This window comes from Paraburkholderia diazotrophica, from assembly GCF_900108945.1.
Taxonomy (GTDB): domain Bacteria; phylum Pseudomonadota; class Gammaproteobacteria; order Burkholderiales; family Burkholderiaceae; genus Paraburkholderia; species Paraburkholderia diazotrophica.
Genome location: NZ_FNYE01000017.1, coordinates 55,372 through 146,845, shown reverse-complemented (window position 1 = coordinate 146,845; position 91,474 = coordinate 55,372). Strand labels below are relative to the sequence as shown.

Here is a 91,474-nt window from a genome sequence, read left to right as displayed (position 1 = left end):
AAAACAAGCGGAAAGCTTCTCTCACGATCAATCTGCCTCTGTTTGCGCCCGAATGGATGAAAACAACGGCTTGTTCAGCGTTGCCTTAGCGGGCGCGTGATGCTTGCCTTCAATCGACGCTTCGACCCGGACGCCATGCGGCTCAAGCAGGCTATCGAGGACGGTGAAGTCGGCGATGTTCGCCAGGTCGTCATTACGAGTCGCGACCCAGGCCTCGCGCCCCGGGAGTATCTGCGACACTCAGGCGGAATCTTCCGTGACATGACCATTCACGATTTCGATACGGCTCGCTGGTTGCTCGGCGAGGAACCGGTTGAGGTGATGGCAATGGGTAACAGGCTGGTCGACCCGGGTTTGGAAGAGCTTCCGGACTACGACAGCGTGATGGTCCTGCTGCGGACGGCGTCAGGCAAGCAATGTCACATCAACGGTTCGCGCCAGGCCGTGTATGGCTTCGACCAACGAGTCGAAGTCTTTGGTTCAAAGGGAATGGTCCTGAACGAGAATCACCGACCGTCAAGCTTGCGCCGGTGGACGAGCGAAACGACGGAGGCGCGTGAGCCGTTGCTCAACTTCTTTCTCGAGCGGCACGCTGACTCGTACAAAGTTGAACTCGACGGCTTCCTGACGGCGCTCGAAAACAACACACCGATGCCCGCGACGCCTGTGGACGGCATTCGCGCTCTGCGAATCGCGAACTGCGCTCTCGAGGCAGCCAAAACAGGCCGCGCAGTGAAGATTTAAATCGGACCGGCTCGTCCGCGGACGCTCGCCCTCAGGTTGACAATGCGCGTGTCTATGCCCTATATGTTGAATAAAATTCCTCAATGGGGCACGACATGGCACAGGTCGACACGTTCAGCGGAATATTGATATTCGTCACTGCCGCGAAGTCGCGCAGCTTCACCGACGCAGCCGAAGAACTTGGGTTAACCAAGTCTGCCGTCGGGAAGGCAATCGCAAAACTGGAAGACCGCCTCGGCGCGCAACTATTCCATCGCACCACGAGAAGCATCTCGCTCACGGCCGACGGCGATGCATATTTTGCGGCATGCGCCTCGGCACTCGATGAAATTTCCACGGCGGAAACTGCTCTTGGACCCGGCAACCAGCGGCCTATCGGTCGCTTGCGGATTGACATGCCGGCAGCCTTCGGCCGGCGCATTCTTGTCCCAATATTGCTGGACATCGCTCGAAAGAATCCAGACCTTCAGTTCACGATGACCTTTTCGGACCATCTCATTGACCCGATTGAGGAAGGCGCTGACCTTGTTATTCGCTTCGGTGAACTCGAAAGCTCAAGTGGGCTGATTGCTCGTCGCCTCACTAGGCAGCGCATGGTGATTGCGGCATCGCCCGACTATCTTGCACAGCGCGGCACTCCTAGCCGGCTAGAAGACTTGAAAAATCACTCATGCATTCTCGGCCATCGCCGTGGCCAGCCGCTATCGTGGCGTGTCAATGTCGATGGCGAGTACCGTCGGATTTCACCACCCGCAACCCATCAAATCAGTGACGGCGACTCGATTGTTGAGGCCGCTCTTGCGGGCTTGGGACTTTGCCAGATGCCAATGTCACTCCTCCGACCTCACCTTGAGGCGGGCGCGTTGATGTCCGTTTTCGACGATATTTCGACTGAAGTCATAGACGTGCATGCCGTCTGGCCGAAGGTAGCCCATCTGCGACCTAAGGTGCGTCACGTGGTCGACACTTTAGTGGCACTGGCCGAACGGGGCGAACTGGACTGAATCCCTGAGCGCATGGCAAGTGTTGTGCCGAACAAATGAGCTTCTTGGAGCTGGGCAGAGGGCAGCCAAGGAGTGCGCCGACGTGTGGTGACTTCGAACTGCGCGGCTGTGTCCGCAAAGGACGTCGTGGGCTGCAGGCTACATGGAAGAGATGCCGCTCGCTTGAACTAACTCCTCGTCCAGGATGCATCTACTCCATCCCTCTGACAGAGGAGCGGTTACGCTCAAACGCAGGGCGATTCAACGGAAGCGCTACAGCGAGCTACTCTCAGGAAGCTCGTCGCTTAAGCTTAGGGAATTACACAGATTAAAGATTATATGATTACTGGAGCGCCCGACTGGGAAAACGCATGACCTCCAGCAGCGTTTTCAGAAGTGGATACCCAATTTCCGCGTGTGAAGGTCAAGCAAAACGTGGGGTGGAGGTCAAGTTGCATGTGGGCGGGGGTCAGGTAGACCGTGGGTGAAGGTCAAGTCACGTCGACTGATTTCGACATAAGCTTGCCTCACGACAGTATTGTCGAAACTATTATTCGCAACTTCGCACCCCGCGCAGCGAGCCGGCCACCTTGACGCTCTGGGCGCCAAGCGTCAAGGTTGTCGACGCGCTGTACCAGGCGCGCTATCTCATCTCGTTGCACAACGGCATGACCGTACGGTGCGATGGTGAAGAGTGGGCGCTTGATTTTGCTCAGGAGTCGCAGATGATTGACGCTACGTTGAAGCTGGCCGGCGTCGACATCCAACGGGTCAGACATCAGGCGCAAAGGCCAACGAAAGCGAACTGAGAAGTATCGCAGATACGCCCTGTGGGGCCATGCCATCCCGCAACAGGAAGACATCGCGCGCCGGCTCGCTTTTCCACGAGCGGCACATTCACACGTGAGACGAGTGTCGTTGAAATGTCCGGGGTCTTGGGAGTCTTCGACACTGAAGACTAAGCAGAATCCGCCGGTCTCTCGTGTGCCGCGCGCCGGGACGATAGCCATGACTGACGGTCGCCAGGTTGAGTCAGACTGGCGTCGCGGACAGCCGAGATAGCAAAGCATCCTGGCGGCGGATGCAACTGCCCGGCATATTACGCGTGACAGCAGGACCGCAGAGCACCAGCACGCTGGTGTTAGGAGAGACTGAACTGCTCAACCCGCAGTACTTGGCCCTCCTTCTACTTGAGCTAACAGCGAGACCGTTGTAGCCCGCTGTTGCCCGAATTGAAGCAAAACGATACTCACAAAGATGAGAGCGATGGCCGTCATCTCCAGCAGCCCGAATCGCTCCCCTATAAGCCATCCAATCAGCAAAGCCACGGCCGGAGCCAGATAGTTTGAACTCGAAGAAGCCACGGCGCCGAGCTTGTCAAGCAGATAGTAGTAAAGGAGGAAGGCTATGCCCGTACCCATAATACCTAAGCCAATAACCAGTCCTATTGTGGCTCTCCAATCCGCAAAAACTCGACGTACGCCAGTGAAGTCCGTCAAGAAGTAGAGGATAACCAACGCCAGTCCCATTTGCCATGTCGCCAATGCTAATGGTGGGAGGTTTGCGGTGGATAGAAAGCGACGAACGTAAATGTACGATAAGCCTAGTATCATGGAACTCGCGATTAACCAGCTAACACCTGCTAAATCGATAGCGCCATTCGCGCCGTCCCAAGGGCGTGCAATCAGGACGATGCCCGCAAAGCCAATAACGACACCAGCGCCCATCATTCCGTTAAATTTCTCTGACCGAAGAAAAAGCGGGGAGAAAATGGCTGTAAAAGGAGCAATAGCTCCAGCCAACACACCAGCGATGCCTGATGGGAGTACCGAGGTGCCTTTGATAATAGCTATGAAATAGAAAGCTGTTGCGCCCGCCGCCATGACGAGAAAGTGCGGCAGCAGGCGCAATTGCTGGCGAGTGATGGCCCGTTGATGCCACGCGGCAAGTGCAAGAGGCAGAAATCCGAAAAGCACACGTAGAAACGCTACCTGTGTCGGATTGATAAGAGCCGTAGCCCACTTCATGTAGATGAAGTTCGAGCCGCCAAGGATGCCGAGTAAAACGAATGCAATGCTCGTGAGTCTCATAATCGGCGGAGAACCAAACGGTAGACCTGCGATGAGAAACAGACCGCCCAAGGTCAGACGGTGCCAATCCGACAGTAGCGTGAAGACATCTACCTGATGAGGCTTGTCAGCGAACGACGATGGAACTGGCAGTTGGGTGGTCCTGGCCTTCATCGTGGTATCGGCAAAGCGCAAGGGCGGCTTGAGCCGCCCTTCCGTTGTACCACGTCGAACACCTTAACCCGCCGATGTCTTCGATACTTGGCGCGGTGCTCGCACCTTCAAGCAGCGATTCAACGGCGCTTGGAGTCAGATGCCATGCGCCTTCAGACGCCCTGCATACCAGCCGACGAACTGGTCGACATAATTTTCGGTGGACGGCGAGTATGGTCCAGGAATGTACCCGGGGTCCTGTGCACCACGATGATTGATGGCGACGAGGCTTGCATCCTGCGCATTCGTGGCGACCCAGACCTCAGTCAGCTTCGTCACGTCGTAGTCGACGCCTTCCACGGCGTCAGCGTGAACCAGCCATTTCGTGCGGCAGAGGGTCTTTTCTGGAGTCAACGGAATGATGTAAGAAATCATCGCATGGTCGCTCATCACATGCGTCCACGAGTTGTGGGTCCACATGTGAGTATCGCCCAGGTCACGACGGGTAAGATTACCCAACAGCTTTTGACAGGCAACCTTCGTGTCTATCGTTTGCGACTCGCCGTCACCTCCAATCATCAGCCGCTCGGTGCGGAAGTGCGTTGCAACGTCCCCGCTGAGCTCCTCGACGGCCGAACACAGCCACCCCTCGCTTTCCCAATTTGCCTGCGTCTCGGCATTGAGCTTGTTGTAGGCGTCGAGCGCTTTTATCCCTTCCTCGTCCATGCCGTCTGCGCTGGAGCTTGTCGACTCCGGAATGAACGACATCGTCAACTCGGGGTGCCCCGCTTCGCAGTGGTAGCACTCGCGGTTGTTCTCCATGACGAGCTTCCAGTTGCCGTCCTCGATAATCTCCGATTCGAATGCAATCTTCGTGTTCTGCAGTTCGTACGGAGCGAAGCGCGGCGCCATCGTTTCTTCGAGCTTCGCGATGTCGGCCGGCGGCTCATCGGCAAAGCACACGAACACATGTGTGCCGACTACCTTGAGATGTACCGGCCGCAGATTACGACAGGTCGCGTCAAAGTCCTTCCCCATGTGCTTCGCGTGACGCAGGCTGCCGTCGAGGTCGTACGTCCACTGGTGATACGGGCACACGAGCATGCCGACCGTCGACTTCCCCGCTTCTTTCAGGCGGGCACCACGATGCCGGCACACGTTGCGATAGGCACGGATGTTCTCGTCGTCGTCGCGCACGATGATGACCGACGCCTTGCCGATGTCGACGACGGAAACGTCGCCGGGCTCCGGTACGTCCGCCGTCACGCCGACCATAATCCAGTGCTGGTGGAAGAAAATATCGATGTCGGTTTCGAACACATCCGGTCGGCTAAAAACCTCTCCCGGCATTCCGCAGCCAGGCTCGCGGCCTCGAACAAGCTCACCAAGGGGCTTCAACACGAACTCAGACATCGTTTTTCTCCAACATTCAGGGGGTATCGGGACTTCGAATGGTCCCGCGTTAACCTTAAGTATTGGATTACCCAAAATCCGCGTCAATGCGCTTTATTTTCGCGGAAGTATTACTTTAAATTATAGGTCGCGCGTGTACGGCAAACCCCAGCCCGCTGCGGCGGAGCGCGATTTTTTGAACCATGAGAGAGGATGGTAAGGCGTGCGGCGAGAGGGCGCCAGAACGCGCCGCGGAGCTCTGACACGCAGCGCTCCCGCCGAGATGGTCATTTGCTGCTTACCGCCCCTTCAAAGCGCTGCTGCTGCTCATGAAATCCTGACAGCGTTTCTCAACGTTTCAATCAGCGTTTGAATGGTCGGCGACATGGCCTTGCCGTGTGGCACGACCATATAGTAGGCGTCGTCCAAGGTAATGGAGGCGCTCGTCAAACGCACGAGTTCGCCTGATGCGAGGTGCTCGTGCAGCAGACTTCCAAATCCAAGTGCAACCCCCTGGCCAAGCCGGGCGGCCTGCACTGCGTCGGTATAAAGACAGGTGCGCATGCCATACTTGAGTTTAGTTGGGCGCGCGCCCACGGTCCGAAACCATTCCTCCCAGGTCAGCCATCCTTCCGACGTCGGGTCGTATGCGATGAGCGTCATGTTCGCGAGTTCATCCAGTGACGCAGGGGCGCCGTATTCGTCTTTCCAGGCTGGCGAGCACACCGGAAACACCTGCTCGCCGAAAAGCAGGTGTGATGTTCCATCGCTCCACCGCCCGTTGCCCCAGCGAACGGCCGCATCGACCTCGTTGTGGCGAAGGTCGGCCGTGAACATGGTCGTGGTAAGGCGAATGCGCAGGTTTGGCTGAAGGCGTTTGAGCCTCGCCAGGCTGGACATCAGGCGGAAATGCGCAAACGAGGCGGTCGTCGCCAGCACAAGTTCTTCATCTTCGATACCAGTCGACAGGCGGTCAAAAACGCCCGCAATTTTTCCCATCGCTTCGGCAACGACCGCGTACAGAGCCTGGCCCTCGCTCGTGAGCGTGGTGGTGCGATGTAACCGGTCGAGCAGGCGGACACCAAGCATTTCTTCCAGCAGCCTGACCTGACGGCTGACGGCTGCCTGGGTGACGCCAAGCTCGGCAGCGGCAAGCGTGAAGCTTCGTAGTCTCGCTACCGCCTCGAACTCGACGAGTGCCGTTAGTGACGGGATAAGTCGACGATAACCCTTTGCGCTGTCCATAGCCGCTTTCATTGTGAGCTTGTGAAGAGAATAGCTCTTCTTGATATAGCTTCGGTGGGCGGCAATCGCCGCCCACCGATGACTTGCCTCTCAGACGAAGCACGGAGCAACCGTCTCGTTCTGCGCTTACAGCGACGCCTTGATTTTTTCGGCCGCTGCCGGCGTCACCCACTTCGTCCAGATTTGCGGCTTCTCTTTCAGGAAGTGCTTCGCCGCGTCTTCACCTGTTGCCTGGTTGTCGGTCATCCAGGCCATGACCTGCTGAACATCAGCTGTGGAGAACGTGCGCGTGTTCAGATATTTCATCACGTCCGGGCTTGCCTTGTCGGCAAATGGCTTCGAGACCAGCGTGAGCAGTCGGCTTCCCGGCCAGCCAGTCGGCTTCGGGTCCGGACAACTGGCAACCGTCGTGCAACGCTTCCACTCAGCCAGGTCGACAGGGACGCCCTCACTCAGTCTCACCATCTTGTATTTGCCAAGCAGCGAAGTCGGCGCCCAGTAAACGCCGAGCCAGCCCTGTTTGCGCTCATACGCCTTTACCAGAGAACCGTCCAGGCCTGCCGCAGAACCCGTATCGACGAGCCGGAATCCTTTCTGCTCAGCACCGAACGCCTTGTACAGCTGCGCGGTGTTGACCGTCACGCCCCATCCTTGAGGGCCGTTGTAAATCGCGCCTTTCCCAGGGTTTTCCGGGTCCGGAAACAATTCGGGGTGTTTTAAGGCATCAGGAATCGTTTTGATTTCGGGATGCGCATCGGCGACATATTTTGGAATGTACCACCCGTACACCGCGCCTTCCTGGATGACATTGCCCGCGAGGATGATTTTCTTCGAATCAATACCTTGCTTGGCGACGGCGGGCAACAGGTCAATTGCCCCTTCTGGCACGATGTCGGGCTTTCCTTTGTCCACCATCGACGTTATCGTCGGAACCGTGTCGCCAACAACGCTATTCACCGAGCAGCCGTAGCCGTCCTGAAGAATAACCTTGTCGATAGCGGCTTCAAGTTCCGCGCTCTGCCAGTTCATGCTTGCAATAGTGACGTTCCCACAACCGGCGGCGTAAGCTTGCGAGCTGGTCCAGAAAACCCCGACCGCGACAAGCGCCCCTAGAAATTTCAGTTTCATTTCAGTTCCCAAAAAGTTGCCGGAGCTTCCCCGGTATGCGTTGGTCATTGCGCCATACAGATTTCCATTTAAATCGGAAACCTAACGAACGCACTACGATAATTACCTGCGATTTCTTGATTCACCCGCCTGACAACAACTGCCAGTCGTTCCTCGGAAGCGACTTTCCAAACCCGGTTACCAGGTCCACAGACAAAACGGCCGACTACAGACCACGGCAACCTTCAATCTTTCGAACGCCTCGATTTCCCCATACGAGGCTAGCGGTAGACCGGGAACCGCTTCGTCAAATCTGCGACCTGAGCGCGCACCCGTTCAATCGTGGCCGGGTCTTCCGGACTTTCAAGCACATCCGCAATCAGGTTGCCGACCAGTTCCGCTTCCTTTGTGCCGAAACCGCGCGTGGTCATGGCCGGCGAGCCGAGACGTACGCCGCTCGTGACGAACGGCTTTTCGGGGTCGTTCGGAATTGCGTTCTTGTTGACCGTGATATGCGCGGCACCGAGCGCAGCTTCTGCGGCCTTACCCGTAATCTTCTTTGCGCGCAGGTCCACAAGCATTACGTGGCTCTCCGTATGGCCGGAAACAATGCGCAAGCCGCGCTTGACTAGCGTCTCGGCCAGCACCCGCGCGTTGTCGACGACAGCTTGTTGATACGTCTTGAACTCCGGTGCCAGCGCTTCCTTGAACGCGACCGCCTTAGCCGCGATGACGTGCATCAGCGGCCCGCCCTGGATGCCGGGGAAGATTGCAGAATTGATTTGCTTCTCGTATTCCGCCTTCATCAGGATGACGCCACCGCGCGGGCCACGCAGGCTCTTGTGCGTAGTCGTCGTGACGAAATCAGCATGCGGCACCGGGTTCGGATACAAGCCGGCAGCGATGAGACCGGCGTAGTGCGCCATATCGACCATGAGATACGCACCTACGCTCTTCGCAATCCTCGCCAGGCGCTCGAAGTCGATGCGCAGCGCGAACGCCGACGCACCCGCGATGATGAGCTTCGGTTTGTGTTCTTTCGCGAGTGCCTCGGTCTTGTCGTAGTCGATGTCTTCGGCCTCGTTCAGACCGTAGCTCACGACGTTGAACCACTTGCCCGACATGTTGACCGATGAACCATGTGTCAGATGACCGCCTTCCGCGAGGCTCATGCCCATGATGGTGTCACCCGGTTTGAGCATCGCGAAGAACACGCCCTGATTGGCTTGCGAGCCCGAGTTCGGCTGAACGTTCGCGGCTTCAGCGCCGAAAAGCTGCTTCACGCGGTCGAAAGCCAGCTGCTCGACGACATCGACGTACTCGCAGCCACCGTAGTAGCGCTTGCCGGGATAGCCTTCGGCATACTTGTTGGTCAACTGCGAGCCCTGCGCCGCCATGACAGCGGGCGAGGTGTAGTTTTCCGACGCAATCAGTTCGATGTGGTCTTCCTGGCGACGGTTTTCCTGGGTGATTGCTTTAAGCAATTCCGGGTCAATGGCTTCGAGAGTATGTTCGGCTCGGTTAAACATATGAGGTCAGAGATTGAGGAGAGAATTCATACACGGGAAACTGCGACCGGCGCATCTGCGCGACCGAGCTCTTCAGCAGGCATCCGACTCGCATCGCAGCCTTCTTCCGAAGTAATCAGGGCGCACGCCAACTGACGGAGATTCACGGTGCCGAGCGGCTGATTTTCCGAACCAACGACAGTCAGTTGCTCGATTGCAGGGTTGTGCGTGAGCATCGAAATCGCCTCCTCAATCGTCGTGCCGGCCGCAACTTGATTTCCAGCCGATGCGACGCCCAAACGAGACGGTGACATCACAGACTCAACGCAGACGACTCGCCCACGATTCACCTGCTTCACGAAGTTCGTCACATATTCGTCGGCCGGTCGCAGCACGATGTCCTGCTTCGTGCCCTGCTGTACGATGCAGCCGTCGCGAAGAATGGCAATCTGGTCGCCAAGACGGAGGGCTTCGTCCAGGTCGTGCGTAATGAAGACAATCGTCTTCCTGATTTCCTTCTGGAGGTCCAACAGCACGCTCTGCATGTCCATGCGGATGAGCGGGTCGAGCGCCGAGTACGCCTCATCCATCAGGAGAACGGGTGCATCCATCGCAAGTGCTCGCGCGAGGCCGACGCGTTGCTGCATGCCACCTGACAACTGGTTCGGGAAGCGCTGTTCGAAGCCTTTGAGTCCAACACGCTCAATCCAGCGCATTGCCGTCGCAACAGATTCGCTGCGCTTCACGCCGCAAATTTCGAGTCCGTAGACGACGTTGTCGAGCACGTTCCGGTGGGGAAGCAACGCGAACTTCTGGAAAACCATCGCTGTTTGGCGCCGACGGAATTCGCGCAAACCGCGAAAGCCCATCTTGCAGACATCGACACCGCCAATCAGGACTTCCCCCGCAGTCGGGTCGATAAGCCGGTTGATGTGCCGGATGAGCGTCGACTTGCCCGAACCCGACAGACCCATGATGACCTGGATGGAACCGGCCGGGATGTCCAGATTGATGTCTCGAAGGCCAAGGACATGACCCGTTTCCTTCAGCAGGTCGGCCTTGGACATACCGTTTTTGACGGCTTCGACATGGGATGCGGCCTTGGGTCCGAAAATCTTGTACAGATGCTGGATTCGGATGCCGCCGGATTGGATGTCAGCCATGGACCACCTCCTGATGCTTTTGGAGCCGCTTGCCATATGCCTGACTGACGCGGTCGAAGATAACCGCGATACCCACGATAGCAAGACCGTTGAAGATACCGAGCGTGAAGTACTGATTCGCGATGGCTTTAAGAACCGGCTGCCCCAGCCCCTGGACGCCAATCATCGCTGCGACGACCACCATTGCCAGCGCCATCATGATGGTTTGGTTGACTCCCGCCATGATGGTCGGCAGTGCCAGCGGCAACTGCACTTTCAGCAGTCGTTGCCAGCCCGATGAGCCGAATGCGTCAGCTGCCTCGAGGATGTCGCGGTCGACCAGCCGGATGCCGAGATTGGTCAATCGAATCATCGGCGGAATCGCGTAGATGACCACAGCAATAAGACCAGGCACGCGTCCGATACCGAGCAGCATTACGACTGGAATCAGATAGACGAAGCTCGGCATCGTTTGCATCACGTCGAGGATTGGGTCCACCAGCTTGCGGACACGGTCCGACTTCGCCATGAGAATCCCGATTGGCAAGCCAATGACAATCGACAGGAACGTGCACACGAAAATCATCGATACAGTGCGCATCGTGTCTTGCCACATGTCGAGGTACCCGATGAGGGCCAGTGTGACGAAGCACCCGAGCACCACCTTCCAGTTCCTGCTAGCACCCCAGGCGATGACCATGACGAGCAGCATGATGATGGGCCACGGCGTCTGGGTCATGAAACGCTCCGCCGCCATCAGGAACTCCTGCAGCGGATGGAAGAAGCTGTCAATCGGGTCGCCGTATGCCGCCGTGAATGCGCGGAAGCCGTCGTCGATTGAACGCTTCATATGCAGAAGCGCCTCGTCCTGCATATGTGGGAATTTGTTTATCCAGTCCATTTTTTCCTCCATCATTCAGTCGCTCACCAGTGCTGCCTGCCTCGCGACGTGAAAGGTGATTACTCCGCTCCAGCCGACCATTCCTTCATGCTGAGATTGGCCGTTGCTCCTATCGTCAGGAAAGGCTGGGGCGGCAGCCGCTTCGGTGCTGCAAAACCCCGGAACACCTGAACCAGCCACGAGTCCCGGCCCAATGCAGCCTCCGCGGCAGCTATCCCGGACGCGGTTGCCTTCGTGGCACCGACTCCGTTACAGGCAATCGCCGCGAAGACGCCAGGCTCGATTTCCCCGAACGCGGGAACGCCGTTCCAGGTGAGCGCCATGGCGCCTGCCCATCGATACTCCATCGGGATACCCTTCAGCATGGGAAACCGTGTTTCGAACTTCTGGTCATGCACCTTGCCGGCTCTGGCAATCGCTCTTTTGCTCACCTGCATACGGGGGTTATAGGTATACCGGGAGCGAATCAGAATCCTGTCTCCCTTATCGCCTTCAACACGGCGAACGGTCGTCCCCATGGGGAACGCAGGTGTCGCCGCCCACGAGCGCTGGCCGCCCAACCGCTTCGGGTCGAATGCTTCCGTCATCGAGGCGTAGGTATAGACGTGCAACAGCTGTCCACGAAAGAGACCGAAGCTTTGTGCCTGCCCGTTGTTCGCCAGGATAATTTTTGCCGCGTTCACAGCACCCTTCGGCGTCTTGACCTGCCAGGACGCGCCCTGTCGTTCGAACGACAAGGCAGGGGTGTTCTCGTAAAGCTTCACCGGGTCATTGAATGAATCAGCCAGCCCCCTGATGTATGCAGCGGGTTGGATGATGACGGTCCCAGGAGTAAAAATCGCCGACGTGAATGATTTGGTTCCAGTGACAGCAGCAATCTCGTTTGCATCGAGCAGACGGTACGGTTCGTTGACCTTGTCCAACTGCTTTGCGTATGACGCGACGTGCTGGTCACCCTGCAGCCCCAGGGCGACGTTGTACTTTCCGCAAGGGTCGAAAATATCTTTCCCCCAGCCCTTTTCTGTGGCCAGCTCCTGCGCGAGCGCGATTGCGATGCGGTGAACCTTAATATCGTGCCGTCGCTCGTTGGTGTCAGAGCCGCCGTAGTCTTCTGACGAAACCTCGTGAGGCAGGTCGATAATGAAGCCCGAGTTCCGACCGGTAGCGCCCTCCGCAATTTCCCCTGCCTCGAGGATGACGACTTTTAGCTTCGGGTCGAGTTGGGAAAGACGTCTTGCTGCTGACAGCCCCGCGAAGCCGCCACCGATAACCACGATGTCGGCATTCACCGTTCCTTTGAGCGTCGGGCGCGGCGTCCTGGGCGGCAGCATGGATACCCAGCCAGATTGGCCGAGGTGTTGCGGAAGTTTGCTCGCTACGTACATGATGATTGGCCCAATTGCTTAAACAGCGAGCTTTTCGCGCTCGACCAAGTCACCGAGCGCGCTACGCAAGGCGTCGGACTTCTTCGCGGAAAGCCGGGCGAGCGGTCGACGGGGATTTCCCGCGCCATAGCCCGTCATCTCGGCGGCAGCATAGACAGACTGGACGTAGTCGCCCTCCCAAATCAGCGACATGGCTGGCTCGAGCGCGCGCCAGAGTTCTCTCGCGTCGTCCCAGCGATGTTCTTGTGCCGCCGTGACGAACTGCGTGCACGTCTTCGGGGCAAAGTTTGCACCGCCCCAAATCAGCCCACGGACGCCTGCATACATCGCGTATGGCATCAGCGGGTCCGCGCCATTCATCATCGGCAGCCCGGTGCGAACAAGCGCTGCCTGCTTGCTCAAATCTCCGCTGCTGTCCTTCACGGCGAGGAATTCCGGGATTTCGCAGAGACGGCGCAGGAGCGATGGCGTGATTTCCACACCTACGGCTTGCGGTACGTTGTAGCCGATGATGGGCAGGCCGCCGCGTGCAACGGCCGCATAGAACTCGAAGACACCGTCGTCGTCCGTCGGTCCTTCGAAGAACGGCGGCAGGACCATCACAGCGCCAGCACCGCTGTCAGCTGCGTGACGGGTGCGCTCGACGACGTCATCGACGAGCAGCGCAGACGTCTGCGCGATGATGCGTGCCCGCCCATTGATGACCTTCGCGCCGAACGCAACCAGCGCCTTCGACTCTTCCTGCGACAGATACACGTGCATGCCCGTGCCCGAGCTGAGCACGAAGCCACGAATACCAGCAGCGAGGTATTGCTCAATCAGCTTCTCCAGTCGACCGTGGTCTGGCTTACCGTTCTCATCGAAAGGAGTACTAATTGCAAGGTTGATGCCAGTAAATGAAAAATCTTTCATGTCGTTACTCTTCGTCCGCTTCGTTGTCATTCAGGTCGAGCCAGATGGTTTTCAGCTGGGTGTACTGGTCATGCGCGTGGAGCGAGTTGTCGCGTCCGCCGAAACCCGACTGTTTGAAGCCGCCAAATGGAGTCGTGATGTCGCCTTCACCAAATGAATTTACGGTCACGGTGCCTGCCCGAAGTGCGCGTGCTGCACGCAATGCTCGCTTCCCATTACCAGCAAACACGGAAGCTGCAAGGCCGTAGTCAGTGTCGTTCGCGATGTCGATTGCTTCCTGCAAGCTGCTTACCGTGATAACGGACAGAACCGGTCCGAAAATTTCTTCGCGAGCGTGCTTCGCGTCATTGCTTGCGACGTCGATGATGGTGGGATGGACGTAGCGTCCGTCGCTAGTCTGTCCGCCATAGAGGACCTTTATGTCGTCCGACAGATACGACTGCACCTTCTCATAATGCTGCTGCGAAACGAGCGGCCCGATTCGGTTTGCCGGGTCGAGCGGGTCGCCGACACGCCATTCGTCGGCGAGCTTCATGATTCTGTCGAGCAGCGGCGCCTTGATGTCGCGATGAACGATGAGTCTGGAAATCGCCGAGCAGTTTTCACCCATGTTCCAGAGGGCGCCATTGACAATGTGGCCCGCTACTGCATCGAGGTCGGTCGCATCGGACATCACGATGCAGGGGTTCTTGCCGCCCATTTCGAGCACAATCTCCTTGAGATTGCTTTCGGCGGAATACGTCAGGAAGCGCCGCCCCGTATCGGTCGAACCGGTGAACGACACCATATCAATGTCACGATGGCGGCCAATCGGTTCGCCGACGGCAGGACCGGTGCCCGTCACGACATTGAAGACACCAGCGGGAATGCCTGCTTCGAGCGCGAGCTCAGCGACCCGCATGGTCGTGAGCGACGTTTCTTCAGCGGGCTTCACCACGAGCGAGCAGCCTGCGGCAAGAGACGGCCCGATTTTCCACGCGAGCATCAGCAGCGGGAAATTCCACGGCAGGACGAGGCCGACGACACCGACTGCCTCGCGCACAATCATCGAGATGTGGCTGTCAGAGGCCGGGGAGACCTGGTCGTAGATTTTGTCGATTGCCTCGGCGTGCCAACGCAGGACGTTGACCGTTTCCGGAACGTCAACGGTCTGGCAGTCGAAGATGGTCTTGCCCGCATCGAGACTCTCCATGACTGAGAGCTCAAGAGCGTTCTTCTCAATGAGGTCGGCCAACCGGAGAATCGCCTGCTTGCGAGCAGCGGGATGCAGCTTCGACCAGCGTCCGTCGATGAATGCGGCACGGGCACTCGCTACAGCTGCGTCCACGTCTTCTTTCGAACAGGCCGGCACGTCAGCGAGATGCTCGCCCGTGGCCGGATTGAACGTCGCAAACGTCTCGCCCGACGCCGCACCGCAAGCCTTGCCGTCGATGATGACCTGGCTGGGCAGCTTCAGCTCACGGGCGATTTTTTGATATTCGCTCCTGGACAGCAAATCAGTCATATCAGTCTCTCTTGATACGGGTTTTCATGAGGAACCGAACAAACCACTCGGTTCGCGGAAGTTAGAAATTCATCTGCACATCAACACCGTCCGGTGCCACGTAAGACGCCATGTTTCGCCGCGCCAGGTACACGTGGGCGCGCACAATTTCTCCAGCCGCTTCCGCATCGCGACGCTGAATGGCGTCGATGATGCCCTCGTGCTGCTGCACCGCTTCCGCGAGTTCCGCATCCATTCGCTCGTCGCGCGGCTGATAGAAAGTCTTGCCGAGCCGCGCGTGGTCAATCAGCAGGCGGCAGAGGCTTGGCAACAGATACGGGTTGTGAGCCATCTTGCCGATTGCAAGGTGGAACTCGTCGTTCTGCAGCACCCGCTCATCGACGCCGCCGCCTTCGACTGCCGCGCGGAACCGTTCCTGAATGCGCTTCAGGCCATCGATTTCGGCCTGCGTCGCGTGCACTGCCGCCAGCTTGGTCGTCGCAACGTAAATCAGCGGCGCCGCCAGAAAGTAGTTGCGCAGAGAGTCATAGTTCATTGACGCAACGCGCGCTGCGCGATTTGCTTCAAGCTCGATATAGCCCTCGGCTGCCATCTGCCGCATCAGTTCGCGCACGGGCGGGCGCGACAGGCCGAACTCCTCGGCGAGGGCCACCTCGTCCAGGGAGGCGCCCGGCGCCATCTCCATGCTGAGGATGCGGTGCCGTAGAGCCTGTCCCAAGGCCGCCTTGCGGTCCAGGGACGAGGCCTGTCCATCCTCTCTATCGAGTTCAACGACGTTCGCTTTCATGTGCACTCCTGTTGCATTTATCTTGTGTCTACAAATTGTATTGGTCAAGCCGACAATGCGTCTAATAAGGGAAGACACTGACGTAGGCCCGCAGATGTCGGTGATAACTTTGGCTCCATCGGGGTTCTACAGCATGGGTTGGTCGATGTCTTTTTTCCTTCGATATGTGTGATACATGGAATTTCCTCTCAACATTGACTCACCGCGAGGGAGAAAATAGTGGAGCCCGCTCCTGTTCGGTTCGGAATCGTCCTGCTGCCCAATTTCACGCTTACGGCATTGTCAGGCTTTATCGATACCTTGCGTCTTGCAAGTGACGTCGGCGACAAGAGCAGACCCGAGCGTTGCACCTGGCAAATCGTGGGAGAAAACCTGAGGCCCGTTCGGGCGAGCTGTGGCGTGCAAATGTCTCCGTGGACAACCTTTGACGGCGCTGTCGACTACCAATACATCGTAGTCGTCGGCGGGTTGCTCCATTCGGGCTCGGAAACAACCGAGGCCACGCTCGAGTACCTGCGTAGAGCGGCCTCGTCCGGCGCATCTCTAGTCGGAATATGTACTGGCGCGTTTGCGCTCGCGCGGGCGGGGCTGGTGGATAAACAGCAAATCTGCATAAGCTGGTTCCACTATGAAGATTTCCTCGAGCGCTTTCCATTCATCCCAACGAACCTCGTGGTGACTGACAGCTTTTTCGTAGCTGATGGAAATCTGATTACCTGCTCGGGCGGAGCCGCGTCGATTGATGTAGCGGCGGCCACTCTTCGGAGACACATCGCCCCTGAGGTGGTGAGCAAAGCACTCCGCATCCTGCAGGTTGCTGACCCGGGCGCACGGAGTGACCAGCAACCTTTTCCACCCTCGGTGACATCGCAGTTCAGTCCGAAAATCCGCAGGGCCATCGCACTGATGGAGCAACATCTGTCATCGCCACTGGGTCTCGATGAACTTGCAGCCAGGGTCGATGCTTCGCCGCGACAGCTTGAGCGTCTTTTCACCGCAGAGACTAGCCTAACGCCCGCGTCCTATGCGCGCCTCGTCCGTGTGCGCGTGGCCGTGTGGCTGCTACGACGTTCTCGAAAGAGCATCAGCGACGTCGCGGAGGTCTGTGGCTTCACCGATGTGTCTCACTTGGGCAGAGAGCTAAAGCGCGTAGTGGGCATAACCCCCAAAGAATGCAGAGACATGGACGCGAGAAAGCTGCCCGAGGCACTGCGTACTCTTCTCGAAGGCAGGGATTTGGCGCGGCTGAATTCACCTGTGATGGATACTCTGGACTTGCCTCAGCCCACGTCCACAGAGCCTCTGCGCGACGCATAACTTAATGTAATAGTGCCGCGAAAATAAAGCGCATTGACGCTGATTTATAAGCCACCAATACTCAAGGCACAGCAAAGGTGGTGGATTCGCGCGAAGACAATATCAGAACGATGAGCCTGGCAACGTGCCCGACTCTCCCCTTATCCGCGAGTACGACAATGTACGTTGAGCAGTTCACGCGCTGGTCAGCAGCCGAATGAGCGCAAGGCGTCCCAACAGATTTGATGCTATGAACTCGGTAGAAAGAATGTTCGGCCTGACGCACGACGCAATCGACAGACTGTCCGATGCCCATACCTGGGAGAGCGGTGCAACGTACTGGGCAAGCGGTGAGCAGACGACACTGACCTGTTGTCGAGTGGTGGACGAGACTCACGACGTCAAGAGCTTCGAGTTTCGCGTCGGTGATGGCACGCCCATCCGCTTCGAGCCGGGTCAGTTCATGACGGTATCGGCTAGCGTTCAAGGACAGTCAGTCGAGCGCTGCTACACGATTTCCTCTCCGCCTACGCGACCCTATCTGGTATCCATCACAGTGAAGAGCGTACCCGGCGGCGTCATGTCCAACTGGCTACACGAGAATATGAAGCCCGGGACCCAGTTGCGCGCATTTGGGCCATCCGGCAGCTTCACGCCGACAGCAGCTCCAGCAACGAGGTCGTTGTACCTGTCCGCCGGCTCGGGTGTCACGCCGCTCATGTCCATGACACGCGCGAGTATCGACCTCGGGTTGGACCGTGACATTGTCTTTGTTCATAGCGCGCGGACGCCGGCAGACATCGTCTTCCGAGAGGAACTGAAGAAGCTCACGGAACTGTCTCCTCGCCTTAAGACATTCTTCATGTGTGAAGGCGTTGGAGACGAAGACGGCTGGTCTGGCCCGGTTGGCCGACTCAGCCTCCAGCTTCTCTCCCAGTGGGTACCCGACTACATCGAGCGCGAGGTATTTACTTGTGGTCCCGCTGGCTACATGAACGCGGTTCGCACATTGCTTCATGAGGGCGGACACAACCCAGCGCGCTATCACCAGGAAAGTTTCGACATCAGCGCCGGCGTCGCACCGGAACCCATCGCACCGGCGAGCGAGGCCGCGCAACAGTCCTTCACCATCAAACTATCCCGCTCGTCGAAGACGTTCACGATGAACGCGGCGGAGACAGTCCTCTCCGCTGCGAGAAAAGCCGGAGTGGCAATCCCGTCATCGTGCAGTCAAGGCATGTGCGGCACGTGCAAGACGAAGGTGCTTGAAGGCACGGTTGACATGAACCACAACGGCGGAATCCGGGAGCGGGAGATTCAGAAGGGATTCCGACTCCTCTGCTGCAGCCGTCCGACTTCGGATTTAGTACTGGAGCTTTGACAGTCTCCGGTATCTCTTTCGGGCCGCTTGTTATTTTGGCGCAACCCCACACTCACAATAATGTCTGGAGCAACCAAGAATGACGGATGACCAGCTCGCGGATGTAGCTGCCGCCGCCGTTGAAACCAGCGGAAAGGTAAGCATAATGCGCGACGTTCGAGCGTATAGGCTCGCTCGGGTACAGGAACAGTTGCGCAAAAACAAATGCCCCGCAATCCTGCTCTACGACCCGGTCAACATTCGATACGCGACCGACACGTCAAACATGCAGGTTTGGGCGGGCCGTAATCCCGCGAGATACGTCATGGTATTCGCTGACGGTCGCATCATCGCGTGGGAATTTCACAGCAGTGAGCACGTATGGGACGGGCTGGACCTGAACGTCGAGTTACGTGGCGCACTGAGCTGGACGTTCTTCAACGCTGGGCATGAAGCTGAGCGCCGCGCCGAGACGTGGGGTGCAGAGATAGTCGACGTCTTCCGGAAGAACGCACCTGGCGACAGCTTGCTGGCGGTAGACCGGCTCGACCCGTTCGGCACGGCATATCTGGAAAAGCATGGCATTACCCTGCTGGACGGGCAGGCCCTGATGGAGACGGCGCGCCTAATAAAATCACCGGGCGAACTCGTGCTGATTGGCGAGTCGCTGCGCACCGCCGAAAAAGGAATTGAGCGTATGCGTCGCGAGCTTCGCCCTGGACTGACTGAAAATGACATCTGGGCGAACCTGCACTATGAGAACATCCGGAACGGCGGTGAGTGGATTGAAACCCGACTCCTCGCGTCGGGTGACCGGACCAATCCCTGGATGCATGAATGTTCCAGCCGGGTATTGCAAGCCGGCGACCTTCTCGCGTTTGACACGGACATGGTCGGGCCGAACGGCTACTGCTCGGATATCTCGCGCACCTGGCTGGTCGGTGACGGCCGTCCTTCCGACGAGCAGCGCAAGCTTTACGAGCTCGCCTACGCGCAGGTCCACTTCAACATGGACATTTTGCGCCCGGGAATGACGTTCCATGAGTTCTCGGAAAAGGCATGGAAGATTCCGGAGCAATACGTCAAGAACCGGTATTGCTGTCTTGCCCACGGCATCGGGATGGTCGATGAGTATCCCTCAATTGCCCACCAGGTCGACTGGGAAAGCGCGGGTTACGACGGCCTGTTCGAGGTCGGGATGACGGTATGCGTCGAAAGCTATATCGGCGCGGAAGGCGGTACTCAGGGCGTGAAGCTCGAGCAGCAGGTCGTGCTCACGGAGAACGGTTGTGTCTCGCTTACCGACTGCAGTTTCGAGACCCACTGGCTGTGATGCTGCTCGAGTAGAGCCGCATCGGCATTCCATCTACACATGACATCAGGAGACAGCATGTCAGGCAATCGTGGAGTCGTTTATATCGGACCCGGAAAGGTCGAGGTTCAGAAAATCGCCTTTCCGGAACTCGTCGACCCTGCCGGCAGGAAAGCCAATCACGGAGTCATTCTTCGAGTCGTCGCGACGAATATCTGTGGGTCGGACCAGCACATGGTCCGCGGAAGGACCACGGCTCCTGCCGGGCTCGTCCTCGGTCACGAGATAACGGGTGAAGTCATCGAAATCGGCTCCGACGTCATGACGTTGAAAAAAGGCGACATGGTCTCGGTCCCGTTCAACGTAGCGTGCGGCCGATGCCCGATGTGCAAGGCGCAAAACACCGGCGTCTGTCTCAACGTCAACCCGGCGCGCGCAGGCGGTGCTTACGGCTACGTCGATATGGGCGGCTGGATTGGCGGCCAGGCCGAATACGTCATGGTGCCGTATGCAGATTTCAATCTGCTCAAGTTCCCGGACCGCGACCGCGCGATGGAGAAGATTCGCGACCTGACCTGCTTGTCGGACATTCTGCCGACGGGTTACCACGGTGCGGTAACAGCCGGCGTCGGACCCGGCTCAACGGTATATGTTGCTGGCGCAGGCCCTGTCGGACTTGCCGCCGCTGCGTCTGCCCGACTCCTGGGAGCGGCCGTCACCATTGTTGGCGATGTGAATCCAGCACGGCTCGAACACGCAAGACGCGTCGGATTCGAGACCGTCGACCTTTCCGAAGACGCCTCGCTCGCAGAGCAGATTGCCAACCTGCTCGGCGAGCCGGAAGTAGACTGCGCCATCGACTGCGTCGGATTCGAAGCGCGCGGTCACGGTCACTCTGGCTCTCAAGTCGAGGCACCCGCGACCGTCCTGAATTCGCTCATGGAAATCACGCGAGCTGCTGGCAAGATTGGTATCCCGGGGCTGTACGTGACGGATGACCCCGGTGCCACGGATTCCGCTGCGAAGCACGGCAGCCTGTCCGTGCGCTTCGGTTTGGGCTGGGCAAAGTCGCACTCCTTCTTCACGGGCCAAACCCCTGTGATGAAGTACAACAAGAATCTGATGCAGGCGATTCTTTGGGACCGGTTGAATATCGCTGAGGTCGTCAACGTGACCGTTATCGAACTCGACCAGGCTCCCGGTGGCTACGCCGAATTTGATTCCGGCGTGCCCAAGAAGTTTGTCATCGACCCGCACGGTAGTCTGAAGGCTGCGGCCTGAGACAGGATGCCGTATTGACGAGAAGCATTTCGTGTAGGTCCCTGAGGTGAGCGCTTTGCGGCCAGTCGAGAGATTGGCTGCATTTTTTCTTTAAACGGGAAGTAACCGCATCCGACACGTGGAGCCTCGTCGTGTCTCTTCACGAGTGATTTTTGGTCTCAGTGTTGCATCGAGCGTGAAGCGTGGGCAGCAGGCCCGGAAGCAACCGCTTGAATCCACCGGGTCTCAACGGTGCCTCGCACGTCATCCGCCACCTGGACGCTGCGGGTGCCGAACGATACGAGAATTAGTGCGTGTCCATGCTGTACAAGGTACGCTATCAGTTGCCAAGGCCAGATTCACGGTGCGATATGGCAGAAGCTTTCGGTAACGAAAGACCACAACAGGCGCCTGAATCTCTGCCGACCTTGGCTCAGTATCTTCAGCTTTCGCTCGACGTGGGCGGGAGTGTCATCATGCTGCGACGGCCTCAAGTCCATGCTACCACGTTGGTCCTCGTTACCATCCATACGGATACAATCCCGCCGTTCCTACTGGCAAGCGCTACCGTTCCGCAAACGCGACAACCAGCGTCAGTATTCCGACGAGACCGGCGCCGGCGCAAACGAGCAGCACGGCTCCCGCAGCACAGTCTTTGGCTGCACCGATTGCAGGATGATGCTCGGGATGCAAGTGGTCGGCCAGCCTCTCGAGGGCCGTGTTGAAGAGATCCGCCGCGAGAACCAGCACGGCCATCATCAGGCATAGCGCAGAAAACACAAGCGGCGGCCGTAACCAGGCCAATGCCACAGGTAGTGCGGCCGCGAGCCCTGCCTGGATGCGAAAGTTGCGCTGGGTTCGCCAGGTTGCGGCAACACCGGCCAGCGCATCGCCGACGCTTTGCAAGAAGGTCCTCTTCGCCATGATTCACTCCGGTTCTCTCGTCGACAGGACACCGTGTGGTCCTGCGCGACCAGCACGTGGAGCGTGATTCAGTCCGAGCACCAAAACGTCTCCCTAGCCGAGACGTTCATTCTGACGCGGGCACTCGCGCGGTGTGCCTGATGTTCTCGGTCGAATCGCGATTCGCTTTGACGACAATCGGCTATCCGGCTTTTCCGCCCGTCGTCATATGCTGAGGAAAGATAGTATGGCGACTCCTCCGGCCTCTTATCAAACGCAATTTAAGAACATTGTGCCTGCACGTGCGGTGACTGAGGCTTCACGCGAAGCCTGCCGGCAGCAGTAGTTCGCTCACGTTTTCAGATAATCCGTGACGACAGCGCCCGTCATCCCATTGCAAAGGAAGCAACGCCACGCGGCTACCGCTTGCCCTTCAGGGTGAAGGGTGCCAGGAGTGATTGCACATCGACCTGCTGTCCCTGAAGGAGAAGCAGTCGCGCGTGAAGCACGGTGTTTTCGAGAACAAGCTTGGCCGTGCTGAGCAGATACATCGCCTGGACGTCGGAGACCGACAGGCTCGCCTCAATCACGTGGTGGCGCTCGACGAGTGAATTCATCACGAGGCGCCTTAGCTCCTGCTCTCCGAATGGCAGGTCCGCATAATCAATAGGGTCGCCGGCTTCGACTTCTTGCAGCATATCCACAAGCGTTTCGGTGCTCACTTCGATGTCTCAGCTCCTTATGTCACTAAGGACCAGCGTAGCAGACCGTTCGCGCTGCACTTTGAGCCTAACGTCCGTAGTGGCGGGCGGGCTTGACGGTAGCTAACGGGCTACCCGCGAATGGGTCGTTTTGCCAATCGATTGTAGGAAGGGGGCTGTTCGCGTGGTTTGTCTCGCCGTTTATGGCAAAGTGTTCGAGGGACTGGCCCGCGCTCATAACCTTCTTCAGCCAATGCGGAATCTCTCCTTTGCCGTCCCATGTCTCGCCTGTGGCGCTTCTATAACGAGATGCTTTTTGCCGCAACTGGTCTTCTGCGATTGCTGATGCGAGGTCGTCGGGCTCAATGCCGAACTCCTTCATTCGGCGGCGGAGATAAGCAACCATGCGTTCCCGTTTCCGTTCATCCATAGTATTTGCCCTGAGCTACGTTCTGGACTGTGTTGAGGTGGACAAATTTAATCGCGCAAGCTTTGTGCCTACAAGATGTCATTTTCGCTACGCACTGCGTACTGACAAAGCGGGCGGAGTCTTCAATAATATTGTTCGTCGGCGTCGCGAACGGCGAGTCGGTGTGGCATAGTGCGGCTACCATCAAAAAAAGGGGAATAATGGCTACGCTCGAAAACCTGCAAGCAAAAATCGCAAAGCTGCAGGCGCAGGCCGAATTGATTGCAAGGAACGAATCGTCAACTGTCATCGCGAAGATTCGCGACATCATGGAGCGTCACGGTCTGACGACTGCGGATATCGAAGCGCACCTTGGTGGCAAAAAGCGTGGCCGGAAGCCGGGCGTTAAGGTTGCAAGCAGGCCCGCAACGGGCGCGGCGAAGTATCAGGACCCGAAAACGGGCGCGACGTGGACCGGGCATGGGCGCGCGCCGGCCTGGATTGCAAATGCGAAGGACAGAACCAAATTCTTGATTGATGGCAACGGCAGCCCGGCAGTCAATGTGGGGGCTGCGACCAAATCAAAAACTGCAGCCAAAGCCTCTGGCAAGGCAACGGCGACGGGCAAATTGCCACCAAAATACCGTGACCCTAAGACTGGCGCCACATGGAGCGGTCATGCCCGTCCGCCTCGATGGATTGCAAGCGCAAAGGACCGCACCAGGTTCTTGATTGACGGCAGCTCCGCAGTATCGGCGCCTGCCGCAAAGACGACGGCTGCAAAAGATGGCGCCTACGTCCGCGGGCCTCAGCCGGCGAAATATCTTGACCCGAAGACCGGCGCAACCTGGAGCGGACGCGGCCCGGCGCCGGCATGGCTGGCTGGTGCCAAGGACCGAAGCGCATTCCTGATTGCAGGGGCGGGTGAGGGCGCGGTGGAGCCGAATGCCGTTGCAGCCGAGAAGGCGGCGGCGAAGAAAGTGGCGACGAAGAAGCCTGCAACGAAGAAGGCAGTTGCCAAGAAAGGTGCAGTGAAGAAGGCCGAGGCGGTCGCGAAGAAAGCGCCGGCGAAGAAGGCCGCGGCCAAAAAGGCTGTGGCGGAAAGCGCAACCGTGAAGAGGGTAGGCAAGAGGATGACGAAGAGTGCGCCTGTCGCTATGCCGGCGACGGCAATGGGTGCGGAGACATCAGCAACGCTGACTTTAGGAGAGAGCCGGCAGGACCTTTTGTCCTGCCGGCAGAACGGATAGCGATAGTCACGCGAAGGGACAACGACCGTTTCGTTAGGCACATCAGAGACACTTCATATTCCGCGACGATTCCTGCTGCTAGATTCTTGCAAACGCGGACTAACTTCTCTTTTCGTAGTGGTCACCGGTACGAGCATTCTTGTAATGCCCACCTTTGTGAGAGGAACCGTGTCCGCCTGCGTAGTGGCCGCCACCTTATCCGAGGTGCCAAGATTGCAGGTGTAGGGGAACAACGCAAACAGACGCTGGCATCTTTTGGCATTGAAACTGCTGCCGACATCTCTGTTTCGGCCATCGGTGGGATTCCCGGATTCGGCGCTGGCTTGACGAACAATCTGGTGGCGTGGAGGCGGTCAATCGAGCAGAAATTCGTTCCGTCGAACAATGTCACTCCTACCCCGCAAGACGTCAGCTCGGTGAATGCCAAGATAGCGTCGATGCGCGCGAAGCTCGAACAACAACTCCGGGATGGGGCCACACATCTCCAGACCGTACGAAACGAAATTCTGGCTCGCCAGAACACGTCGAAGGGAGCGCTCGAGGCTGCGCATCACAATCTGGCGCAAGCCCAAGCTGATTTCGCTGTCATGCAGAGGTCGCCGTGACCAGACCCCCTTGGTACCTGAAAGCGTTGCTCGTGAAGGTTTGTGTCGCCGTGTTCATGACATCTGTCACCGTAGCTGGGTACGCGCAGGAAACGCCGAATCCTGTTGGTGAATTTCTTCGCCTTCCGTGGCAAACCTGTTGGGCCGGTACCTGTCTAGTGAGGTTCCAGACCGGCTACTTCCTGGCGACCGGTTCACAGCTGACGGCTCACCCGGAAAGTTCCAGCTCGTTAGTGCAAGCAATCGCAGAAAGAGAATCGGGAATCCGAGACAAACCGACGCGGCGAACATCGCGTAGGAATAGTTCAGGTCGCATGGAACGAACTTCGAGACCGAGTCGAGGAGTCGGTCAAGTGGCTGCTGCCGATTCTTCCTCTTTATTAGACTCGCTACAGCACGCGCGTGTTCGTGGCAATCATTCAGAGCGACTCCCTCTATCAGGGAGATAAGATAGGACGCTGTCGAAACTTCAAACTCCCATCGTTCGCCCCGCGAAAACACGCAGTATCCCCAACCCATCCCTTGAGCCTCACCTTTTTCCCAGAGCAATTGCTCTCGGACGTTGTCGCGACGCTGATGGTGTTCCATCTTATGAGAGATGATGACATGTCTGAATACGTCTGGTCGGTCTGACCGCATAGTGACGACAAAGTCCATGCAAGGGATATCCCGCCATTTGATATCAATGTTGGGGTTCGTGTGTATTGCCTCGAGCAGGTCTATCGAGAGCCATGGATACTCTTCACGGAAGTCGAGTACCGAGGCGTCAACTGTTAGAAGCATAGAAAGCTCGTATGCGCCGGTCCCGAGGCAATGCACTACCCGGCCGACCTTAGGGCAATACCAGATGGCATCTCTGCTGGCGTGTGAGTCACAGCCCGCGCGCAAGATAGGCTTGTAGTACGGCCCGTACGGTACCCCGCGCTCATCTGGCTCGGACAAAAAAGGGAACGATGGGGGAGATTCAGCGGTGCCACGTCGTCATGCCGAGTGCAGTCGATGACCACCATGTCTGGTCCCTAGCATCTCGCAGCTCTCCTGTAGATTCATAGTCTACAGACTAGCAATCTGGGCCGGCAAATCAAGCTCTCCTGCGACGCCCACGTCGCTTACCCGTCCTTCTCCGCGAGTTGTGTCGAAAGAAGGTCTGGAAGCGCGCCAAAACAACGATTTTTGAGAATTATTGGCCTGTATGGAGAAATTATCGGGAAGAGTTGCAAACTGCGGATCGCCGATTTCACGAGCAAGGACCGTATCGCGGTGCCCGCCGTCGGTGTGTCGGTGCAATCGCGCGTGTTGCAGTATGCGGCCGCGAAGCAATGGGGCGACAAGGCGTTCGACCGAATCGACGGCTTCACGCAGGCCATTCCGCACCCGGACGCGACGGCTGCGATCATTGCGAACAGCAGCGTGATCACCGCGCACTTCGGCAATCCGCCGTTCCAGCAGCAGGAACTGGCGCAGAACCCGAAAGCCCATATCGTGCTGAACTCGTACGATGTGCTCGGCGGCCCGAGTTCGGCGACCGTGCTTTACGCGACCGAGAAATTCCGCAACGACAATCCGAAGACTTATCACGCGTTCGTGGCCGCGCTCGCGCAAGCCGCGCATCTGGTCTCGACGAACCCCGAGCTGGCCGCCGAAATCTACATTCGCGTCAACGACTCGAAGATCGACCGTGCGCTGCTGCTGAAAATTCTTCGTGATCCGCAAGTGCAGTTCAAGATCGCGCCACAGAACACATTCGGGCTTGCGCAGTTCATGTATCGCGTCGGTGCAATCCGCAACGAGCCGAAGTCCTGGCGCGACTACTTCTTCGACGATCCCGCGACGGCGGGCGGAAGCTGACCGTCATGCGCGAGCGGCGCATGCGCCTTGCTGCGGCATCGCTTTCGATGCTTATGCGGACGGCTACTTTGAATATGCGCATTCGTTGGTTGGTGCCGCGCGAGCTTGCCCGTATGTTGTCGTTTTGTCTGCTGGAGTTGTCATCGTGAACGCTACCACGACACAAGACTGGATCGCGCCGCGCGCATCGCAGCGAACCGCAACGGCGGACTCGCGGGATGCGCGAGCCGCCTCGAATGCAGCCGCTGCGGATCAAAGCGGCACCGTGTACAGCGAGCGCCTGCTCGCCGTCGATCGCGTGAGCCTCGAATACCGCACGCGCGAGCGGATTGTGCGCGCGACTCGCGACGTCAGCTTCGACGTGTACGGAGCGGACCGTTTCGTGCTGCTGGGTCCTTCAGGTTGCGGCAAGTCGACCTTGCTGAAGGCCATCGCCGGATTCATCGAGCCTGTGTCCGGAACCATCACGCTCGATGGAGAGCGCGTGCGTGGACCCGGCGCGGATCGCGTCGTCGTGTTCCAGGAATTCGATCAGTTGCCGCCGTGGAAAACCGTGGTCGAGAACGTCGCGTTTCCGCTGCGGGTCGCGCGCGGCTGCTCGCGCTCGCAAGCAAAGGAACGCGCGCTGCACTATCTCGACAAGGTGGGCCTCGCAAATTTCGCCGATGCCTATCCGCACACGCTATCGGGCGGCATGAAGCAGCGCGTGGCGATTGCGCGCGCGCTCGCGATGCAGCCGCGCGTCCTGCTGATGGACGAGCCGTTCGCCGCGCTCGACGCGCTCACGCGCCGCAAGATGCAGGAAGAACTGCTGCGGCTATGGGATGACGCGCGCTTCACGCTGCTTTTCGTCACGCATTCGATCGAGGAAGCGTTGATCGTCGGCAATCGCATTTTGCTGTTGTCGCCGCATCCGGGCCGCGTGCGTGCCGAGCTGAACAGCCACCAGTATTCGCTGCAAAGCATCGGCGACAGCATCGGGCGACATGACTTCCAGCAAAGCGTCGCGCGCATTCATCGCCTGCTGTTCGATACGGATGCGCTGACGCCGCAGGAGGAGCACGCATGAGCACGCCCGTTACGCCGGGTAGAACCGGCCTCGTTCCGCCCGTGCGTCCCGAGTACGAGCGGCCGCTCGATGCACCGGGCACGCTGACTGAGACAACGCCCGTGCCGCCGCTTCGGCGCGTATGGGATGCCGCGTGGTGCCGGCGCATGCTCATCGCGGCGGTGCTGATCGCCGTGTGGGAAGTCACCGCCCGCGCAATCGCCAACGACCTGTTGCTGCCAACGTTCGGCGCGACGCTGACGGCGTTCGTGCAGGGCATCGCGTCGGGCGAACTGCTTTCGAAGACGGCGATTTCGCTATCGGTGCTGCTGCGCGGCTATGCGATCGGCGCGCTGCTCGCGTTCGCGCTGACGTCGCTCGCGGTATCGACGCGCATCGGCCGCGATCTGCTGTCGATGCTCACCGCGATGTTCAATCCGCTGCCGTCTATCGCACTGCTGCCGATCGCGTTGCTCTGGTTCGGCCTCGGTACGGGAAGCCTGCTGTTCGTGCTGGTTCATGCCGTGTTGTGGCCGCTCGCGCTCAGCATGTACACGGGCTTTCTCGGCGTGCCGGAGACGTTGAGGATGACGGGACGCAACTACGGCCTCAAGGGGCTGCGCCAGGTGCTGCTGATTCTCGTGCCAGCCGCGTTGCCGTCGATCGTGGCGGGATTACGCGTCGGCTGGGCCTTCGCGTGGCGCACGCTGATCGCGGCGGAACTGGTCTTCGGCGCGAGCGCGGGGCAGGGCGGACTCGGGTGGTACATCTTTCAGAACCGCAACGAGCTTTACACCGATCGCGTGTTTGCGGGCCTCGTTGCCGTCATCGCGATCGGTTTGCTCGTCGAGCATCTGGTGTTCGATACGCTAGAACGCGTGACGGTGCGGCGCTGGGGCGTGCAGCACTGACGTTCGCGTCGTGCTCTGCAAGGCTCGACCGTTCAACGACAGCCGCTTCAAAACAAATTCGCGAACGCGGATAAGCATTCCTGAAATTGCTGGTAGGCGGTAACGCAAGGCGCTGGTTCAATGGATGTCTGGACCCGCTGTGCGGCTCTTTATCTGCGATGTAGCAGGAGGGCGGGCACGCATGGCGGGCGCTCTAGTCGCTCAATCAGAACGCCATGCCAGATATCGAAAGCCTCCCAAACGGCGACCGCATTGCGCGGCCGCTCGATCCCGACGAAGTACATCGCATTGCCGACGACGCAGAAGCACTCGCCGCTGCGCACAAGCTCGCCTCGACATTCGCGGAGGGAGCCGCGCAGCGCGACCGCGATCGCGTGCTTCCGTGGGATGAACTGGACCTGTGGTCGAAAAGCGGACTCGGCGCGATCACTGTGCCGCGCGAATACGGAGGCGCCGACGTGTCGTATGCGACGCTCGCCGAAGTGTTCGTGATCCTCTGCGAAGCGGACCCGGCGCTCGGGCAGATTCCGCAGAATCACTTCGGTGTACTCGGCCTGTTGCGCGAAGCCGGCTCACCCGGGCAGAAGGCGCGCTTCTACGGTGAGGTGCTGGCCGGCCAGCGGCTTGGCAACGCGGGCCCGGAGCGACGCTCATCGGCGGCGAATACCATCTTGCAGGGCACGACGCGTTTGCAAAAAACGCCGAACGGATTGCGTCTCGTCGGCCGCCGCTTCTATTCAACGGGTGCGCTCTTCGCGCATCGCGTGCCGGCGCGCGCAACGGACGACGAAGGGCGCCCCGTGCAGGTCTGGGTTCCGCGCAATGCGCCCGGCCTCACAGTCGTCGATGACTGGACCTCGTTCGGTCAGCGCACGACCGCGAGCGGTACCGTGCTCTTCGACAACGTTCCCATCGATCACGACGACGTGCTGCCCGTCTGGCAGCTGGCGAATCGGCCCGGCCTGTATGGCCCGACGTCGCAACTGATCCAGGCCGCCATCGATCAGGGCATCGCGCAGGCGGCCATCGCCGACGCGCTCGCGTTCGTGCGCGAGCGTTCGCGCCCGTGGATCGATTCAGGCGTAGAGCGCGCCAGCGACGATCCGTACATCATCGCCGACGTGGGGCGCCTCGAAATCGATCTGCACGCGGCGCACGAGGTGCTGCTCGAAGCAGGCCGCACGCTCGATGAGATCGCCGCCGCGCCGCTCGACGATGAAGCGAGCGCACGCGCTTCGGTGGCCGTCGCGGAAGCGAAAGTGCTGACGACGCGCATCGCACTCGAAGCCAGCGAAAAGCTCTTCGAACTGGCGGGCTCATCGGCGACGCGTGCCGCGCACAATCTCGACCGGCACTGGCGCAATGCGCGCACGCACACGCTGCATGATCCCGTGCGCTGGAAGCTGCATCTGCTCGGCAACTATCACTTGAATCACGTGCTGCCTACGCGGCATTCATGGAACTGAACGATGACGATCGACCTCTCGCCTGCGCAGGACGCCTACGTTGAATCGCGGCCACCGCTTTTGCAGCGCAAGCCGCTACGTGTGCCCGATTCGATCGTCGACGATGCACACGCGCTCGAAGTCGCGCGGCGGCTCGCTCGCGAGTTCGCGCCCGATGCGGCGCTGCGCGACCGCGAGCGGCGGTTGCCGTGGTCCGAACTCGATGCATTCGTCGCGAGCGGCCTGTGGGCGATCACCGTGCCGCGCGCTCATGGCGGCGCGGGTGTCGGCACGGGCACGCTCGCTGAAGTGATCGCGACCATTTCGGCTGCGGACGGATCGCTCGGCCAGATTCCGCAGAACCACTTCTATGCGCTCGAAGTGCTGCGCGTCGGCGGCAGCGCCGAACAGCAGCGCTTCTTCTACGACCGTGCGCTTGCGGGCGAACGCTTTGGCAACGCGCTCGCCGAAATCGGCCACAAGGATTTCAAGCGTCGCACGCGGCTCACGCGTGCACGCGATGGCTGGCATATCGACGGCCGCAAGTTCTATTGCACGGGTGCGTTGTACGCGCACTGGATTCCCACGCTCGTGGTCACTGAAGAAGAGGGCGCCGACGTAACGCGGCTCGCGTTCGTGCCGCGCGATGCAGACGGCGTGACCGTGACGGACGACTGGGACGGCTTCGGCCAACGCGTGACGGGCAGTGGTTCCGTCACGTTCGAACATGTGCACGTCGAGCCCGAATGGGTGGTGCCGTTTCAATCGTCGTTCGAGCGGCCCACGACGATCGGTCCCGTCGCGCAGATCATGCACGCGGCGATTGACCTCGGCCAGGCGCGCGGCGCGTTTGTCGCCGCGCTCGACTTCGTGCGCGAGCAATCGCGGCCGTGGATCGATGCGAACGTGGCGCGCGCAACCGACGATCCGCTGACCATCGCGCAGTTCGGCGACATGGCCGTGCGGCTGCGCGCGGCCGAAGCGTTGCTGAGACGCGCGGGCCGTATCGTCGATGCGGCGCAGGCTGCGCCCGATGAGCAGTCGGTTGCGCAAGCGTCGATTGCCGTCGCCGAGGCGCGGGCCGCGACGACCACGGCTTCGCTCGATGCGGGCTCGCGGCTCTTCGAACTGGCGGGCACGGCCGCGACGCTCGACGATCTCGGCCTCGACCGTTTCTGGCGCAATGCGCGCACGCACACGCTGCATGATCCCGTGCGCTGGAAATACCACGCGATCGGCAACTTCTATCTGAACGGCAAGCTGCCGCCGCGACACGGAGCATTGTGATGGCGAAAAAAGAAATCCTGCTCAACGCGTTCAACATGAACTGCGTCGGGCACATCAATCATGGCTTGTGGACGCATCCGCGGGACCGCTCATCGGATTACCGCCTGCTGTCGTATTGGACGGACCTCGCGTGCGTGCTCGAACGCGGGCTGTTCGACGGGCTCTTTCTTGCGGATATCGTCGGCGTGTACGACGTATACAGGCGCAACGTCGATGTCACGCTCAAGGAGTCGATCCAGTTGCCCGTCAACGATCCGACGCTGCTCGTTCCGGCGATGGCCGCCGTCACGCAGCATCTGTCGTTCGGCGTGACCGTGAATCTCACGTATGAGGAGCCGTATCTGCTCGCGCGGCGCTTCTCGACGCTCGATCATCTGACGCAAGGGCGGATCGGATGGAACATCGTCACGGGCTATCTCGACAGCGCCGCGCGTGCGATGGGGCGCGCCGCGCAACTGCCGCACGACGAACGCTACGATCGCGCGGACGAGTATCTCGACGTGCTCTACAAGCTGTGGGAAGGCAGCTGGGAAGATGATGCCGTGCTTCGCGACAAGGCGGCGCGCGTCTATGCGCGGCCTGACAAGGTGCATCGCGTGCGGCATGCGGGGCGGTACTACAACGTGGAAGGCTATCACCTCGCGGAACCGTCGCCGCAACGCACGCCTGTGTTGTTTCAGGCGGGTAGCTCCGGACGTGGACAGCGCTTTGCCGCGCGTCACGCGGAATGCGTTTTCATCTCGCCGCCGAACAGGGAAGTTGGGCGCGCAACGGTGCGCGCATTACGCGAGGAACTCGTGAAGGCGGGACGCCGTCCGGACGACGTGAAGGTATTCGTCGGCGCCGCTGTCGTGCCGGGCGCGACGCAAGCCGAAGCGCGCGACAAGCACGCGGACTATCTGCACTACGCGAGCCGCGAGGCGGGTCTTGCGCACTTCGCCGCGAGTACCGGGATCGACTATGCACAGTACGATCTCGACGAGCCGATCGACTACGCGCCCGGCAACGCGATCGAATCGGCGGCTCGCACGGCGAAGGCGCACGGCTGGACGCGTCGCAAGCTGCTCGATATGTTCGCGCTGGGCGGGCGCTATCCGGCAATCGTCGGCACGCCCGCGCAGATCGCCGACGAACTCCAGCAATGGGTCGACGAGGCGGACGTCGACGGTTTCAATCTCAGCCGTACCGTCGTGCCCGAAAGCTACGTCGATTTCGTCGACCTCGTCGTACCCGAGTTGCAGGATCGCGGCATCTACAAGACGGCTTATGCGGACGGCTCGTTGCGTCACAAGCTGTTCAATGCGGGCGACAGACTGCCTGCGCGACATGCGGGTGCTGCGTTTCGTCAGCAGTCGGCGCTCGACAGCGTTGCAGAAGCGCCGACCGTCGCCTGAGCAGGGAAGAAGCTGAAACCCGAGCGGCCTGTTGCCCTAACGCGCGCGACAGGTTGGCCGCTTCGCGCTTGAGCAACTCGGCAAACTGCGTGACGCGGTTGTCTGCGACACGCACGCTGGGACCGAAGATGCAAAGTTGGAATGTTTATCGTGCCCGCAGACGTCGCGCCACTCGCGCGCACTGTTTATCGAGTGCTATGGCGTCACGCCGCAGACTGATACCGTAGGTCATCCGATTGCTGCGATACGCGGAATGGGTCACCATCCACAGCAACCCATTCCTGTCTTCGGATTAGCTGGATTCGCCGCGTGTGTAGTGAGCGCTGATCCATGCGTTACACACCTGCTCGATTTGCAACGCCTCCTTGTTCGGAAGGAGATCGTAGCGGCCGTCGACGGACCCGTTGATCAGCCCATGAAGTCCGCCCGCGAGGAATCGCCTCTTCCAGTACGTTACGGCCGCCGATGTTATCGAACACTCGCTGCTGATCGCATTGTTCGAATGACCATCAGCGGCCATCAGCAGGATCTTCGCACGAAGTCTCCATGAGGGAGGGTGGTCTTGCGTGTGGACCATCGCGAGGAGTTGCTCACGTTCGTCCGCCGAAATATCAAATTGGATTCTGGGTCGAGCCATGTTCAAACTGCAGTAGTGCAGTACTCCGTGAAAGTCAGAATGAACGTCACCGTCGTTGCGTCTTGCAGTCTCGACAAACAAGGTTGCAAAAGACGAATGCGGTGAGTAGAAATCGTGCCGTCGATCGGATCAGAAGCGCATGCTGGATCGAACCGTCGAGCGCGGATCAAGGGGTGTGTATTGAATTCGGCAAGCGCATCTCCTCCACGTTTTCAAAAGTGATAACTGCTTCATCACCGCCGCAGCGGACTTGCAAGACAAGATGGCAATGTCGCGTATCGAGTGACGCGATCAATCGGCGCCGACGAATTTTGTTGATGTATTGAGCCATCGCCGATAGTGCTCAACTGTTCCCGGCACCTTCTTTGCAAGGCCACAGGAACGGATCGAGCGGCGATACGGCACTTGAGCGCGTGATGGACCGCTGAGGACCGCTAGTTCGACAGGGATACGAGTCACATGAGAAAGACATTGCGACATCTCCTGCGAGGGGGAGTACGCATCCTACGGCTTTTATTTTTTTCAGTCCCCCGCCCTTTGGAGGGGGAAAATCAATGCGCAAAGTGGCTCTTTGGGAAGAGGCCTTCAGCGTCCTGCTGTTGTAACAGGAGGCTGCGTAATGCAGAGCAATTGCGATGGAGTACTGCGAAAAGCATCCAGGCCTTGATCGTTTTCAAAGCTTGAAAACGAAAGTGCTCGCGACCTTGTCGCGAGCACTATTTGAGGTTTGTCAGTATCAACCTACCTCGAACGTCGACTCGGACCCAACCGTGAATTTTTTACGTGCTGGCGGCTGCAGGAACTCGAGCGTCACCCCGTCCGGACCCCGGACATAGACAAGCCTCAAACCGTCGCGTTCGACGCCTTCGACGCGTTGTGGCGGCCCGACGGGCAGCCATCCTCCTTCCTTGATCCGTTCAAGCAGCGCGTCGATGTCATCCACATACATTGCAATGTGGATAAAGCCTGCATCGCAGGCACGCGGGTCGACGGTCTTCCGGTTGGCGGGCGAGTAGTACTGCAACAGTTCGATCTTGTGTCCGTGACCTTCGACCATCGCAAGGCTCAGCGAAGCACCTTCAACCCGACCAGATTCTCGATAAATGCATCGTTCTTGAAATCCCATGTATAGAGATGCTGAAATCCAAGAGTGCCCACCCAGAAATCGAGGGAGTCTTTAAGCGACGAAACGGTTATGCCAGTGTGGTCGACACGGGTTATACCGAATGGCCGTGCGTCGCCTGCTTCCGGCTGCAAAGTCATGCTTGCTCCCGGCCGGTGCGTTTCCAGAATACATGAAGCTCTTCGGAGATGAATTGCGTCTTCTCCTCGAAGACCCAATGGCCGCATTCTTCGATCACGCCGCCACTCGCATTGACAGAGATGGCATTCGCGCTATCGAAGCAGTGCGAGCCGAAGGAGTGGCTTCCGCCCCACGCAAGCATCGGTATTTTTAGCTTTTCTTTTGTGAGCTCTGCTGTCTGCTCGGCCATTTGAGGAATGTAGCCGTAGTGGTTGAGACTCGCACGAAGATTTCCAGGCTGCTTCATCTGCATGACATAAAGCGCCACTTCCTCTTCTGGCATTGCCTGAGGGTTGTATGCGAAGTCCCGGAAGAAATGGCGCAGATATTGCTCCTCCCGTCCCTCCACAAGAAAGCGCGTGATATCCATGTTCATATGCATGCCGAGATGCCAGTACGGCACGCGCGGATCGACATATCCGGGAAAGTCGAGTCCGAAGAACGGCGTCTCGATCGTGGACAGGGAAATAGCGCGATCGCCAGCCATGTATGCGAGCGCCAACGACGGCGGACCGCCGAGATCGTGGCTGAAAATGTGAAAGCGGTCGATGCTTTCCACTTCGAGCAGTTCGAGCATGTCCTGAGCGATCGTTTTCGGCTCGTAGCCGGAGAATGGCTTGTCGCTGTCCGCGTACCCACGCAGGTCTGGGGCAATGAACCGATATTCCTTGCCCAGTGCATCAATGATGGGAATGAACTCCCTGTGGTTCTGAGGCCATCCGTGCATCGCGAGGACCACGGGGCCGGAGGGATTTCCCGCCGTAACGTAGTGCAGCGTTACTCCGTTCACCTTTGCGCGCTTGCTTGTCAGCTTCTCCATGACCGTTCCTGTCGAATAGAAGCACCGAATGAAGCATCGGTGTTAGTGATAATCCGCAGCAGCGTTCGCTGCTACGACTCCGCGCACGCGATGTTCGCATCGTCGCGTCTCGCAAAGATTATGGACCTGTCGGTTCAGAAGTACATACGTGGGTATCGAAGGAAACGTTCTGGATTCTCGAACATGATCTCGTGAGAATCGACTTCATGCGCAGTGCTGCAAGCAAGAGCCGTATTCAGCAGGGTCGGCGTTTACATTATGGACCAAAGGGTTCACAATACGCCGTGAATCTTAGGGACGGAGCCGAATGGATGAACAGCCAAGCTGATAACGACATCGTTCGACGCGCGCTAGTCGGCATATTGATGCCGGAGCCTCGCACGCTCGAAGCGGCGATTGGGGCGCGGTATGTTCCGAGGAAGAAGTTGCGTTCGAGGCGGCGACCATCAAAAGAGGTCTTCAAACCGGTCGATCTCGAACCGCCACGTTCGCATGTTTCTATTCTCGAGCGACTGTCGTCGAAGTCGCTCAGCGTATGTTGGAGCGATCCGCGGTCGGGTCACTATGCGGATCAGGTATGGCGAATAGGACTTGCACGTGTGGACGCCTTTTGCGTGCTGACCGGCATGCCGATCTGGTGTGGCGACGCTGTGTTTCGGCCTCGCGTGAGTCCGTCCTTCTTTCCGGCCAACCATGACCGGATGATTCTTGCTTCCGTGGTGTCCGATTATCTGTGATGCGAACGCCATTCCGGGCGTGAGCGGCCGTGAGCACGCAACGGGATGATTGCCAGAAGCGGCCTTGCGAAACCGGGCCGGCTTCTGGTTATAGAGCTTCAAGGAAAACTTACATGCCTTTACGCTCGTAGCCTTTGACAAGGTCGAGCCACTCGAACCTCCGGTCGGACTTCAGAAGGCCTTTGAGCTTGTTTTCATAGTCGACCCGGTATGACTTCTTCAGATGATGGTCGATGAAGTACTGCGCGCTGCACGCCCACGTTTCATAAAGCACGAGCGTGTCGGGATCATCTGCGGATCGATGCAGATATGTGTTGACGAAATCCGGTTCATTCGACATTTCGTCGAGCACCTTGATGAGGCTCGAGTAAAGTTCTTCGCGTGTCTCGGGCTTGCCGGGCAGATGGACAATGAATGAAATGTTCTGAGTCATGGCGAGGCTCCTTAATCTTGATTGATCTTTACGCTGTCGCGTCGGCAGCGTTCAACACTGCGCGGCCTGCGGCAAGTTGCGAGGCCACTTCAGCGACGCGGGCGCCGAGAAATTCTGCGGTGCGCAAATCCGCGTCGGGCGGCGTAACGTCGGCACTCTCGTCCGCATTCGATTGCGCAGCGGCGCCGAGGAAAAAGCCGTGCCGGTTCAACGTGTCTTCCGTCGACTGCGAATGATTGTGTCCGGGCGGCAGGCCAAGGTTCACCCAGTGCATCCGATGCTGCGCAGCGAAAATCGCAATCTGCTGAAGCGTCGCCAGTTTGTCGCCGGAACGCGATGCCGCATTGGTGAAGCCGGCTGCGACCTTGTCGGCCCATTTGCTTCCCTTTGCGAAGACATTGCGGGAAGTCGCGTCCATGAACTTTTTGAATTCCGCGGACGCGCTGCCCATATACGTGGGAGCGCCGAAGATGATTCCGTCCATCTTTTCGAGGGTGCTCCAATGTCGATCGATATCCTCCACGCCGATCAGCAGACTCTCGGTCCCTTCGACGCTGGCTGCCCCTCGGGCGACTGCTTCTGCAACTTTCTTCGTGTGCCCATAACCGCTGTGATAGACGACTGCGACACGGGTTCCTTCAAAACCTTGCGACATGATCAGCTCCATGGTTGACGTCACAGCCGTGACGATTGAGCGAATTATGGACCAGCTGGTTCCGAATGTCGTTCGAAGGGACTCACGGGGTCGTTCGGTTTCATCGAACGAGTGCAGTTGTGCTGAGCCGGCGGATCTCGCACGCCAGCGAGGCAATCCTCCGTTGTAAACCGTTTGGTCTACAATATTCGTCTGTCAGAGGAAACTGAAATGGCACGCCCGCGAGAGTTCGACGAAGATCATGTTTTAGAGAAGGCCCTGCACGTCTTTTGGGAGAAGGGCTATGACGCCGCGTCGCTAGCGGATCTCCAGGAGGCGACGGGGCTCACGAAGTCCAGTTTATACAAGGCGTTCGAAAGCAAGGAGGGGCTCTTTCGGCGGGTGGTCGACCGATATCACGACAACCATCTGGCGTTTCGTGAGCATGCGTTGGCGCATCCGACCCCCAGGTTGATCGCCGAATCTCTGCTCGAAGGAATAGTCGTGCTTCACACCGGGAAGAACACGCCTTCAGGGTGTCTTGTGACGTTTGCCGCGCTTGCATGCAGCGCGGACGCGCGCCCGCTGAGCGATGAATTGTTGGAGAGCCGCAATGCTTTTGAGCGGCGTCTGCGCGAGCGCTTCGAGTCAGTGAAGCAGGCGGGGCCGCTTCCGGAGGGTATGACCAGTCACGATGCGGCCGTTTTCGTATCGACGTTTATTCAGGGCCTGGCCGTTCAGGCGAGAGGAGGCGCTACGCGTCGGCAACTTCGTCAACTGGTGGCGGCCGTGTTGAAGAGCTGGCCCGCAAACTAGGAAAACGCTGTCCAGACCTGCTCAGCCGAACATCCGCAGAGTTGCCGAACCAGCAGCGCGCGGCACTTTTCGCAACGGTAGTGCTCGATCGCCACTACGCCTTCGCATTCGCCGACACCGATCAGCGTTAGCCCTTCTTCCCTGATCCTGTCAGCGGAGCATCCCTGAAGCGTGGAGCACTCGTCGCAAAGTTCCATGACTGATTGCCGTTTCACGTGAGTCAATCTACTGCGGGAAATGGCCCGCTTGAGCGGGCCATCCATCAGTGAAGAACCCGCGAAAAGGAGCGGGCGAATCAGTATTGCGCTGTTTGGCTTGTTGCGCAGCAAAAATTATTTGGGGAACCAGAATTACCGACACGATGCACAGCGGTAGTGCCAAATGTGCTTCATCTCGGTGATTTTGCGCGACTCGCTACGCAGATACCGTGCGGCACGCGCGTTCCTGCCCCTTAACCAGAAGCAGTCACTCGGGCTGCATCCACGCCGGATCGAGCGGCGCCATTCTGCGCAACGTCAGACGAAAATCGCGCGCGACGGCTGGCAACGTCGCATCGCGTCGGCGGATCAAACCGATTGTGCGTGCAACCGTCGGCTCGACGAGCAGACGGATCGCGATTCTCGATTGCGCATCGCGCGGCGCCGCGCAACGCGGAATGATCGAGATGCCGAGTCCGGCTTCGACGAGTCCGAGCGACGTCGTCAGATGCTCGATCTCGATCAGCCGATCCGGGCGCCAGTCAATGTCGCGCAATGCGGCATCGAGCATCCGGTGATTGCCGCTCGTCGTGCCCGACACGATCAAAGGCCACGGTCTCAATTCTCGCCATGCGACGTGCTCGCTTTTCGCGAGCGGATGATCGGCGGGGCACGCCAATACATACGGGTCCACTAGCAACTCGTCGATTGCGAGTTCCGGCGTTTCGTTGACGAGAAACGCGATGCCGAATTCCGCGTCTCCATCGGCGACGCGACGCGCGACTGTCGAAAGATCGGCTTCGATCAATTTCAGCCGCACTTCAGGCCGCTTGCGGTGATAGCTGCTCACGATCTTCGGCAGCAGGAACTTCACGACAGTGGGAATGCACGCAATCGTCAATTGACCCGCGCGAATGCGCGTGGCCTCCGTGACGAGCTGCAACGATGCGTCGAGTTACGCGCAGCACGCTTTGCGCGCGCGGCAAGAGCAGTTCGCCCGATGACGTGAGCGCGACCGTGCGCGTCGTTCGCTCGAAGAGCATCAGGTCGAGCGCTTCTTCGAGCCGCTTGATGCGTCGCGTCAGCGCGGACGCGGACAGATTCAGTTCGATGGCTGCATCGCGCTGAAGTTCTATTCGCGCGTGGGCAGCAATCACACGACGCTCGATGCAATCCGCGCGATGCAGGCGCGTCATCCGTTCGGCGCGAACGACGTGGAGTCGATCGTCGTGCATGGCTCGCGTGTGACCGTCGATCACGTCGGCTGGCGCTACGTGCGACAGGGGTTGACGTCCGCGCAATTGAACCTGCCCTACTGCGTCGCGACGCTATTGCTCGAAGGTGACGTGTTCGTCGACCAGTTCAGCGAAGACAAGGTGGCGGACCCTCGACGCATGGCGCTGGCCGATCGCGTACAGGTGCTCGAAGACCCGTCGATCACCGCGCGCGGGCACGGCGCGCGCCATACGGTGAGCGTCGAGGTGATACTGCGCGACGGCGCGCGGCTCGAGGAAACCGTGCAGTCGCAGCGCGGCAGCGAGCATGCCTTTGCGAGCGAGGCGGAAATCGTCGGCAAGATGACGAAGCTCGCGGCACATCGCATCGAAGGCGAGCAGATCCAGCGCATCGTGGACTGGGTCATGCACGCCGAAGAAAAACCCGACGCAGCAGAACTCGTGCGCCTGCTCGCGGCTCAAGATTAGCGGCGCGAGGACATCACACGCGAGCACATCACACACGAGCACATCACACGCAAGAACATCGCACGCAACACGGCAGGAAAGTAGCAAGGCAGCAATCCAGGCACCAGACAATAGCGGCCGGGCGGCCGCAAGGGGACACAGGATGGCCGCAACGCCTCACGATCTGTCGCTACGGACCTCTCTCGCCGGGCGGCGGGAACGCCTGCGCTCGATCATCGGCGGCAGCGCGGGCAATGTGATCGAGTGGTACGACTTTCTCGCGTACTCGATCTTCTCGATCTACTTCAGCAAGGCGTTTTTTCCGGGCGGCAATCAGACGGCGCAACTGCTGAACGCGGCCGCTGTCGCCGCGATCGGCTATGTGGTGCGGCCGCTCGGCAGTTGGGCGATCGGCGCGCTCGCGGACAGACACGGACGTCGCGTCGCACTGAGCGTATCGGCGGCGATGATGAGCATCGGTTCGCTGATCATCGCGCTCACGCCGACCTACGCGACGATCGGCGTCGCCGCGCCCGGCATGCTCGTCTGCGCGCGGCCGCCCGCGCTTCGATACCTATGTGCCGACCGCGCGCGACGACGGCTACTACCGTTTCGGCTCCGTCGATGGCGCGACGGACGGCATTCTCGCGGTGCGGCTGAAGTCGGACGTGATGGTGTGGCCTCGCGATAGTGGCCTTGATCAGCAGGGATCGCAATCGCATCGCGTGGGAAGCGAGCAGAAGTACTGCATCGAGCCGGGCACGTATTGCGGGCTCGTGATGCTCTTCAGTACCGAGAACGGCGCGCCGCTCGAGATCATCAACGATGGGCATTTGCAGCATATGCGCGCCGGCGGCGCTGCGGGGCTCGGCACGCGTCTGCTCGCGCGCGAAGATGCGCAAACCATCGGCATGATCGGCTCGGGCGGCATGGCCGAAACGTTTCTCGATGCGCTGTGCTGCGTGCGCGAAATTCGCCACGTGCGCGTGTACAGCCGACGCGAAGAGAACCGGCGACGCTTCGCTCGCGCGATGGCGGACAGGTTGCAGATCGCGACATCGAAGCCGTGGACAGCGCTCACGAAGCGGTGCGCGGCGCGGACATCGTCGCGACCTGCACGGACAGCATGTCGCCCGTGCTCGACGCCGCGTGGCTCGAACCGGGGATGCACGTCGTCGCGCTGACGCCGCGCGAGTTCGATGCGAGCGTCGCGCGGCCCTTCGACGTCGCGATTGCGCAGGGCCGTGAGCGCTTGCCGTTGGAGGAGAGCGAGCGCTTCAGCAAGCATATTTTGGGAAGCCCGAATGCGTTCGTCGGCGGCAGCACTGACGAACGGCGACGGCTGCCCGTTTCGCGCGGCGAGCGTGTGGATACGAGCGGTGGCCCATCTATAGCGATGTGATCACGGGCCGCACGCCGGGCCGCACGAGCGCGGAGCAGATCACCTTTTACTATACGGCGGGCAACTGGGGCGTGCAGTTCGCGGCCGTCGGCGGACATGTGTACCGCGAGGCAGTCAGACAGGGCGTCGGCATGGCGTTGCCGCGCGAGTGGTTCATCCAGACGATCCGCAATTAGATCCGGCATCGGCCGATGGGGCGAGCCTTTGTTCGCCAAGGATTGCGTGGTGCGAAAGGCACCGGCAACCTGCAACCGAAACGCATCCCGCGCAGTGAGCCGATACCTAGCGCGCGACGACCAGCGAGGCGTGCATTCCCATCGCGTAGTGACCCGGCCGATTGCAGATCAGCACATACCGGCCGGGCGCGAGCTTCAACGTAAGCCGCTTGCTCGTGCCGGGCGCCACGTCCTCGACTTCTCCCATTTTCTTGAACCTGCTTTCCGCTACTGTGTCCTTCTGCACCGGCAGGTGACCGTCGGGCAACTCTGTCTTGAGCACGACCAGTTCATGCGTCGTGTCGCCGTCCGGTGAACCGGTCACCTCGAAGGTGACTGTTCCCGCCTTGACCTGGTCTGTAGCGAGATGAATGGCCGTCGATGTCAGGGTGACTTGTACTGTCTCGCCTGCATTGGCTCGCGTCGAAGCAAAGCCGAATGCAACTGCACCAAGCAGGAATACTGCGTGACGTCTGTTGATCATGATCGCTCCCCTCAAAAGCGCAACAGGCTTCTGGTCGTCCCTCGTCGCGCGCGTTTCCGCGCCCACAAACCGCTTCCGCAGGGGCGGCCTTACCGGTCGTCGATGTACGTGTATCAACGGCGCTGTACACATTCTTGCCACGGTCGACGACAGGAAGAAGTGGGGATACCCGCCGACCTGCATGGGTAGGGACCCTCATCCTGTCTACGTCCGTGCGAAGGCGCGGCCATCGATGTCCGATCTTCTCGAAAGACAACCATTGCGTCTGCGTGGCTCGCCACCCCTCAAAACGGCAGGGGTCTGCCCGGCGCCGGCCGTACTAATCTACCTGACGTATCTCCGTTTATTGGCCCCGCAGTGTGAGCGGGCGTGCCCACGCATTTCTCTCGTTTCGCCTAATTTCCAGGAGTTCCGATGTTTTCCGTACAGCGCTTCTTTCTCGGACTGACTCTGGTGTGCGGTGCCTTGCAGGCATCGGCGCAGACGGTCGAATCTTCAACGCCGACAGTCCCCGTGACCGTAGACAACTTCGTCCGTGCTGAGTCGGACATGGAGTTTGCCGCAGTCGTCAAGATGAACGGCCTTGGGCGTTTCGGACATCTTCGCGAGCTTGCTCCGTTGAACCGGCAGATCGTCGTGCGCGTCAATCGCGACACGCTGTATTCGACCGCGGTATTCGATCTCGACGCAGGCCCCGTCACGATCGAACTTCCCGACGCGGGCAAGCGTTTCCGCTCGATGATCGTCATCAACGAAGATCATTACGCGCAGGAAGTGGTCTATGACGCGGGCAAGTACACGCTCACGAAGGACAAGATCGGTACGCGCTACGTGCTGGCGGCAGTCCGAACGCTGATCAATCCCGCAGATCCCGCGGATCTCAAGCAGGCTCATGCGCTGCAGGATGGAATCAAGGTCGAGCAGCGTAGCGCGGGCCAGTTTGAAGTGCCCAATTGGGACCCCGCCAGCCACAAGAAGGTCCGTGACGCGCTCAGGGTCCTCGGTTCGACCGTGCCGGACACGAGGGACGCCTTCGGACGGAAGGGCGAGGTTTCGCCGATACGCCATCTGATCGGGGCAGCCGTGCTCTGGGGCGGCAATCCCGACAAGGATGCCGTCTATCTGACCGTCACGCCGCCGAAGAACGATGGCAAGACGCCGTACAAGCTTCACGTACGCGATGTCCCTGTCGATGGCTTCTGGTCGGTCACGGTCTATAACGCGTCGGGCTACATCGACCCGAATCCGTCGAACGCCTACACGATCAATAGCGTCGGCGCGAAGAAGGGCGCCGACGGCGCGGTAGACGTGCAGTTCGGCGGATGTGAGGGCAAGCGCGACAACTGCCTGCCGATCGAACCCGGCTGGAACTACACGGTACGTCTCTATCGTCCGCGCCCCGAAGTTCTCGACGGCAAATGGGACTTCCCGAAGAGCGTGCCCATGTCGTGATCGCGCAGGTCCGTATCGCGTCAAGGCGCCCGCTGCGTCGTGAGCGGGCGCCGCTGCTAATCAGGCAACGCGCTTCACGAGCCACTGCCCGCGAAACATCCAAATGATCTGACGAACGACAGCGGTTGCATCCGAAGCCCAAATGCGCCGGCGATGCAACCGCCTGTCAACGACGCGCACTCACACGCGCGAATTTCCGCCGACCGGGCTCAGAGCGATACCCGCCATCCAGCGCCCCAAATCCGCGCAATTTTAGCGCATTCCAGCGCGTGTCAAAAGCGCCCGCGACGCCCGCCCCGCAAGGCTCTCCGCCCGCTGACATACGGTGAAATAACTTCCGCATAGCCTGTGACGGCGCTCATCACTACAGTGCGCATATCGGATGCGATGTGCTGATCCACCACTTCACCGCAGACGATACCTCCCGCCACAACCGTTATGGCATCGTCATGGAAAATCTTGGGAAATTCACGTTGTACGTCTTGGCTTTCGTCATCGCCGTATCGATGATCGAAGCTGTCTGGCTCACCCGCAAGAACCGCAATACGGTCACGCCGTTTGCATGGCACGAAGTCTGGCTGTCGATCGTCGATCTGGTCGCGCGCAAGCTGCTCGCGATGCTGCCGCTCTCACTCGCGGCACCTGTTTTCGCCTTCGCCTGGGACCATCGCCTCTTCACGATGGAGATCAACAGCGCGCTGATGGTGCTGGCGCTCTTCGTCGGCCAGGAATTCTGCTACTACTGGTATCACCGCGCGTCGCATCGTGTGCGCTACTTGTGGGCCACGCACGCCGTGCATCATTCGCCGAACCAGTTGACGCTGTCCACCTCGTACCGTCTCGGCATCACGGGCAAGGTGTCGGGTTCGACCATCTTCTTCGCGCCGCTCGTCTTGCTCGGCGTGCGCCCCGAAGTCGTGCTGATGACGCTCTCCATCAACCTGCTGTATCAGTTCTGGCTGCACACGACGTGGATTCCGAAGCTCGGCTGGCTTGAGTACGTGTTCAATACGCCGTCCTCGCACCGCGTTCACCATGCGTCGAATGTCGATTATCTGGACGCGAACTACGGCGGCGTGCTGATCGTCTTCGACCGGCTGTTCGGCACCTACGTCGAAGAACGCGCCGACGAGCCCTGCGTCTACGGTCTCGTCACGCCGACCACGTCGCGCAATCCGTTCGTTGTCGAGTTCGAGCACTGGGCGACGCTGGTTCGGGACGTCGTGAAGGCGAAGAGCGTGTGGATCGCGATCAATCACGTGATCCAGCCGCCCGGCTGGCTGCCCGACGGCGGCGGCGAAACCACGGAAGAACTGCGCCGCAAGACCAGGCCGGCAACCCGCGAGTGCGAAGCGGTGAATGGTTGATCAGAAGATAAAGCGGCAGTACCAGACAGGGCGCGTGAAGTGACACGCGCCCTGTCGCTTTTCAGGGCCGCGCGTTCGACGCTGCCTGCACTATCTCGCCGCGGCCTGAAAGCCATGTCCATCGCGGCGCGGCACGGTGTGGCACGGCCTTGCCGCGTTGTCCAGGCGACCGCCTGATTCGCGCCGTTCAATTCGTAATAGTTCCCATGGCAATATCTGACTGCCGGCACGATGTTCGTGCGGCATTTGGGCTTTTCGGTGCAAGAGAGGAAACCGTGATGGACGACGACGCGCATGCCTTTAACCAGCTTCGCCCGCGTTTGCAGAAGATTGCGTATCGAATGCTCGGGTCCGTGGCCGAAGCCGAGGATATCGTGCAGGACGTGTGGCTGCGCTGGCATTCGGCGGCCCGCGAGGGCATCGACAATGCGGAAGCCTGGCTCGTCGCGGTCACGACGAGAATGTCGATCGACCGTCTGCGCGCGGCGAAAATCCAGCGCGAACACTACACGGGCATCTGGCTGCCCGAGCCGCTGCTGACAGAGCCGCCGGCGACACCCGAGGAGATGACCGAGCGCGCCGACGATGTCTCCGTGGCCTTTCTGATGCTGCTCGAACGGCTGACGCCGGAAGCACGCGCGGCGTTCCTGCTGCGCGAGGTCTTCGACGCGGACTATGTCGACATCGCCGATATCATCGGCAAGACGGAAGCGGCGTGCCGTCAACTGGTGAGCCGCGCCAAGGTGCAACTGCGCGAGGCGCGCCCGCGCCAGGCCGTGCCGCGCGAGACGCAGCGCCGGCTGCTGAAGACGTTCGCGCAGGCGCTCGAAGGCGGCGACTTCGCGTCGATCAACGCGCTGCTTGCCGAAGACGCGACGCTGATCGGCGACGGCGGCGGCAAGGTGCAGAGCTTCCCGCGTCCGATGCTGGGCGGCCGGCGCATCGCGCAGCTTTTCTACGCGTCGTCGCTGCGTTACAAGAGCGAGCTTCGCGTGAAGCTCGTGATGCTCAACGGCGAGTGGGCGCTGCTGCGCTATTTCGAAGGCCAGCTCGAATCGGCGCAGACGTTCGAGACGGACGGCCAACGCATCGTCAACATCCACGTCCAGCGCAATCCCGACAAGCTCGCGCGCATCGTCGCCGCGCACGGCAATCCCTGAGCGCCCGTCGATCCTGCGCGCACGCGCGGCGAGTACCAGAATGGCGAGTACCAGATGACCGATGCGCCGATTGGTGCTTCATGGGCAACAGCGTGAGCCCGATCCCATGTCTAGCGCCGCGCGCCCCGCACACCTACCATGACTTCATGCGGCTCATCGCCGTTCATGGCACCCTGGAAGTGCGGGTGTTTCTCTCATCGTCGCCAGGAGACATCATGACCCAGCGCATCAACTATGTTCAGCAATCGCCGGAACTGTTCAAGAAGCACCTCGAATTCACGATGCTGTTGAAGGACAGCGCGATCGAAGAGACGATCCGCGACCTGATTTCGATCCGCGCGTCGCAGATCAACGGATGTGCGTTCTGCCTCGACATGCACGTGAAGGAAGCGCGCATTCACGGCGAGCGCGAGCTGCGCATCCATCATCTTCCGACGTGGCGCGAGTCCACGCTCTTTTCGGCGCGCGAACGTGCCGCGCTCGCGTGGGTGGAAGTGCTGACGAAGCTGCCCGAGCATGGCGTTGACGACGATATCTATGAGCGCGTGCGCGGCCAGTTCTCCGAAAAGGAACTGTCGGACCTCACGTACGAAGTGATGGCCATCAACGGATGGAACCGTGCGAACATCGCGTTCAGGACGGTGCCCGGTTCACAGGACAAGGCATACGGCCTCGACAAGGCCAACCTCGCCTGAGGCGCGCTGTCGGTTTCGCTATCTTCGGCCCGCGCGCGTGGGCCGCCTCTTTGAGGAGCGCACCATGTTTCGCTCGAAGAAGTCCGTCATGTCCTTGCTCGTCGTCACGGGCGCATTGATGGGGCAGGCGGCCCGCGCCGCGGCGCCCGAGGCGATCGTCACACCCGTTATGACGCAGCCGCTCGATGACTATCCGGGCAAGGAAGCGCTGATGATCACGGTCGAATATCCGCCCGGCTCCGTCGATCCCGTCCATCGGCATTACGCGCATGGGTTCATCTACGTGCTGGAAGGGTCGATCGTGATGCAGGTGAAGGGCGGAAAGGAAGTCACGCTCAAGCCCGGGCAGAGCTTTTACGAAGGCCCGAACGATGTGCACACGGTCGGGCGCAATGCAAGCCAGACGCAACCGGCGAAGTTCCTCGTGGTGTTCCTGAAGGACAAGGGCGCGCCCATTCTCGTGCCCGAAAAGTGAGCGCGGCGGCAGACGGCGAGCCGGGTCGATAAAAAATCTGCGCGAAATGTCGCGAGCGGTGTCACAAGCGGGGGCGCTCATACGTCTAGTCGGATATCGACCCACCGACTATGCGCGCCATGTCAGACTACCCACCACGCAGTTCGGCCCCGAACGCCGACGATCCGATCGCCAGCAGCTTTGCGACCAGTTACGCCGGCGTCGTTTCTTTTCTGGCCGTTGCCAACGAAGGCAGCTTTGCCCGCGCGGGCGATCGCCTCGGCATCGGCCGCTCTTCCGTCAGCCGCAACGTGCAGAAGCTCGAGGCCCAGCTCGATGCGCGGCTCTTTTTTCGCACGACGCGCAGTACGTCGCTGACGCGCGAGGGCGAACTGTTCTACGAGAAGTGTCAACCGGGCGTCGAGCGCATCGCGCAGGCGCTGGAAGACATGCGCGAGCTGCGCAACGGTCCGCCGCGCGGCCGACTGCGCGTCTGCTCGACACCGGGCTTCGGCCGCAAGGTCGTCGCGCCGTTGTTGCGCGGCTTTCGCGCGCGCTATCCCGACATCGCGCTGGAACTGCTGCTGAACGACCGTCCCACTGACTTCACGGCCGACCGCATCGACGTAGCGTTCCGCGACGGACGCATGGAGGACAGCGAGATCGTCGCGCGCCAGCTGATACCGATGCAGATGATCGTCTGCGCTTCGCCCGCGTATGCGCAGATCTACGGCTTGCCGCGCGATGTCGGCGAACTGGCCGCTCATGACTGCATCAACTTTCGCATGACGTCGGGCCGCATCAGGGAATGGGAATTCAAGGTGGATGGCCTGCCGCAGCGGCGCCAGCCGGCCGCGCAGCACACGTTCAACGACGGCGATCTGATCTTGCAGGCCGTGCTCGACGGCGAGGGCATCGCGCAACTGCCGGCGTACCAGGTGTGCGATCTGCTCAAGCAGGGCCGGCTGCTCTGCTGTCTGCAGCAATACGCGCCCGACGATGGCGGCCACTACATCTGCTATCTGAGCCGCAAGCATCTTCCCGCGAGAATCCGCGTGTTCGTCGACTACATGACGGAGCACACGAGGGCACTCGATCTGCAGTATCTGACCACGACGCACGAGCTGCCCGAAGTCGAATCCGCCGTCGATTGACGACGCGCCCGACGTCGATCTTCTTCAATGCTCCTCGACATTTCGATTGATGCCCGTGACGCAACACAATGGGTCCTTCTGCGGCTCTTCTGCCCGGCGGCGCGTGAGCCTACGATGAACCACGTACGGACCGCACGCAATGCGCGCTTCGTGCACAGGAGCGGCCTCGTGGCCGCGCACAAGCTCACAGGGAAAGTGAATGAAGATCGTAGTGACGGGCAGCACGGAATTCATCGGCAGCAAGGCCGTTGCGACAGGCGGCAGTCACAGCTTCAACGGATGACGCGCCGTGACCGCATTACGCCCACCGCCGTTGACGCTGCTCGACACGTACAGCGGTAAAGACGCTCGAACGCTGTACTCGGCGAGGGTCTGCGTGACGGGCGGCGATGCGTGTCATGGGCGCGCGTCGGGCATCGTGCGTTCCGACGACGGCAATGTCGCGATCGAGTTGCGCTTGCCCGAAGCGCTTGGCGGACCCGGCGGCGGCGCGAATCCCGAGCAGTTGTTCGCGGCTGCATACGCGGCCTGCTTTCACGGCGCGCTGAGCCTGCTTGCAACGCGGGCAGGCGTTCGGACTGCCGATGCATCGGTGGAGGTCAAAGTCGAATTCGGCCGCGACCCTGTCGATGGCCTGTTCCGGCTGGCCGCGCATACGCGCATTCGCTTGCCGGGTGTCGAGCGCGCTCTGGCAGAGCAACTGGTGCGCGACACGGAACGCTTTTGCCCGTACACGAAGATGGCGCGGCAAGGCATCGAAAACGTCGTCGCGCTCGCGCCGGCGGATGGCGCTGACGAAGCGTAACGCCGCGCGTGCGCATCAGCGAAGGAGGTCGAATATGAACGGCAGTGATCCGTGGTCTCAGATCGTCGGCTGGTTGCGCGGACAGGCTCCCGATATGCGGGAGTCGCGCGAACTCTGTCGTCCGGCGCGGGCCCCCGTTGCGAACGCGGCGTCGATCGATCGCATCGAGCGGCAGACCACGTCGACGATACTCGTCTCGTGGAGCGACTCGACGTTCGGCCGGTATCAGGATCAGATGTGGCGGGCGGGCTTTGCGCGCACGTCCGGCGTCTGCGGGCTGACGGGCGCACCCGTGCGGCGCGGCGACCCCGTATTCCGGCCGCTCGTTCGCGCAGGCGCGAAGCCGTTGAACGCGCTCGACATGATTCTCGCCGCCACGCTGCAAAGAGAGTGGAGCAGCCGACCCGCCGACGGGCATTGAACGCGCGAACGTTACGGCTGCACCATCGACGCCGTCGTTCCGGCATCGTGCACAACGTCACGTGTGCGCGGCGTCGCGCGTAGCAGCGCCGAAAAATAGCGGATCGTCGCGTCGAGCCCGTCATCCAGCGACGTATGCGGCTCCCACGCCAGCAACTGTCTTGCACGACCTATATCCGGTTGCCGATGCCACGGATCGTCTACAGGCAGCGGGCGAAACTCGATGACCGAAGACGAGCCCGTCATCTCGACGATGCGTTGCGCGATCGCAAGCATCGACACCTCATGCGGATTCCCCAGATTGACGGGGCCGTTGGGATCTTCGTCCAGATTCATCAGCCGGATGAACGCATCGATCATATCGTCGACGAAACAGAACGAGCGCGTCTGCGAGCCGTCGCCATAGACGGTCAGCGGTTCGCCGCTCAGCGCCTGGATCACGAAGTTCGACACCACGCGTCCGTCGGCGGGATGCATCCGCGGTCCATACGTATTGAAGATGCGCGCGATGCGGATATCGAGCCCATGCTGGCGCCGGTAATCCACGAAGAGCGTTTCCGCGCAGCGCTTGCCTTCGTCGTAGCACGAACGCGGGCCGATGGGATTCACGTGGCCCCAGTAGTCCTCCTTTTGCGGATGCACGCGCGCATCGCCATAGACCTCGCTCGTCGACGCCTGGAAGATCTTCGCCTTCACGCGCTTCGCGAGCCCCAGCATATTGATTGCACCGTGCACGCTGGTCTTGGTCGTCTGCACGGGATCGTGCTGATAGTGAATGGGTGACGCGGGGCACGCGAGGTTATAGATTTCGTCGACTTCCACGTATAGGGGAAATGTCACGTCGTGACGCATCAGTTCGAAATTCGCGCAGTCGAGCAGATGCGCGATGTTGTCCTTCGTGCCCGTATAGAAGTTGTCGACGCACAGCACGTCGTGGCCTTGCGCGACGAGCCGCTCACACAGATGCGAGCCGAGAAACCCGGCGCCGCCCGTCACGAGAATGCGTTTGCGCGATATGTCTTTCATCGTCGTGCTCCGGATCAGGCCGTGACCTGCGTTAGCGTGTCGTGCCAGTCCTGCACGAAACGGTCGATATGAAAACGTTCGAGCGCGGTGCGCCGCGCGTTGTCGCCCAGCGAGCGCGCGAGCGCCGGATCGCGTATCAGCGCGTGCATCGCATCGGCGAGCGCGTCCGTGCTGGTGTCGACGAAGCCGTTTTCGCCGTTGCGGATCACCGTCGACAACTCCGTCGTCGCAAGACCGACAATCGGCATGCCGATCGTCATCGCCTCGACGATCGCGAGGCCGAGGCTCGTCCAGCGGATCGGATTGAAAAAGAAGCGGTAGCGCGCGATGAACGCGGCAAGCTCGAGATTCGCGATCTCGCCGATGCCGCCGCAGCTTTGTGCCTCCATGCCGACAAGATCGAGCGGCACACGCGAACGCAGTTGCGTGAATACATCGCAGCCGAGGCGCCGTCCGCGCTGCGCAAGATGATTGACGACGACGATGCCGCAGTCGCGCTCGCCGCTATACCGAACGCCTTCGGGCACGACCACGCCATGCTCGATGACGCGCGTCGGCGTCACGCCGCAATCCCACATCAGCTCGTTGAAGTGCGTGACATGCACGAGCAGCGTGTCGGGATCGTCGACCCAATGCCATTGCTGATAGGGGTTCTCCATCGGCGGATCGTGCTCGACATAGATGCGCGGCAAGCGGCGCTGCGCATCGGAAAGCACATGCTCGCGATCATGGTCCCAATGCTGGCGATGCTGATATAGCACGACGTCGAATTCGTTCGACGCCACTTCGTCGATGCTCACCTCATGCACGTTATTGCCCCACGGCAGCGTGCCGTTCGTGCCCGCATAACCGGGCGGATTGCCGGGCCTGGTGACGAGATAGAACTCGTGCGGCGCCTGGCTCAGGTAGTACAGGTAGTTGCCGTGCACATGCCAGGTCAGCACGCGCAGCCGGCGACAGCTATGCAACATGGCGCACCTCCTCATGAGCAGACACATCAGAAGCGCGGGCCGCGTGCAACGTGCAGGGCGCGGCCGGATTCGCATTGCGATCGAGCGCGAGCATGTCGCGCGCGGCCTGCACGACATCCGGCACGGCGATGTTCAACGCGCATTCGTGCCCATAAGGACACACGCGATACGCGCACGGACGGCAGTGCGGATAGTCCGCGAGCACGCGATGCCGCTCGCGATCGAGCGGCGCCCAGCGGCGCGTGTCGCTGCCCGACGCGACGACGACACTCGGCGTGCGCATCGCGGCCGCGATGTGCGACATGCCCGTGTCGTTGCAGACGACGAGCCGCGCGCGATCGACGAGCGCCGCCAGCGAGCCGAGCGACGTCGAGCCCGCCAGATGCAGCGCGGGCGCGGCCATCAGGCCGAGCACGGTGGCCGTCAACTCCGCCTCTGCGGCCGTGCCCGTCACGCCGATCTGCCAGCCGTCGGCGGCGAGCGCATCGGCGACTTGCGCGAAGCGCGCGGCAGGCCAGCGGCGCGACGGCAATTGCGCGCCTGGGTGAATCAGCACGAGCCGATGCGCTTCGATGCCGTGCGCGGCCGCGAGCGACACATAATCGGCTTCGTCCTGCGCGGTCAGATCGAACGAGAGCGCATCGCTTTCGCGCGGCGCGCCCATTGCATTCGTCAACGCGAGATAGCGATGCGGCTCCGGCAGCATGTCCGGCCATTCGATGAAGCAGCCCGAGTGCGCAATCTCGCCGGGCTGCACGAAGCCTGCATACGCGCGCGCGCCGAAGCGGCACACGATATCGTTCGTAATGCCGCCGCTGCCGTGCAGCTGGATCGCGAGATCGAACGCGCGCTGCCGCATCGCATCGATGAACGCGGGCAGCGCGCTATCGTCTTCGCGCTGTTCGGGAAAGCCGGTTGCGCCGGGAAAGACGATCAGTTCGTCGATCAGCGCAGGGTATCGGTCGACGAACGCCTGAGCCCACGGCAGGCCGATCAGCGCGATATGCGCATGCGGGGCCGTGCGCCTCAGCGCGCGCAACGCGGGAACGCTGCATAGCATGTCGCCGAGCTGGAGCGCGCGAAAAATCACGATGCGTTGCGGGGCGAGTCGATCGATGAAGGAATTCACAGGAAGAACACCTTGTAACGGATCGCGCCGCGCAGGCGCCAGTAGATCGAAAGAAACGGAATGAGCATCGACGTCCATGCCATTTCGGCGATATGCGGCAGGTCGTGCCGTGTGCGGCGCAGACGCGCGACGCAGAAGCTCGCGGTCAGCAGCGCCCATAAGGTCAGCGCGGCTGCGGCGAGCAGTCCGTGCCCCGTGAGCGCCGCGAAGCACGCGCACAGCATGCTCGCGACGATCGCGTAATAGAGGTGCGGCGGCCCCGCGCCGATCCGCTGCCGGTACAAAGCGGGATGCTTGCGAAACAGCAGCGCTTCGAACTCGCTCTTCTTCTGCTGCGCGAGGCTCACGCCCCAGCGCGCGGGGCGCACGGGATGCACGACGACGGCATCGTACGCACGCACGATGCGGCCGCCCGCTTGCAGCACCGCGAACTGCAAGTCGGAGTCCTCGCGCCATGCCGATGTGAACCGTTCGTCGAAGCCGCCCATCGCGGCGAGCCGCGAACGGCGCACGAACGCGTTGGCGGTGGCGAACTCGGCGCGCGAGAGGCCGCTCGCATCGAGTTCGTAATCGCTGGGCTTGTCGGGCAGCGGCACGGCGATCGTGCCCGATGCAGCATCGGCGCCCGTCGCAAGCGCGGCGGCGCCTGCCGTGAGCCAGTGCGGGTCGGGAATCGTATCGTCGTCGGTGAAGGCGATCAGCGGCGAGCGGGCCGCGCGCCAGCCTGCATTGCGTGCCCCGGCTGGCCCTTGCGTCGCCCGCACGGGCAGGTAGCGGACGGTGAGCCCGCGCGCCGACACCTGGTCCGCGAAACGCTGCACCGTCAATTGCGTCGCGTCGTCGGGGCCGTCGTCGCACACGATGATTTCATAGCGACGCGCGTCGAAGTCCTGCATGGCCAACGCGCGCAGACACACTTCGAGCAGCGCAGGCCGTCCGTACGTGGGCACGACCACGGAGATGTCGCATTGCGCGCAATCGGCGCCCGCCGCGCCCGCCCCGGCGTCATGCCGCGCGGAGCCATGACCGGAAGTATCGAAGCTGCGCGCATTCATGCCGCCGACTCCGCATGCGTTGCGCCCGAGCGCGCCGAGCCCGCCTTTTCGATGATGAACGGTCCGATCACGAGGGCGTCGAGCGGGGACGTCCAGAACGATTCGACGGCATCGCGCGGCGAATTGACCATCGGTTCGCCGCGCGTATTGAACGACGTATTGACCAGCACGGGCACGCCTGTGCGCTGCCGGAACGCGTCGAGCAGATCGTAATAGAGCGCGTGCTGCGCGCGGTTCACCGTCTGCACGCGTGCCGTGCCATCGACATGCCGCACGGCCGGAATGCGCGACGCCTGTTCCTCGCGAACGTCGAACACGAACAGCATGAAGGGCGCGCGCTGCCCGCCGACGAACCATTGCGCCGCATGCTCTTCCATCACGACAGGCGCGACGGGCCGGAAATCTTCGCGGTCCTTGATCTCGTTGAGCCTTGCCTGCATGCCCGCATCGATCGGCGACGCGAGTATCGAGCGGGCGCCCAGCGCGCGCGGTCCAAACTCCGTGCGCCCCTGATACCAGCCGATCACCTTGTTGCCGGCGAGCATGTCGGCGGCTTCGTTCACGACATCTTTCGCGCGGCGATAAGGTATCTTCGACCACTTCAGGAAGCGCTCGATTTCATCGTCCGCGTAGTCGGGACCGAGGTACGCGTGGTCCATGATCCAGTGGCGCGTGTTGTCGCCGCGCTCGCGATAGTCGGTCCATAGCGCGGCGCCGAGCGCGGTGCCCGCATCGCCGGCGGCGGGCTGAACCCACACTTCGCCGAATGGTCCCTGGTCGCGAACCTTCGAGTTCATCACGCAGTTGAGCGCGACGCCGCCCGCCATGCACAGCCGCGACAAACCCGTCTGCCGATGCAGCCAGCGCGCGAGATGCAATACCGTTTCCTCCAGCACGCATTGCAGCGAACGCGCGATGTCGAAGTGACGCTGCTCGAGCGGGCCGCCCCGTTCGCGAGGTGCGCCGAAGCGCTCGACGAGACGCGGTGCATCGACGGTGTACGTGCCGTCCTGTCTCACCTTGACGATCGCGCGGAACTGATCGACATAGACGGGCTTGCCATACGATGCGAGCGCCATCACCTTGTACTCGTCGGACGAGTGAAGAAAGCCGAGCCATGCCGTCACGGCTTCGTAGAGCAGCCCCAGCGAATGCGGCAACTCGACCTGACGCAGCCGCGTGTACCTGCCGCTGATGAACTGCCCCATGCTCGTCGTCACGCCTTCGCCGCGGCCGTCCATCGTGAGCACGGCGGTATCGTCGAAGGGACTCGCGAGAAAGGCGCTTGCTTCATGCGCGAGATGGTGATCGACGAAGTGCCACTCGAAACAGTCGTTGCGATCGACGCCCTTGAATCGCTTCGACAGATGATGTGGCGCGCCGTCCAGCAGTTGCCTTTTCGCATTCGCGATATAGCTCAGAAAAAGCGGGTCCCACGGCGACTCCGACGGGTTCGCGGTCCTGGATTGCGCGGGTTCGAACGGAAGTTCGATCGTCGCTTGCGGTTCCTTGGGCATGCCCGCGAACAGCGCGGGATCGTAGGAGTACGCGACGTGGTCGACGTCCTTCAACGTGATGTCCGCTGCGCCCAGGCAGTAGTCGATTGCATCGAACGGCAGTTGCCACGTCGAGAATGGCACAGGCCGCTTCGCGTGCTTGACGTGCGTGAACCGCTCGTCCTCGGCGGCGGCCAGCACGACGCCATCGCGCACCAGCACGGCGGCGCTGTCGTGATAGACGGCATTGATTCCCAGTGTGTACATGAACGTCACCCCGTTTGAGTTGCGATTGCAGTGGATGCGAGTTGCGCGCCCGACGAGGGCGGGCTCGTTTCGTCGAGCAGATCGAGCGCGGCCTTTGCGACCTCGGCGGGCGGGATGCCGCGCAGGCACGCGTGATGTCCCTGTGGACAGACACTGCGGTAGCACCAGCGGCATTCGACATCGTTGAACAGCACGCGATGCGGTGTTTGCCACGGGCCATGCTGCGGATTCGTCAACGCATACAGATCGACGACGGGCGTGCCGAGCGCGCAAGCGATATGAACGGGCCCGCTGTTGTTCGACACCACGACCGCCGCTCTCTCGATCAGCGCAGCGAACGCGCCGAGGTCGAACGCATCCGTCAGATCGTGCATGAACGGCCACGCGGACGGGCCTGCTGCATCGATCACCGCGCGTACCAGTGACGCTTCGCTTGCGCAGCCCGTGACCAGCACGTTCATCCCCGTTGCGCGAACGAACTGCGCGGCGGCCGCGCCGAAGCGCTCAGCGGGATAGCGGCGCGACTCGGCGCTCGCACCGGGATGAATGACGATGAAGGGAACGTCGGCATCGATATGTCGCCGGGCGAGCGTCGCGGCCAGCGTCCTGCGATCGAGCTCGCGCAGGCGCATGCGCATGCGCGTGTCGTTCGTGCTCGCTCCGACGGCCTGCACGAGCGTCAGTTGCCGTTCGACTTCGTGCTGCGTGCCTTGCTCGGGCTCCGTCTCGCGCACCCAGTCGTCGAGCAGCGCATACGGGTTCTCGCGGCAACGCGCGAGCCGGTGCCGAATGCCCGCGAGATAGCACATCGTCGCGGCGGGCAACGGGTTCTGGCTGTAGACGGTGAAGATCACGGCGGCATCGAAACGCCCTTCTTCGAGCAACGCGCGTATGGCCAGATCGGCGGGATGCGAGCGCGGCGGGCGTGAGCGCGACCACGGCGCTTCATAGTGGATCACCTCGTCGATATCGGGCAGGAAGGGCGCAAGGGCCGCGCCGGCCGCCGACGCCAGCATTGTCAGGTGACGCCCGGGGCACGCGGCGCGCAACGCGTGAAAGGCGGGCGTCGTCATCAGCACGTCGCCGAGATTGTCCGTGCGCACGCAGAGGATGCGCTTGACGTCGTCGCCCCACGGCGCGAGCGCGCGCGATGCCGCGACGCTTGCATGCGCCGCGCTGGGCGGTGGAAGCAGCGCGAGACTCTTCATCATGCCGCCTGGCCCGACAGATGGGGTGTGCCCGCGCTGCACTTTTCGTGGTACTGCAGGATCATCAGCGCCGCGCGATGGAGGTCGCGCGCATACGCGGTCGGGATGCGCGCTTGCGTGCGGCGCCATACCGTCTCGTGACCGTTGTCGAGCAGTATCGTCTTGCAGCCCGCGAGGTTGCCCGCCTCGACGTCATCCAAGATGTCGCCGACGAACCACGACATGCCGAGATCGACGCCGTGCTCGCGGGCCGCCCGCAACAGCATGCCCGGAGCGGGCTTGCGGCAGTCGCATGAGTGCGCGTAGGTCGGCACGCTGCCTTCGGGATGATGCGGACACCAGTACACGCCGTCGAGCGTCGCGCCGCACGACGCGAACATGTCGCGCAGCTTCGCTTCGACGGCATCCAGCGCGGTGATATCGAAGCGCCCCAGCGCAACCCCGCTCTGGTTGCTGATGACGATCAGCTTGAATGGACAGCACGCGAGCGCGCGCAACGCTTCGCATGCGCCGGGCGCGAAACGCATGTGCTGCGGATCGACGTTGTACGGTACGTCCTCGAGCAGCGTGCCGTCCTTGTCGATAAAGACGGCCGGCTGATGCGGATCGACAGACGGCGTGACGGACGGCGTGAGAGAGGGCGTAAGCATTGCAATCTCTGAGGGATCGGATATCGGATGTGACTCGACGTGCGAACCATGAGCGGACGACGGGCGACGATGAGCGTCGCTATCCAGCCGCGCCTCCCGCTGCCGAGCGCAGTGCCTCTCCCGATTCGTTGCTGGCAAAGAGCGTGTTCATGTCGGCAACGCGGCGGTAAATGTCCGTCAACGATTCGGCCACGCCGCTCCAGGTGAACTCCGCTTGCGCGCGGGCGAGCCCTGCTTCGCCCATCCGGCGCGCGAGTTCGGGATCGCGTTGCAGCACGGCCAGCTTCATCGCGAGCGCGGCCGGGTCGCGCGGCGGCACGAGCCAGCCCGTCTCGCCGTGCTTCACCGAATAGCGGATGCCGCCGACGTCCGCGCCGATCACGGGCGTGCCGCATGCCATCGCTTCGACGGGCGTGATGCCGAACGGCTCGTACCACGGCGTCGTCACGAACACGTTGGCCGCGCTATAGAACATGCGCAGACGCCGCCGTCCGCGACGGCCGACGAAAGTCGTTTCGTTTGCAATCTGTTCGTGGGTCGCGATGCCGCGCAGCCGTGCAATTTCGGGCGTGGCGATTTCATTCGGCACGTCGGAATTGCCGCCGACGATGTAAAGCCGCGCATCGATGCCGTGTTGCATCTTGAGCGCGCCGACGCCGCGAATCACGTTGTCGATGCCCTTGCGCTGCACGATGCGCCCGAGCTGCAGCACGATGAACCTGTCGCGCGGCCAGCCTAGTGCATCGCGCGCGGCGTCGCGGTTCATCGGATGAAACTCGTCGGCGTCGAAGCCGCACGGCACGATGTCGATGCGTTCGGAATCCGCGTGATACAGATCGACCAGATCGGCTTCGTCTTGCGGACACTCGGCAATGATCGCGTCCGAACGGCGGACGAGTTCGTCCTCGATCGCAAAGCGCTCGTCGGGAAAGCCGTCGTCGGTGCCCTGATGAAGCCGGCGCACGCGTCCGAGCGCATGGAACGTCGTGACGAGCGGCACGCCGAGCGCACGCTTGACTTTGAGGCCGGCCAGCCCGGACATGAAGAAGTTCGCGTGTATCACGTGATACGACGTTTTCTCGCAGCGAAAGAAGCCGATCAGGAAATCGGCGAACTCGCCCATGTACGGCAGCAACTGCTCCTTCGGCAGTTGCAGCGGCGGGCCCGCCGGCACATGGATCACGCGGATTCCTTCCATGTTCGAGATGGACGGTAGCAACGCACGGTCGCGCCGTGTGAAGACGTCGACCTGATGGCCGCTGCGCTGCAGCTGTCTTGCGACATTCGCGACATAGATGTTTTGTCCGCCGCTGTCGACGCCACCCGCAACGGCAAGGGGAGACGCGTGTTCGCTGATGATGGCAATCTTCATCGTGATCCCTTTTGGTTCCTTCATGGCCCGTGTGCTGATGAACATAGGGCGGTTGATCGGAATGGCGCTGCTTCTTCGCAATCGCAGTTGAGCAGTGCGTACCTTCGTTCAGCATGCGATGTGCCGCTCGGTGAGAACGGGCATTTCCATCGTTGTGTGCAATGCGGATGGTTATTTCGTTGGGCGCGCATCGCTCGAAGCGCTGTGGCGTGCCCCGAATTACAAGCGTCGTGTAAAAAGCGCTTCGCAAGTGGGAGGACGTCGGGGGGCGGCGCCGGGCGCACGGCATGCTAACGGCACAGGACGATGGATACGACCCAAACAAACCAATCTCTTTCGCGCATCCGAGGACTGATCGTCGGCGACCTGCTGCGTGCCGTGCTCCGCTACCGGGCGGTCACGGCCGCGTCGTTGGCGCTGATGATCTTCGCGAAGCTCTCCGCCGTCGCGGTTCCGCTGACGCTCAAACATATCGTCGACGAATTGAGCCACCCGGAATCGCCCGTTGTATTCCCCGTGTTTCTGGTGCTCGCGTATGCGCTGCTGCGCTTTTTCGGCGATGCGCTGAACGAGGCGCGCGACGTGGTGTTCAGCGCCGTCACCCAGCGCACGGTTGCGGATTTTGCCGAGCGGACCTTCGCGCATCTGCATCGGCTCGGCGCTCGCTTTCACGCGCAGCGCGAGACGGGCGGCGTCGTGCGCGACGTGCAGAAGGGCACAGACGGGATCGGCTTTCTGCTCGGGACGGCGCTCTTTTCGATCGTGCCGACCTTCATCGAGATCGGCACGATCGTCGCGATCGTGATGCGCAACTACTCGTGGACTTTCACGATCATCATTGCGGCAACTTTTGCGGGCTATGCGGTCTACACGTACATCTTTACGCAGCGGCGTCTCGTCGTGCAGCGCCGCGTCAACGAGATCGAAGCGCAGTCGGACGGGCGGCTCGTCGACAGTCTGCTGAACTACGATACGGTCCGGTTCTTCGCGACGGAAGAGACGGAAACGCGCCGTCTGAGCGCGGTGCTCGCGCAATGGGTCGACGCGCGCGTCGCGAACCAGCGCGCGCTCACGACACTGCACGTCGGACAGAGCGCCGTGATCGCGATGGGCATTGCGGCCGTTCTGCTGCTCGCCGTGCAGCACGTGATGACGGGCGCGATGAGCGTCGGCGATCTCGTGCTGATCAACGCATACATCATCCAGGTGTGCATGCCGCTCAATACGCTCGGCTTCGTGTTTCGCGAGACCAACGACGCGAAGGCCAACGTCGAGCGCATGTTTGCCATTCTCGTCGCGCGCGGTGTGCCGGGTGAGGACGTCGATCTGCCGAACGCGCGTCCGCTCGCGATTACGGACGGCGCAATCGCGTTCGAGCATGTGAACTTCGGCTACGATCCCGCGCGCCAGGTGTTGCGCGACGTGACGTTCCGCGTTCATCCCGGGCATCGTCTTGCCGTCGTCGGCGGCAGCGGTTCGGGCAAATCGACGCTGATCAAGCTGCTGTTCCGCATCTATCAGCCGACGTCGGGCCGCGTGCTGATCGATGGCCAGGATCTGCAAGTCGTGGCGCAGAAGAGCCTGCGCGAAGCGATCGGAATCGTGCCGCAAGACACGGTGCTGTTCAACGACACGATCGCTTACAACATCGCGTATGGCAAACAGGGCGCGTCGCGTGCCGACGTGGTGCGCGCAGCAAGAGCGGCGCAGCTCGACGAATTCATCGAGCGCCTGCCCGATCACTACGACACGCGAGTCGGCGAACGCGGCGTGCGGTTATCGGGCGGGGAGCGGCAGCGCATTGCGATTGCGCGCGCGATTCTCAAGAATCCGCGCATCATCGTGTTCGACGAGGCGACATCGGCGCTCGATACCCGCTCCGAGCGCGCGATCCAGAGCGAGCTGAACCGGCTCGCGCAAGGGCGCACGTCGATCTCGATCGCGCATCGTCTGTCGACCGTCGTCGACGCGGACTGGATACTCGTGATGGAGCATGGGCGCATCGTCGAGCAGGGCACGCACGGCGAGCTGCTGTCGCGCAACGCCGTCTACGCGAAGATGTGGGCGCTTCAATGGCAGCAGGGCGAACTGGAGCATCTGCAGCGCAAGGTATCGGCGCAATCGCTGCGCCTCGATGTGGTGATCTCCGATGCGATGGCGCCGCTGCAAGCCGTCATCGCTCAACGGCGCATCACGTGGCGGATGATCGTGCCGCCGGAAGAGCTGCGGGTCACGGGCGATCCCGTCGAGCTGCAACAGGCGATCGGCATGCTGTGCCAGACCGAAATCGAGCAGACGCGCATCGGGGGGCGTGTCGAATTGCGCGTCGAGCGTCGTCAGAATCATGCGTGGATCAGCGTGACGGGTACGCGCGAGGGCTCCGTTCAGCTCTCGCAGGAAGCCGCGCGAACGATGGAAGCGAAGCTGACCGCGCTCGGCGGCAGACTCACCGTAATGCCCATCGACAACCGCATCGCCTATGTGATGGTCTTGCCGTTGCGGCCCATTCTCGACGACGATGGGGCGGCTTTGCCGCGCGAAGCGTCGCCTTCCGTCAACGACGGTTCGATGCTCGACATGCCGATGCCGCTGAAAGACGTGTGCGTGCTCGCCATCGACGATCAGGAAGACGCGCGCGATGCGCTCGAAGCCGTGCTGAGCGCGAGCGGCGCGCGCGTGCAACTCGCGTCGTCCGGCGACGAGGCGCTGGCCCTGCTCGCCAGCACGCCGGCGCAAGAATGGCCGGATGTCCTGCTGTGCGATATCGTGCTGGGCGCAGAAGATGGCTACCAGGTGCTCGAACGCGTCAGAGCCTTTGAAACGCAGCATGAGATGCGTTCCCGACGACGTCTGCCCGCGATTGCGCTGACGGGCTACACGCAAGCTGAAGATGGCGACCGCGCGGCCAAAGCCGGCTTCGACGCGCATCTGACCACGCCCATCGCGGCGCCCGCGTTGATCGCCGCGATCCGCAATGTTGCGGACAGGCAAGGCGAGCCGCTTGCGTCATAAGACATGGAGAATCTATCGCCCGGTTGTCTCTTCGTATTGTGTCGTGCGCGATTGATCGGCGTTCACGGTCTGGGCCGGCTGCGGCATCGATTGCAGATCGCGTTCATGACGCTGGACCACGCGGCGCATCGCAAGCACGCGATCGGGCAGGCGCTTGCGTTCGCGCAGCGCCCAGCGCAAGCCGCGCAGCATCGCGCAGCCGTCGTGCCATAGCGTGCGTTCGCGCCTGAAGGTCGAGAATGCGCGCAGCGTCCGCGTCAATGCCTCTGCAACAGGAAGACGCATCCATCCGATCCACGCCGCGTTGCGCGCGAGCGTGCGCCGGCGCAATGTGCTGTCGCGTGCCGGCGACGGGTCATGCCTGACCATCAGCGCGTCGCGATAGACGATCGCGTGTCCATTCGCGAGCACGTCGAGTGCGACGAGTTCTTCTTCGCCGCCAATGAAAAGGCGCGCATCGTAGCCGCCTGCCTCGCGGAACACGGCCGTCCGGAATACGCAGGCGCCCGCCATGTAGCCGATGAGCGACGGGCCGGGCAGCGTGCCCGAATCGAGCGGGCTGTGCTGCATCAACAGACACGTCTCGTCTGTTTCGCCCGGCTCGCCGACTTCGATCCGCGCGTTGAGTACGCCGATTTCAGGGTGCGCGTCGAGCAACTGCACGGCCTGTTCGAGCGAGCCCGGCTCCCACCATGTGTCGTCGTCGCAGAACGCGACGTACTCGGTATCGACCCATTCGATCGCACAGTTGCGGCCCGCCGCGCCCATGTTGCTTTCGCATTGGACGATGTGCACGTCGGGGTAGGTGAGGCCGGCCATCAACACTGTTTCGTCGGTGGATGCATTGTCGGCGACGACGATGGGGGGACGCTCGGGCAGCGCGCGCAGACGCCGCAATGTATCGAGAAGGCGTGAGGCCCGGTTGTGCGTCAATACGACGACGCTGATCCGCGAGCCCGCACGCCGTTGCGCATCATTAGCAGCGCTGGCTTGCATCACTGGATGCGCGAAATTTCTTTCGACACGGCAGCCGGACTGTCGTAGTTGTGATCGGGAAGCTTGTCGATCAGATCCACGATGTCCGTGTTCGCGTGATTATGGCGAGCCCGTTCGACCAGCTTCTCGCGCGTGGTCGGATAGTCGACGCCGGAGAGCGCCTTCTGGATATCGATAGGGTTGGGTTGTCCCGGATGACGTTGATCCTGTGAACGAGCCGGATGCTGTGACATGAGCTTTCTCCCTGGTTATCAACGCAGCGCGGACCGTGTTGCCTGCCGCGATCTACGAGAAGTTGCATACGCGATGCCAGCCTGTTGTTGCGGCTGTTACGTTATTGACGCTGCGGTCGCTATTCTGAAACCCCCTTCTTGGCCGCGAGGTCCTGCGCCATCTGGTAGTGCTTCTGGATGGTCGGCAAGGCGTCTTGCGCCGCTTTCTTCAGCTTCGCGTCCTGGCCGTTCGCGATCTCTTTCTCGAACGCCGCGACGGCTTCCTTGTGGCCTTCGAGGCCGACCTTCGTGATGTATTCCTTATCGAATGCCTTGTTATTGAGTTTGCTCAGCGAGCCGATCAGTTCCGTGTCGGAGTTGTCCTTCGGTACGGTCACGCCGTGAGGCGCGGCCATTTTCAGTTGAACGGTCAGCTTCGTGTGATCGAGCATCATATGATGCGCGAACGATTTCACATCCTTGTCCTGCGAATGCTTGGTGGCCAGTTTGGCCGCATCGATTTCCGTCGATGACGACATCGACGCCGCCTGCACGAAGTCCCTGTCGGCCTGTGCCAGCGGATTGGCCGACGTCGTCGAGGCGGCTTCCGTTTGCGCCGCGGCTAGCGGCGAAACAGCGAGCGCGCCCGCGTAGAGGCTCGTGCAAATGATCGCGAATTTGAGCTTCATCTATTTCCTCCCTGAGTTGTGATCGACCCGTCTGGCCGATGACTGGTTAACTTCATTGGAGACGGAGCAAGCAGTGAACCGCATGCCGGCCATCGCCGCCGCTTAGCGTTTCGATTCCTCCGGCACAGGGTTCTTGTCCTGCGTCGATTCGAGCCTGTTTTCCGATGCGGGATGTTTTCTGCTTTCCTCATCGTCCTTTGCCTGTTGCACCGTGTCGGCCGGTGGGTTTTTCTTGTGATGTGTATCCTGTACGCGTGAACGGTCGGAGCCTTGTTTCATGAGCTACCTCTACAGTCGATGCGTGGTTCTTGACCTTTCTCTGCCGTGCAATCACCGTACCCGCGCACCTATGGGCAAGCATCACGGCGACGACGCCCGGAATGGTGCTTGCTGAATCCGGTCGAAGCCGTGTTCATTTATTAGCGAAACTTTCCAGGAGGCGATCATGAGCGAAGACGCAAACAAGGAACTCGCAGCCGAGGCCGCCGTGGAAAACGCGGCGCACGACGCGATCGAAGTGCTGAAGTCAGATCATCGCGTTGCGGAGCAACTCTTCGACGCATTCCATAGAACAGCAGACACCGATCACGAAGCAAAGCGCGCGCTCGTGCAGCGCGCATGCGAAGAGTTGACCGTTCACACGCTGATCGAGGAGGAGATTCTTTATCCCGCCGCATACAAGGCGCTGGAGCATTCAGAGGAAATCGACGTGGACGAAGCCTACGTCGAGCACTTCGTGATGAAGACGCTGATCGCCAGATTCGAATCGCTGAAACCCGGCGACCGCGGTTTCGATGCGACATTCGAAGTGTTGTCGGGAATCGTGCGTCATCACATCGAGGAAGAGGAATCCGTTCTTTTTCCGGAGTTGCTCAGGAGCGGTGTCGATCTCGTGACGCTCGGCGAGGAAATCGCCACGCGAAAGGAGGTGCTGATGAAAAGGCTGGAAGCGGCGGGCAGCAAGCCCGCCAGGGACGGCAGCGCCACGCTCGATCGCGGGACGAAATGACCGCGAAGTGACGGCGAAGTGACCGCCAAGCGACGAGCGGCGCGAATGAATCGTAGTTCGTCATTGGCCGTCACGCTTGCTCGCTGCAAGCGCGGCCTCCACTGAAGGCATCTGCTCGTCGCTCGCGCTCACGCTGAGCGTGAACCTTGCGCCCGTATCGACGTCTTTGAATTTGCGGTCGTATTCGTCCGGTTCCGAGCGTCCCGTTTCGCAGTCGCCCGTCAGGAAGTTGCCGCGCACGCCGCCTGCTTCGTCGGCTTGCGACCATAGCGATACGCATTCGGGCGGCACGCCGCAGCGCAATACGGCGTCGCGCGCCGCATTGGCTTCCGACAAGGTTTCGATGACTCGGGCGATTATCGGCATCTCGGTTCTCCAATCGGATTGCGTCCCGGTGGTGTATGTCCGGTGGTCTATTGGCTGGCCCCGGAAGGCACGGTACTTGCGCCCGCCGAAGGTCTGCTGGCGACGGGCGCCTCGCTCGATGGGGACGGCATGCTCGCTGCGGACGCGTTGCCGCTGGCGCCTTTGGCTGCCGCGCTTTGCCCAGGCGTGCCGCTCATGCCTGCCGTGTTGCTCATCACGCCGCTGCTGCCGGAGCCCATGCTGTTCGAGCCGCTATTGGCGTTTTTATCGTCGACCTTTTTGCAGCCAACTGCGCCGAATGCAAATGTGGCCGCCGCGAGCGCGGCAGAAAGACGACGCGCGACGAGTTTCATATCCGAAGCTCCTTTGCGAACGGTATGGCGCCTGACGACGTGCGCCCATCCGTATATAGTCGGTGTAGCAACGCTTATTCCAGCGTTCGCCCGTCGCGGATGGTGCACACATGGGCTCCTTGCGGCGATGTATCCGCCGCAAGGAGCGGGCCGCGTTCTTGCAGGTACGTGCAGGGGCCGGTTGATCATCGGACTTTAATGACGTCAAGGAGCACTGCGATGAAAGTGAGAGTGACCAATGAGGGGGACACGCCCATCCGCCTGATCGTGGACGGCGACCCGGTATTGGGCGAGACGGTCGAGCCAGGGGCGGAAATGGTCATCGACGGTGAACTGGTGGAGATTCAGGATCTGGAGCCAGGCCAGGTCGTGCCCGAGGACGAAGAGTGACGTGAGTGAGTGACGTGAACTGCATCGCGCGCAAAGCGGCGCGCGTTCCATCGCGTCGGGCGTAACAGAACAACGATGCGCTGCGTCAGCGAGGCTGCAGATCGCGGACGGCATCCTCCTGCCAGCCGCCGCCAAGCGCCTTGTACAGTGCGACGAGATCGGTGGACACCTGCATCGTCGCCTGTGCATGTTGCTGGCGGGCCTGCGAAAGCTGGCGCTCGGCATCGAGCACGTTGATAAAGCTGACAAGCCCCTTCCGATAGCTGTCGCGCGCGAGGTCGAACGCACTCTGCTGCGCGGCCGCCTCGTCGGCCAGCGCGTCGCGATGCGACTGGTCGGTTCGATAGACGGTGAGCGCGTTATCGACATCGCGCAGCGCGCCCAAAACCGCCTTGCGGTAATCGAGCGCGGCGACCTGCTGTTCGGCTTTCGACAGATGCAGATTCGACACGAGCGCGCCGCCCTGAAAGACGGGCAGCGAAATCGCGGGACCGACCGACCAGAACAGATGCGACCAGCGCGCGAGGTCACGCGCATTGGTCGCACGCGTGCCAATCTGCCCCGTCAGCGAAATGTCCGGGAAGAACTGAGCCACGGCGACGCCGACATTGGCCGTTGCGGCATGCAGGCTCGCTTCCGCGCGGCGTATGTCGGGCCGCCGGCGCGCGAGCGTCGACGGAACGCCGACGGGAATCGTCGGCGGGCCGGGCGGAATCGCGGATGGTGCGGCAAGCTCGGCGTCGAGTGCGCCCGGTGTCTCGCCAATCAGATACGCGAGGCCGTTCATCGCCTGCTCGGCCTGCTGATCGTATTGCGGCAGCAGCGCGCGTGTCTGCGCGAGTTGCGCGCTCGCGCTCTTCACGTCAAGCTCGCTCGCGAGCCCCACGCGAGCCTGGCTCCTCGTCAAATCGACGATCGTGCTCTGCTCGTCGACGAGACTCGACGTGAGCGTGTGCAGCGCCTGTGCGCCGCGCAACTGGATGTACGTCTGGGCGACCTCCGCTTCGAGTGAGATCAGCGCATCGTTGCGGCTTTCCTCTGCCCCTTTCACTTGCGCCGTGGCCGATTCGACGGAGCGCCGCACACGACCGAACAGATCCAGTTCCCACGACGCGTCGAAGCCCACCTGCCACAGGTTGATGGGCTCCGTGAACCGGTTGAGCGCATTCGTCGCCGCTTGCTGCACTTTGGGCCCCGCGCCTGGTGCGATCTGATCGATGGGCGAATTGGGCTCGCCGAGCCGGTTCACATCGTCATAGATGCCTTGCGATTCGAACAGGCCTTTTGCGCCGAGCTGCTCGCGCTTATAGCTCGCCGTGGCGCTGATGTTGGGCAGTCCCTGCGCAGCCGTGCCCTGTACCTGCGTGCGCGCTTCGACGATGCGCCACACCGCCTGCTGCAATTCGAGGTTGCCCTGCACCGCGCGCGCGATCAGGCTTTCGAGCGTGGGATCGTCGAAGCTGCGCCACCAGCGGGGATCGGGGTCCGAGTCGATGGTCGGAACGGAGGCGGGCGCGTGGCTGTCGTTCATTTGTTGAGTCGCCGTGCGCTGCATGTCGTGCCACGTCGCGGGGGCATCGGCGGAAGGCGGCTTGAAATCCGGACCCACTGTACAGCCGCTTGCGAGCGCCACGATGCAACATGCCGCTATCCACCGAGCGAGTCCATGCAAACGCGCGCGCATTTCAATGTCCTCCTGCGCCGCCCGATGCCTTCACGGGCGAGAAGAGCAGTGTCATCGGCGCGCAGGCGAAACAGAACACGGCGAGGATCGCGAACACGTCGACATACGCAAGAATCGTCGACTGCGCGACGAAGGTTTCGTACATGCGGCCCGTCGCGGACTGGAGCGACTGTGCCATCGGCGCGCCGTTCAGTGCGGTGATCGCGTGAGCATTCTGCTGGAGCGCGTCGTTGAAGTTCTGCGACAGCGGCGACATATGCACGGACAGATGCGCCATGCGCGCCTGCACGCGCTCGCGGATCATCGCTGTCGACAGCGATATGCCGATCGAACCCGCGACGTTGCGAAACATCGTGAAGAGCGCGGACGCATCGTCGTTCAGCCGCTGCGGCACGGTCAGATAGGCGAGCGTCGTGATCGGCACGAACAGAAAGCCGATCGCGAGCGATTGCGAGCTGCGCATTTTCACGAGCGTGAAGTAGTCGATATCGGGCGTGAGCGTATGCGAATAGATCAGCGCGACGCCGAGCAGAACAAAGCCCGTCATCACGAGAAAGCGGGTTTGCACATAAGGCATCAGCTTGCTGATGACGGGTATCTCCATCGTGATGAGCAGCGCGCCGGGCGACAGCACGAGCCCCGCGAGCATCGCGGTATAGCCGAGCTGCTGCTGGGCCAGTTGCGGCACGAGCACGGCGCTGCCGTAAAGAATGGTCGCGAACGCGGCGATGCAGATGCAGCCCAGCGCGAAATTGCGGTCCTTCAGGCAGACGAGATCGACGACGGGTTTTTTCGTGTAGAGCAGCCAGAACGTCGCGCCGACGATGCCCGCCACCGCCAGCACTGCGAAGATGCGGATAAACGGCGACGCGAACCAGTCGTCGTCCTCGCCGCGATCGAGCATGACTTGCAGGCAGCCGAGTCCGATTGCGATCAACACGATGCCGATGTAGTCGATCGACAGCTTGCCCGGCGCGTTGCGCCATGGCGGATCTTCGACGAGCTGCATCACTGCGAGCGACGTCAGCACCCCGAAGGGCACGTTGACCAGAAAGACCCAGCGCCACGAAAAGTTGTCCGTGATCCAGCCGCCGAGCGTCGGTCCGAGCACGGGCGCGACGACGATCGCGACCGCGGAGATCGAAAACGCGCGGCCGCGCTGCGCGGGCGGGAAGGTGTCGAGAATGATCGACTGCTGATTGGGCTGCAAGCCGCCGCCGAAGAATCCTTGCAAGACGCGGAACACGATCAGCTGCCCGAGATTGGTCGCGACGCCGCACAGAAACGAGCAGATCGTGAACGCAACGATGCAGACGACGAAGTAGCGCTTGCGGCCGAGCACGCGCCCGAAGAAGCCGGATATCGGCAGCACGATGCCGTTGGCGACGAGATAGGACGTGAGCGTCCACGTGGCTTCGTCGTAGCTCGCCGACATCGTGCCCGCAATGTGCGGCAGCGCGACGTTCACGATCGTCGTATCGAGCACTTCCATGAAAGCGGCGAGCGTGACGCAAATGGCGATCAGCCAAGGGTTCGCGGCGGGCCGCCAGTTCGATTGTGCGTCGCCTTGCGGTTGCGATTGGGCATCCGTCATTGCAGATATACCTTCGGCGTGACGGACAGCCCGAGGCCGAGCGGCGGCTGTCCTTGCGGCATCTGGCTGTCGATGACGATCTTGACGGGCACGCGCTGCACGATCTTCACGAAGTTGCCCGTCGCGTTCTCAGCGGGAAATGCGGAAAAGCGCGAGCCCGAGCCCAACTGGAAGCTGTCGACATGGCCTTCGAGATCGAGCTTCGGATAGGCATCGACTTCGATCTTGACCTTGTCGCCGGGCCGCATGCGTTCCAGTTGCGATTCCTTGAAGTTGGCCGTGATCCACACGCGCGTCGTCACGATCGAAAACAGCGAAACGCCTGCCTGAAGAAAGCTGCCGTATTGAACGTTGCGCTTCGTGATCCAGCCATCGGCGGGCGCGCGCACTTCGCAATACGAGAGGTTCAGCTGCGCCTGCTCCAGTTGCGCCTGCGCCTGGTCGACCTGCTTGCGGCGTTCTTCGACGAGCGCCTGCGCTTGCCTGATCTGCTGCTCGACGAGACTGGCCGTCTGCACTTGCGCCTGGGCTTGCGTCACGTTGGCCTTCGCGCTGCGCCATTGAGCGTCGGCCGTATCGACGTTCTGTTGCGACGTCGCGCGCTGATCGACGGCGTGCTGGCGTTCATACGCAGCCTGTGCCTGCCGCATGCTCGCGCTTGCCGACGACGCCTGCGCCTGAGCTTCGCGATACTCGGCGGGATACCGGACGCGCGCGATGTCCAGTTGCACTTGCGACGAATCGAGCTGCGCCTTTGCGAGTCCCAATTGCGCCTGCGCGGCATCGACCTGCGCCTGGTAATCGCGTTTGTCGATGACGACGAGAAGCTGACCCGCGTGCACGTATACGTTGTCGTCGACTGCGAGGCGCACGACGTAGCCGGATACTTTCGGCGCGAGCGTAACGGCGTTGCCGTCGGTGTAGGCGTCGTCGGTGCTCTCCTGGTTGCGCGTCGCGAACCACCACACGAACGCGATGACGAGCAACAGCACGACGACGGCGGCAAGAATGATCAACGGCAGCTTGCCGGGGCGTTTGCGCTCTTTGCCCTGGCCGTTCTCATTGCCGCTTCCTTCTTGCCCGTTTCTTTTGTGCGCGACCTGTTCTCCATTCTTTTTTGGCTCGCTGGAAGAGGTGTGCTGTTCGGGTTGCTGTTCAGCGGAGCCGGTTTGATCGGACATGGGAAGCGCGTCGAAGAAGAGGTTCGATGAATGGAGCGAAATCGGGAAGGCAACAGGCGACACGACAGGCATCGTGCGCCACCGTTGCGCGAGCAATTTTCGGACTTGCTCGTGGAAATGGCGGGCGGGCTGCCCTGCGTGCATCGTCATGGCAAGCGCGACGCCGGACGAAAGCCGTCGCGATGGAAGATGGGTTCCAGCGGTTGTAACGCTGACACGCCAGCATACGCTGTGCCATCGCGGCACGAAGCTGCGTTATGGCGCGTGTAAGCAGTCGAAATGTTGTCGCACGCGCGGCAGAACATCCGGGGAACAGCCGATGCTCGCAATGCAGACGTATTCAGCAATAACGTCCCTGTGAAAAATGGAAGCATTCGATTTCGAGCGGCAGCAAATGGTGGACAGGCAGATCGCCTCGCGAGGCGTTCGCGATCCGCGTGTTCTGGATGCGATGCGCGCGCTGCCGCGACATGTGTTCGTGCCGAACCACTTAACGGAATTCGCTTACAGCGATACGCCGTTGCCGCTAGCGGGCGGTCAAACGATCTCGCAGCCGTTCATCGTCGCGAAGATGATCGAGGCGGCGGAACTGTCGCCGCAAGATCGCGTGCTCGATATCGGCACGGGCTCGGGTTACGCGGCTGCCGTTGCGTCGCGGCTTGCATCGCATGTGGACAGCATCGAGCGCGATACGTCGCTTGCGGCATCGGCGAGGCAAACGCTGTCTGCGAACGGCTACACCAATATCGACGTGCACGACGCGGACGGCACGCTCGGCTGGGCGGCACGCGCGCCGTTCGACGCGATCATTGCGGCAGCGGGCGGCCCCGATGTGCCGAGCGCATGGCGCGAACAGCTCGCGATGGGCGGAAGGCTGGTGATGCCGATCGGCGAGCATCGCGAGCGTCAGCGGCTCGTCAAGCTCACGCGCAAGAGCGCCACGCAGTTCGACGAAGAGGACCTGGGCGAAGTGCATTTCGTGCCGCTGATCGGTGAGCAGGGCTGGCCCGAGACCGACGATGCGTTCGCTCCATCGCCGCAGGCCGCGCATGCATCGGAGCGCGACGGATCGCAAACGATGTCGCTTGCGGGCCTGATTGCGGACGCGGCGCGCCCGTTGCCAGCATTCGACGATGCGTCTTTCGGCGATGCATTCGATTTCCTCGCGGCAAAGCGCATCGTATTGCTGGGCGAGAACAGTCACGGCACGTCGGAGTTCTATGACGCGCGCGCGGCGATCACACGGCGTCTCGTCGAACGGCACGGTTTCAATATCGTCGCTGTCGAGGCGGACTGGCCGGACGCGGCCAGCATCGATCGTTACGTGCGGCAGCGCGATGGGCGAAGCGACGCGCTTCCGTTCCAGCGCTTTCCCGCATGGATGTGGCGCAACGAAGAATTTGCCGCTTTCGTTCGCTGGCTGCGCAGCCACAACGAGCCGCTCGACGCGCGGCAGCGCTGCGGCTTCTATGGTCTCGACATGTATAGCCTGTCGGCGTCGGTGGCGGCCGTGCTCGATTATCTCGATCGCACCGATCCCGAAGCGGCAGCCGTCGCGCGCGAACGGTACGGCTGCTTGACGCCCTGGCAGAAAGACCCGCAGGTGTACGGGCGCGCAGCGTCCTCGGCGGGCTTCAAGACCTGCGAAGATGCCGTCGTCGAGCAGTTGCAGCAGCTATTGCGCACGCGGCTCGACGACGCGCATGAGGATGCCGAAACCTGGTTCGATGCGGCGCAGAACGCGCGGCTCGTCGCATCGGCCGAGCGCTATTACCGGATGATGTACCGCAGCGCCGCCGATAGCTGGAATCTGCGCGACACACATATGTTCGAAACGCTGGAGCATCTGCTCGAATCGCGTGGACCCGACGGCAAGGCGGTCGTATGGGCGCACAACTCGCACATCGGCGATGCGGCCGCAACCGAGATGGGCCGTGTGCGCGACGAACTCAACGTCGGGCAGCTTTGCCGTGAGCGCTTCGGCGACGCCGTTGCGCTCATCGGATTCGGCACGCATGTGGGCACCGTGGCTGCGGCGTCGGACTGGGATGGTCCGATGCAGATCAAGGTCGTGCGGCCTTCACGGCCGGACAGCTACGAGCATCAGTTCCATGCATCAGGTCAGACGCGCTGCGTAATCGATCTGACAGGCACCGGGCGTCCGCAGTTGCGCGAGCGCTTGCGGGAGCCGCGACTCGAACGCTTCATCGGCGTCATCTACCGGCCCGATACGGAGATGCACAGTCACTACATGGAAGCGACGCTCTCCGAACAGTTCGACGCATTCGTATGGTTCGACTCGACACACGCAATTGCGCCGCTCGCCACGCGCGCCACCGAGCGCGCGCCGGACCTCTATCCGTTCGGCGTCTGAAGTCTGCGTCATCGGCGGTCATCGGACGATCGAAACGGCGTGGGAACGCTGCTTGCAGGACAGGTAGCGTTCGCGCGCCTTTGCGCGCGTCATGGCGGTGATCAAGCAGGAGTGAATCTCGTGACGAGCCCGACAAAGAAGTCCGAAGGTAAGCGGCCTGTCGTGATGAAAGGACAGGTGACGCAGAAAATGACGCGCGAAGCGTTTCGCGAGCGCTTCAACGCGCGCTTTTACGATCCCGCTTTCCGCGCCGAAGACGGTGCCATCGCGCGGCTCGAAGCGATCGCATGGCGGGCGTATCAGGAAGGCCGCAAGGCGCCTGTTACGCAGAAGGCAGGCGCGGGCTACGCGGACCCTGACTACGACTTATCCGTTGAATGGCGCGAGGCGTCGCAGCGGGTGAACGCGGCGCAGGCGCGTCAGCAGGACCCGTCGACGCGTTCGCGCATTCTCGTCATCAACGCATCGTCGCGCAACGACTACACATGCCCTGGCGAAATGTCGAAGAGCTTTCGTCTCGCGAAGCGGGTCGAGGCCGTCATCCAGGCAGCGAATTTCGATGCGGACTTTCTCGACCTGTCGCTGCTGTCTTCCGATCACGACCGGCACATTCATCCGTGCAAGGGCTGTGTATCGACTGCGATGCCTTTGTGCCACTGGCCATGCAGTTGCTATCCGAATCATTCGCTCGGCCAGGTCAACGACTGGATGAACGAGATCTACGAGCGGTTTGCGGCCTGCCACGGTGTCGTCATCGTGACGCCCGTGTACTGGTATGAATCGCCGAGCACGCTGAAGCTGATGATGGACCGCCTCGTGTGCGCCGACGGCGGCAATCCCGATCCGTCATCGACGCATGGCAAGGATGCGCAGCGCGCGAAGGAACTGGAACTGGAGGGATGGCCGTATCCGAAGCATCTGAAGGGACGCGCGTATGGCCTCGTCGTACACGGCGATGTCTCGGGTATCGAAGGATCGCGCGCGGCGCTCGCCGACTGGCTCGACTGGATGGGCTTCATCGAAGCAGGCGCGCAGGCGCGGCTCGATCGCTACATCAACTATTACGCGCCCTATGCGACGAGCCACACTGCCCTCGACGACGACAAGGGTGTGCAGGCGGAGACGGATAACGTCGCGCGCGCCGTCGTCAACGCGGTGACGGCGATCCGCGCAGGCGAACTGCGCCGGCCCGACGACGCGCTCGAGCCGCCGCGCGCCAAGTGAGCGACTCCGCTGCAAGCGCGGCGAGCAGACGCCGTTGGGACGCATGGGGCCGTGAGCGATTCCGCTCGCATCGGATCGGCGCGCGCTGTCACGCACTGCCACGCACCGCAGATTCAGGAATCGCACTTGCTCGAACCCATATGAAGAAAGGCTGCGAGACGGAGTACGTGATGATGGAATCAGCTATGGATTTTGTGATTCAGCGCGAAGATCCGTATTCGCTGGATGCACAGATATTGATGGACGAACTGAGCGCGATGCTCGCTACACTTTCCGGAGACGGCGGTCAGTCGCGCTTCTGCGCCGACGATGTGTGTTCCGCGAGAGGGGCATTCGTGCTCGCACGAACGTCGCAAGGCACGCCGCTGGGCTGTGGCGCTTTCCGGCGCTTCGACTTCGGCGTCGCGGAACTCAAGCGCGTCTACGCGCGGCCCAACAAGGCGGGCGTGGGCCGCGCGCTGTTGAGCGCGCTCGAAGCGGAGGCCGTTGCAGCGGGCTATCACACCCTCGTGCTGGAGACGCGAGCGGTGAACCAGCGAGCCATTGCGTTTTACGAGCGCAACGGCTATTCGCCCATCGATGTTTTCCCAAGCTGCTCGGACCTGGCGGACGCACGCTGTTTCGCCAAGACGCTTTATGGCATCGACGCCTGAGCGGACGCACGCGTTCGCCACGCACGTGAAGCCCACCAAACCGCTACTGGCCGTCAGTTTCTTTGCGGCCGACGTGCAGGCGGGTGTGGGTCCGTTTCTCGGCATCTACTTGCAGTCGCGAGGATGGACGCCCGATACGATCGGCACCGTGCTGACGCTCGGCGGGATCGTCGGCATGCTCGTGACGACACCAGCGGGCGCGCTCGTCGATGCCACGCCTCATCGGCGCGCAGTCGTCGTCGGCGCGAGTGCGCTGACGATCGTCGCCGCGTGCGTGATCTGGCTATCGCAACGCTTCTGGCCCGTCACGTTGTCGCAGATCGCGACGGCCATCGCCGGCGCCGCGATGGGTCCCGCGATGGCTGGCCTGACGCTCGGGATGACCGGGCGCAAAAATTTCGACCGGCAGTATGGCCGCAATCAGGTCGCGAACCATGCCGGCAACATCGCGGCGGCGGCGTTGTCGGGCGTGCTCGGATGGTGGCTCGGCATTGCATACGTGTTCGCGCTTTCAGCCGCGTTCGGTCTTGCGTGCATCGGCTCCGTGCTGCTGATTCCGGCGCGCGCAGTACATCGTCACTATGCGCGTGGCCTCGCGCACGACGACGAGCAGGACCCGTCGCAAGTACACGCCGACAGCATGCGCGTGCTGCTGCGTTGCCGGCCGCTGCTGGTGCTTGCCGTCGTGCTCGCCGCATTCAACCTCGGCAATTCCGCGATGCTGCCGCTCTATAGCCTTGCGGCTTCGGCGGCTCATCAGGACGGCGCAAGTCAGATCACGGCGGCCAACATCATCATTTCGCAGATCGTGATGTTGATCGCAGCCGTCTACGCGAGCCGCCTTATCCGCCGCTGGGGCTTCTGGTGGGTCATCCTCGCGACGCTGATCACGCTGCCTCTGCGCGGGTTCACGGCTGCCTGGCTCACGACGCCTCTGGGCATCTTGCCCGTGCAGATTTTCGATGGCATAGGTTCCGGCCTGCAAAGCGTCGCGATACCCGCGCTCGTCGTGCATCTGTTGCATGGCAGTGGCCGCGTGAATCTCGGTCAAGGCGCAGTGAAGGGCGTGGAAGCCGCGGGCGCCAGTCTGAGTCCGTTGCTTGGCGGATGGCTCGCGAACCGCTTCGGCTTTTCGCTTGCGTTTGTCGCGCTCGGAAGCCTCGCAGCCATCTCATTGGCCGTGTGGATTGCGCAAGGCGCACGGATACGGCGAGCCTGCGATTCGCGCCGCGACGAACTCGACAAGATGGCCGATCTCGACGTGTCGGCGCTGCTTCATTGAACACGTCAGCGCTTTCGCTTTGCGACCGACGTCACATCATCGGCATATGCGGGTGATGCGGATCGTCCAGCGTTTCAAAAGCGGCTATATGAAACTAATACCGCCGTTGACAGGGATCGTTTGGCCCGTGATAAACGCGTTCCCGACGATCATCAGCACGACATCCGCGACCTCGCTCGCTTCGCCCAGGCGCCCGACGGGCAGCCGTTCCGCGACATTGGACGCCTTGAGCGGCCCGGCCATTTCCGTGTCGATGGGTCCCGGCGCAACTGCGTTGACGGTGATTCCTTCACGCGCGAGGCGTGCCGCATAGCCGCGCGTGAGACCTTCGATGCCGGCCTTCGATGCGTTGTAGTGAATGCCGACCAGGCCCGCGCCGCGCGCGGCCGCCGACGACAGGTTGACAATGCGGCCCCACCGTTTCGCCCGCATGCCGTGCATCACGGCTTCCGTGCAAAGAAACGCCGACTTCAGATTGACGGCGAGCGTTCGATCGAATTCCGCTTCCGTGAGATCGTCGATGTCGACGATCGTCGCCGTGCCTGCGTTGTTCACGAGCACATCGACAGAGCCGAGACGGCTTTCCACTTGCTGGATCATCGCTTCGATTTCATCGGCTACCGATACGTCGGCGCATACCGCGATCGCGCGGCCTCCGGCGCGCTCGATTTCAGCGACGACGTCAGCGGCTTCGTTCTCGCGTTGCCGGTAGTTGACGGCAACGGCGGCCCCGGCTGAGGCAAGCGCAATCGAAATAGCGCGTCCGATTCCGCGCGAGCCGCCTGTGACGAGGGCGACGCGGCCGTTCAGGCTGAGCGAATGAGCGGGCATGAGGAACTCCTCTTTCTTGCGGGATGGTCATGCCTAGTTTGCCCCTTCGGCAGCGATTTCGCCGGCGAGTCGCACGGATGCATTCATCGGGCTTTCGGCTGTCGTGTGCGTGTTTCGTGTGCGCGTCAGATATCAAGGCGGCGCAGCGGGGCCTGTCACGTTCACGCGCCTTCGACGCGAAATACCGAGACCGAACCTTTTAGCGCAACCGTCTGTTCGTCGAGCGCCAGCGCGGCTGCCGAAGCCTGCTCGACGAGTGCCGCGTTCTGCTGCGTGACCTTGTCCATCTGCGCGATTGCGCGGTTGACCTGTTCGATGCCCGACGATTGCTCTTCGGAAGCAGCCGCGATTTCGCCCATCAGATCGTTGACCCTGTTTACCGAGATCAAAATATCGGCCATCACCTGGCTTGCCTGTCTGGCTTGCTGCGTACCCGCTTCGACGCGGCCGAGCGAATCGGTGATGCGCTCCTTGATTTCCTTCGCTGCGCCAGCGCTGCGCTGGGCAAGCGAACGGACTTCGCTCGCGACGACGGCGAAGCCACGCCCTTCTTCACCGGCGCGCGCGGCCTCCACGGCTGCGTTGAGCGACAGGATGTTGGTCTGAAACGCAATGCCTTCGATCACGTTCGTAATATCCGCGATCTTGCCCGACAGGTCCGACAGCCCTTGCATCGTCAGCACGACATCGTGTGCCGCGCGATTGCCCTGTTCCGTGATGAGCGCGGTGCTGCGGACGAGTTGCGTCGCCTGCTTCGCGTTGTCCGCGTTCTGGCGGACCGTGCCCGTCAACTGTTCCATCGACGAGGCCGTTTCCTGCAACGCGGCGGCCTGTTCCTCGGTGCGCTGGGACAGGTCCGTATTGCCGCTCGCCATCTGATGAACGCCTGTCGCAATGGTGTCGGTGCCGCCATGCACGGCCTGCACGATGCCGCCCAGGCTGCGCTTCATGTCCCGCATCGACTCGAAGAGCTTGCCGATCTCGTTGGTCGATTCATGCCGAATCGCGACGGTCAGATCGCCGCGCGACACGTGCGCGAGCACGTTCATCGCTTCTCTCAGCGGAAGGACGACGGTGTGATCGAGCGCGTAATAGACGAGCACGATCAGTGCGCACGACAGTGCCAGCAGGCCGATGGCGATTCCTTTCAGCAAGGTTGCGTTCTGTTCCTTGGCGTTCTGCAATTGTGCCGATTCGCGGGCGGCCACCGCAAAGAACGCATCCGCCGATTTGCCGAACGCCGCGCTCGTGCTGGTCATGGGCCCCTCGTTCGTCTGCGCGTACGCCGTCACATCGTTCTTGCCGATCGCGCTGAAGAGCTGATCGATCGCATTCGCGTGCGTATGGAATGCGTCGGCCACGCGATTGGCCACCTGCTGCTGATCCGCCGTCTCCTTGGGAATTGCCTCGAACGCGCTGAAGGCCTTCTTCGCCACGTCGTAGTAGCCTTGCGCCGCCGCGACGGCCGTATCCTTGTCCGCAGGATTCGCGGAAAGCGCGATGTAGGCCCGGCTCAACGCGCTACGCGTCTTCAGATTGTTGATATATACATCCTTGAGATGGACGGTTTCGGCGTTGAGGGTATTGATCTGCTCGGACAACGCGTTGGTCCGCGTCAGAGAATAGATACCGAACAACGCGGTCGCCAGAACCAGCGTCCCGAACAGCGCGAGCACTGCGATAAAACCCGTTCGCACGGGCAGATCTTTCAATTTCATGGTTGTCTTTTCGAAAATGAGCCGTGAATCCGGCTCGTCACGAGCGCGAGAGGCAGCAACGTGGTGCCGCGGTTCTGTTAACGGGCGCTTAATTGAAAACTTGATAGCCGGTCGATGCATGTGGCGATGGAAAACCGGCCGGTCTCGATCATCGTGAACGCAGCAAGACTGGCGCGGGCGAGGCATTCCGTATGCAGCGAACCCGCGATGCAATGTGACCACCACAGATGGAGGGAACGATGCTCACACAGCGTACGAAGGACATTGTCAAGGCGACGGCTCCCGTACTCGCCGAACATGGATACCCGATCATCCAGCGCTTCTATACGAGGCTGTTCGACGCGCATCCCGAGTTGAAGAACGTGTTCAACATGGCGCATCAGGAGCAGGGGCAACAGCAGCAGGCGCTCGCGCGTGCCGTCTACGCGTATGCGGAAAATATCGAAGATCCGGGCAGCCTGGCGGCCGTGCTGAGGAACATCGCGAACAAGCACGCGAGCCTCGATGTGCGTGCCGAACACTATCCGATCGTCGGCGAGCATCTGCTCGGTGCGATCAAGGACGTGCTCGGCGACGCGGCCACCGACGAGATCATCTCTGCCTGGGCGCAGGCCTACGGCAATCTCGCGGATGTGCTGATGGGCATGGAAAGCGAATTGCGAGAACAGACAGCCACGCAGCTGGGCGGCTGGACGGGCTGGCGCACGTTCGTCGTGAAGGAGAAGCGCGCTGAGAGCAGCGTCATCACGTCATTCGTGCTCGAGCCCACCGACGGCAAGCCTGTCGTCAACTTCGAGCCGGGCCAGTACACGAGCGTCGCGGTGCGCGTGCCCGCGCTGGGCTTGCAGCAGATTCGCCAGTACAGCCTGTCCGATATGCCCAACGGCAAGACGTATCGGATCACGGTCAAGCGCGAAGCGGGCGATGCGCAACGGCGCGAAGGCTACGTGTCGTCGCTGCTGCACGAACAGGTCAAGGTCGGCGACGAATTGCAACTCGCTGCGCCTTACGGCAGCTTTCATATCGACGTCGATGCGAAGACGCCGATCGTGCTGATCAGCGGCGGCGTCGGTCTCACGCCGATGATCAGCATGCTCAAGCGCGCGATCCAGGACCCGGGGCGCCGCGTCGTGTTCGTGCATGGCGCGCGCAACAGCGCCGTCCACGCGATGCGCGACAAGCTGAAGCAGACGGCCGCAACGCATTCGAACTTCCGCGCGATCATCTTCTACGATTCGCCGCTGCCCGCCGACGTGCAGGGACAGGACTACGACCATTCCGGCTTCATCGAACTCGACCGGATTGCGAGCGAGGTCATGCTGCCCGATGCCGACTACTATATCTGCGGGCCGATTCCGTTCATGCGCATGCAGCACGACAAGCTGAAGAGCATGGACATCCATGAATCGAAGATTCACTACGAGGTGTTCGGGCCGGATCTGTTCGCCGAGTGAATCGCATCGGCCATCGGCTGCTATGACGCGTTATCGATCGCGCGGCGTGATGAGCGTCGCGCGATGGATCGGCACGTTAGTGCGATGCCTCGGCGGCCCGCTGCCTGAACACGGTCCCGCAGACCAGAATGAACACGACGAGCGCAATCGATGCGTTATACCGGCTCATTGCAAGACCGCCGTTGGCGATCGGCTTGTCGAGGAAGTCGCCGACCACGGCGCCGAGCGGCCGGGTCAGGATGAACGCGGCCCAGAAGAGCAGCGTTCGCGGAATCTCCGTTGCGTAGTACGCAATGACGAGCACGAGCAGCAATCCGCCGAAGATCAGCGCGGCACCGGAATAGCCGACGCCTGCCGTGTCGGCCGTCCAGTCGCCGAGTGCCGTGCCGAGCGTCTGCGAGAACATGATCGTGACCCAGTAGAACACTTCGGCCTTGCTCGTCGACACCGTCGTGACGGACACCGAGCCCATCGTGCGATACCAGATGAAGAGCGAGGCGAGCAGCAGGAACACGAGCAGCGCGCTGCCGCCCGCATAACCGATGCCGAGCGATCGATCGACAAAATCCGCGAGCGTCGTGCCGACCGTTGTCGTCGCGATTATCGTGACCCAATACAGCGCGGGGCTGAAGCGTTCGGCTTTCATTTGTGCAACGACCGCTACGAGAAATATCGCGGCGAAGATGATCGTGCCGACCAGATAACCCAGATTCATCGACATCGAGACGGCATCGCCGCCCGTTTCGCCGAGTGTCGTCGCGGCGATCTTGATGACCCAGAATGCGAGTGTGACCTCGGGAACCTTGACTATCGCGTTGTTCGCTTTTTCCATGGCTTTAGCGTGAAATCCGGTTGGGACATGGTGGTTGAATTGAAGAACTCGCCGGCCGATATCGTCGATTGCCTGTCGAATCAATGTGCAAATCGGCGAGCGGCCAGCGGCGCAAGGCGACAGGCTACGGATGTTTCCTTAACAAACCCTTAGTGCCGCGACACGTTTGCGAGGGGCACACCGCTTGCTCGCCGAAAGCAGGCTCTCGTTTCAAATGAGGTGACGACTATGAATTCATCGACGACCTCGGCCGACGGCGCATGCTACGAGTATCACGGTTATACGGTGACGGTCGGTGCGACGAGCCAGGACGGTGAGAACTGGCTGCCCGCGATCGACGTCGAACGCGACGGGCAACGAGTGGAACTCGACGCGCCAGAGAACGCAGTCCCGTTTTGGGCGACTCGCGCGGAAGCGCTTCGCGCGGGCATCGAACGCGCGCGCTATCTGCTCGACCGGCGCGATGGCCTGCTCGACGAGCGCAATCCGGGCCGCCGGGGCTGATTTCAATCGATGTGGTCCCACACACTACGCTTTCAGCGCATTCTTCGATTTCGCTGCGAGCAACGGCAGTTCGCGCACTCTCACGCCCGTCGCATCGCAGATCGCATTCGCGAGCGCCGCAGCGGCGGGACCTTGCGCCGCTTCTCCGACGCCGAGAAAAGGCAAGCCGGGGCGATCGATCAACATGACGTCGACACGCTTCGGCACCGATGAAAACCGCATGATCGGATACGTGCTCCAGTCGGCGCTCGTAATGCGCTCCTTGTCGAAACGCGTCTCTTCGAACAGCGTCCAGCTGCTCGTCTGCAGGATGCCGCCTTCGATCTGATTGCGCACGCCATCGGGATTGACGATCTGTCCACAATCGACGGCAGCCACCACGCGTTCGATGCGAACCTCGCCTGTATCGCGCATGACGGTCACTTCCATCGCGATCGCAAGGTACGCCATCAGGTTTTTGTATTGAGCGAACGCGAAGCCGGTGCCGCGTGGACGTGTGCCCGTTTTCACGACGCGTGCCGCGCGCGGCTGCCAGTCGAATTGTCTGGCCGTCGTTCGAATGACATCGAGCGCGCGCGGATCGTCGAGATGCTTGATGCGAAACGCGACGGGATCGGCGTGCGCCGCGCCGGCGAGTTCGTCGATGAAGCTCTCGATTGCGAACACGTTCATGTGCGCGCCGAGCGAGCGCATCGCGGACACGCGTATCGGCATGTCGGGCAGAAAGTGATGCTGCACATGCAGGTTCGGCGTACGGTAAAGCGGAATGCTGTTGCGATCGCCGCCGCCTTCGGGCATCGGAATCGGCGTGGGCGGCGCGGGCGTGAACGGATGCTCGAGCAGTTGCGCGGGCAACAGACGACCCGCATTCTCGATGCGGTTGTTGTGCGTGTTGCTCCACAGCTCGTAACGCCAGTCGACGATCGTGCCGTCGGCGTCGAGCGATGCGCTTGCATCGACGGTCATCGCCGGACCGAAAGGCTCCCACAGGTGTTCCTGCTCGCGCATCAACTGCACGCGCACGGGGCGTCCTGGCAGCTCGCGCGCGATCAGCGCGGCGTCCGCAGCGACGTCGTCGGCGCCGTTGTGGCCATAGCAGCCCGAACCTTCGATGTGCACGCAGCGCACCTTGTCACGCGGCATCGAGAGCAATTCGGCGAGGCCCGCCCGCAGCGGATACACCCCCTGCGTGTGCGTCCACACCGTCATCATGCCGTTGTCCAGATGCGCGACCGCACACGATGGCCCGATCGAGCCGTGCGTCAGATAGGGCTTCGAATAGCGGGCTCGCAGCGTCGTCGCGGGCGCGGCGGTGGACGCGTGTCGATCGGCGACGGCGATCTCTTGTGCCGGCAGGCTCATCAGCACGTCGTGAATCGTCGCGGGATCGGGCAGCGGCGGTCCGGCTTGCCATTGCGCGGCGAGCATCAGCTCGCGCATCGCGACGATCGCGCGCCATTCGTCATCGGCGGCCACGGCGAGATAACTGCCGTGGCGCACGACCTCGACGACGCCGGGCAGCGCCTCGACGCGCGCGGTATCGACGGAAGCGAGCGTCGCGCCATAAGCCGGCGGCCTGACGACGCGCGCATGCAGCATGCCGGGCAGACGCAAGTCCTGCACGTAGCTCGTGCCGCCCGTCACCTTGCCGGGGATATCGACGCGCGGCAGCGTGCGGCCGATCACCGCGTAACGCGCTGGCGCTTTCTTCGGCGCATCGGGCTGTGCGTTCCGATGCAGGTTCGCATGGCGGACGGCTTCGCCATACGTGACACGGCGCCCATCCGCCGCGACGATCGCGCCATCGCGCGTCGTGAGTATCGATGCGTCGACACCCAGCTGCGAAGCCGCGCTCGCGACGAGCAGCGCGCGCACCTGAGCCGCCGCATTGAGGATCGCGGTGCCGCTGTCCGCCATCGTGTGGCTGCCCGCCGTATAGCCCTCGTTCGGCGTCGCGCCCGTATCGGCGGTGATCAGGTCGATCGCGTCCGGCGACAGGTCGAGTTCTTCCGCGGCGAGCTGCAACAGGGCCGTGCGCACGCCCGTACCGAGCTCCGCCTTGCCCGTGCAGGCGCTTACGCTGCCGTCGGGTTCGATCTTGATCCACGCGTCGAGCAACGGCGTGGTCTTGAGGCTGCCGGGCAGCTTCGGGGCGCTCGCATTGAAGGTGCCCGCTTCCGTCGTGGTCTGCGCGAGTGCGGCCGCGCCGGGCACGATCGCGAAGCTCACCATCAGCGAGCCGCCGACGAGGAAGCGGCGCCGTCCCGCATCGCCTGGCGCGTCGTCGCCGGAAGCGGTCGTATGGCGCTGATCGTTGCTCATGACTTCGCTCCGTCGTCCGCCTGTGATGGCGGCGCCGCCACTTCGCGGATCGCCGCGAGTATCCGCATATGCGTGCCGCAGCGGCACAGATTGGGCTGCATGTGGCGGCGAATCTGTTCGTCGGTCGGATGCGGCGTGCGGTCGAGCAGCGTCTGCGCGTGCATGATCATGCCCGCGATGCAGTAGCCACATTGGGCGGCTTGCTGGTCGATAAAGGCTTGTTGCAGCCGTCCGGGATGTTCCGCCGTGCCGAGCCCTTCGACGGTGCGCACCGGCCGTTCGCCGACGGCCACGACGGGCATCAGGCACGAGAACACGGATTCGCCGCCGACGCTGACGGTACACGCGCCGCATTGGCCGAGTCCGCAGCCGAACTTCGCGCCGTTCAGCTGCAACTGGTTGCGCAGCACATAGAGCAGCGGCGTGGACGGATCGACATCGAGCGTGTGACTGACTCCATTGACGTTGAGCGTGATCATCGTTGTGGGCTCTCCTTTCGAAGACGGGCGACCGCGTCGGCATCGAGCGAAGGCCACGCGCCGCGTGCAGTGAAGCGCGTGCGCGTGTAGTTCGCGAGATCGGCGATTTGCGCGTCGGTGAAGACGCTTGCAAACGGCGGCATGAACTGCGCTGATGCGCTGTCGTCCCAGTCGATTCCATCGAGGATGATGCGGACCATGTTGCGCGGGCTGTCCGCATTGATGGCCGTGCCCAGCGACAGCGACGGATGACCCGGGCCGCCCGACATCGGCGCGCTGTCGCCGTGACACGATGCGCAGGCCGCGACGAACAAGCTTGCGCCGTTTCCGGGCTGGGCCGCAACGCTGACGTGCGAGATGGAAGAAGCGGAATTCGTCGACGAAGCGGACGAAGCGGCGGCATCGCCAGGCGCGGCGTGTGCGTTCGATTGCAACGCGATCAGATATGCAGCGATCGCCTGAACATCTTCTGCGGACGCGTCGGCGAGCAGGCGCGTGACGGGGCGCATCGGACCCGCCGACGCGCCGTGTTCGCTCGCAAAGCCCGTGCGCAAGTAGCCGACGAGCTGTGCTTGCGTCCAGGGCCTGGGACGCGTCGAGAGGTCCGTCAGCGCAGGCGCATCCCAGCCCTCTATCGTGCCGCCTTGCAACGCGCGGTCGCGCTGCTCTGCACCCTGGCGGTTGAGCGGCGTGTGGCATGCGCCGCAGTGGCCGACGCTGTCGACGAGATAGCGCCCGCGCGCGACTTGCGGATCGGCAGTGCTGGACGATGGCTCCTCGGGACCGGGATGCAGATACAACAGATTCCACGCGGCCATGATCGGCCTGAAGCCGAGCGGAAACTGCAACTCATTTTTCGGCGCGCGTGCGCTGATGGGTTCGCGGCTCATCAACCATGCATAGAGCGATGCGATATCCGTGTCGTTCATGCGCGTGAAGTGTGGATACGGAAACGCGGGATAAAGCAGATGGCCATCGCGCGAAACGCCGTGCCGCATCGCGCGCGTAAATGCGTCGAGAGACCACAGGCCGATGCCCGTGTCCTTATCGGGTGTGATGTTGGTCGAATAGATGACGCCATACGGCGTTTGCAGCGGCAGTCCGCCGGCGAACGGTTGACCGTCCAGCGCGGTGTGGCAGCCGATGCAGTCGCCGATTGCCGCGAGCTTCGCGCCGCGCGCGACGGCCGCCGCATCGCCTGCGGGCGCCGAGGGTATCGACACGGGTTCCAGTCGTTGCCACGCATGCGCAGCGCGGCCACCGTATGCAGTCACCAGAGCAAGAACGACGATGGTCGCGCCTGCAACGAAGATGCGTCTGCCTTTCATCTGGCCTCCAGTGCGCAGCATGCTGCGTTCGAGGAAACGCTACCTATGATGCCTGAGGCGACGAAAAGTATCCGCGGACGTGGAAGTGCCTTGCGCTGATGTGTGTCTGTGTCTGCTAGCGGTCTGCGCAACTCGCGCTAATGGCTCACGCCGGAGGAAGCGGCGGCATTGCTTGCGGCAGTGGAAGGGGAGCCGGCGACAGGCCCCGCCTGCGCGTTGCCGGGGCGCGTGCCAGCCGCCGCGATGCCGCCGCCTGGCGCGCGCATGCTGTCGTTGCCCGCGTCGTGGGCCTTCTTGCACGCGGCGGCGCCGAATGCAAGCGAGGCGACCGCGAGCGCAACAGACAGAAACCGTTTCATATTTTCTCCTCGCGCCATGACTTGTGGCGCGTACTGCCAGAGAGATCGAGAAGCATCGTGCGACCTGCGCTGATGTCGCCGGGTCCGATCAATCCATCGCAGCAGACGACATGCCCGATCGAGCGGCGCTCGCCCGTTCGACATGAGTGACGGCCTGTTGAATGCTTCGGGCACGTGGCGTGCATCACGCAGCAATGAGGACCCGATGCCCACGCGTCAAGGGTCTGCAAGACGATGCAGCGCGGATCGTGTCGACGCCGAATCCGGTTCGCTCATGCGAACGCGCCGTCGATCGCATCTTTATCTTCAGCGAAAGGCGTATTCATGGCTTCAACTACTTCGACCTATCGATCGACATTCGCGGCGGCCGTCTTCGATCTGCTCAATCCGATCCCATACGGTCTCTTCGTCGGCACATTGATTTTCGACGTTACTTACGTCATCACACGCAATGTTTTCTGGTGCAAGGGCGCCGCGTGGCTCGTCACCACGGGACTTCTTTTCGCCATCGTTCCGCGCCTGATCAATCTCTGCCACGTATGGCTTCCATCGCGCGTTCGGGCGACGAGGGCGACGGGCATCGAGAGACTCGACTTCTGGTTGAACCTGCTAGCGATCGTCGCGGCGATCGTCAACGCATTCATTCATAGCCGCGATGCGTACGCAGTGGTCCCGCTGAACGTGATCCTGTCGGTGATCACCGTAGTGTTGCTGAGCATCGGACAGATCGCGCTCGCATTCGATACGGTCGCCTCCAGACAAGGCCGGTTTCAGGGAGACGGCTCATGAACAAGTCTATCGTCAGCAGCGTTCTTGCCGTCGCGCTCGCGGCACTCGCGAGCGGATGCAACGAGCAGGCTACGTATGACCCCGAGCATCAGACGGGCGCCAATCCACCGCTTCCGGGCGTGCGCAATTTCTTTGCCCCGCCGATGCAGGTGCCGAAGTATGTCGGATGGCAGAAGGGCGGAACGCCGAAGGTGGCGGATGGCCTGAAGATCGAGGCGATCGCATCGGGGCTCGAGCATCCGCGTCAGGTCTATGTTCTTCCGAATGGCGACATCCTCGTCGCGGAATCGAACAGTCCCAACGAGGAGGCCGTGACCACGCCGAAGCAGCTGATCGCCGGCCTGATCGAGGCACGCTCGGGCAAGAAAGCGGAAGGCGCGAATCGCATCACGCTGCTGCGAAAGCGCGCTGACGGCAGCGGGCAATGGGACAAATATCTGTTCATCGATCATCTGCATTCGCCGTTCGGCATGCAGCTCATTGGCGACACGCTCTATGTCGCCGATACCGATGCGATCCTGAAGTATCCGTACAAGTCCGGCGAGACCAGCATTTCGACTCGCGGTGTCGAGCTTACCGATCTCCCCGACACGATCAACCACCACTGGACCAAAGCGCTGCTCGCGAGCCGCGATGGCAAGAAGCTGTATGTCGGGGTCGGCTCGAACAGCAATGTCGGAGAAAACGGCCTCGACGTCGAGTACCGGCGCGCGGACGTACTCGAAGTCGATATCGCGACGGGCGGCAGCCGCGTCTACGCGGATGGGATACGCAATCCGACCGGGCTGCAATGGGAACCGAAAACGGGAAGGCTATGGGCGATTGCGAACGAGCGCGATGAAATCGGTGCGGACCTCGTTCCCGACTATCTGACTTCGGTGCAGGAGCACGGCTTCTACGGCTGGCCGTACAGCTACTACGGTCAGCATGTCGACCGCCGCGCGCAGCCGCAACGTCCCGACCTCGTCGCCAGGGCGATCAAGCCTGACTATGCGCTCGGCTCACACGTCGCGGCGCTCGGGTTGCTCTTCTATACGGGGAATGATCTGCCCGCGCAGTATCGGGGCGGGGCGTTCATCGGCGAGCACGGCAGCTGGGATCGTTCGCCGCTGAGCGGTTATGCCGTCGAGTATGTCGCATTCGAAAACGGCAAACCTGTTGGCGCACCGAAGCCGGTCGTTACGGGCTTCTTCTCCGGCGACGAAAAGCAACTCTATGGCGCGCCCGTCGGTCTCGCGCAGGATCGCGACGGCGCGCTGATCATCGCCGACGATGTCGGCAATACCATCTGGCGCGTGACTAAAGCGGGCGGTTAGTTGGCGACGCAATCGCACTCGATCTTTCATGCCGTCGACGGATAGCGGGCTCACGTCCTGAGCGGACCGACCTTAGTCACGCGAGGAGCACCCGAGGCGAAATGCGCAGCGCGGCAGCCCCCTCCCGTGTGCGTGAACAGCCACTTGACGCTGGCCGCATGGGCAGGCCGCCGGGGCATTCGAGCTCGACAACGCTGCGTGTTTCGTCGAAGTCGAAGCGATACGTCCAACGCTTTCGAATCAGGGGACGTGTCCGCTCCATCGGAAGTCGAGACGGCAACAGAGGATATTGGTCGCTTTGTCGGCGAAGGGAAGCGCGGCGTCGCGAATCCCGATCAGTAGGTGTGGTCCGCGACAACCCGGGCCACGGTTTCCAGGGACCGCCTGAGTGTGTCGAGGCCGACGGAGCCGAGCGCCAGCCGGATGGCGTGAGGCACGTGAGCCGACGTCGAAAACGGCTGGGCCGTCGATACCGAAACGCGCTCGCGCATCAACGCCATCGCAATCGTGTCCGCGCGAACCTCCAGCGGCAGAGGAAGCCAGACGAAGTACGACGCGGGATGGCTGATCCGCTTGAACCGGCCCAGCACTTCGGCGGCGAGGCTTTGACGTATCGTGGCGTCCCGGCGCTTTCTGGCTTCGAGCTGGTCCACCGTGCCGTCCTCCATCCAGCCGCACGCAATGGCCGTCATGGTCGCGGGCGTGTTCCAGGTCGTGGCTCTGATCGTCCGTTCGAGCCTGGGAATCCATTCGCGCGGTGCACGGACGAAACCGACGCGCAGACCCGTCGCGACACTCTTCGACAGGCTCGACACATACACCGTCGTTTCCGGAGCAAGCGACGCCAACGGCGGCGGCGCATCTTCTGCCAGGAATGCGTAGGCGGCATCTTCGATGACGATCAGTCCATGGTGACGAGCGAGCGCGACAAGCTCGCGACGTCGCGTTGCACTCATCACCCAGCCGAGTGGATTGTGCAGCGTCGGCATCGCGTAGACGGCGCGTACTCGCCGTCGCTTGCACAGGGCCGCCAGTGCGTCCAGATCGGGGCCGTGTCCGGCGGCCGGGATAGGTGCGAGTTCCAGACGATTGGCCTCGGCGGCCAGCTTGAATCCCGGGTAAGTCAGCGCATCGACGGCCACCACGTCGCCGGGTTCCAGTAGCGCCATGGCCGTCGTCGTCAGCCCGTGCTGTGCGCCGCTCACGAGCAACGTGGTGCCGGCGGTTGCCGGCACGCCCCGGCTGGCCAGGTGACGCGCCACCGTGGTCCGCTCGTGCTCGCGCCCTCCGTGCGGCTGATATCGAAGCAGGGACTCCAGATCGCCCGAGGCCGCGAGCTGACGCAGCGCGGCCCTGAGAAGATCCGTCTGGCCCGGCGCGGACGGATAGTTGAAGCTCAGGTCGACGATGTCCGCGCTCGATGCATGCAGATCAATGCCTTGACCGCGAGGAAGAGGCTCCTTGACGAACGTGCCGCGGCCCGCTTCGCCGCTTACCAGACCCATTGCTCGCAGCTCCGCATAGACGCGCGTGGCCGTGACCAATGCGAGACCTTCGCGCGCAGCGAGGTCGCGGTGAGTCGGCAGACGCGTCCCCGGACGCAGGCGGCCTGCACGGATGTCGGCCGCGAGGCGGTCGACCAGTTCTTTGTAGCGGGGCTGAGGCATGCCGCAATGTATCCATGACAATTATTTGATTGTATTGATTGTCGTCCCTACCATGAAGCGACACAACGTCTCCACCCGCACGAGGACGCCATGCACATCGCCATTCTGACCTTTGAAGGCTTCAATGAACTCGACTCGCTGATCGCATTCGGCATCCTCAACCGGGTCAGGGAGCCGGGATGGCGGGTGTCGATCGCGAGTCCGACCGCGAAGGTGCGTTCGATGAACGGCGTGGTGCTGGAGGCGCAAGCGTCGCTGAGGGACGCTTGCGAGGCCGACGCGGTGCTGGTCGGCAGCGGAATGCAGACCCGTGACGTTGTCGGCGATGCCGCATTGATGTCGCAACTCGAACTCGATCCGACGCGTCAGCTGCTAGGCGCGCAATGCTCGGGCACGTTGATTCTCGCGACGCTGGGCCTGTTGAACGGCGTGCCGGCCTGCACGGACCTGACGACCAGGCCGTGGGTCGAAGAAGCGGGTGTAGCGGTGCTGAACCAGCCGTTCGTCGCGAGGGAAAACGTCGCGACGGCGGGCGGCTGTCTGTCGTCGCAGTATCTGGCGGCGTGGTTCATCGCGCGTCTGGAGGGCGTCGAGGCTGCGCGCAGCGCGATTCACTACGTTGCGCCAGTGGCAGAGAAGGAGGCGTACGTAACGCGCGCAATGGCAAACATTTCGCCGTTCCTCTGATTCATCGCATTCGAGCTGACTCCGCGGACACGGTGGCGGGGACGCGCATCCGGTACAGGGAGACGGCTTGTATCGCGAGCGTGCAGACAATCGCGCCACCATAAGCGATAAGCAGATTGAACCGCGTCAACGTCAGGCCTAGCACATAGAAAAACGCGGCAAAGGCCAGAAGTCCCGCCACCATGCCGCGCAACACTTGCTGCGCGGCTGCATGGCCGATCATCCGATGACTGAAAACGGCAAGAATGATCCCCATGAACGGGAACGACGCGAGCACGCCGCTCGCTTGCGGCCCGACGTAAGGCGCGGTCAACGTCACGCTGACCACCAGGCCGGCGATGAGCGCCATACGCGTCGGCAAATCCCACCACGGCGCATCGAGCCTGTCCGTTTTTGCCGTCGTGTTGGGGATGACGCTGAGCGCAAGCATGGCGGCCAGGATCGCGACAAGAAAGAGGCCCGTTTCCGGTAGCGCGATGTGTTGCAAAAGACCGGCGACGATGGAGAACGTCGCGCAAGCGCCAGCGAGAGCCACAGGCCATCCCTGGACCGCCAGTCTGCAATAGACAAGGCAAAACGCCGCTTGCGCAGCCGTCGCGACGAGCGAGCCCGCCGTAGCCTGCGCGGCAAAGGCAGATCCATGTTCGAGCGTCAGAAAAAGCGAGATCGGCCCTGACGTGAGCGGCAGCGCGACCACCAGCCCGCCGATCGCCTCCCCCCAGCGGCGAACGGCCATAGATGCAGCTAACAGCAACAGCGGCGTAACAATGAGCTTGAAAGCAAGAAGATTCATGATTTGCGAACGATGAAAAGGATGCCGGCTTTAGAGGCCGCGCACGGGGCGAATCCGCGGCACAGACAAAGCGAGCGTGGTTCCGACGACAACGCAGTTACCCACCCGGACGCGATCGAAGTGCCAGCCGATACATCCGGGCCAGGGGCACGTCCGCCGCTACTGTGTATAGATATTGAGGGCCGCCGCTCCGGCTGACAAACCATTTGTCGTCATATAATGCGTGAGTGAGACTCACACATATCTATTTATGTTCGACCGGCTGCCCCCTTTGCAAACGCTACGCGCCTTCGAAGCAACCGGGCGGTTATTGAGCATGACGCTGGCGGCAGAGGAACTGCACGTCACGCATGGCGCAGTGAGCCGGCATATCAAGACGCTCGAAGATCATCTCGGCGTCGCGCTGTTTCAACGCCTGACCCGGCGGATCATCCTCACTGAAGCCGGCGCGGAATTTCTGCTGGTCGTGACTCG

At 61.7% G+C, this 91,474-nt stretch carries 88 protein-coding genes and 4 pseudogenes (1 of these 92 cut by a window edge); 44 read left to right on the top strand and 48 right to left on the bottom strand.

Annotated elements, in window-relative coordinates; genetic code table 11:
- Positions 1 to 99: 99 nt before the first annotated feature.
- The 4 genes and pseudogenes from BMW76_RS21940 (at position 100) to BMW76_RS41905 (ending at position 2,689) form a co-directional block, all read left to right on the top strand.
- Positions 100 to 744 (top strand): Gfo/Idh/MocA family protein, encoded by a 645-nt coding sequence (locus BMW76_RS21940; protein WP_245763305.1) that lies wholly within the window; start codon positions 100 to 102, stop codon positions 742 to 744.
- A 95-nt stretch (positions 745 to 839) separates the two neighbouring features.
- Positions 840 to 1,748, top strand: coding sequence for a LysR family transcriptional regulator (locus tag BMW76_RS21935; protein WP_090868894.1), 909 nt, complete (start codon positions 840 to 842; stop codon positions 1,746 to 1,748).
- Between the two features lie 569 nt (positions 1,749 to 2,317).
- On the top strand, positions 2,318 to 2,536 hold the full coding sequence (locus BMW76_RS21930) for a hypothetical protein (RefSeq protein ID WP_090868850.1): 219 nt from the start codon (positions 2,318 to 2,320) through the stop codon (positions 2,534 to 2,536).
- A pseudogene (locus tag BMW76_RS41905) lies at positions 2,505 to 2,689 on the top strand (hypothetical protein). Before BMW76_RS21930 ends, BMW76_RS41905 begins: the two are co-directional and overlap by 32 nt.
- A 198-nt stretch (positions 2,690 to 2,887) precedes the next feature.
- Here BMW76_RS41905 and BMW76_RS21920 read toward each other — a convergent pair.
- From BMW76_RS21920 to BMW76_RS21870, 11 genes are all read right to left on the bottom strand, one after another.
- A complete protein-coding gene (locus tag BMW76_RS21920) occupies positions 2,888 to 3,970 on the bottom strand; it encodes a DMT family transporter (protein ID WP_245763304.1) in 1,083 nt (360 codons plus the stop codon).
- Between the two features lie 135 nt (positions 3,971 to 4,105).
- Entirely contained in the window at positions 4,106 to 5,362 is a 1,257-nt protein-coding gene (locus BMW76_RS21915; RefSeq protein WP_090868848.1) for an aromatic ring-hydroxylating oxygenase subunit alpha, read from the bottom strand.
- Between the two features lie 306 nt (positions 5,363 to 5,668).
- Positions 5,669 to 6,586 (bottom strand): LysR substrate-binding domain-containing protein, encoded by a 918-nt coding sequence (locus BMW76_RS21910; RefSeq protein ID WP_090868845.1) that lies wholly within the window; start codon positions 6,584 to 6,586, stop codon positions 5,669 to 5,671.
- A gap of 126 nt (positions 6,587 to 6,712) precedes the next feature.
- On the bottom strand, positions 6,713 to 7,714 hold the full coding sequence (locus BMW76_RS21905) for a glycine betaine ABC transporter substrate-binding protein (protein ID WP_090868890.1): 1,002 nt from the start codon (positions 7,712 to 7,714) through the stop codon (positions 6,713 to 6,715).
- 260 nt (positions 7,715 to 7,974) lie between these two features.
- Positions 7,975 to 9,222 (bottom strand): serine hydroxymethyltransferase, encoded by a 1,248-nt coding sequence (gene glyA / locus BMW76_RS21900; protein ID WP_090868843.1) that lies wholly within the window; start codon positions 9,220 to 9,222, stop codon positions 7,975 to 7,977.
- Between the two features lie 26 nt (positions 9,223 to 9,248).
- A complete protein-coding gene (locus tag BMW76_RS21895) occupies positions 9,249 to 10,364 on the bottom strand; it encodes a quaternary amine ABC transporter ATP-binding protein (protein WP_090868841.1) in 1,116 nt (371 codons plus the stop codon).
- Positions 10,357 to 11,244: an ABC transporter permease gene (locus BMW76_RS21890; RefSeq protein ID WP_090868889.1), complete on the bottom strand. Its 888-nt coding sequence runs from the start codon at positions 11,242 to 11,244 to the stop codon at positions 10,357 to 10,359. The genes BMW76_RS21895 and BMW76_RS21890 overlap by 8 nt, the downstream gene beginning before the upstream one ends.
- A gap of 59 nt (positions 11,245 to 11,303) precedes the next feature.
- The gene (locus tag BMW76_RS21885; RefSeq protein ID WP_245763303.1) at positions 11,304 to 12,575 is read right to left on the bottom strand and encodes an NAD(P)/FAD-dependent oxidoreductase; all 1,272 of its coding nucleotides are present in this window, start codon (positions 12,573 to 12,575) and stop codon (positions 11,304 to 11,306) included.
- Between the two features lie 72 nt (positions 12,576 to 12,647).
- On the bottom strand, positions 12,648 to 13,541 hold the full coding sequence (locus tag BMW76_RS21880; protein WP_090868838.1) for a dihydrodipicolinate synthase family protein: 894 nt from the start codon (positions 13,539 to 13,541) through the stop codon (positions 12,648 to 12,650).
- Positions 13,542 to 13,545: 4 nt separating this feature from the next.
- Positions 13,546 to 15,045, bottom strand: coding sequence for an aldehyde dehydrogenase (locus BMW76_RS21875; protein ID WP_090868837.1), 1,500 nt, complete (start codon positions 15,043 to 15,045; stop codon positions 13,546 to 13,548).
- A 61-nt stretch (positions 15,046 to 15,106) separates the two neighbouring features.
- Positions 15,107 to 15,832 carry a GntR family transcriptional regulator gene (locus BMW76_RS21870; protein ID WP_090868835.1) on the bottom strand — a complete coding sequence of 242 codons (726 nt, stop codon included), beginning with the start codon at positions 15,830 to 15,832 and terminating at the stop codon, positions 15,107 to 15,109.
- Positions 15,833 to 16,051: 219 nt separating this feature from the next.
- On the opposite strand from BMW76_RS21870, the gene BMW76_RS21865 reads away from it, so the two are divergent.
- The 4 genes from BMW76_RS21865 (at position 16,052) to fdhA (ending at position 21,081) form a co-directional block, all read left to right on the top strand.
- On the top strand, positions 16,052 to 17,149 hold the full coding sequence (locus tag BMW76_RS21865; RefSeq protein WP_245763302.1) for a GlxA family transcriptional regulator: 1,098 nt from the start codon (positions 16,052 to 16,054) through the stop codon (positions 17,147 to 17,149).
- 229 nt (positions 17,150 to 17,378) lie between these two features.
- A complete protein-coding gene (locus BMW76_RS21860; RefSeq protein WP_090868831.1) occupies positions 17,379 to 18,509 on the top strand; it encodes a hybrid-cluster NAD(P)-dependent oxidoreductase in 1,131 nt (376 codons plus the stop codon).
- Positions 18,510 to 18,654: 145 nt separating this feature from the next.
- On the top strand, positions 18,655 to 19,821 hold the full coding sequence (locus BMW76_RS21855) for a M24 family metallopeptidase (RefSeq protein ID WP_407669002.1): 1,167 nt from the start codon (positions 18,655 to 18,657) through the stop codon (positions 19,819 to 19,821).
- Positions 19,822 to 19,878: 57 nt separating this feature from the next.
- Positions 19,879 to 21,081: a formaldehyde dehydrogenase, glutathione-independent gene (gene fdhA, locus BMW76_RS21850; protein WP_090868827.1), complete on the top strand. Its 1,203-nt coding sequence runs from the start codon at positions 19,879 to 19,881 to the stop codon at positions 21,079 to 21,081.
- A 543-nt stretch (positions 21,082 to 21,624) separates the two neighbouring features.
- Here fdhA and BMW76_RS21845 read toward each other — a convergent pair.
- The 3 genes from BMW76_RS21845 to BMW76_RS21835 form a co-directional block, all read right to left on the bottom strand.
- On the bottom strand, positions 21,625 to 21,966 hold the full coding sequence (locus BMW76_RS21845; RefSeq protein WP_245763301.1) for a diacylglycerol kinase: 342 nt from the start codon (positions 21,964 to 21,966) through the stop codon (positions 21,625 to 21,627).
- A 416-nt stretch (positions 21,967 to 22,382) separates the two neighbouring features.
- Entirely contained in the window at positions 22,383 to 22,691 is a 309-nt protein-coding gene (locus BMW76_RS21840) for a hypothetical protein (RefSeq protein ID WP_090868823.1), read from the bottom strand.
- Positions 22,692 to 22,752: 61 nt separating this feature from the next.
- Entirely contained in the window at positions 22,753 to 23,094 is a 342-nt protein-coding gene (locus tag BMW76_RS21835) for an H-NS histone family protein (protein WP_090868821.1), read from the bottom strand.
- A 200-nt stretch (positions 23,095 to 23,294) separates the two neighbouring features.
- Here BMW76_RS21835 and BMW76_RS21830 point away from each other — a divergent pair, with 200 nt between their 5' ends.
- From BMW76_RS21830 to BMW76_RS21790, 8 genes and pseudogenes are all read left to right on the top strand, one after another.
- Positions 23,295 to 24,323, top strand: a complete 1,029-nt coding sequence (locus tag BMW76_RS21830) for an H-NS family nucleoid-associated regulatory protein (RefSeq protein WP_090868887.1) — start codon at positions 23,295 to 23,297, stop codon at positions 24,321 to 24,323.
- Between the two features lie 323 nt (positions 24,324 to 24,646).
- Positions 24,647 to 24,928 (top strand): molecular chaperone, encoded by a 282-nt coding sequence (locus BMW76_RS21825; RefSeq protein WP_177200449.1) that lies wholly within the window; start codon positions 24,647 to 24,649, stop codon positions 24,926 to 24,928.
- Between the two features lie 1,227 nt (positions 24,929 to 26,155).
- Positions 26,156 to 26,776 (top strand): annotated as a pseudogene (locus BMW76_RS21815) (ABC transporter substrate-binding protein); the annotation flags it as partial.
- A gap of 145 nt (positions 26,777 to 26,921) precedes the next feature.
- Positions 26,922 to 27,845 (top strand): ABC transporter ATP-binding protein, encoded by a 924-nt coding sequence (locus BMW76_RS21810; RefSeq protein WP_090868817.1) that lies wholly within the window; start codon positions 26,922 to 26,924, stop codon positions 27,843 to 27,845.
- On the top strand, positions 27,842 to 28,735 hold the full coding sequence (locus BMW76_RS21805; RefSeq protein WP_090868816.1) for an ABC transporter permease: 894 nt from the start codon (positions 27,842 to 27,844) through the stop codon (positions 28,733 to 28,735). The genes BMW76_RS21810 and BMW76_RS21805 overlap by 4 nt, the downstream gene beginning before the upstream one ends.
- A gap of 215 nt (positions 28,736 to 28,950) precedes the next feature.
- Positions 28,951 to 30,201: an SfnB family sulfur acquisition oxidoreductase gene (locus BMW76_RS21800; RefSeq protein ID WP_090868814.1), complete on the top strand. Its 1,251-nt coding sequence runs from the start codon at positions 28,951 to 28,953 to the stop codon at positions 30,199 to 30,201.
- A gap of 3 nt (positions 30,202 to 30,204) precedes the next feature.
- A complete protein-coding gene (locus BMW76_RS21795; RefSeq protein WP_090868812.1) occupies positions 30,205 to 31,467 on the top strand; it encodes an SfnB family sulfur acquisition oxidoreductase in 1,263 nt (420 codons plus the stop codon).
- The gene (locus BMW76_RS21790; RefSeq protein WP_090868810.1) at positions 31,467 to 32,861 is read left to right on the top strand and encodes an LLM class flavin-dependent oxidoreductase; all 1,395 of its coding nucleotides are present in this window, start codon (positions 31,467 to 31,469) and stop codon (positions 32,859 to 32,861) included. Before BMW76_RS21795 ends, BMW76_RS21790 begins: the two co-directional genes overlap by 1 nt.
- Before the next feature lie 292 nt (positions 32,862 to 33,153).
- Here the strand turns inward: BMW76_RS21790 and BMW76_RS21780 are convergent, their stop codons facing one another.
- The 4 genes from BMW76_RS21780 to BMW76_RS21770 form a co-directional block, all read right to left on the bottom strand.
- Entirely contained in the window at positions 33,154 to 33,498 is a 345-nt protein-coding gene (locus tag BMW76_RS21780; RefSeq protein WP_090868806.1) for a helix-turn-helix domain-containing protein, read from the bottom strand.
- 736 nt (positions 33,499 to 34,234) lie between these two features.
- Complete coding sequence (locus tag BMW76_RS21775) at positions 34,235 to 34,624, bottom strand: VOC family protein (protein ID WP_090868804.1); 390 nt, start codon at positions 34,622 to 34,624, stop codon at positions 34,235 to 34,237.
- Entirely contained in the window at positions 34,564 to 34,761 is a 198-nt protein-coding gene (locus BMW76_RS41230) for a VOC family protein (protein WP_177200447.1), read from the bottom strand. Before BMW76_RS41230 ends, BMW76_RS21775 begins: the two co-directional genes overlap by 61 nt.
- Positions 34,758 to 35,621, bottom strand: a complete 864-nt coding sequence (locus BMW76_RS21770; RefSeq protein ID WP_090868802.1) for an alpha/beta fold hydrolase — start codon at positions 35,619 to 35,621, stop codon at positions 34,758 to 34,760. The genes BMW76_RS41230 and BMW76_RS21770 overlap by 4 nt, the downstream gene beginning before the upstream one ends.
- A gap of 311 nt (positions 35,622 to 35,932) precedes the next feature.
- Between BMW76_RS21770 and BMW76_RS21765 the strand changes: the two genes are divergently transcribed.
- Complete coding sequence (locus BMW76_RS21765) at positions 35,933 to 36,358, top strand: DUF3331 domain-containing protein (protein WP_177200446.1); 426 nt, start codon at positions 35,933 to 35,935, stop codon at positions 36,356 to 36,358.
- A gap of 109 nt (positions 36,359 to 36,467) precedes the next feature.
- Here the strand turns inward: BMW76_RS21765 and BMW76_RS21760 are convergent, their stop codons facing one another.
- Positions 36,468 to 36,791 carry a putative quinol monooxygenase gene (locus BMW76_RS21760; RefSeq protein ID WP_090868800.1) on the bottom strand — a complete coding sequence of 108 codons (324 nt, stop codon included), beginning with the start codon at positions 36,789 to 36,791 and terminating at the stop codon, positions 36,468 to 36,470.
- A 28-nt stretch (positions 36,792 to 36,819) separates the two neighbouring features.
- On the bottom strand, positions 36,820 to 37,446 hold the full coding sequence (locus BMW76_RS21755) for a flavodoxin family protein (protein ID WP_090868883.1): 627 nt from the start codon (positions 37,444 to 37,446) through the stop codon (positions 36,820 to 36,822).
- Between the two features lie 210 nt (positions 37,447 to 37,656).
- On the opposite strand from BMW76_RS21755, the gene BMW76_RS21750 reads away from it, so the two are divergent.
- Positions 37,657 to 38,241, top strand: coding sequence for a TetR/AcrR family transcriptional regulator (locus BMW76_RS21750; protein ID WP_090868798.1), 585 nt, complete (start codon positions 37,657 to 37,659; stop codon positions 38,239 to 38,241).
- 465 nt (positions 38,242 to 38,706) lie between these two features.
- On the opposite strand, the gene BMW76_RS21740 is transcribed toward BMW76_RS21750, so the two are convergent.
- Positions 38,707 to 39,381: a LysR substrate-binding domain-containing protein gene (locus BMW76_RS21740; RefSeq protein ID WP_245763300.1), complete on the bottom strand. Its 675-nt coding sequence runs from the start codon at positions 39,379 to 39,381 to the stop codon at positions 38,707 to 38,709.
- A gap of 109 nt (positions 39,382 to 39,490) precedes the next feature.
- A pseudogene (locus BMW76_RS41900) lies at positions 39,491 to 39,634 on the bottom strand (winged helix-turn-helix transcriptional regulator); the annotation flags it as partial.
- Between BMW76_RS41900 and BMW76_RS21735 the strand changes: the two are divergent.
- From BMW76_RS21735 to BMW76_RS21720, 5 genes and pseudogenes are all read left to right on the top strand, one after another.
- The gene (locus BMW76_RS21735; protein ID WP_245763299.1) at positions 39,581 to 40,141 is read left to right on the top strand and encodes an MmgE/PrpD family protein; all 561 of its coding nucleotides are present in this window, start codon (positions 39,581 to 39,583) and stop codon (positions 40,139 to 40,141) included. The pseudogene BMW76_RS41900 and the gene BMW76_RS21735 sit on opposite strands and share 54 nt — an antisense overlap.
- 142 nt (positions 40,142 to 40,283) lie before the next feature.
- A pseudogene (locus tag BMW76_RS21730) lies at positions 40,284 to 40,676 on the top strand (MFS transporter); the annotation flags it as partial.
- A 22-nt stretch (positions 40,677 to 40,698) separates the two neighbouring features.
- On the top strand, positions 40,699 to 41,304 hold the full coding sequence (locus BMW76_RS41225) for a hypothetical protein (protein WP_177200445.1): 606 nt from the start codon (positions 40,699 to 40,701) through the stop codon (positions 41,302 to 41,304).
- Positions 41,187 to 41,522 carry a hypothetical protein gene (locus tag BMW76_RS41220; protein WP_177200444.1) on the top strand — a complete coding sequence of 112 codons (336 nt, stop codon included), beginning with the start codon at positions 41,187 to 41,189 and terminating at the stop codon, positions 41,520 to 41,522. The genes BMW76_RS41225 and BMW76_RS41220 overlap by 118 nt, the downstream gene beginning before the upstream one ends.
- Complete coding sequence (locus BMW76_RS21720) at positions 41,519 to 41,698, top strand: hypothetical protein (RefSeq protein ID WP_090868792.1); 180 nt, start codon at positions 41,519 to 41,521, stop codon at positions 41,696 to 41,698. Before BMW76_RS41220 ends, BMW76_RS21720 begins: the two co-directional genes overlap by 4 nt.
- A 106-nt stretch (positions 41,699 to 41,804) precedes the next feature.
- Here BMW76_RS21720 and BMW76_RS21715 read toward each other — a convergent pair whose 3' ends face one another.
- On the bottom strand, positions 41,805 to 42,221 hold the full coding sequence (locus BMW76_RS21715; RefSeq protein ID WP_090868881.1) for a plastocyanin/azurin family copper-binding protein: 417 nt from the start codon (positions 42,219 to 42,221) through the stop codon (positions 41,805 to 41,807).
- Between the two features lie 414 nt (positions 42,222 to 42,635).
- Here BMW76_RS21715 and BMW76_RS21710 point away from each other — a divergent pair, with 414 nt between their 5' ends.
- From BMW76_RS21710 to BMW76_RS21675, 8 genes are all read left to right on the top strand, one after another.
- Positions 42,636 to 43,673, top strand: a complete 1,038-nt coding sequence (locus BMW76_RS21710) for a DUF1254 domain-containing protein (RefSeq protein ID WP_090868790.1) — start codon at positions 42,636 to 42,638, stop codon at positions 43,671 to 43,673.
- A 449-nt stretch (positions 43,674 to 44,122) separates the two neighbouring features.
- Positions 44,123 to 45,040, top strand: coding sequence for a sterol desaturase family protein (locus BMW76_RS21705; RefSeq protein WP_090868789.1), 918 nt, complete (start codon positions 44,123 to 44,125; stop codon positions 45,038 to 45,040).
- A gap of 278 nt (positions 45,041 to 45,318) precedes the next feature.
- Positions 45,319 to 46,200 carry an RNA polymerase sigma-70 factor gene (locus BMW76_RS21700; protein ID WP_090868787.1) on the top strand — a complete coding sequence of 294 codons (882 nt, stop codon included), beginning with the start codon at positions 45,319 to 45,321 and terminating at the stop codon, positions 46,198 to 46,200.
- Between the two features lie 215 nt (positions 46,201 to 46,415).
- Positions 46,416 to 46,895: a carboxymuconolactone decarboxylase family protein gene (locus tag BMW76_RS21695; RefSeq protein WP_090868785.1), complete on the top strand. Its 480-nt coding sequence runs from the start codon at positions 46,416 to 46,418 to the stop codon at positions 46,893 to 46,895.
- 64 nt (positions 46,896 to 46,959) lie between these two features.
- Positions 46,960 to 47,370 (top strand): cupin domain-containing protein, encoded by a 411-nt coding sequence (locus BMW76_RS21690; protein WP_090868783.1) that lies wholly within the window; start codon positions 46,960 to 46,962, stop codon positions 47,368 to 47,370.
- 119 nt (positions 47,371 to 47,489) lie between these two features.
- Complete coding sequence (locus BMW76_RS21685; RefSeq protein ID WP_090868880.1) at positions 47,490 to 48,503, top strand: LysR family transcriptional regulator; 1,014 nt, start codon at positions 47,490 to 47,492, stop codon at positions 48,501 to 48,503.
- Between the two features lie 289 nt (positions 48,504 to 48,792).
- Positions 48,793 to 49,308 (top strand): Ohr family peroxiredoxin, encoded by a 516-nt coding sequence (locus BMW76_RS21680; RefSeq protein ID WP_090868781.1) that lies wholly within the window; start codon positions 48,793 to 48,795, stop codon positions 49,306 to 49,308.
- A gap of 34 nt (positions 49,309 to 49,342) precedes the next feature.
- The gene (locus tag BMW76_RS21675; RefSeq protein ID WP_090868879.1) at positions 49,343 to 49,729 is read left to right on the top strand and encodes a DUF3331 domain-containing protein; all 387 of its coding nucleotides are present in this window, start codon (positions 49,343 to 49,345) and stop codon (positions 49,727 to 49,729) included.
- Between the two features lie 11 nt (positions 49,730 to 49,740).
- On the opposite strand, the gene BMW76_RS21670 is transcribed toward BMW76_RS21675, so the two are convergent.
- The 8 genes from BMW76_RS21670 to BMW76_RS21635 all read right to left on the bottom strand — a co-directional run bounded on the left by BMW76_RS21670 (position 49,741) and on the right by BMW76_RS21635 (position 58,902).
- Positions 49,741 to 50,754 (bottom strand): UDP-glucuronic acid decarboxylase family protein, encoded by a 1,014-nt coding sequence (locus tag BMW76_RS21670; protein WP_090868779.1) that lies wholly within the window; start codon positions 50,752 to 50,754, stop codon positions 49,741 to 49,743.
- A gap of 14 nt (positions 50,755 to 50,768) precedes the next feature.
- Positions 50,769 to 51,725 (bottom strand): glycosyltransferase family 4 protein, encoded by a 957-nt coding sequence (locus tag BMW76_RS21665; RefSeq protein WP_090868777.1) that lies wholly within the window; start codon positions 51,723 to 51,725, stop codon positions 50,769 to 50,771.
- A complete protein-coding gene (locus BMW76_RS21660; protein WP_407669000.1) occupies positions 51,715 to 52,854 on the bottom strand; it encodes a glycosyltransferase family 9 protein in 1,140 nt (379 codons plus the stop codon). Before BMW76_RS21660 ends, BMW76_RS21665 begins: the two co-directional genes overlap by 11 nt.
- Positions 52,851 to 53,909, bottom strand: a complete 1,059-nt coding sequence (locus tag BMW76_RS21655; RefSeq protein WP_090868773.1) for a glycosyltransferase family 2 protein — start codon at positions 53,907 to 53,909, stop codon at positions 52,851 to 52,853. The genes BMW76_RS21660 and BMW76_RS21655 overlap by 4 nt, the downstream gene beginning before the upstream one ends.
- Positions 53,906 to 55,672 carry a carbamoyltransferase family protein gene (locus BMW76_RS21650; RefSeq protein WP_090868877.1) on the bottom strand — a complete coding sequence of 589 codons (1,767 nt, stop codon included), beginning with the start codon at positions 55,670 to 55,672 and terminating at the stop codon, positions 53,906 to 53,908. Before BMW76_RS21650 ends, BMW76_RS21655 begins: the two co-directional genes overlap by 4 nt.
- A 5-nt stretch (positions 55,673 to 55,677) precedes the next feature.
- Positions 55,678 to 56,880 carry a glycosyltransferase family 9 protein gene (locus BMW76_RS21645; RefSeq protein WP_090868771.1) on the bottom strand — a complete coding sequence of 401 codons (1,203 nt, stop codon included), beginning with the start codon at positions 56,878 to 56,880 and terminating at the stop codon, positions 55,678 to 55,680.
- Positions 56,880 to 57,530: a D-glycero-alpha-D-manno-heptose-1,7-bisphosphate 7-phosphatase gene (locus BMW76_RS21640; protein WP_090868769.1), complete on the bottom strand. Its 651-nt coding sequence runs from the start codon at positions 57,528 to 57,530 to the stop codon at positions 56,880 to 56,882. The genes BMW76_RS21645 and BMW76_RS21640 overlap by 1 nt, the downstream gene beginning before the upstream one ends.
- A gap of 79 nt (positions 57,531 to 57,609) precedes the next feature.
- On the bottom strand, positions 57,610 to 58,902 hold the full coding sequence (locus tag BMW76_RS21635) for a glycosyltransferase family 4 protein (RefSeq protein ID WP_090868875.1): 1,293 nt from the start codon (positions 58,900 to 58,902) through the stop codon (positions 57,610 to 57,612).
- 306 nt (positions 58,903 to 59,208) lie between these two features.
- Here BMW76_RS21635 and BMW76_RS21630 point away from each other — a divergent pair, with 306 nt between their 5' ends.
- Positions 59,209 to 61,914, top strand: a complete 2,706-nt coding sequence (locus BMW76_RS21630; RefSeq protein ID WP_090868767.1) for an ATP-binding cassette domain-containing protein — start codon at positions 59,209 to 59,211, stop codon at positions 61,912 to 61,914.
- A 12-nt stretch (positions 61,915 to 61,926) separates the two neighbouring features.
- Here BMW76_RS21630 and BMW76_RS21625 read toward each other — a convergent pair whose 3' ends face one another.
- The 3 genes from BMW76_RS21625 to BMW76_RS21615 all read right to left on the bottom strand — a co-directional run bounded on the left by BMW76_RS21625 (position 61,927) and on the right by BMW76_RS21615 (position 63,811).
- On the bottom strand, positions 61,927 to 62,910 hold the full coding sequence (locus BMW76_RS21625) for a glycosyltransferase family 2 protein (RefSeq protein ID WP_090868765.1): 984 nt from the start codon (positions 62,908 to 62,910) through the stop codon (positions 61,927 to 61,929).
- A complete protein-coding gene (locus BMW76_RS21620; RefSeq protein WP_090868762.1) occupies positions 62,910 to 63,143 on the bottom strand; it encodes a DUF2795 domain-containing protein in 234 nt (77 codons plus the stop codon). Before BMW76_RS21620 ends, BMW76_RS21625 begins: the two co-directional genes overlap by 1 nt.
- Positions 63,144 to 63,262: 119 nt before the next feature.
- Positions 63,263 to 63,811, bottom strand: a complete 549-nt coding sequence (locus BMW76_RS21615; protein ID WP_090868759.1) for a DUF4142 domain-containing protein — start codon at positions 63,809 to 63,811, stop codon at positions 63,263 to 63,265.
- Between the two features lie 445 nt (positions 63,812 to 64,256).
- Here BMW76_RS21615 and BMW76_RS21610 point away from each other — a divergent pair, with 445 nt between their 5' ends.
- Positions 64,257 to 64,820, top strand: a complete 564-nt coding sequence (locus BMW76_RS21610; RefSeq protein ID WP_090868757.1) for a hemerythrin domain-containing protein — start codon at positions 64,257 to 64,259, stop codon at positions 64,818 to 64,820.
- Positions 64,821 to 64,880: 60 nt separating this feature from the next.
- Here BMW76_RS21610 and BMW76_RS21605 read toward each other — a convergent pair whose 3' ends face one another.
- Together BMW76_RS21605 and BMW76_RS21600 are read right to left on the bottom strand one after the other, a co-directional pair.
- Entirely contained in the window at positions 64,881 to 65,186 is a 306-nt protein-coding gene (locus tag BMW76_RS21605) for a hypothetical protein (protein ID WP_090868755.1), read from the bottom strand.
- A 47-nt stretch (positions 65,187 to 65,233) separates the two neighbouring features.
- Positions 65,234 to 65,539, bottom strand: coding sequence for a hypothetical protein (locus BMW76_RS21600; protein WP_090868753.1), 306 nt, complete (start codon positions 65,537 to 65,539; stop codon positions 65,234 to 65,236).
- Between the two features lie 219 nt (positions 65,540 to 65,758).
- On the opposite strand from BMW76_RS21600, the gene BMW76_RS41210 reads away from it, so the two are divergent.
- The gene (locus BMW76_RS41210) at positions 65,759 to 65,929 is read left to right on the top strand and encodes a hypothetical protein (RefSeq protein WP_177200442.1); all 171 of its coding nucleotides are present in this window, start codon (positions 65,759 to 65,761) and stop codon (positions 65,927 to 65,929) included.
- An 85-nt stretch (positions 65,930 to 66,014) separates the two neighbouring features.
- On the opposite strand, the gene BMW76_RS21595 is transcribed toward BMW76_RS41210, so the two are convergent.
- Genes BMW76_RS21595 through BMW76_RS21585 form a run of 3 tightly spaced genes read right to left on the bottom strand, consistent with a single transcriptional unit; the run spans position 66,015 to position 70,388 of the window.
- Positions 66,015 to 67,613 carry an efflux transporter outer membrane subunit gene (locus BMW76_RS21595; RefSeq protein ID WP_090868752.1) on the bottom strand — a complete coding sequence of 533 codons (1,599 nt, stop codon included), beginning with the start codon at positions 67,611 to 67,613 and terminating at the stop codon, positions 66,015 to 66,017.
- A 1-nt stretch (position 67,614) separates the two neighbouring features.
- Entirely contained in the window at positions 67,615 to 69,207 is a 1,593-nt protein-coding gene (locus BMW76_RS21590) for a DHA2 family efflux MFS transporter permease subunit (RefSeq protein WP_090868750.1), read from the bottom strand.
- Positions 69,204 to 70,388, bottom strand: a complete 1,185-nt coding sequence (locus BMW76_RS21585; protein ID WP_090868873.1) for an HlyD family secretion protein — start codon at positions 70,386 to 70,388, stop codon at positions 69,204 to 69,206. Before BMW76_RS21585 ends, BMW76_RS21590 begins: the two co-directional genes overlap by 4 nt.
- 364 nt (positions 70,389 to 70,752) lie before the next feature.
- On the opposite strand from BMW76_RS21585, the gene BMW76_RS21580 reads away from it, so the two are divergent.
- From BMW76_RS21580 to BMW76_RS21565, 4 genes are all read left to right on the top strand, one after another.
- Positions 70,753 to 72,762 carry a protein-L-isoaspartate(D-aspartate) O-methyltransferase gene (locus tag BMW76_RS21580; RefSeq protein WP_090868748.1) on the top strand — a complete coding sequence of 670 codons (2,010 nt, stop codon included), beginning with the start codon at positions 70,753 to 70,755 and terminating at the stop codon, positions 72,760 to 72,762.
- A gap of 165 nt (positions 72,763 to 72,927) precedes the next feature.
- Positions 72,928 to 73,986, top strand: a complete 1,059-nt coding sequence (locus tag BMW76_RS21575) for a flavodoxin family protein (RefSeq protein ID WP_245763309.1) — start codon at positions 72,928 to 72,930, stop codon at positions 73,984 to 73,986.
- A gap of 185 nt (positions 73,987 to 74,171) precedes the next feature.
- Complete coding sequence (locus BMW76_RS21570; RefSeq protein WP_177200441.1) at positions 74,172 to 74,639, top strand: GNAT family N-acetyltransferase; 468 nt, start codon at positions 74,172 to 74,174, stop codon at positions 74,637 to 74,639.
- Positions 74,623 to 75,921, top strand: coding sequence for an MFS transporter (locus BMW76_RS21565; protein WP_090868742.1), 1,299 nt, complete (start codon positions 74,623 to 74,625; stop codon positions 75,919 to 75,921). The genes BMW76_RS21570 and BMW76_RS21565 overlap by 17 nt, the downstream gene beginning before the upstream one ends.
- An 84-nt stretch (positions 75,922 to 76,005) precedes the next feature.
- Here the strand turns inward: BMW76_RS21565 and BMW76_RS21560 are convergent, their stop codons facing one another.
- Entirely contained in the window at positions 76,006 to 76,752 is a 747-nt protein-coding gene (locus BMW76_RS21560; RefSeq protein ID WP_090868740.1) for an SDR family NAD(P)-dependent oxidoreductase, read from the bottom strand.
- A gap of 161 nt (positions 76,753 to 76,913) precedes the next feature.
- Positions 76,914 to 78,470 (bottom strand): methyl-accepting chemotaxis protein, encoded by a 1,557-nt coding sequence (locus BMW76_RS21555; protein WP_090868738.1) that lies wholly within the window; start codon positions 78,468 to 78,470, stop codon positions 76,914 to 76,916.
- A gap of 239 nt (positions 78,471 to 78,709) precedes the next feature.
- Here BMW76_RS21555 and hmpA point away from each other — a divergent pair, with 239 nt between their 5' ends.
- Positions 78,710 to 79,924 (top strand): NO-inducible flavohemoprotein, encoded by a 1,215-nt coding sequence (hmpA, locus tag BMW76_RS21550; protein WP_090868870.1) that lies wholly within the window; start codon positions 78,710 to 78,712, stop codon positions 79,922 to 79,924.
- Between the two features lie 76 nt (positions 79,925 to 80,000).
- Here the strand turns inward: hmpA and BMW76_RS21545 are convergent, their stop codons facing one another.
- Positions 80,001 to 80,756 (bottom strand): COG4705 family protein, encoded by a 756-nt coding sequence (locus BMW76_RS21545; protein WP_090868736.1) that lies wholly within the window; start codon positions 80,754 to 80,756, stop codon positions 80,001 to 80,003.
- Positions 80,757 to 80,984: 228 nt separating this feature from the next.
- Here BMW76_RS21545 and BMW76_RS21540 point away from each other — a divergent pair, with 228 nt between their 5' ends.
- Complete coding sequence (locus tag BMW76_RS21540) at positions 80,985 to 81,260, top strand: DUF6566 family protein (RefSeq protein ID WP_090868734.1); 276 nt, start codon at positions 80,985 to 80,987, stop codon at positions 81,258 to 81,260.
- A gap of 24 nt (positions 81,261 to 81,284) precedes the next feature.
- On the opposite strand, the gene BMW76_RS21535 is transcribed toward BMW76_RS21540, so the two are convergent.
- From BMW76_RS21535 to BMW76_RS21520, 4 genes are all read right to left on the bottom strand, one after another.
- Positions 81,285 to 83,582, bottom strand: a complete 2,298-nt coding sequence (locus BMW76_RS21535; protein WP_245763298.1) for a xanthine dehydrogenase family protein molybdopterin-binding subunit — start codon at positions 83,580 to 83,582, stop codon at positions 81,285 to 81,287.
- A complete protein-coding gene (locus BMW76_RS21530) occupies positions 83,579 to 84,061 on the bottom strand; it encodes a (2Fe-2S)-binding protein (RefSeq protein WP_090868731.1) in 483 nt (160 codons plus the stop codon). The genes BMW76_RS21535 and BMW76_RS21530 overlap by 4 nt, the downstream gene beginning before the upstream one ends.
- Positions 84,058 to 85,389 carry a c-type cytochrome gene (locus BMW76_RS21525; protein ID WP_090868866.1) on the bottom strand — a complete coding sequence of 444 codons (1,332 nt, stop codon included), beginning with the start codon at positions 85,387 to 85,389 and terminating at the stop codon, positions 84,058 to 84,060. The genes BMW76_RS21530 and BMW76_RS21525 overlap by 4 nt, the downstream gene beginning before the upstream one ends.
- 137 nt (positions 85,390 to 85,526) lie before the next feature.
- Positions 85,527 to 85,748: a hypothetical protein gene (locus tag BMW76_RS21520; RefSeq protein WP_090868729.1), complete on the bottom strand. Its 222-nt coding sequence runs from the start codon at positions 85,746 to 85,748 to the stop codon at positions 85,527 to 85,529.
- A gap of 324 nt (positions 85,749 to 86,072) precedes the next feature.
- On the opposite strand from BMW76_RS21520, the gene BMW76_RS21515 reads away from it, so the two are divergent.
- Both BMW76_RS21515 and BMW76_RS21510 read left to right on the top strand, forming a co-directional pair.
- On the top strand, positions 86,073 to 86,537 hold the full coding sequence (locus tag BMW76_RS21515; RefSeq protein ID WP_090868727.1) for a DUF2231 domain-containing protein: 465 nt from the start codon (positions 86,073 to 86,075) through the stop codon (positions 86,535 to 86,537).
- Entirely contained in the window at positions 86,534 to 87,853 is a 1,320-nt protein-coding gene (locus BMW76_RS21510) for a PQQ-dependent sugar dehydrogenase (protein ID WP_090868725.1), read from the top strand. The genes BMW76_RS21515 and BMW76_RS21510 overlap by 4 nt, the downstream gene beginning before the upstream one ends.
- 335 nt (positions 87,854 to 88,188) lie before the next feature.
- On the opposite strand, the gene BMW76_RS21505 is transcribed toward BMW76_RS21510, so the two are convergent.
- Entirely contained in the window at positions 88,189 to 89,520 is a 1,332-nt protein-coding gene (locus tag BMW76_RS21505; RefSeq protein WP_090868721.1) for an aminotransferase-like domain-containing protein, read from the bottom strand.
- A 90-nt stretch (positions 89,521 to 89,610) separates the two neighbouring features.
- Between BMW76_RS21505 and BMW76_RS21500 the strand changes: the two genes are divergently transcribed.
- Entirely contained in the window at positions 89,611 to 90,207 is a 597-nt protein-coding gene (locus BMW76_RS21500; protein ID WP_090868719.1) for a DJ-1/PfpI family protein, read from the top strand.
- Between the two features lies 1 nt (position 90,208).
- On the opposite strand, the gene BMW76_RS21495 is transcribed toward BMW76_RS21500, so the two are convergent.
- The gene (locus tag BMW76_RS21495) at positions 90,209 to 91,000 is read right to left on the bottom strand and encodes a hypothetical protein (protein WP_090868717.1); all 792 of its coding nucleotides are present in this window, start codon (positions 90,998 to 91,000) and stop codon (positions 90,209 to 90,211) included.
- A 250-nt stretch (positions 91,001 to 91,250) separates the two neighbouring features.
- Here BMW76_RS21495 and gcvA point away from each other — a divergent pair, with 250 nt between their 5' ends.
- Positions 91,251 to 91,474: the start of a transcriptional regulator GcvA gene (gene gcvA, locus BMW76_RS21490; RefSeq protein ID WP_090868714.1), read on the top strand. It continues 700 nt past the right edge of the window; 224 of the gene's 924 nt are visible here — the first part of the coding sequence; its start codon is at positions 91,251 to 91,253; its stop codon lies off the right edge, out of view.

Coding starts and splice junctions, on each gene's coding strand:
- BMW76_RS21610 (WP_090868757.1), top strand. CDS start 64,257: ATGAGCGAAGACGCAAACAAGGAACTCGCAGCCGAGGCCGCCGTGGAA.
- BMW76_RS21650 (WP_090868877.1), bottom strand. CDS start 55,672: ATGTACACACTGGGAATCAATGCCGTCTATCACGACAGCGCCGCCGTG.
- BMW76_RS21635 (WP_090868875.1), bottom strand. CDS start 58,902: ATGAAGATTGCCATCATCAGCGAACACGCGTCTCCCCTTGCCGTTGCG.
- BMW76_RS21585 (WP_090868873.1), bottom strand. CDS start 70,388: ATGTCCGATCAAACCGGCTCCGCTGAACAGCAACCCGAACAGCACACC.
- BMW76_RS21835 (WP_090868821.1), bottom strand. CDS start 23,094: ATGGATGAACGGAAACGGGAACGCATGGTTGCTTATCTCCGCCGCCGA.
- BMW76_RS21770 (WP_090868802.1), bottom strand. CDS start 35,621: ATGGAGAAGCTGACAAGCAAGCGCGCAAAGGTGAACGGAGTAACGCTG.
- BMW76_RS21570 (WP_177200441.1), top strand. CDS start 74,172: ATGGATTTTGTGATTCAGCGCGAAGATCCGTATTCGCTGGATGCACAG.
- BMW76_RS21615 (WP_090868759.1), bottom strand. CDS start 63,811: ATGAAGCTCAAATTCGCGATCATTTGCACGAGCCTCTACGCGGGCGCG.
- BMW76_RS21765 (WP_177200446.1), top strand. CDS start 35,933: ATGAACAGCCAAGCTGATAACGACATCGTTCGACGCGCGCTAGTCGGC.
- BMW76_RS21670 (WP_090868779.1), bottom strand. CDS start 50,754: ATGAAAGACATATCGCGCAAACGCATTCTCGTGACGGGCGGCGCCGGG.
- BMW76_RS21910 (WP_090868845.1), bottom strand. CDS start 6,586: ATGGACAGCGCAAAGGGTTATCGTCGACTTATCCCGTCACTAACGGCA.
- BMW76_RS21920 (WP_245763304.1), bottom strand. CDS start 3,970: ATGAAGGCCAGGACCACCCAACTGCCAGTTCCATCGTCGTTCGCTGAC.
- BMW76_RS21665 (WP_090868777.1), bottom strand. CDS start 51,725: ATGTTGCATAGCTGTCGCCGGCTGCGCGTGCTGACCTGGCATGTGCAC.
- BMW76_RS21715 (WP_090868881.1), bottom strand. CDS start 42,221: ATGATCAACAGACGTCACGCAGTATTCCTGCTTGGTGCAGTTGCATTC.
- BMW76_RS21540 (WP_090868734.1), top strand. CDS start 80,985: ATGAATTCATCGACGACCTCGGCCGACGGCGCATGCTACGAGTATCAC.
- BMW76_RS21830 (WP_090868887.1), top strand. CDS start 23,295: ATGGCTACGCTCGAAAACCTGCAAGCAAAAATCGCAAAGCTGCAGGCG.
- BMW76_RS21890 (WP_090868889.1), bottom strand. CDS start 11,244: ATGGACTGGATAAACAAATTCCCACATATGCAGGACGAGGCGCTTCTG.
- BMW76_RS21560 (WP_090868740.1), bottom strand. CDS start 76,752: ATGCCCGCTCATTCGCTCAGCCTGAACGGCCGCGTCGCCCTCGTCACA.
- BMW76_RS21855 (WP_407669002.1), top strand. CDS start 18,655: ATGCGCGACGTTCGAGCGTATAGGCTCGCTCGGGTACAGGAACAGTTG.
- BMW76_RS21905 (WP_090868890.1), bottom strand. CDS start 7,714: ATGAAACTGAAATTTCTAGGGGCGCTTGTCGCGGTCGGGGTTTTCTGG.
- BMW76_RS21545 (WP_090868736.1), bottom strand. CDS start 80,756: ATGGAAAAAGCGAACAACGCGATAGTCAAGGTTCCCGAGGTCACACTC.
- BMW76_RS21675 (WP_090868879.1), top strand. CDS start 49,343: ATGAACGGCAGTGATCCGTGGTCTCAGATCGTCGGCTGGTTGCGCGGA.
- BMW76_RS21505 (WP_090868721.1), bottom strand. CDS start 89,520: ATGCCTCAGCCCCGCTACAAAGAACTGGTCGACCGCCTCGCGGCCGAC.
- BMW76_RS21590 (WP_090868750.1), bottom strand. CDS start 69,207: ATGACGGATGCCCAATCGCAACCGCAAGGCGACGCACAATCGAACTGG.
- BMW76_RS21655 (WP_090868773.1), bottom strand. CDS start 53,909: ATGAATGCGCGCAGCTTCGATACTTCCGGTCATGGCTCCGCGCGGCAT.
- BMW76_RS21710 (WP_090868790.1), top strand. CDS start 42,636: ATGTTTTCCGTACAGCGCTTCTTTCTCGGACTGACTCTGGTGTGCGGT.
- BMW76_RS21520 (WP_090868729.1), bottom strand. CDS start 85,748: ATGAAACGGTTTCTGTCTGTTGCGCTCGCGGTCGCCTCGCTTGCATTC.
- BMW76_RS21750 (WP_090868798.1), top strand. CDS start 37,657: ATGGCACGCCCGCGAGAGTTCGACGAAGATCATGTTTTAGAGAAGGCC.
- BMW76_RS21565 (WP_090868742.1), top strand. CDS start 74,623: ATGGCATCGACGCCTGAGCGGACGCACGCGTTCGCCACGCACGTGAAG.
- BMW76_RS21645 (WP_090868771.1), bottom strand. CDS start 56,880: ATGAAGAGTCTCGCGCTGCTTCCACCGCCCAGCGCGGCGCATGCAAGC.
- BMW76_RS21605 (WP_090868755.1), bottom strand. CDS start 65,186: ATGCCGATAATCGCCCGAGTCATCGAAACCTTGTCGGAAGCCAATGCG.
- BMW76_RS21535 (WP_245763298.1), bottom strand. CDS start 83,582: ATGAGCAACGATCAGCGCCATACGACCGCTTCCGGCGACGACGCGCCA.
- BMW76_RS21880 (WP_090868838.1), bottom strand. CDS start 13,541: ATGAAAGATTTTTCATTTACTGGCATCAACCTTGCAATTAGTACTCCT.
- BMW76_RS21500 (WP_090868719.1), top strand. CDS start 89,611: ATGCACATCGCCATTCTGACCTTTGAAGGCTTCAATGAACTCGACTCG.
- BMW76_RS21695 (WP_090868785.1), top strand. CDS start 46,416: ATGACCCAGCGCATCAACTATGTTCAGCAATCGCCGGAACTGTTCAAG.
- hmpA (WP_090868870.1), top strand. CDS start 78,710: ATGCTCACACAGCGTACGAAGGACATTGTCAAGGCGACGGCTCCCGTA.
- BMW76_RS21555 (WP_090868738.1), bottom strand. CDS start 78,470: ATGAAATTGAAAGATCTGCCCGTGCGAACGGGTTTTATCGCAGTGCTC.
- BMW76_RS21755 (WP_090868883.1), bottom strand. CDS start 37,446: ATGTCGCAAGGTTTTGAAGGAACCCGTGTCGCAGTCGTCTATCACAGC.
- BMW76_RS21860 (WP_090868831.1), top strand. CDS start 17,379: ATGAACTCGGTAGAAAGAATGTTCGGCCTGACGCACGACGCAATCGAC.
- BMW76_RS41210 (WP_177200442.1), top strand. CDS start 65,759: ATGAAAGTGAGAGTGACCAATGAGGGGGACACGCCCATCCGCCTGATC.
- BMW76_RS21690 (WP_090868783.1), top strand. CDS start 46,960: ATGTTTCGCTCGAAGAAGTCCGTCATGTCCTTGCTCGTCGTCACGGGC.
- BMW76_RS21870 (WP_090868835.1), bottom strand. CDS start 15,832: ATGAAAGCGAACGTCGTTGAACTCGATAGAGAGGATGGACAGGCCTCG.
- BMW76_RS21630 (WP_090868767.1), top strand. CDS start 59,209: ATGGATACGACCCAAACAAACCAATCTCTTTCGCGCATCCGAGGACTG.
- BMW76_RS21575 (WP_245763309.1), top strand. CDS start 72,928: ATGAAAGGACAGGTGACGCAGAAAATGACGCGCGAAGCGTTTCGCGAG.
- BMW76_RS21625 (WP_090868765.1), bottom strand. CDS start 62,910: ATGCAAGCCAGCGCTGCTAATGATGCGCAACGGCGTGCGGGCTCGCGG.
- BMW76_RS21495 (WP_090868717.1), bottom strand. CDS start 91,000: ATGAATCTTCTTGCTTTCAAGCTCATTGTTACGCCGCTGTTGCTGTTA.
- glyA (WP_090868843.1), bottom strand. CDS start 9,222: ATGTTTAACCGAGCCGAACATACTCTCGAAGCCATTGACCCGGAATTG.
- BMW76_RS21595 (WP_090868752.1), bottom strand. CDS start 67,613: ATGCGCGCGCGTTTGCATGGACTCGCTCGGTGGATAGCGGCATGTTGC.
- BMW76_RS21515 (WP_090868727.1), top strand. CDS start 86,073: ATGGCTTCAACTACTTCGACCTATCGATCGACATTCGCGGCGGCCGTC.
- BMW76_RS21510 (WP_090868725.1), top strand. CDS start 86,534: ATGAACAAGTCTATCGTCAGCAGCGTTCTTGCCGTCGCGCTCGCGGCA.
- BMW76_RS21620 (WP_090868762.1), bottom strand. CDS start 63,143: ATGTCACAGCATCCGGCTCGTTCACAGGATCAACGTCATCCGGGACAA.
- BMW76_RS21800 (WP_090868814.1), top strand. CDS start 28,951: ATGCCAGATATCGAAAGCCTCCCAAACGGCGACCGCATTGCGCGGCCG.
- BMW76_RS21805 (WP_090868816.1), top strand. CDS start 27,842: ATGAGCACGCCCGTTACGCCGGGTAGAACCGGCCTCGTTCCGCCCGTG.
- BMW76_RS21940 (WP_245763305.1), top strand. CDS start 100: ATGCTTGCCTTCAATCGACGCTTCGACCCGGACGCCATGCGGCTCAAG.
- BMW76_RS21760 (WP_090868800.1), bottom strand. CDS start 36,791: ATGACTCAGAACATTTCATTCATTGTCCATCTGCCCGGCAAGCCCGAG.
- BMW76_RS21685 (WP_090868880.1), top strand. CDS start 47,490: ATGTCAGACTACCCACCACGCAGTTCGGCCCCGAACGCCGACGATCCG.
- BMW76_RS21875 (WP_090868837.1), bottom strand. CDS start 15,045: ATGACTGATTTGCTGTCCAGGAGCGAATATCAAAAAATCGCCCGTGAG.
- BMW76_RS41230 (WP_177200447.1), bottom strand. CDS start 34,761: ATGACTTTGCAGCCGGAAGCAGGCGACGCACGGCCATTCGGTATAACC.
- BMW76_RS21525 (WP_090868866.1), bottom strand. CDS start 85,389: ATGAAAGGCAGACGCATCTTCGTTGCAGGCGCGACCATCGTCGTTCTT.
- BMW76_RS21885 (WP_245763303.1), bottom strand. CDS start 12,575: ATGCTGCCGCCCAGGACGCCGCGCCCGACGCTCAAAGGAACGGTGAAT.
- BMW76_RS21780 (WP_090868806.1), bottom strand. CDS start 33,498: ATGGCTCGACCCAGAATCCAATTTGATATTTCGGCGGACGAACGTGAG.
- BMW76_RS21915 (WP_090868848.1), bottom strand. CDS start 5,362: ATGTCTGAGTTCGTGTTGAAGCCCCTTGGTGAGCTTGTTCGAGGCCGC.
- BMW76_RS21530 (WP_090868731.1), bottom strand. CDS start 84,061: ATGATCACGCTCAACGTCAATGGAGTCAGTCACACGCTCGATGTCGAT.
- BMW76_RS21705 (WP_090868789.1), top strand. CDS start 44,123: ATGGAAAATCTTGGGAAATTCACGTTGTACGTCTTGGCTTTCGTCATC.
- BMW76_RS21700 (WP_090868787.1), top strand. CDS start 45,319: ATGGACGACGACGCGCATGCCTTTAACCAGCTTCGCCCGCGTTTGCAG.
- BMW76_RS21580 (WP_090868748.1), top strand. CDS start 70,753: ATGGAAGCATTCGATTTCGAGCGGCAGCAAATGGTGGACAGGCAGATC.
- fdhA (WP_090868827.1), top strand. CDS start 19,879: ATGTCAGGCAATCGTGGAGTCGTTTATATCGGACCCGGAAAGGTCGAG.
- BMW76_RS21895 (WP_090868841.1), bottom strand. CDS start 10,364: ATGGCTGACATCCAATCCGGCGGCATCCGAATCCAGCATCTGTACAAG.
- BMW76_RS21795 (WP_090868812.1), top strand. CDS start 30,205: ATGACGATCGACCTCTCGCCTGCGCAGGACGCCTACGTTGAATCGCGG.
- BMW76_RS21640 (WP_090868769.1), bottom strand. CDS start 57,530: ATGCTTACGCCCTCTCTCACGCCGTCCGTCACGCCGTCTGTCGATCCG.
- BMW76_RS21790 (WP_090868810.1), top strand. CDS start 31,467: ATGGCGAAAAAAGAAATCCTGCTCAACGCGTTCAACATGAACTGCGTC.
- BMW76_RS21775 (WP_090868804.1), bottom strand. CDS start 34,624: ATGGGATTTCAAGAACGATGCATTTATCGAGAATCTGGTCGGGTTGAA.
- BMW76_RS21935 (WP_090868894.1), top strand. CDS start 840: ATGGCACAGGTCGACACGTTCAGCGGAATATTGATATTCGTCACTGCC.
- BMW76_RS21600 (WP_090868753.1), bottom strand. CDS start 65,539: ATGAAACTCGTCGCGCGTCGTCTTTCTGCCGCGCTCGCGGCGGCCACA.